At 40.9% G+C, this 114504-nt stretch carries 100 protein-coding genes, 16 tRNA genes, 1 rRNA gene, 1 pseudogene and 1 riboswitch; of the genes and pseudogenes, 28 read left to right on the forward strand and 90 right to left on the reverse strand.

What is annotated here, in order from left to right:
- Positions 1 to 137: 137 nt before the first annotated feature.
- From N780_RS14895 to N780_RS14915, 5 genes are all read right to left on the reverse strand, one after another.
- Positions 138 to 365 carry a DUF2553 family protein gene (locus N780_RS14895; protein ID WP_036785883.1) on the reverse strand — a complete coding sequence of 76 codons (228 nt, stop codon included), beginning with the start codon at positions 363 to 365 and terminating at the stop codon, positions 138 to 140.
- A 325-nt stretch (positions 366 to 690) separates the two neighbouring features.
- Positions 691 to 1788 (reverse strand): peptide-methionine (R)-S-oxide reductase MsrB, encoded by a 1098-nt coding sequence (gene msrB, locus N780_RS14900; RefSeq protein ID WP_036785886.1) that lies wholly within the window; start codon positions 1786 to 1788, stop codon positions 691 to 693.
- A gap of 347 nt (positions 1789 to 2135) precedes the next feature.
- Positions 2136 to 2411 (reverse strand): hypothetical protein, encoded by a 276-nt coding sequence (locus N780_RS14905; RefSeq protein WP_036785889.1) that lies wholly within the window; start codon positions 2409 to 2411, stop codon positions 2136 to 2138.
- Between the two features lie 145 nt (positions 2412 to 2556).
- Positions 2557 to 3291: a MerR family transcriptional regulator gene (locus N780_RS14910; RefSeq protein WP_036785892.1), complete on the reverse strand. Its 735-nt coding sequence runs from the start codon at positions 3289 to 3291 to the stop codon at positions 2557 to 2559.
- Positions 3292 to 3444: 153 nt separating this feature from the next.
- The gene (locus N780_RS14915) at positions 3445 to 3939 is read right to left on the reverse strand and encodes a lactoylglutathione lyase family protein (protein ID WP_036785894.1); all 495 of its coding nucleotides are present in this window, start codon (positions 3937 to 3939) and stop codon (positions 3445 to 3447) included.
- Positions 3940 to 4057: 118 nt separating this feature from the next.
- Here N780_RS14915 and N780_RS14920 point away from each other — a divergent pair, with 118 nt between their 5' ends.
- Positions 4058 to 4405 carry a winged helix-turn-helix transcriptional regulator gene (locus tag N780_RS14920; protein ID WP_036785897.1) on the forward strand — a complete coding sequence of 116 codons (348 nt, stop codon included), beginning with the start codon at positions 4058 to 4060 and terminating at the stop codon, positions 4403 to 4405.
- A gap of 65 nt (positions 4406 to 4470) precedes the next feature.
- On the opposite strand, the gene N780_RS14925 is transcribed toward N780_RS14920, so the two are convergent.
- From N780_RS14925 to N780_RS14940, 4 genes are all read right to left on the reverse strand, one after another.
- Complete coding sequence (locus N780_RS14925; protein WP_036785902.1) at positions 4471 to 5502, reverse strand: MerR family transcriptional regulator; 1032 nt, start codon at positions 5500 to 5502, stop codon at positions 4471 to 4473.
- A gap of 155 nt (positions 5503 to 5657) precedes the next feature.
- Positions 5658 to 6425, reverse strand: a complete 768-nt coding sequence (locus N780_RS14930) for a nucleotidyltransferase domain-containing protein (protein WP_036785904.1) — start codon at positions 6423 to 6425, stop codon at positions 5658 to 5660.
- Positions 6426 to 6569: 144 nt separating this feature from the next.
- Positions 6570 to 7613 (reverse strand): ribonucleotide-diphosphate reductase subunit beta, encoded by a 1044-nt coding sequence (locus N780_RS14935; protein WP_036785907.1) that lies wholly within the window; start codon positions 7611 to 7613, stop codon positions 6570 to 6572.
- A 13-nt stretch (positions 7614 to 7626) separates the two neighbouring features.
- Complete coding sequence (locus N780_RS14940; protein WP_036785910.1) at positions 7627 to 9861, reverse strand: ribonucleoside-diphosphate reductase subunit alpha; 2235 nt, start codon at positions 9859 to 9861, stop codon at positions 7627 to 7629.
- A 148-nt stretch (positions 9862 to 10009) separates the two neighbouring features.
- Positions 10010 to 10195, reverse strand: a riboswitch (cobalamin riboswitch).
- 185 nt (positions 10196 to 10380) lie between these two features.
- On the opposite strand from N780_RS14940, the gene N780_RS14945 reads away from it, so the two are divergent.
- Positions 10381 to 10686, forward strand: coding sequence for a hypothetical protein (locus N780_RS14945; protein WP_052115105.1), 306 nt, complete (start codon positions 10381 to 10383; stop codon positions 10684 to 10686).
- Between the two features lie 52 nt (positions 10687 to 10738).
- Here N780_RS14945 and N780_RS14950 read toward each other — a convergent pair whose 3' ends face one another.
- The 3 genes from N780_RS14950 to N780_RS14960 form a co-directional block, all read right to left on the reverse strand.
- A complete protein-coding gene (locus tag N780_RS14950; RefSeq protein ID WP_052115106.1) occupies positions 10739 to 11440 on the reverse strand; it encodes a TspO-related membrane protein in 702 nt (233 codons plus the stop codon).
- A 241-nt stretch (positions 11441 to 11681) separates the two neighbouring features.
- The gene (gene dat, locus N780_RS14955) at positions 11682 to 12584 is read right to left on the reverse strand and encodes a D-amino-acid transaminase (RefSeq protein ID WP_036785916.1); all 903 of its coding nucleotides are present in this window, start codon (positions 12582 to 12584) and stop codon (positions 11682 to 11684) included.
- Between the two features lie 527 nt (positions 12585 to 13111).
- Positions 13112 to 13861 (reverse strand): C39 family peptidase, encoded by a 750-nt coding sequence (locus N780_RS14960; RefSeq protein ID WP_084599663.1) that lies wholly within the window; start codon positions 13859 to 13861, stop codon positions 13112 to 13114.
- A gap of 200 nt (positions 13862 to 14061) precedes the next feature.
- On the opposite strand from N780_RS14960, the gene N780_RS14965 reads away from it, so the two are divergent.
- From N780_RS14965 to N780_RS14970, 3 genes and pseudogenes are all read left to right on the forward strand, one after another.
- A complete protein-coding gene (locus tag N780_RS14965; protein ID WP_036786178.1) occupies positions 14062 to 14721 on the forward strand; it encodes a CPBP family intramembrane glutamic endopeptidase in 660 nt (219 codons plus the stop codon).
- 94 nt (positions 14722 to 14815) lie between these two features.
- Positions 14816 to 14902 (forward strand): annotated as a pseudogene (locus N780_RS20395) (AAA family ATPase); the annotation flags it as partial.
- A 93-nt stretch (positions 14903 to 14995) separates the two neighbouring features.
- A complete protein-coding gene (locus tag N780_RS14970) occupies positions 14996 to 15526 on the forward strand; it encodes an AAA family ATPase (RefSeq protein ID WP_232299549.1) in 531 nt (176 codons plus the stop codon).
- A gap of 78 nt (positions 15527 to 15604) precedes the next feature.
- Here N780_RS14970 and N780_RS14975 read toward each other — a convergent pair whose 3' ends face one another.
- Together N780_RS14975 and N780_RS14980 are read right to left on the reverse strand one after the other, a co-directional pair.
- A complete protein-coding gene (locus N780_RS14975) occupies positions 15605 to 16165 on the reverse strand; it encodes a nitroreductase family protein (protein WP_036785919.1) in 561 nt (186 codons plus the stop codon).
- Positions 16166 to 16275: 110 nt separating this feature from the next.
- The gene (locus N780_RS14980; protein WP_036785922.1) at positions 16276 to 16974 is read right to left on the reverse strand and encodes a CPBP family intramembrane glutamic endopeptidase; all 699 of its coding nucleotides are present in this window, start codon (positions 16972 to 16974) and stop codon (positions 16276 to 16278) included.
- Between the two features lie 91 nt (positions 16975 to 17065).
- Between N780_RS14980 and N780_RS14985 the strand changes: the two genes are divergently transcribed.
- Positions 17066 to 17821, forward strand: a complete 756-nt coding sequence (locus N780_RS14985; protein ID WP_036785925.1) for a MerR family transcriptional regulator — start codon at positions 17066 to 17068, stop codon at positions 17819 to 17821.
- Positions 17822 to 17871: 50 nt separating this feature from the next.
- Here the strand turns inward: N780_RS14985 and N780_RS14990 are convergent, their stop codons facing one another.
- The 4 genes from N780_RS14990 to N780_RS15005 all read right to left on the reverse strand — a co-directional run bounded on the left by N780_RS14990 (position 17872) and on the right by N780_RS15005 (position 22564).
- Positions 17872 to 19164 carry a DUF4309 domain-containing protein gene (locus tag N780_RS14990; protein ID WP_036785928.1) on the reverse strand — a complete coding sequence of 431 codons (1293 nt, stop codon included), beginning with the start codon at positions 19162 to 19164 and terminating at the stop codon, positions 17872 to 17874.
- On the reverse strand, positions 19161 to 19709 hold the full coding sequence (locus N780_RS14995; protein ID WP_232299552.1) for a sigma-70 family RNA polymerase sigma factor: 549 nt from the start codon (positions 19707 to 19709) through the stop codon (positions 19161 to 19163). The genes N780_RS14990 and N780_RS14995 overlap by 4 nt, the downstream gene beginning before the upstream one ends.
- Before the next feature lie 129 nt (positions 19710 to 19838).
- Positions 19839 to 21257: a SpoVR family protein gene (locus N780_RS15000; RefSeq protein WP_036785930.1), complete on the reverse strand. Its 1419-nt coding sequence runs from the start codon at positions 21255 to 21257 to the stop codon at positions 19839 to 19841.
- Between the two features lie 77 nt (positions 21258 to 21334).
- Positions 21335 to 22564, reverse strand: a complete 1230-nt coding sequence (locus N780_RS15005) for a TolB family protein (RefSeq protein WP_036785933.1) — start codon at positions 22562 to 22564, stop codon at positions 21335 to 21337.
- Between the two features lie 284 nt (positions 22565 to 22848).
- Between N780_RS15005 and N780_RS15010 the strand changes: the two genes are divergently transcribed.
- The 4 genes from N780_RS15010 (at position 22849) to N780_RS15025 (ending at position 26034) form a co-directional block, all read left to right on the forward strand.
- A complete protein-coding gene (locus tag N780_RS15010; protein WP_036785934.1) occupies positions 22849 to 23397 on the forward strand; it encodes a DICT sensory domain-containing protein in 549 nt (182 codons plus the stop codon).
- Positions 23398 to 23473: 76 nt separating this feature from the next.
- Entirely contained in the window at positions 23474 to 24070 is a 597-nt protein-coding gene (locus tag N780_RS15015; RefSeq protein WP_232299550.1) for an ECF transporter S component, read from the forward strand.
- Positions 24067 to 25296 carry a methyl-accepting chemotaxis protein gene (locus tag N780_RS15020; RefSeq protein ID WP_036785937.1) on the forward strand — a complete coding sequence of 410 codons (1230 nt, stop codon included), beginning with the start codon at positions 24067 to 24069 and terminating at the stop codon, positions 25294 to 25296. Before N780_RS15015 ends, N780_RS15020 begins: the two co-directional genes overlap by 4 nt.
- A 63-nt stretch (positions 25297 to 25359) precedes the next feature.
- Positions 25360 to 26034 (forward strand): DUF421 domain-containing protein, encoded by a 675-nt coding sequence (locus tag N780_RS15025; protein ID WP_036785940.1) that lies wholly within the window; start codon positions 25360 to 25362, stop codon positions 26032 to 26034.
- Positions 26035 to 26060: 26 nt separating this feature from the next.
- Here the strand turns inward: N780_RS15025 and N780_RS15030 are convergent, their stop codons facing one another.
- The 3 genes from N780_RS15030 to N780_RS15050 all read right to left on the reverse strand — a co-directional run bounded on the left by N780_RS15030 (position 26061) and on the right by N780_RS15050 (position 28823).
- Positions 26061 to 27035 carry a nuclease-related domain-containing protein gene (locus tag N780_RS15030; protein ID WP_052115110.1) on the reverse strand — a complete coding sequence of 325 codons (975 nt, stop codon included), beginning with the start codon at positions 27033 to 27035 and terminating at the stop codon, positions 26061 to 26063.
- A gap of 882 nt (positions 27036 to 27917) precedes the next feature.
- The gene (locus tag N780_RS15045; RefSeq protein WP_036785949.1) at positions 27918 to 28529 is read right to left on the reverse strand and encodes a YhcN/YlaJ family sporulation lipoprotein; all 612 of its coding nucleotides are present in this window, start codon (positions 28527 to 28529) and stop codon (positions 27918 to 27920) included.
- Between the two features lie 105 nt (positions 28530 to 28634).
- Positions 28635 to 28823 carry a hypothetical protein gene (locus N780_RS15050; protein WP_036785950.1) on the reverse strand — a complete coding sequence of 63 codons (189 nt, stop codon included), beginning with the start codon at positions 28821 to 28823 and terminating at the stop codon, positions 28635 to 28637.
- Between the two features lie 158 nt (positions 28824 to 28981).
- Between N780_RS15050 and N780_RS15055 the strand changes: the two genes are divergently transcribed.
- The gene (locus N780_RS15055) at positions 28982 to 29239 is read left to right on the forward strand and encodes a YhdB family protein (protein WP_036785952.1); all 258 of its coding nucleotides are present in this window, start codon (positions 28982 to 28984) and stop codon (positions 29237 to 29239) included.
- 89 nt (positions 29240 to 29328) lie between these two features.
- Here N780_RS15055 and N780_RS15060 read toward each other — a convergent pair whose 3' ends face one another.
- The 3 genes from N780_RS15060 to N780_RS15070 form a co-directional block, all read right to left on the reverse strand.
- Positions 29329 to 29847, reverse strand: coding sequence for an NADPH-dependent FMN reductase (locus N780_RS15060; protein WP_036785954.1), 519 nt, complete (start codon positions 29845 to 29847; stop codon positions 29329 to 29331).
- A gap of 145 nt (positions 29848 to 29992) precedes the next feature.
- A complete protein-coding gene (locus N780_RS15065) occupies positions 29993 to 30715 on the reverse strand; it encodes an SDR family oxidoreductase (RefSeq protein WP_036785956.1) in 723 nt (240 codons plus the stop codon).
- Positions 30716 to 30735: 20 nt separating this feature from the next.
- Entirely contained in the window at positions 30736 to 32298 is a 1563-nt protein-coding gene (locus N780_RS15070; protein WP_036785957.1) for a bifunctional GNAT family N-acetyltransferase/carbon-nitrogen hydrolase family protein, read from the reverse strand.
- A gap of 138 nt (positions 32299 to 32436) precedes the next feature.
- Between N780_RS15070 and N780_RS15075 the strand changes: the two genes are divergently transcribed.
- The 4 genes from N780_RS15075 to N780_RS15090 all read left to right on the forward strand — a co-directional run bounded on the left by N780_RS15075 (position 32437) and on the right by N780_RS15090 (position 35672).
- Entirely contained in the window at positions 32437 to 32832 is a 396-nt protein-coding gene (locus N780_RS15075; RefSeq protein WP_036785960.1) for a hypothetical protein, read from the forward strand.
- Between the two features lie 14 nt (positions 32833 to 32846).
- Positions 32847 to 33458 (forward strand): gluconate 2-dehydrogenase subunit 3 family protein, encoded by a 612-nt coding sequence (locus N780_RS15080; RefSeq protein ID WP_036785964.1) that lies wholly within the window; start codon positions 32847 to 32849, stop codon positions 33456 to 33458.
- Entirely contained in the window at positions 33439 to 34992 is a 1554-nt protein-coding gene (locus N780_RS15085) for a GMC family oxidoreductase (RefSeq protein WP_052115111.1), read from the forward strand. Before N780_RS15080 ends, N780_RS15085 begins: the two co-directional genes overlap by 20 nt.
- 80 nt (positions 34993 to 35072) lie before the next feature.
- Positions 35073 to 35672, forward strand: a complete 600-nt coding sequence (locus tag N780_RS15090) for a TetR/AcrR family transcriptional regulator (protein WP_036785970.1) — start codon at positions 35073 to 35075, stop codon at positions 35670 to 35672.
- A 292-nt stretch (positions 35673 to 35964) separates the two neighbouring features.
- Here N780_RS15090 and N780_RS15095 read toward each other — a convergent pair whose 3' ends face one another.
- The 12 genes from N780_RS15095 to N780_RS15155 form a co-directional block, all read right to left on the reverse strand.
- Positions 35965 to 36690: an ABC transporter ATP-binding protein gene (locus N780_RS15095; protein ID WP_036785973.1), complete on the reverse strand. Its 726-nt coding sequence runs from the start codon at positions 36688 to 36690 to the stop codon at positions 35965 to 35967.
- A 19-nt stretch (positions 36691 to 36709) separates the two neighbouring features.
- Complete coding sequence (locus tag N780_RS15100; RefSeq protein WP_036785978.1) at positions 36710 to 37732, reverse strand: ABC transporter permease; 1023 nt, start codon at positions 37730 to 37732, stop codon at positions 36710 to 36712.
- Positions 37701 to 38915 (reverse strand): ABC transporter permease, encoded by a 1215-nt coding sequence (locus tag N780_RS15105; RefSeq protein WP_036785981.1) that lies wholly within the window; start codon positions 38913 to 38915, stop codon positions 37701 to 37703. The genes N780_RS15100 and N780_RS15105 overlap by 32 nt, the downstream gene beginning before the upstream one ends.
- A gap of 37 nt (positions 38916 to 38952) precedes the next feature.
- On the reverse strand, positions 38953 to 40575 hold the full coding sequence (locus N780_RS15110; RefSeq protein WP_036785984.1) for a DUF6583 family protein: 1623 nt from the start codon (positions 40573 to 40575) through the stop codon (positions 38953 to 38955).
- 195 nt (positions 40576 to 40770) lie between these two features.
- Positions 40771 to 41148: a DUF1499 domain-containing protein gene (locus N780_RS15115; protein ID WP_198135870.1), complete on the reverse strand. Its 378-nt coding sequence runs from the start codon at positions 41146 to 41148 to the stop codon at positions 40771 to 40773.
- 176 nt (positions 41149 to 41324) lie between these two features.
- Positions 41325 to 42614 carry an anti-sigma factor domain-containing protein gene (locus tag N780_RS15120; RefSeq protein ID WP_036785991.1) on the reverse strand — a complete coding sequence of 430 codons (1290 nt, stop codon included), beginning with the start codon at positions 42612 to 42614 and terminating at the stop codon, positions 41325 to 41327.
- Entirely contained in the window at positions 42611 to 43351 is a 741-nt protein-coding gene (gene sigI, locus N780_RS15125; protein ID WP_036785994.1) for an RNA polymerase sigma factor SigI, read from the reverse strand. The genes N780_RS15120 and sigI overlap by 4 nt, the downstream gene beginning before the upstream one ends.
- An 860-nt stretch (positions 43352 to 44211) precedes the next feature.
- A complete protein-coding gene (locus N780_RS15135) occupies positions 44212 to 44982 on the reverse strand; it encodes a PRC-barrel domain-containing protein (RefSeq protein WP_036785999.1) in 771 nt (256 codons plus the stop codon).
- 71 nt (positions 44983 to 45053) lie between these two features.
- Positions 45054 to 45926, reverse strand: coding sequence for a S1C family serine protease (locus tag N780_RS15140; RefSeq protein WP_036786002.1), 873 nt, complete (start codon positions 45924 to 45926; stop codon positions 45054 to 45056).
- Between the two features lie 120 nt (positions 45927 to 46046).
- Positions 46047 to 48080: an ABC transporter ATP-binding protein gene (locus N780_RS15145; protein ID WP_036786005.1), complete on the reverse strand. Its 2034-nt coding sequence runs from the start codon at positions 48078 to 48080 to the stop codon at positions 46047 to 46049.
- A complete protein-coding gene (locus N780_RS15150) occupies positions 48077 to 49828 on the reverse strand; it encodes an ABC transporter ATP-binding protein (protein WP_036786007.1) in 1752 nt (583 codons plus the stop codon). Before N780_RS15150 ends, N780_RS15145 begins: the two co-directional genes overlap by 4 nt.
- 477 nt (positions 49829 to 50305) lie before the next feature.
- The gene (locus tag N780_RS15155; protein WP_036786011.1) at positions 50306 to 51334 is read right to left on the reverse strand and encodes a TIGR00341 family protein; all 1029 of its coding nucleotides are present in this window, start codon (positions 51332 to 51334) and stop codon (positions 50306 to 50308) included.
- A 195-nt stretch (positions 51335 to 51529) separates the two neighbouring features.
- Here N780_RS15155 and N780_RS15160 point away from each other — a divergent pair, with 195 nt between their 5' ends.
- Genes N780_RS15160 through N780_RS15170 form a run of 3 tightly spaced genes read left to right on the forward strand, consistent with a single transcriptional unit; the run spans position 51530 to position 55284 of the window.
- Positions 51530 to 53041, forward strand: coding sequence for a spore germination protein (locus tag N780_RS15160; protein ID WP_052115112.1), 1512 nt, complete (start codon positions 51530 to 51532; stop codon positions 53039 to 53041).
- A 9-nt stretch (positions 53042 to 53050) separates the two neighbouring features.
- On the forward strand, positions 53051 to 54163 hold the full coding sequence (locus N780_RS15165; RefSeq protein WP_036786015.1) for a GerAB/ArcD/ProY family transporter: 1113 nt from the start codon (positions 53051 to 53053) through the stop codon (positions 54161 to 54163).
- Positions 54160 to 55284 (forward strand): Ger(x)C family spore germination protein, encoded by a 1125-nt coding sequence (locus N780_RS15170; protein ID WP_036786019.1) that lies wholly within the window; start codon positions 54160 to 54162, stop codon positions 55282 to 55284. The genes N780_RS15165 and N780_RS15170 overlap by 4 nt, the downstream gene beginning before the upstream one ends.
- A 42-nt stretch (positions 55285 to 55326) precedes the next feature.
- Here N780_RS15170 and N780_RS15175 read toward each other — a convergent pair whose 3' ends face one another.
- From N780_RS15175 to murG, 7 genes are all read right to left on the reverse strand, one after another.
- Positions 55327 to 56157, reverse strand: a complete 831-nt coding sequence (locus N780_RS15175) for an aldo/keto reductase (protein ID WP_036786022.1) — start codon at positions 56155 to 56157, stop codon at positions 55327 to 55329.
- A 126-nt stretch (positions 56158 to 56283) separates the two neighbouring features.
- On the reverse strand, positions 56284 to 57504 hold the full coding sequence (locus tag N780_RS15180; protein WP_036786025.1) for a quaternary amine ABC transporter ATP-binding protein: 1221 nt from the start codon (positions 57502 to 57504) through the stop codon (positions 56284 to 56286).
- Positions 57504 to 58364 (reverse strand): ABC transporter permease, encoded by an 861-nt coding sequence (locus N780_RS15185; protein ID WP_036786028.1) that lies wholly within the window; start codon positions 58362 to 58364, stop codon positions 57504 to 57506. The genes N780_RS15180 and N780_RS15185 overlap by 1 nt, the downstream gene beginning before the upstream one ends.
- A gap of 79 nt (positions 58365 to 58443) precedes the next feature.
- Complete coding sequence (locus tag N780_RS15190) at positions 58444 to 59442, reverse strand: ABC transporter substrate-binding protein (protein WP_036786031.1); 999 nt, start codon at positions 59440 to 59442, stop codon at positions 58444 to 58446.
- A 557-nt stretch (positions 59443 to 59999) separates the two neighbouring features.
- Complete coding sequence (helD, locus tag N780_RS15195) at positions 60000 to 62279, reverse strand: RNA polymerase recycling motor HelD (protein ID WP_036786033.1); 2280 nt, start codon at positions 62277 to 62279, stop codon at positions 60000 to 60002.
- A 117-nt stretch (positions 62280 to 62396) separates the two neighbouring features.
- Positions 62397 to 62714, reverse strand: a complete 318-nt coding sequence (locus N780_RS15200) for an LIM domain-containing protein (RefSeq protein WP_036786035.1) — start codon at positions 62712 to 62714, stop codon at positions 62397 to 62399.
- Positions 62715 to 63300: 586 nt separating this feature from the next.
- Positions 63301 to 64377 (reverse strand): undecaprenyldiphospho-muramoylpentapeptide beta-N-acetylglucosaminyltransferase, encoded by a 1077-nt coding sequence (murG, locus tag N780_RS15205; RefSeq protein ID WP_036786041.1) that lies wholly within the window; start codon positions 64375 to 64377, stop codon positions 63301 to 63303.
- 113 nt (positions 64378 to 64490) lie between these two features.
- Between murG and N780_RS15210 the strand changes: the two genes are divergently transcribed.
- On the forward strand, positions 64491 to 65861 hold the full coding sequence (locus N780_RS15210) for an MATE family efflux transporter (protein WP_036786043.1): 1371 nt from the start codon (positions 64491 to 64493) through the stop codon (positions 65859 to 65861).
- Between the two features lie 3 nt (positions 65862 to 65864).
- Here the strand turns inward: N780_RS15210 and N780_RS15215 are convergent, their stop codons facing one another.
- The 5 genes from N780_RS15215 to safA form a co-directional block, all read right to left on the reverse strand.
- Positions 65865 to 66332 (reverse strand): hypothetical protein, encoded by a 468-nt coding sequence (locus N780_RS15215; RefSeq protein ID WP_036786046.1) that lies wholly within the window; start codon positions 66330 to 66332, stop codon positions 65865 to 65867.
- Positions 66333 to 66355: 23 nt separating this feature from the next.
- Positions 66356 to 66703 (reverse strand): alpha-helical endospore appendage domain-containing protein, encoded by a 348-nt coding sequence (locus N780_RS15220; protein ID WP_052115113.1) that lies wholly within the window; start codon positions 66701 to 66703, stop codon positions 66356 to 66358.
- Positions 66704 to 66907: 204 nt separating this feature from the next.
- Entirely contained in the window at positions 66908 to 68332 is a 1425-nt protein-coding gene (locus N780_RS15225; protein WP_036786049.1) for an aldehyde dehydrogenase family protein, read from the reverse strand.
- Between the two features lie 627 nt (positions 68333 to 68959).
- Positions 68960 to 70174 (reverse strand): NupC/NupG family nucleoside CNT transporter, encoded by a 1215-nt coding sequence (locus N780_RS15235; protein WP_036786053.1) that lies wholly within the window; start codon positions 70172 to 70174, stop codon positions 68960 to 68962.
- Between the two features lie 293 nt (positions 70175 to 70467).
- A complete protein-coding gene (gene safA, locus N780_RS15240; protein WP_036786056.1) occupies positions 70468 to 71091 on the reverse strand; it encodes a SafA/ExsA family spore coat assembly protein in 624 nt (207 codons plus the stop codon).
- A gap of 154 nt (positions 71092 to 71245) precedes the next feature.
- On the opposite strand from safA, the gene N780_RS20205 reads away from it, so the two are divergent.
- Both N780_RS20205 and N780_RS20210 read left to right on the forward strand, forming a co-directional pair.
- Positions 71246 to 71575, forward strand: coding sequence for an alpha/beta hydrolase (locus N780_RS20205; RefSeq protein ID WP_036786202.1), 330 nt, complete (start codon positions 71246 to 71248; stop codon positions 71573 to 71575).
- A 23-nt stretch (positions 71576 to 71598) separates the two neighbouring features.
- On the forward strand, positions 71599 to 71772 hold the full coding sequence (locus tag N780_RS20210; protein WP_232299551.1) for a hypothetical protein: 174 nt from the start codon (positions 71599 to 71601) through the stop codon (positions 71770 to 71772).
- 554 nt (positions 71773 to 72326) lie between these two features.
- On the opposite strand, the gene opp4C is transcribed toward N780_RS20210, so the two are convergent.
- Genes opp4C through N780_RS15275 form a run of 5 tightly spaced genes read right to left on the reverse strand, consistent with a single transcriptional unit; the run spans position 72327 to position 78073 of the window.
- Entirely contained in the window at positions 72327 to 73238 is a 912-nt protein-coding gene (gene opp4C / locus N780_RS15255; RefSeq protein ID WP_036786072.1) for an oligopeptide ABC transporter permease, read from the reverse strand.
- An 11-nt stretch (positions 73239 to 73249) separates the two neighbouring features.
- Positions 73250 to 74215 carry an oligopeptide ABC transporter permease gene (gene opp4B / locus N780_RS15260; protein ID WP_036786074.1) on the reverse strand — a complete coding sequence of 322 codons (966 nt, stop codon included), beginning with the start codon at positions 74213 to 74215 and terminating at the stop codon, positions 73250 to 73252.
- A gap of 35 nt (positions 74216 to 74250) precedes the next feature.
- A complete protein-coding gene (gene opp4A, locus N780_RS15265) occupies positions 74251 to 76014 on the reverse strand; it encodes an oligopeptide ABC transporter substrate-binding protein (protein WP_036786077.1) in 1764 nt (587 codons plus the stop codon).
- A 35-nt stretch (positions 76015 to 76049) separates the two neighbouring features.
- Positions 76050 to 77051 (reverse strand): ABC transporter ATP-binding protein, encoded by a 1002-nt coding sequence (locus N780_RS15270; RefSeq protein ID WP_036786080.1) that lies wholly within the window; start codon positions 77049 to 77051, stop codon positions 76050 to 76052.
- Entirely contained in the window at positions 77048 to 78073 is a 1026-nt protein-coding gene (locus tag N780_RS15275) for an ABC transporter ATP-binding protein (RefSeq protein WP_036786084.1), read from the reverse strand. Before N780_RS15275 ends, N780_RS15270 begins: the two co-directional genes overlap by 4 nt.
- Before the next feature lie 271 nt (positions 78074 to 78344).
- On the opposite strand from N780_RS15275, the gene N780_RS15280 reads away from it, so the two are divergent.
- The gene (locus N780_RS15280) at positions 78345 to 78809 is read left to right on the forward strand and encodes a hypothetical protein (RefSeq protein WP_052115114.1); all 465 of its coding nucleotides are present in this window, start codon (positions 78345 to 78347) and stop codon (positions 78807 to 78809) included.
- Between the two features lie 142 nt (positions 78810 to 78951).
- Here N780_RS15280 and yhbH read toward each other — a convergent pair whose 3' ends face one another.
- The 10 genes from yhbH to N780_RS15330 all read right to left on the reverse strand — a co-directional run bounded on the left by yhbH (position 78952) and on the right by N780_RS15330 (position 93109).
- Entirely contained in the window at positions 78952 to 80112 is a 1161-nt protein-coding gene (gene yhbH / locus N780_RS15285; RefSeq protein ID WP_036786094.1) for a sporulation protein YhbH, read from the reverse strand.
- A 349-nt stretch (positions 80113 to 80461) separates the two neighbouring features.
- Positions 80462 to 81232 (reverse strand): membrane protein insertase YidC, encoded by a 771-nt coding sequence (gene yidC, locus N780_RS15290; protein ID WP_036786096.1) that lies wholly within the window; start codon positions 81230 to 81232, stop codon positions 80462 to 80464.
- Positions 81233 to 81258: 26 nt separating this feature from the next.
- Complete coding sequence (locus N780_RS15295; RefSeq protein ID WP_036786099.1) at positions 81259 to 81567, reverse strand: hypothetical protein; 309 nt, start codon at positions 81565 to 81567, stop codon at positions 81259 to 81261.
- A 164-nt stretch (positions 81568 to 81731) separates the two neighbouring features.
- Complete coding sequence (gene odhB / locus N780_RS15300) at positions 81732 to 83078, reverse strand: 2-oxoglutarate dehydrogenase complex dihydrolipoyllysine-residue succinyltransferase (protein ID WP_036786102.1); 1347 nt, start codon at positions 83076 to 83078, stop codon at positions 81732 to 81734.
- A complete protein-coding gene (locus N780_RS15305) occupies positions 83065 to 85917 on the reverse strand; it encodes a 2-oxoglutarate dehydrogenase E1 component (RefSeq protein WP_036786105.1) in 2853 nt (950 codons plus the stop codon). The genes odhB and N780_RS15305 overlap by 14 nt, the downstream gene beginning before the upstream one ends.
- A 201-nt stretch (positions 85918 to 86118) precedes the next feature.
- Positions 86119 to 88218, reverse strand: a complete 2100-nt coding sequence (locus tag N780_RS15310) for an RNA degradosome polyphosphate kinase (RefSeq protein ID WP_036786108.1) — start codon at positions 88216 to 88218, stop codon at positions 86119 to 86121.
- 273 nt (positions 88219 to 88491) lie between these two features.
- A complete protein-coding gene (locus tag N780_RS15315) occupies positions 88492 to 90024 on the reverse strand; it encodes a Ppx/GppA family phosphatase (RefSeq protein ID WP_036786258.1) in 1533 nt (510 codons plus the stop codon).
- Positions 90025 to 90208: 184 nt separating this feature from the next.
- On the reverse strand, positions 90209 to 92104 hold the full coding sequence (locus N780_RS15320) for a PrkA family serine protein kinase (protein WP_036786110.1): 1896 nt from the start codon (positions 92102 to 92104) through the stop codon (positions 90209 to 90211).
- Between the two features lie 216 nt (positions 92105 to 92320).
- Entirely contained in the window at positions 92321 to 92761 is a 441-nt protein-coding gene (locus N780_RS15325) for a MarR family winged helix-turn-helix transcriptional regulator (RefSeq protein WP_036786112.1), read from the reverse strand.
- Between the two features lie 18 nt (positions 92762 to 92779).
- A complete protein-coding gene (locus tag N780_RS15330; protein WP_036786114.1) occupies positions 92780 to 93109 on the reverse strand; it encodes a DMT family transporter in 330 nt (109 codons plus the stop codon).
- A 143-nt stretch (positions 93110 to 93252) separates the two neighbouring features.
- Between N780_RS15330 and N780_RS15335 the strand changes: the two genes are divergently transcribed.
- Positions 93253 to 93591 carry a hypothetical protein gene (locus tag N780_RS15335; RefSeq protein ID WP_036786116.1) on the forward strand — a complete coding sequence of 113 codons (339 nt, stop codon included), beginning with the start codon at positions 93253 to 93255 and terminating at the stop codon, positions 93589 to 93591.
- 538 nt (positions 93592 to 94129) lie between these two features.
- Here the strand turns inward: N780_RS15335 and trmL are convergent.
- The 4 genes from trmL to N780_RS15360 all read right to left on the reverse strand — a co-directional run bounded on the left by trmL (position 94130) and on the right by N780_RS15360 (position 98700).
- A complete protein-coding gene (gene trmL / locus N780_RS15345) occupies positions 94130 to 94603 on the reverse strand; it encodes a tRNA (uridine(34)/cytosine(34)/5-carboxymethylaminomethyluridine(34)-2'-O)-methyltransferase TrmL (protein ID WP_036786125.1) in 474 nt (157 codons plus the stop codon).
- A gap of 48 nt (positions 94604 to 94651) precedes the next feature.
- Positions 94652 to 95530 carry an amidase domain-containing protein gene (locus N780_RS15350; RefSeq protein WP_036786127.1) on the reverse strand — a complete coding sequence of 293 codons (879 nt, stop codon included), beginning with the start codon at positions 95528 to 95530 and terminating at the stop codon, positions 94652 to 94654.
- A gap of 157 nt (positions 95531 to 95687) precedes the next feature.
- Entirely contained in the window at positions 95688 to 97259 is a 1572-nt protein-coding gene (locus N780_RS15355) for a PTS transporter subunit EIIC (RefSeq protein WP_036786130.1), read from the reverse strand.
- Positions 97260 to 97347: 88 nt separating this feature from the next.
- Positions 97348 to 98700 carry a 6-phospho-alpha-glucosidase gene (locus N780_RS15360; RefSeq protein ID WP_036786133.1) on the reverse strand — a complete coding sequence of 451 codons (1353 nt, stop codon included), beginning with the start codon at positions 98698 to 98700 and terminating at the stop codon, positions 97348 to 97350.
- 148 nt (positions 98701 to 98848) lie between these two features.
- Between N780_RS15360 and N780_RS15365 the strand changes: the two genes are divergently transcribed.
- Positions 98849 to 99559 (forward strand): GntR family transcriptional regulator, encoded by a 711-nt coding sequence (locus N780_RS15365; RefSeq protein WP_036786137.1) that lies wholly within the window; start codon positions 98849 to 98851, stop codon positions 99557 to 99559.
- Positions 99560 to 99679: 120 nt separating this feature from the next.
- On the opposite strand, the gene N780_RS15370 is transcribed toward N780_RS15365, so the two are convergent.
- From N780_RS15370 to N780_RS15395, 6 genes are all read right to left on the reverse strand, one after another.
- On the reverse strand, positions 99680 to 100210 hold the full coding sequence (locus N780_RS15370) for a methylated-DNA--[protein]-cysteine S-methyltransferase (protein ID WP_036786140.1): 531 nt from the start codon (positions 100208 to 100210) through the stop codon (positions 99680 to 99682).
- Between the two features lie 123 nt (positions 100211 to 100333).
- Entirely contained in the window at positions 100334 to 101461 is a 1128-nt protein-coding gene (gene queG, locus N780_RS15375; RefSeq protein WP_036786143.1) for a tRNA epoxyqueuosine(34) reductase QueG, read from the reverse strand.
- 37 nt (positions 101462 to 101498) lie between these two features.
- Positions 101499 to 103208 carry an ABC-ATPase domain-containing protein gene (locus tag N780_RS15380; protein ID WP_036786146.1) on the reverse strand — a complete coding sequence of 570 codons (1710 nt, stop codon included), beginning with the start codon at positions 103206 to 103208 and terminating at the stop codon, positions 101499 to 101501.
- A 151-nt stretch (positions 103209 to 103359) separates the two neighbouring features.
- Positions 103360 to 103433: transfer RNA gene (locus N780_RS15385), tRNA-Gly, on the reverse strand.
- Positions 103434 to 103635: 202 nt separating this feature from the next.
- Positions 103636 to 105021 (reverse strand): argininosuccinate lyase, encoded by a 1386-nt coding sequence (gene argH, locus N780_RS15390; RefSeq protein WP_036786151.1) that lies wholly within the window; start codon positions 105019 to 105021, stop codon positions 103636 to 103638.
- A gap of 14 nt (positions 105022 to 105035) precedes the next feature.
- A complete protein-coding gene (locus tag N780_RS15395) occupies positions 105036 to 106241 on the reverse strand; it encodes an argininosuccinate synthase (RefSeq protein WP_036786155.1) in 1206 nt (401 codons plus the stop codon).
- A gap of 357 nt (positions 106242 to 106598) precedes the next feature.
- Between N780_RS15395 and N780_RS15400 the strand changes: the two genes are divergently transcribed.
- The 4 genes from N780_RS15400 (at position 106599) to N780_RS15415 (ending at position 110100) form a co-directional block, all read left to right on the forward strand.
- On the forward strand, positions 106599 to 107513 hold the full coding sequence (locus N780_RS15400; RefSeq protein ID WP_156969203.1) for a metal ABC transporter solute-binding protein, Zn/Mn family: 915 nt from the start codon (positions 106599 to 106601) through the stop codon (positions 107511 to 107513).
- A gap of 77 nt (positions 107514 to 107590) precedes the next feature.
- Entirely contained in the window at positions 107591 to 108340 is a 750-nt protein-coding gene (locus N780_RS15405; protein ID WP_036786162.1) for a metal ABC transporter ATP-binding protein, read from the forward strand.
- A 3-nt stretch (positions 108341 to 108343) separates the two neighbouring features.
- A complete protein-coding gene (locus N780_RS15410) occupies positions 108344 to 109213 on the forward strand; it encodes a metal ABC transporter permease (RefSeq protein WP_036786165.1) in 870 nt (289 codons plus the stop codon).
- Positions 109210 to 110100, forward strand: a complete 891-nt coding sequence (locus N780_RS15415; protein ID WP_036786168.1) for a metal ABC transporter permease — start codon at positions 109210 to 109212, stop codon at positions 110098 to 110100. The genes N780_RS15410 and N780_RS15415 overlap by 4 nt, the downstream gene beginning before the upstream one ends.
- Positions 110101 to 110529: 429 nt before the next feature.
- Here N780_RS15415 and ilvD read toward each other — a convergent pair whose 3' ends face one another.
- From ilvD to rrf, 17 genes are all read right to left on the reverse strand, one after another.
- Positions 110530 to 112212, reverse strand: coding sequence for a dihydroxy-acid dehydratase (ilvD, locus tag N780_RS15420; protein ID WP_036786172.1), 1683 nt, complete (start codon positions 112210 to 112212; stop codon positions 110530 to 110532).
- A 376-nt stretch (positions 112213 to 112588) separates the two neighbouring features.
- A tRNA-Leu gene (locus N780_RS15425) sits at positions 112589 to 112670 on the reverse strand.
- Between the two features lie 7 nt (positions 112671 to 112677).
- Positions 112678 to 112751: transfer RNA gene (locus N780_RS15430), tRNA-Cys, on the reverse strand.
- A 9-nt stretch (positions 112752 to 112760) separates the two neighbouring features.
- Positions 112761 to 112835: transfer RNA gene (locus tag N780_RS15435), tRNA-Gly, on the reverse strand.
- 9 nt (positions 112836 to 112844) lie between these two features.
- Positions 112845 to 112919: transfer RNA gene (locus tag N780_RS15440), tRNA-Gln, on the reverse strand.
- 7 nt (positions 112920 to 112926) lie between these two features.
- A tRNA-His gene (locus N780_RS15445) sits at positions 112927 to 113002 on the reverse strand.
- A gap of 13 nt (positions 113003 to 113015) precedes the next feature.
- Positions 113016 to 113089 (reverse strand) — tRNA-Trp (locus N780_RS15450).
- 20 nt (positions 113090 to 113109) lie between these two features.
- Positions 113110 to 113195, reverse strand: a tRNA-Tyr gene (locus N780_RS15455).
- A 15-nt stretch (positions 113196 to 113210) separates the two neighbouring features.
- Positions 113211 to 113283: transfer RNA gene (locus N780_RS15460), tRNA-Thr, on the reverse strand.
- A gap of 8 nt (positions 113284 to 113291) precedes the next feature.
- Positions 113292 to 113367: transfer RNA gene (locus tag N780_RS15465), tRNA-Phe, on the reverse strand.
- Positions 113368 to 113412: 45 nt separating this feature from the next.
- Positions 113413 to 113489: transfer RNA gene (locus N780_RS15470), tRNA-Asp, on the reverse strand.
- A 74-nt stretch (positions 113490 to 113563) separates the two neighbouring features.
- Positions 113564 to 113640, reverse strand: a tRNA-Met gene (locus N780_RS15475).
- Positions 113641 to 113713: 73 nt separating this feature from the next.
- Positions 113714 to 113789 (reverse strand) — tRNA-Val (locus N780_RS15480).
- Between the two features lie 11 nt (positions 113790 to 113800).
- Positions 113801 to 113875: transfer RNA gene (locus tag N780_RS15485), tRNA-Glu, on the reverse strand.
- 13 nt (positions 113876 to 113888) lie between these two features.
- Positions 113889 to 113980 (reverse strand) — tRNA-Ser (locus tag N780_RS15490).
- Between the two features lies 1 nt (position 113981).
- A tRNA-Asn gene (locus N780_RS15495) sits at positions 113982 to 114056 on the reverse strand.
- Positions 114057 to 114106: 50 nt separating this feature from the next.
- Positions 114107 to 114222 (reverse strand): 5S ribosomal RNA (gene rrf / locus N780_RS15500).
- Positions 114223 to 114504: the final 282 nt, after the last annotated feature.

Genomic DNA, 114504 nt, shown 5'->3' on the forward strand with positions numbered 1-114504 from the left:
AACATTCTCTCAGTTTCGAGTCTTCAAGATTACTGCCCTATTCTTGAACAAGCTTGTTATAAAGAATAACAACAGCAAACTTTAACAGAGCCAATAAAAAGGTGCTCTGCAGCGTTTGCAGAGCACCTCTCACTAGATTAACACCAACCTAAGTCGCAATCATGAACGAATTGAGTGACTGGCTCCCCTGCTTCTTCCACTTTATATATACGATGTCCCTCCGCTAAAAACCCGGACTGAAGCAAGTACTCTTTCTTGTTGTTTCGAAACGTTATTTCACCAATACGGTCCTTATTAAGGAACAGTTCGAAACCATCTCCATTCACTTTCCCTACCACACGCTCAGTAATCTCGACTTTTCTCATCCTTTTCCTCCCTCATTGGTTACATAATTCAGGACAAAAGACAAAGGCCTGTAACGTAAACTAGAAAAGATGTAAGATAGCCTCTATTTCCCCTCCTTTATATCCTCTTACTCTATAAATATAAAGAAGCAACAGCAAAAAGAACGAATGTTCAGACTTTTATCGACAGAAATTTAAACCTTTATTAAGCCTCATCATTAGAGGTATATGAAGCATCTACGTTCTCCCTCTCTTACCTATATAAATTCTTTAAGACTACCAGAGAATCCTACAGGCATAACAAAAAAGGCAGCCGAAGTACTACTCCAGCTCCCCCTTACCCATCTTACTTTTCAAATTGACCCAAGAATTGTCCGTAACCCCTTTCCTTCATCTCCTCTTTTGGAATGAATTCAAGTGCTGCGGAGTTCATACAATAGCGAAGACCCGTTGGTTCAGGACCATCTTCAAACACGTGTCCTAAGTGAGAGTCCGCCTTTTTGCTTCGAACTTCGGTCCGTGTTCCAAATAATCCTGGATCTGGTTTTGTTACAACGTTTTCTTCGACTAATGGCTTTGTGAAACTCGGCCATCCTGTGCCTGATTTATATTTATCTTTAGAGCTAAACAAGGGCTCTCCAGAAACAATATCCACATAAATTCCTTCTTCTTTGTTGTCCCAATAGGCATTATCAAACGCAGGCTCTGTGCCGTCTTCCTGTGTCACTTTATACTGCATATCTGTAAGCATTTCTTTTAACTCTTCATCTGAATAGTTACCTGGGATATCAACCTTTAAATCCTCTCCCCAAGTATTTTCTAAATAGTCATCCCGTCCAGAGTTGCTTCGGTAAATCTTATAACGAACTGAATTTTCCTTATAATAATCCTGGTGGTAATCTTCTGCTTTATAAAACGTTTTCGCTTCACGGATTGGAGTGACAATCTCTTTATCAAATCGACCTGATTCCGCTAACTTCTCCTTAGAAGCTTCTGCAGCTTTCTTTTGTTCTTCATCATGATAGAAGATCGCTGTCGTGTATTGATATCCTCGATCTACGAACTGACCTCCATCATCAGTTGGATTGATTTGTCTCCAAAAGACTTCTAGTAAGGTTTCATAACTGATAACATCAGGGTCGTAGTGGACTTGGACAGCTTCAATATGTTCAGTAGAACCTGAGGAAACATCGTTATAGGATGGATTCTCCATATCTCCACCTGTATAACCGGACAGGACCTCACTTACTCCATTTAACTTCTCAAAAGGAGGCTCCATACACCAAAAACAACCACCTGCGAATGTGGCTACCGCTTCATATTCATCAGCATTTACCGCTTCGCTCCCTGTTGATCGTTCAAAGACATATTTATACCCCATCGGAATGAAAATAATCCCCAATACGACAACAACAACGGCAGAAAGAATCCACTTTAGTTTCATTCTGTTGTTTCCTCCTTCATGTTGAATGGTAGTGCAAAACGCGTTTCTTGCTTGTCTTATGAGATATGCAACATGAACCTATCTCCATCTTGCGTATAACGGATGGCATTTTCAACCAAATTGCTCAGTACATTCTCCTTTAATTAAAGCTGTCAAAAACCCATGAATTCGATTACGATATTCGGCTTCTTTTTCATTATAAACGATAATCGTGACCCCTTACTATTATAAATCTCGGATTCGTGATAAAAGGTAATAGCCCTAACGATCATATTTAATCCACCCATAACAAAGCGATTAACGTGTTCTACGTTAATCGCTTTGTTTCATTTCTAACTATTTTTAGATCATTCATAGTTGGAACTTAACAAATACCCTACCAATGCTATACAGCCAACAACAATGGAAAGAATAAACAATACTCCATATCCCCCACTATAAAGATTTGGATTGTAGTTATGGTAAGGTGTTAAAAGTAGTGCACTAAAAATGCTAAGTACGATTACAGTAAAAAAACTTTTATTGTAAATCGCCTTCGTGCGAGAATCTTTTCCTTTAATTAGGCTATACATAACGGAAATACTAAGAGCACTCCCAAACGCAATAACAATAAACAAATTCAAAAAAAAGCCTCCTAGCCGCTTAAAATCCTTAATCCATTCATATTTTATCATTCGACAAATATGGCTAGAGTCCTCTTAATAGTAAGCTTGAAAATGAGGGAATTTGGTTTAATTCAGACCTGTACGCATACGAGAAGCAGTCCTTCTATGATTTATTTCTGTCCGCATAGAATGCCATGGCTTCTTTCATAAAAGCCGCCAGACCTTCTCCGTATTGATCAATATTTTGAGTGAAACGCTCATCATCGACATACAGTTGCCCCAGACCTTTAAAAGCCTCCGGTGAATACTCACCAATACGGTTCAGAAACTGGTACCACTCCCCGATTGTACATTGCGCTTCATCAGAATCAGGAGCGTCATAACGTAACTTAGCAAGCTTGGTAAAAATAATACCTGTTTCTTCTTTTATCTTCTCTGGACCCATTTTGGCGATGTTTTGTTTAGATTCGTCTACCGCTTTTTCCCCATACTTTTCCCGTGCTTCTTGTTCATAAGGATTTTGACTAAAATCAAACCCCTCAAACTTTTCTTTATTCGTCATTGTCATCTCCCCTTTTGCGTGCTGAATGGTTTTATCCACCGTTTCAACCATTTGATTCAATCGATTTCTCTTTTCAATCAAAAGGTTGCGGTGCAGCTCTAGCGCTGCGATCCGATCAAAGTCAGACGAATGGATCACTTTTTTTATTTTCTTTAAAGAGAACCCCATTTCTTTAAAGAAAAGAATTTGCTGAAGCATTTCAAGGTCCGTATTCGAGTAGATTCGATAACTCGCATCTGTCGTCTCACTAGGACACAGCAGACCAATCTCATCGTAATAATGGAGCGTCCGCACACTGATCCCTGTTAGATCAGCAACCTCTTTTACTTTCAACATGGTGTGAGCCTCCTTCCTAATGAAAACTATAAGCTATCACGTAACGTGAGAGTCAATAACAATTACAACGAACTCTTCTGTCTACGGCTCTGTTACTGTCAATCTTTATGCCATACAAAAATCCCCTAGTATTTAAACCAGGGGAGTCGTACTTTAATATTCACCAGCAGAGTATGTTAACTCATAACTATGCGTATAAATTTCAAAGACATTACCAAACGGGTCTTCTACATAAACCATTTTATATGGCTTTTCGTCTGGGTAGTATTCACGAATCGGCATGCGTTGTTTACCGCCATAGGATTTAATTGTTTCAACCATTTCTTCAATATTTGGGTCTTGAATACAGAAGTGGAAGATTCCTGTTTTCCAATATTCAAAATTGTCTTCTGGTGTTTCATTGTTCCCGAATTCGAATAGCTCAACTCCTATGCGGTCTCCTGTAGATAAGTGGGCAATACGGAATTCCTCCCAGTCATTGCCGAATACATCACGGCACATTTGCCCTACTGGTGTATCATCATTATAGACCGGAGATGGTTCCATTATGACGTACCATCCGAATACTTCTGTATAGAATTTAACTGCTTCTTCAATATTAGGTACAGATAGACCGATGTGTGAGAAGTTTCTTGGATATGGTTGCATGTCTTTTCCCTCCTGTTTATCTTTTGACAATTGTCATTGTATATAAGTATAGTTCAGTATGTAAGTATGCACTTTTAGGTTAGAGACTAACCTAAAAGTAAGTAAAGGGGGGCAAACATTGGACGAGACTCTCTTAACAGATGAACACGGAAAGTTAAAATGTTCGATTCAATATACACTAAAGAAAATGGGCGGGAAATGGAAGCCCGTTATCCTTTGGCACCTTGGAACAGAAGGTGCTTACCGATATAATGCACTCAGACGTTTGTTACCAGGTGTGTCACATAAGGTGCTAACTCAGCAGTTAAAAGAACTAGAAACAGACGGATTTATTCACCGTAAACAATACGATGAAATGCCTCCGAAAGTTGAGTATACATTAACAGATAAAGGGATAACGCTTATGCCGATCCTTCATGCCATGCATGATTGGGGAACGGCGAATGGTGAGGATTTTTCAGAGTAACATCCCGATAAAATATCGAAAACACTCAGATTACAAGAACCTGAGTGTTTTTGATATGAGATCGTTTAGTGTTTCTCTGCATATACCATATGCAAGATATCGTTGAATACATAGGTGTGAACCGTGTAACCTATCTTCTTAAACCAAGCCTCCAAGTTCGATCGATTCGCATAATATTCATCTTCAATAGCAAAGATTGCTTCCCGGTTGCCAGCTTCTTTAAAGTCACCAATAACTCGCTCACGATCATGTTGGTCAGCAAACATGAGGTCTACAATTACAACCCGTCCCTTTGACCTTAAAATTCGATTCATCTCCATGAGAGCTAATTCCTTTTCTTCCTCTGTCACATGGTGGAGGGCATAACTTGTTGTGATAAAATCAGCCTCATCATCCATGACGGGGAGCGCCAGAAAATGCCCATGACGAACGTCGATCTGTGGATGTTTTTCTTTACATACATTCAGCATTTCATCAGACTGATCCACACCTATGACATGAGCACCATGTGGGATACACTGTGAGCCAAGATTTCCTGTGCCAATCCCAATATCAACACCCGTTTCCCCTTCGGCTGGTTGAACAAATTCAATGGCCTTTGCGAGAGCTTCTCCATAATGTTCATGAACATTAAATCGATAGCCATTCATCTTCAGACTCTCATCATATTCCCGTGCCTGACTGTTAAAATCCCACTGGTCCTGCCACCCTTTACGTTTCTCTTTTACATTCTTTAATTGATCAGCTAGTGCGAAGATATCTTCTTTCACAAGCTCTTCACCCGTTTTCTTATTTAGCATTTGGTCGATTGTGCCAATCATATCTTTAATTTCTAACCACTCTTCATAGAGCGCCGAGCGTTGGGCATTTAAATAACGTTCAACTTCTTCTTCGTTGTGAAGCGTGTTTTTAATTTGCTGTGTGGACAAACCCACTTCTCTTAGCGCCAGAATTGTCTGGAGCCTCCATAGGTGATCATCACTGTAAGAGCGATAATCGTTTTCTCCTTTATCAGGCTGTATCAATCCCTTTTCCTCATAAAATCGAATTGTTCTCGGCGTCGTGTTTAACCGGTTAGCAACTTCTTTTATTTTCACAACATCTTCCCCCTTTGTTCATAAACCTATCGTAAACGTTAACGTTACGTTAAGGTAAAGAGGTTTTTTGGAATTTTTATTTATGTACAATGAGCCTGTTCACAAAAGGGGTGGATCAATCTCTTGAGGAAATATAATTCTCCTTCATCCTAGTCCTACTCCAATTTTTCATATTTTTTAACTGTGTTTCTAAAGAAAACATCTAGCTCCTCTGTAATGCTTGTACGTTCACCTTGAGCATCCTGCAAATATAATTCTATCTCTTCCATTTGTTCTTCAATATAAGCATCTACACGAGAAAGGCGATCTATTTTAGTTTGACTTGGCCTGCACGTTTTAATTTCTAATAAATATTTCAACTCTTCCTTTAAATGCTGATTATGGATTAGTTGGTCTACAATGTATTGAACGTTTATTCCAGGAAATTGACCGAATTTCATAATCATGGAGCACATTAAGAATGGCCGAACTACATTAAGGTATTTCTTAACCGCTACCTCATTCTCTTGACCTAGTTCTTTCAAATTCCGCTTCGCCATTTTGTGATAATGGTGCAAAACCGGTATCGGTTTGAACGCTGTTTGGGTGATGTTTCTTAATGTATTCATAAAGTCTTCATCTTCATCGTAAACAACGTCAGAATGAAGCCATTCAAGAACCGATGGATTCGACTTTTTAAGAAGATGCAGGGCCTTACGAAGCTCCCAACCGCTCAGATCCAATTGATCAGAGATCGGCATTTCAATGACATCCCTCTTCTCATCAATGGATAAGTACCAATCAAGGGGATGAACATAAATAAAACGCACATCATAGTCACTCGCTTCATTCCAAAGCCCATACGCCCGGCTACCAGCCTCACAAGCATATAAAACCTTCACACCATATTCCCTCTCGATCTCTCTTAACTTATCATTCACCATATAAACATCCCCCTCATCGCTGCACATCACTAAAGGGTGCCAGACACCCTTCAATGCTCTAAAGCAACAGCGCGTGCCAGACACCCTTTAACCTGCTAAAGGGTGTCTGGCACGGTTTTGTTTGTTATGGTTTAGTGTACCACGTTAGAGGTCATCGAATCCGTTGTCCTGGTAGTGAACTTTAGTGTATTGGCGTGGTTTCTGTTCGAAGAAGTCTGATTTTCCGCTGTTGACGTCTTGATAGGCTTTAATCCATTTAAGGGGATTTTTGGTGTAGCCTTCAAACGGCTTCTCTGCGCCAAGTTCTTTGCAACGTTTATTGGCCATGAATTTAATATAGTCCTCAACATCTTGCATCGATAACCCTTCAAAATCATCCCCTATAATGTAGCGCCCCCACTTAATCTCTAAGTCGGCTGCTTCTCTAAATGTATCCGACACAAACTGCATGAATTCTCCGGTCTTATATTCAGGATTTTCAGCGAGCACTTCCTTAAATATGTGCTCGAACAAATTCACGTGAATCTGTTCATCACGGTTAATATAATTAATCATCGTGCTCGTTGAGACCATTTTTTGATTGCGCGCTAAATTATAAAAGAAGGCGAACCCTGCATAGAAGAAAAGCCCCTCTAATACAACGTCATACACGATCGACTTTAAGAATGACTCGACAGATTCCTCTTCGACAAAGTCTTTATACCCTTCCGCAATGAACGCATTTCGTTCAAGCAGGACTTCATCATGTTTCCAATATTCGAATATGGCATCTTGTTCTTGTTTATCAACAAGAGATGATAATACATAGGAATAGGACTGATTATGAACAACTTCCTGGAATGAAAGCACCTGCATCAGAGCTGTTAAACTTGAATCTGTTAGGTAATCGGCTACTTTTCCGCTGTAATCTGTCTGAATCGAATCCAAAAAGGCCAGTAGTCCAATTATCTTTTTGAACGTATCCTGCTCTTTATCACTTAGTTCGCCCCACTGCCTAAGGTCATTCGTCATATTGATTTCATTTGGGATCCAAAAGTTTGCTAGCATATTTTTATACATCGGATAGGCCCAGCTGAAACGGACATCATCCCAGTTCAATACGTTTGAACTTTCCCCGTTAATAATGCCCGTTGAACGATTCGGAGCGTCGATATTATAAAGGTTTCTCTTTTGTAATTGAGTCTTCACGCTTCTCCCCTCCTTAAGATGAACAGCTTTCACAGTCTTCAAGATCTTCTGTACTTGTCGAGCGCATATAGTACGTCGTTTTGCATTTCTCACGCCAAGCTCTCAGGTGCAAGTCTAATAGTTCTTTCGCTTGAACCGTGTTCTTCACGTACACATTAAATGAGATTGATTGGTCAATATGACGCTGCCGCGCTGCGTTTTGACGGATGCTCCATTTCTGATCGATTTCATAAGCTGACTTATAAAACCAATACGTAGTCGGTGTTAAATCAGGTGCCGTAACGGGAATCTTGTAGTCTTTCTTTTCTTCTGAATAGAACTTCTGGAAGATCGGATCAATACTTGCTGTACTACCAGCGATTAGAGAAGTCGAGGAATTGGGCGCAACCGCCATTAGGTACCCATTCCGAAGACCACCCTGTTGAACCTCATTCTTTAAAGCAGTCCATTCTTCCCCTTCATAGCCGCGAACCGTAAAGTAGTCTCCCGTTTGCCATTTCGATCCTTCAAAATAAGGATAAGCGCCTTTTTCTTGCGCTAACTTATGACTGGCTTGAATGGTGAGATAGGCGATCTTTTCATATAACGAGTCAGCGTACTGAACAGCCTCTTCTGACTCCCAACGGATCCCCTTTACAGCCAGAAGGTGATGCCATCCGAATGTGCCAAGTCCAATGCTCCGGTAACGCTGATTCGTGAGCTGCGCTTGCAAGACAGGGATGTTATTCAACTCTATGACATTATCAAGCATGCGCACCTGAATCGGAATCAAACGTTCAAGCGCCCCATTCGGAACAGATTTACCAAGATTAATACTCGAGAGATTGCAAACAACAAAATCCCCGGCATCTTTCACAGTGACAATTTGGCCATCTTCCGTGTAGTGCTCTTTCACTGTCGTTGTGCTTTGGTTTTGCGTAATTTCCGTACACAGATTGGTGCAATACACCATTCCTTTATGGCTATTGGCATTCTTACGGTTCACTTCATCCCGGTAAAACATAAACGGTGTTCCTGTTTCTAGCTGAGAAACCATAATACGTTTCATGATTTCAATGGCTGAAACCGTCTTCTTTTCTATGCGAGGTTCGTTCACACATTCCCAATACTTCTCTCGAAAGCTACCAGCGCCTTCTTTCTCGTCATAATAATCTTCTAAACTATACCCCATAACCGTCCGCACTTCATGAGGGTCAAATAAATACCAGTCTTCTCGGTTCTCTACCGCTTCCATAAACAAATCTGGTAGCGTAACGCCAGTAAATAAATCGTGAGTACGCTGACGATCGTCCCCATTATTTAACTTCGCGTCGAGGAAGGAGAAGATATCACGGTGCCAGATATCCAAGTACACGGCAATCGCACCCTGACGTTGGCCGAGCTGATCGACACTAACGGCTGTATTATTCAGCTGTTTCATCCATGGAATCACACCCGAACTCACGCCTTTAAAACCTCTAATATCACTGCCACGGGAGCGAATCTTTCCAAGATAGACACCAAGTCCACCTCCGCTCTTCGATAAATTGGCAATGTCCGTGTTACTATCAAAAATGCCTTGCAAACTATCATCAACCGTATCAATAAAGCAACTCGATAACTGCCCGTAGCTTTTCCCTGCATTGGCAAGAGTCGGCGTGGCAACAGTCATATATAAATGACTAAGCGCCCAATACGCTTCTTTTACAAGGTCAAGACGATAATCCGTATCTTCTTCCGCCATCAGCGTCATCGCGATGATCATAAATCGTTCCTGAGGAAGCTCGTACAAGCGACCATCGTGGTCTGTTGCCAAGTACCGGTCTGCCAATGTCTTTAATCCAATATACGTGAAGAACGCGTCACGTTCTGGAACAATTTCTTTACCAAGCTTATCAATGTCATTTTTCGTATAACTTGTTAACATCCACTCGCTGTATATGCCTTTTGTATGTAGCGTTTGAATAAGAGAGTAAAAGTCAGGATAGGCTTCTTCCTTTGTATGAAGGCGGTGAAGGGCTGCTTGTTCATACAAATACTGAGCGTATACACGCGCACACACATACGTCCAATCCGGCTTTTCTTCATCCATCTGGTCCAATCCTTTTAAAATCACCTCATTATAAAGTTGATAATAAGATTCAATCCCTTTTGTTTGGATGAACTGATCAGCTACCCTCTTCAATTTCGCTATATCTAGGTGTGGGTACTCTTTATGTGCTTTTTCTAGAACAGAGTAAATCCCCGTACTTTCTTGAACCACGTTCATTTAATAACCTCCTCCTAAAATAAAAAATCCGTTCCTCTTTCACCAGGGAAAGAGAAACGGATCAAACGACAGGACAACAAGACGAACCAACATAAGGCTCATCTAGCTGAGGCTATCGTTTCATCTTCTCAATCCCCGAAGAAAAAGAAACTTTTAGCGAGTGCAGGCAGGTCTCCTGACTCGTGCATCTTCCTACTCTGAGACCTTCCCATGCTTTTTTAGCACAGTGGAACCTCTCATTTCGTCCACACTTACAGTTGCGGGGACAGTTCTGGGCTTTCACCAGATTCCCTTTCAAGCCTTGAATAGGCACCTTGCAACTCGCTTATAAATCAATATGTAGTGTTTTTTTATCATCTTCTTGTATATCTTGTGTATATAGTAAGATATTTCTTCTATGAAATCAAGTCTTGATGTTTATCGAAATTAGTAGTAATAGTATATTTTCGAAATCTTTTACAAACTCCCCCTCCTTCACATATAATGATAAAAAGCAATGGATTAAGGGAGGTCGTTAGGTTGCTTTACAGACCTAGAAAACCTGTGATTCAGAAAGATCTTTCGCCAGAAGAACAAGAATACTTAGATGGGCTCCCTAAGCAAAATCACCTGGGGATTCTAGCCATGTTTTTTGGCGGTCTTGGTTTTGCATTCGGCTCATTTTATATCTCAATTCCTATTGCCGCGTTACTATATAGCATCGCAACGGTCCGCACATTTGATCAAAAAAAACATGATAACCCGTGGCCTTTCTTTATAGGGCTTGCCTTAAGCACGGTTGGCATCGTCCTTCATATTATTCAGTACACCCAGCCGTTTATATAGTTCCTGAAGCACATATAAAAACCTGCTCTATAAAAAAGGCAGGTTTTGTGTATTATTTAGCTTTTGTTTTAAACCAATTCACAACAAGAACGATCAACAACAGAGCCGCGAATCCTCCCGTGATAAACTTTATTAGCGCACTATCTTGATAGAGATAGATCGCCACATATCCCCAAACAAAGACAAGAGGAAACAAGTAGTCTTTTTGCAAAAAATGAAAAGACAGTGCAATGAGCCCTCCTGCTGTGAGCATGATGACCGCCCAACCAAGTTCTCCAATAGAAAGGATCTCCTCAATTCCATTTCCTTTAATCGCCACAAAGGCTGCCACAATAGTCGCAATAGACGTCCAGCCTAAATAGATCGAAAAAGGAACGCGATACTTGGACGATGGTAAGCCTAACCCTTGAATAATCGTATACACCACACAAAGCGTAAGTAGTGACAAGGCGATAAACAAGATAGACGGAGTTGTACTCACTACGACTGATGTCCCTGATAAAATCATACTAATCGGGAACCAAAGACCAATCCCTTGCACGACTCGATCTAATTCTTCGTCCGCAAAAAAGGATTTCATAATGAGCCATAGTAGCAACAGGTAAATAAGTCCCCAGATCGAAAAGGCATAAGGCGCAGGCATCACATAGACTTGTTCCATAGATCCTCTCATAAAATCCGCAATGAAAACCGAAGTCACAATTAAATAAACAAAACTAGCCAAATTAAACAATTTCAATACTAATGCATTCATAGCGTTTTCCCTCCCCTCCCGGATAACAAAAGCATAAAATGGACAACTAGTACAGTGTATGTTTGAAACATAAAGGTAATCCATTATTTTCACGTAATTTCCTTACGTCTCTGGATTAAACCCAGAACCCTTCCAAACAGTTAAATCAGGTCAAGCAGATCCTTCTACCCTAGCAATGATTAGAAGAAAACACGGAATAACTAAAAGGCATGACTCCAACAATAGGAGTCATGCCTTTTTCTTATCCAGAAACGGGTCTCTCTTCCGCTGCTTCTGGAAAGATAGATTTTGATTTAGGAATACTAGCGTCTTTCTCATATGCCTGTTGTAATTGTTGAGTAACAGGCCCTGGATTTCCTGTCCCTACTGTGATGTTATCAACCTTAACGACCGGCATAACTTCAGCCGTACTACTTGAGATAAACATCTCATCTGCTTCAGCAATATCATCCAGGCTAAAAGCTGCTTGAATAAATGGAAAACCAAGCTGTCTAGACAATGCTTCCACACGCATACGCACACAACCATGCAAAATATTTTCCGTAGCAGGATGTGTATAAATAATTCCATCTTTCACAAGGTAAACGTTTGAAGAACTACCTTCTGTAACCTTTTTGTTGCGATGTAAAATGGCTTCAAAAGCCCCTTTTTCAGTCGCTTCTTGCTTTGCCATGACGTTCGGCAATAGATTTAAGCTTTTAATATAGCAATAATCCCAGCGTACATCAGGCTGCGTAATAGTCGTAACCCCTTGTTGCAATGCATCTACTTTTCTTGGCATTTCCTGAACATACGCATATAAATTAGCTGGAACATCTTTTGGAAAAGCATGGTCACGAGGAGCGGACCCCCGCGTTAACTGTAAATATACTTTCGCATCTTGATCTACATTATTCTGCTTAAGCAATTCATCTAATTTTTCATATGTCTCTTCTTTCGAGAAAGGCATCTTAATCTTAATTGCCTTTGCTGAACGGAACAATCGCTCTACATGTTCTTTAATTAAGTAGTATTGACCACCATAAATCCGAATGACCTCATAGACTCCATCACCAAACTGGAGACCTCGTTCCTCAAACGGATAACGAAGCTCATCGCGATTCACAAACCCCTGATCCGTTAACAAATATGGCTTTATACTCATTTTGAACCACCTCATCTCGTTAAGTTACTACTTTTACAAGGACAACCATAAATTCAACCTGTCCCCAATATAAATTCCGGTTCGATATAGTGTATCAAATTGTCGCAACATTGTGTATAGTTATGCTTCAATTGTTAGGCTTCTGTAATGTAATCTTTTTTAGATACTTTTCAAACATGGCGGCGGAGATGGTTTCAGGAGAGGGGGAGCTCCTATCGGGATAAGAGGTCTTTCAGCTTGAGCCGTTATTTCTCTAACTCGAGCCATTCCACCTCATCTTGAGCCACCCTCTCCCCGCTTGAGCCGTTACGACTGGACTTGAGCTGTTATTTCGCTCTTTTGAGTCGTTAACTTGAAAACTTAAGCCGTTTCCCTACGCTCTTAAGCCATAAAACCTCAACTTGAGCCGGTCGCCCACGCTCTTAAGCCACAAAACCTCAACTTGAGCCGGTCGCCCACGCTCATAAACCACCAACCAAAAAACCACGAAGCCGAAGAGGCTCGTGGTTTCCCAACTTAAAATTAGCTTAGTTACTGCTTTGCCAAAAATGAAAGACTTCCTTATTCCCATTTTGAATGGTAATCGCCTGGGATCCCATTTGTTTCCACCCTTTTATAAAGGATGATCGGAGCAAACGTCGATTTTGTTGTCCTGTCAGAGGATCATTTACGTAAATATACTTCGCATCATAACCAGTAATGACAACAGAATGCTCCCGGTACGTCACACGAATCGGTCCATTTGATGTATGCCATGTCACCCACTGATGGGGTGGGAGAGTGTTAAAGTGAGAATTTTGGATAACCCAAACCGGGTTTCCCTTCGCAACTTCACGTAGAACCTCCACGAACGGTTGACCTGTTAAATCAACGGCAAGATCTCCCACATAAGACGTCGCTAGTTCATGAATGGGCTTGTGGTAGACCCCTAGTCCTGGGTTTTTATACGTATACATGTCACCTACAAATCCCTCGTTTGGATCTCCAAAATAGACTTTCCCACCTTTAACCTGGTAGATCGCCGGATTCTTCTTCACTTTTCTTGCCAGGTCCATTTTATCTACTTCAATCCCCTTTGAATGAAGCAACATGGCAAGACTGGTTACTTCACAACCGCGCGGAAGTTCAGGCATTTGCCTAATGATAGGGATGGTCATCCGATAAGAATTTGGGATAGGCTGATTTATACTAGAAGCAGAAGTCAACTTAGTCTTTCCCATTATGGGGATAGCAAATATAGACAATACAATTAACGTTATCACAAACAATTTCTTCATTCTTTCACCTTCTTCAAGAATCAAAGATTATTGTGGCTCTTTTTGAACCAAAATATGAAGAAGGATCTCAACCAAAAGGAGATTAAACAATAAGAAACCCTCAACATCAAAAGATTAATATGGGCTCCTATCATATATTGTTACGACTAACTTCGCATCTTTTGTTACACTAAAGGAGAGTTCGATTGGAGGATATTGGCATGCGGTATGTGTTGTACTACGGGCCATCGGTGATGATCTTTATTGGATTGCATGTGTTCTCAAGCGTCCCTCTCACCTTTTGGCTCTTCTATAGTTGGCTGTTCCTTGTTCCATTCATTGATGGGATGCTTATCAAGCACAAGACGTGGCGCGAAACATTGAACTGGATATGCTTTCACAAGCCGCACCACTCCATTAAGATCGGACTGATCAGTGGAATGATTGCCTTTATATCTATCTTCGGCGGAGTGGCTGTTCTTCATGATTGGATTATAAATAAAGAAAAAGCCATATCGCTTTTAGAAAAGTGGGGGATCACAGATAAAGGCATTATTGTAATGGTCCTCGTTTTGGTGATCATTAACCCTATTCTTGAAGAAACGTATTGGCGCGGATATATGCATACTAAAATTGTAGAACGAAAAGGACTTAGGCGAGCCATTTTCATCACAGCTTTTTTCTATTCTTTGTACCACCTTCTTTCCCTTGTCCCCATTTTTGAATGGCCGGTTAATTTTTTGTTTGTGATTCCCGTGTTCATCGCAGGATTATTCTGGGGATGGATGAGGCACAAGTACAATACCATGATTGGTACAATGGTCAGTCATTCCCTAGCTGATATAGGAATCGTGTGCGTCTATTTCTTCTTCATTCGATAACATTCTAAAAAGGAGTGAACGTATGATCCAACTGTAGTCCGTAGAGCTCCCGAAAAAAGCAAAGAAGAATGAGTATCCTTTCTCCCTCCCGTTCATTCAAACATTTGATCATCTTACATTCGAAAAACCTATCACGATTCTTGTTGGAGAAAATGGGACCGGTAAATCGACATTTCTAGAAGGTCTGGCTACAAATGTTGGAAGCATCCTAATCGGGGGTGAGTCCATTGATCTAGACCCTTCGCTTGATCCTGTGAGACCTTTAGGAGATGCAATGAAAGTAACGTGGAGAGTACGAACGAAAAAGGGGCTCTTCTTTCGAGCAGAGGATTTCATTTCCTTTACCAAACGAATAGCAGAAGTACGCGAAGAATCGAAAGAAAAATTACGTGAAATTAAAGAGAAAGACCCTTATTCCTTGGAGGTGCTCCCCTATGCCAGAACGATTCATGAGCTCAAGCAACTATACGGAGACGGCTTAGAAATCCGTTCACATGGTGAGAGCTTCTTGGATCTATTTCAATCCAGGTTTAAACCAGGAGGCGTATACATACTAGATGAGCCAGAAGCTCCCTTGTCTCCTTTAAAACAACTATCCCTCATCTCTATGATTAAAGATATGATAAAAGAAGACGCTCAGTTTATCATCGCCACCCACTCTCCGATGTTAATGGCGTTGCCTGATGCTGACATTTATCAAATTGAAGAAGGAAATCTGACGAACGTTTCATTTGAAGACATAGAGCACGTCAAATTAACGAAAGATTTCCTTGATCAACCTGAACGTTTCATTCGTCATTTATAACCACATAAAAAAGCTGCGCTTCTTCATTCAAGCGCAGCTTCACCTATTTGGATGCTTTATCCTCATACATCAATACTATTACTGAGTATCTCGCGTTAACCCATGACGGAGTTTTGATTGGAGTGGCTCTCGCTCTTTCATTTTTGGTACGACAGCAGGATAACCTATATGAAGAAGCCCCACTAATTCTTCATGCTCAGACACTTCAAGGAGTTGCTTCATTTCTTCATCTTGCATGAAACCAGGCGTTTTCCAAACGACTCCTATCCCCTTCTCCCAAGCGAGTAACGAAAAGTTCTGAATTAAGCTGGATACAGCTCCATAGTCATCACGGTAGACTTTCTCTTTTTCATTCACATCGATAATGACGGCCAGCATATGGGAAGGAGCATCATCTGAAAGGGGCTCCTGCTCAGGAACTGGCTTCCCCTTCTTAAGCGCCTTTTTACTCTTAATTAGATGCTGCAGAGGCGCTTGATCTTGACGATCTAATAACACAAAACGCCATGGCTGCGTCATTTTATGGTTGGGTGCATACCGCGCGATCTCTAACAGTTCTTCTATAGTAGTAACGTCTACTTCTTCTTTCTTAAAGGAACGAATGGATCTTCTATTTAAAATAGCTTCTCTTAATTCCATCTATAACTCTCCTCGCCATAATTGAAAATCATTATCATTTACTTACAATTATACGGGTTTAATATAAAACGTCAATGATAACTGTTATCACTTATTGCGAACATCTACCCTCAACTCGCAAAGGCCGTTAGAGTAACGGCTATTCCATTAAAAGCCCCATGAATGATCATGGAAGGCACTACCGATCCTGATTTCTCATATGCCCATGCAAATATGAGACCGCCTATAAACGTTATAGGCAGTGTATTATAGGTTGGAATATGAACAAGCATAAAAATGACAGAGCTTACGACCAAACTCATACTTACGCCCCATTTCAACCTGAACCATTTGTATAGAAAACCACGATAAAAGATCTCTTCATAGATCGGGGATATAACAGCAGCGGAAATAAATCCTATGGTAAAAGTGAGCCAGGTTACATTCATTGTTAGTGATTCCGTCTTTTGGTTATCCACCCCCACTGCGAGAAGATCTAATCCTACTATGATAAGGACACTAGCCACTATATAGATGAGCGTCCACAGAATGATCCACTTCCCATATTCCCTCGAGAATAATTGCACCCCAACGCATTTCCAACTATAACCAAATGGACGTAAGGCTATAAAATAAACTGAAGTCATGAATATAATTGCCATAGCAAAACCAGTCAGCGTGCCAGAATAAAGTTCGTTCCCAAGCCAATCATATAAGAGATCTTTCAAGAACCCTTCAACCAAGATCGGTACAAGAATAAAAGCAATGAAAAGCGCCACCATCAGTTCCCGATAAGTCCATCTCACTTGTCCATGGAATTTTCCCTTCATTTTATACCCTCCAAATTATGTATATGTTATGTTAAATACTAGTTGGTTACGTAACGTAACGTGCAAGAACTTTCGAGGGAGGAAATTTTAAATGGAATACTTATCAACAGGAGAGGTGGCAAAGAAACTGAACGTATCCTTACGCACTCTTCGTTATTATGATCAAATTGAACTGGTGACACCATCACACAAAGAAGAAAACGGGAGGCGCTATTACTTGAAAGAAGATGTGTTCAAGCTTGAAAAAGTCCTTCTCCTAAGAGCTGCCTCGCTATCACTTGAAGATATTCAAAAAGTCCTGCATCGTATCACAATCAAGAAAACCCTTTCGATCCATAAAGAGCAACTTCAAACAGACATTACACACCTTCAGCAATCCCTTCAATTTACCAATGAACTTTGTAATACAGTACAATTAGAAGGAGAAGTTCAATGGAAACATTTGCTTCCTCTCTTCTCCACAGAAAATCAATCTACCAAGGGAAAACAAAAGAAAGAATGGATGGAAGAGTTGTTTACAGACGAAGAAAGAGTAGCACTAGATCAGCATCTCCCTACTATGAATAGTGACTCTCCAGAAACAACGAAATGGATCAATCTCATTAAACGAATAGAAATTTGTTTAGAAGAAGAGAAACACCCTGATTCGAAAGAAGGTCAACTCATAGCACTAGATACCTTGATGCTTTCGAATGACACATTTAAAGGGGACCATGCTTTAGCCGAAAAGTTCTGGGAAGCGCGTAAATCAGAAACAGCCTCTTCCGGCCTCAATTTATACCCTGTTAGCCAGGAGATTCTCGAGTTCTTAGAAGAAGCTCTATCTCATCACGAAGCAACTATGTAATTTTTCCATATAAAAACCACGCAAAAGCTAAAGCTCTTGCGTGGCCCATTTTATTTCTTTGCTTCCCAATCCTCTAAGAATTCATCCACTTTTTCAATCTCTTTCGTTCGCAACAACACTTCTCCTTCATCATCGAGAAGCAAGACTTCCCCATGTTCGCTAAGATTATAAGTTAAGAAAACCTGTAGCATTACATTATATATAGATGGTGCTTGCTGATTTGGTGATTCCTGTATGGATAAAGAATTAGAAAGCGCCAAACCTCGATGTTCTTTCATCACATCTTGCATTCCTTCAATTTCATCTTCCCCTTCAACATATATGGCACTAACCGTACCTTTTTCCTTAGGTAAGAAAGATTTCATAAACTCTTCTTCTAATTCCGGTGTATCGTATTCAATATAATCTACGGTTTTACCATCTGTCTTATACTTCACATCCAAAAGGTCATATTGTTCTACAAGGCACGTATCTCGTTCGCTACAAACAATATCCATAGAGCTCGTTGGTTCTCCGTACTTTGCTTTCACACTCTTCATCGTTCGAGGAACGTCCATTTCCTTTGTTTTGGCTACCTCTACACGGATCTCGCTCACTTTATTTTCTTCGCCTATAGAAACACCCATCACTGTTGTTTTTCCTTCCTTGTATACTGCATATGGAGGCCCATGGTCTGAACTAGGACTGTAAACATCCGGCTCTCCTAATTGTTCTAACACTTTGTTAAAGGAATCCCCTAATGTAATTCCACTAAGTGTAAACTCCCCTTTCTTTTGTTCTGGTTCTGGCGATTGGTATAAAAGAGGAAGGAAGTCTTTCAGATCTTCTAGTTGATCTGTACGATAGATGAGCTGATCATTCTCAGAGTCAAACACATAGGCAATTGGAAAATACATTCCCTCTGGCCTTGGATTACTTGCTAGTATGCGTCTTGCCTCCATAGACTTATCAGAAAGGAGGCGTGTCTCCTTCATATAGTTTTCCATAGGTTGTTTATTATAGAGATACTTCCACTCCTTATCTTCTAACTCTCCCTCGTCATCGATGACAACCATTTCATATCGAAGGTCTTCCTTTGCTTCTTCTTGACCAAGGCCTGACTGATCCCCTTGAGTTAAATCCATTTCTCCACTTCCAGCATAAACAACAAACAATATAAGCGCCGCCATGCCCACTATACTTGCACCAATTTGAGCGAAACGCTTAGGCCCGTTCATAGAAAAACGCTTTTTCTTATGACTCATCACATACTGTTTCGTTTTTTCTTTATCCGCCTCAATATCTTTTAGAGATGTTTGCTTCATAGACTTCCGAAGGTTCTTCAATTTGTCATCGACGCTCATTCCGATTCCTCCTCGTACATGGATTTGAGCATTTTTCGCCCACGATTCAATCGCGTTTTCACCGTATTCACCTTCACACTCAACACGTCAGCGATCTCCCGAATCTTCATATCCTCAAAGTAATGCATAAAGATGACTTCCTTGAATTTCGTTGGCAGTGCCAGTACGCGTTCGGACAATACCTGATCTTCCATTGATTGAAAGGTAATGGATTCAGGGTGATTTTCTTCAACAGCCAGGTTATCTTGTTTATGATTTTCAAACGTTAAGAAAGACCGTATTTTCTTCTTCCTTAATTGATCTTTACATTTATTAACTGTAATCCTGTACAACCAAGTTTGTATGCTAGAATCATTTCGAAACGTATCAATCTTGTGGTAGCACGTTAGGAAAACATCCTGCGTAATCTCCTCAGCCAGCGCATGATCCTTTACATAGGTATATGCAAGCCAGAGAATCTGCTGGTTATATTGGTCAATCATTCGCTCAATAAATTGTTCTCTCATCTCTTCATCCTGAAGCATTTCCTGTATCTCCCCATCCATAAGTTCCAAGGTGGTACTCCCTCCTCCCTTTTCACTACCTTTGACGTAAATATTGGAAAAAGGTTCCCGTATGTACTAAACAAATTTTAACAAATAAAAAGAGACCGCGCGTGACGGTCCCTCTCCTTCTTAAGATATAAACTTCCTCCCAACCTTCTTCCCTTCATACGTAAATAACACGCTACGCCCCTCAACCATCGTTTGCATATGAACAGTGCGGCCCCATAGCTGATACAAATAAGGAAGAACACGCTCTAGGTACGTCAGGTCTAACTCCACGTCTTCAAAATGATGCATTAAATACAGCTCCCCATTTCGTAAGTAATCCCCGTCCTGCACGGTGATATATGGGAAACCTCCATTCACTCGCATGGTAACGAGCTGATCGCGAACGGCTTGGTAATCTTTTTCCGTGATCTTATAATCCCTGCCCTGCTTCTGGAACAAATACAAATCTTCCTTAAAGCAAAGGTCTTTGGTTAGATAGTTTCGAATAAATGAGATGTCTGATTCAATCTCACGCACCTCATACATCTTCTCTCGACCAGACCCTGGTTTCACGCCATTTGCTTTCATCTCTTCAGTCGGATTATTATACCGCTCTTCAATATCTTCGAAAATCTTAAGCCCTAAATAATACGGGTTGATCTGCGTACGAGAAGGTTGAACAACACCTGCATTGAGCTTAGCAAATTCAATGGACTCATCACTTGTTAAATCCATTTCGCGTAAAATACGTGCATGCCAATAGGAAGCCCAGCCTTCGTTCATGATCTTTGTTTCAAGCTGAGGCCAGAAATAAAGCATCTCCTCGCGCATCATGGTTAAGACATCACGTTGCCAGTCTTCAAGTTCTCGACTAAACTCTTCAATGAATAGAAGAATATCTTTCTCCGGTCGAGGCGGGAATTTCTTACGCTTTTTCTTTGGTTCCTCTTCTTTTTTCTTCTTGTCATCAAGAGTCCACAAATCATCATATGGTGTAGCTCTTGGTGTCTCCTCCTCTTCCTCTTCAAGGTCCTCAAGCGACCATGCTAGCTTCGGGCGGAGGAGTGATGGATCGATATGCTCCTGAATCGCTAGCACCGCATCAATGAACTCTTCGACATTTTTACGGCCATGAACCTTCTCATAATGAGCAACACGCTCAGCCGTTGCCGACATCTTCTCCACCATGTCACGGTTTGTATTTTGAAAACGAACATTATTTTTAAAGAAATCACAGTGCGCCAATACGTGAGCAACGATAAGCTTGTTTTGCACTAAGCTATTTGTATTCAATAAGAATGCATAACATGGGTCAGAGTTGATGACGAGCTCATAAATTTTACTTAATCCCAGGTCATAATGCAGTTTCATTTTGTGATACTGTTTCCCAAAACTCCAGTGAGAGAAGCGCGTCGGCATCCCGTAAGCTCCAAATGTATAAATAATATCAGCCGGGCAAATTTCATAACGCATTGGATAGAAATCAAGCCCAAATCCTTCAGCGATCTCGGTTATCTCATCGATCGCATATTCAAGCTTTTTATTATATTCACTACTCACATCGATCTCCCCTTCATACAAGTCTTATAACAATTGTATGAAGGAGGTTGTTTAGGAATGAACGTTTTTCGGAAGTGTTATGGTCGATAAAACGAGATTTCACTCACATTTTCAAGCCATTTCTCTGCATTTGTGCCATCCTTGTCCGAAGTCCATACATCCAGATGTACATCAGTAAGACTCTCTCCTCGTAACCAAGCAAGCTTGTCTTCTTCCTTTAGATAGACTGGATGATAGTCTCCCTGCCCCTCTTTCGGCGAAGTAATTTGAGTTTGTTTCTGGTTTTTAATATGAATGGTATATAACGATGGCTTCGGACGCATGGCAGGATCATTTGACCATTCCGCTTCTTTCACCCGGGAGGTAACAAGCTCTTCATCTGACATCCATGTAAAATCAAGCTCTGCATACTTATTTGGGGTAAGCGAATTCGAAGCTGGGAACTCCTTAACTTTCATGTCCTTATCCTTAAATCCGAAGACAAGCCGCCCGCTCCCTCCAATATAAGCGAGTATGTCTTTAGTAGGTGCCCACTCAGGTGTTCCAACTCCCGTAATGACCTCATCGACTACTGAAAAATCAGACCCGTCTGTCCGAATCGCACTAAGCATATTGCTGTCCATAGACCAGGAAGCTGTAGGGTACACAATAAAAGAAACCCATTTTCCGCTAGGGGAAAAGCGAAAAACCTCGGCCCCAATTGCAGGAATTTCCGCTTCACCACTTTGCAATTGCTTCGGAATCGTAAAAAACGTTTCCGCTTCTTGATCGATTGTGTCAACGAGCTTGTCTGGAAGTCTTTTTTTATAAAGAATAGCATGGGTCCACCCATTTGGGGTAAGCGTTGCATTTGAGGACAATAAAAATCCATCTCCCTCCGGAAGCCACGTATAACCCCCAACTCCAACTGAAACATTATAGAACTTGTTTAAGTCCGAAACACTTAATGCCCCTCCATGTTGAAACGCAATTCGATTGTCCGTAGGCGACCATTGTGGATTAAATGCATTTGTATATACTTTCTGTTTCTTTTGATCATCGATATGATAGGTCCAAAGTTCATTTGAAAGTTCTCCTTGCTCATTCAATACACCTTTTTGCAAGAAAGCAACATATTGACCATCATGGGACCAAATCGGCTTACCTGTAACCGTTTTGGTGTGCGTTACTTTCTTCTCATCACCATTCTGAACGACCCATAAATCACCGTTCCTCACAAAGGCAGCTGTACGATCTGCATCTTGAGCAAACCCAGCAGTTGGAATCATTATAAGAAGAGCCATAATACTTGCCATTATATATTTCATAACCGAATCTCCTTTAGAGTAGGATAGTCTTACCTTTTCACCAGACGTTATGAATCATACAAACTAAAAAGTTTTACGTTTTTTATTTTTTATGTTTAAACCGTTTTTAATGGGGTAAATAAACTTTGATACATTAGTGAGGTAACGTATGTATAACTCTGTTCTTCTTCTAGATCTACATAATTCGCTTTACAGCCCGTTTAGGCGGCTGCTTTTTTTTGACCTCATTATAGTCCTTTAGGCTCACTATTGAGGAAAACACTACATTATTAGGAGGAATTTAGATGGATGTAAAGAGTTTATCCCTGTTCAAAGAATGTTTCGGTGAAGTAGAAGGTGCTACAGACAAATTAAACGATGCTTCCCTTTCACAGTTAAATGCTCGTTCACTTAAGTACGAAACGAAAGTACCTCAGCTCGAGTATATGTGCTTAATGATGGAGAATATGGTTTTGACAAAGAAACTAGAAGGAAACGTCTATGCTGGTTTTCAAAAGTTCTCCCGTGCCAAGAATGTAATCGATCGCTTCCAAGCCATGACAGAATACAGCAATGTGTACATTTTTGGAGAGAATGATGCTGCTATGGACCCTAACGATGGCATTAACTATATTGAAATTCCATCAGAAAGTGAACTTATGCGCGAATGGTTCCTTGTGATCGACTCACCAAAGTTTAAATCAATGATGGTCGCTTATGATATGGAAGGTTTCGGTACACATGAAGTCGAAGAAGACCGTAAATTCCGAGGGATGAAATCGTCAAGTCCACGCGTCATCGATAAGGCAACTGGTCTTCTGGCTCCACACACTAAGCCAACACCTATCGCATAAGGTCCTGAACAAGATGGGCAATCCTACATATGATTGCCCATTTATTTTTTCTATTTAATCAATAAAGGAGATTCCTATGACTAAATTACAAAAAATGACCGCAATCGGAATTCTAGCGGCCATCAGTATGATTTTATACTTCTTTAAAGTACCTCTTCCATTTTTCCCGATATTCCTAACCCTTGATGTGAGTGATGTCCCAGCTCTTATTGCAGCTATAACGATGGGCCCAATCGCAGGAGTTATGGTTCAATTGCTAAAGAATATATTAGAGTATTTGTCCCATGGCAGTTATGTCGGACTTCCCATTAATCAAATCGCCAACTTCCTTTCAGGCGCTTTAATCGTTGGTTTAATCGGCGGCTTGTATCATTACCAAAAGAAGCTTAACTGGAAAAGCTATGCGTTGTCGATCACAGTCTTCCTAACAGCCATGTTTTTTTTGAATTACTATTTCATTCTACCTACCATCATGAATCTTCTAGGACTAAATATGAATCAATATTTAACTTCTTTCACCGAGGCAAACCCATTTGTAACCGACTTCCGCACAGCGGTTTTATTTGTGATCATCCCTTTTAACTTGATTAAGATCTTGTTTGTGTACTCTGTTGGACTGCCATTTTCCTTTAAACTTCAACGAATCTTACAGAAAAGGAGGCTTATTGCATGAAGATGACATTTTCCAAACAACTGATTATTCCTATTTGTACACTACTTATCTATGGTCTAGCATTGTCCTTTTATAATTTCTATAGCACAAACGTTTTCTTCGCAGTGGGTGGATCTGTTTTCGCTTCAGTGATCTTAGCAGTCCTTTACCTGATTATCTATAAACCTTCCAACAAGAGAGAAACAATGGACTCTGTACCTAATGAAGAAGATTCTGCAACGAACACAAACGCCATCCAAACGTCTTTAGAAGAGCTCCGTCATTTAGAAACCCATATTGGTCATATGAATTCCATGAACAGCCAAGTAAGCTCTTCTTCAGAACAAGTCAATGATCAGCTGATGGAAATGGTTCAAGACATCTACCAACAACAAGACCACATCAACCATTTTGGAGATCAGCTTGGTAAAATTAATGGTATGATTCAAAATTTAGATGCCATTATTGAAGTCACAAATGCTACGACTGAGGAAGTAACCGAACTTTCCAATTCAGGTAAACAAAAAGCAGACGACTTTAATCTCGTCTTTTCTAAAATTATCACGATTACCAAACAATTCGGCGAATATAATCAACAACTTCTTATCAAGATGAAAGAAGTGACACAAGCACTCAGTAGCATAGAGTACATTTCAAATCAAACGAACTTACTTGCTCTTAACGCATCAATTGAAGCGGCTCGCGCTGGTAGTCACGGAGCAGGATTCGGTGTTGTAGCAGAAGAAATCCGGAAGCTCTCCACCCAAGTAAAAGGAAGTGCTGAAACCATTGAGAAAATCGTTACGGACGTAAATACGAGTATTGCTGATCAAGAAAAATCATATGAGCGCGATATACATGTATTAGAAGAGGGCAAACAAAAAGGCACGCAAATGATTCATATTTTTGATGATGTAATCACAAGCATTCGGACCCTTTCTGCTCAATCACTTGAGATCAAAAAAGATTCAACAGAAGTCGAATCAGAAAATCAGCGCCTGATTGACATGATGCAAGAAGTGATGAACCTCACAGAGGGGCTAACTTCTAAAACGGAAGGCTCCTCAGAACTTACAATGGAGCAACAATCCCATTTAATGGAGCTAGAAATGACAGTCTCAACAATGGTCAATCATATCGAAACCATCCAAAGTAATCTGGAGGAACATTTAGATCATTCAGGTAAAATCGCTTGGATTCGACCAGCTGAGATGAAAGAAAGAGGTCGCATGAAGGTCGCAAAATAACGTGCATACATTTCACTTCCCAACATAGACTAACGTTTAATGTTGTTGGGAAGGCGGGATCGTATGTTTAACTTTCTTCCACCGTTGATACTGATTTTTGTCTTATATATTCTCGTGGTTCGCTTATTGGGAAAGTCAGCCCTCGCCCAATTGACCCCACATGATTTTGCAGCCTTGTTTTTCCTGGCCTATGTGGCTTTTCAACCGATACAAATTGATACATATTTCCAATCGTTTATCGGAATTATCGGAATCGGACTAACCCACTACGCTCTCTCTCGGATGAGTCTAATGGATGGCATTAAACATCTTATAATTGGACAACCAACAGTATTAGTCCGAAACGGGGTAATCTTACCGGAAAACTTGAAGAAATCAAGGTTCTCCTTAGATGAATTGCTCTCTGTTTTAAGAGCATCCGGTCATCCACGCGTGAAGGAAATTGAATACGCCTTTTTAGAACCAAACGGAGACGTAAGTGTCATCCCGAAACGTGAGAGCGCCCCACTTACCCCTGCTGATATGGGAATGGAATTACCTTATCAAGGGATTCCTTTATCTGTAATCGTTGAAGGGAAAATTCAGCACCGTAATTTATCTCTTATTGAAAAAGATGAAACCTGGTTACTAGAACAACTCAAAAAACAAAATTATACTTCAACGCTTCCGATCTTTTTCGCCTATGTCTTAGACGGGGACAACACTATCCACACCAGCGAATATCCACCACCGAATTAAACGCTCAAGGCATCTTGAGTGTTTTTTTATTGCCTAATGAGTTCTTCTATGTTGGAGGGTCTGACATAGGTTAAAGCATTAGTAGAACCTGTATAAGAAAGAGGCATCCGACTTAACAGCTTCGAAATAGCATGTCTTGAATCGAGTCCGAGGAAATGTTGACACGTTTGGTTTGTCAACGTAGAACCATATAATAAAAAATAATCCGCTACGGCGAGTCTATGTGCCATGCGAGAGCGAGTCGTACAAGCAGGACATTCCCAAGATAGCTTCTCACGAGTCATACTATATTCTTTACATGTAGGACAACGGATTCCTGTTTGGATATGAGAGGAAGGAATAGAAAACGTTTGAAGGATATCAGAATAATAAGGGCGATGTTTTTGAAGTAATGACTGTTCGAGGGGAGTTAAGGAGAACGACTTTTTGTTTTCATAAGAGGCGTGTAGTTTTTTTATTCGCTCCACGGTCACATCAAGGTGTGTAATAGGAACGGAGAGTGTATCTTTAAAGTTTAACTCAGCGTTAGGATTGCTAATTGCAACTAGAGGAAGTAAGGGATAAGTGTAGACTTCATGGACATGGAGCCACTGTTTGAGTTGAGAAAGCTGCCGGTTAACTTGAGCCAAAGGATTTTGGTACCTCTTAATAATCCCATTTTTCACAACCGTAAATTGGCCTGATTCATCATCTACTGTAATAACACCAGCCAGATTCTTCACTTCAATCAAAAAACCAACTTGAGGTGTAAGGATAAGGGTATCTACTTGAAACGATTTCCCATGTACGCTCAAACGAAGATCATGAAAAATTCGATATGTGGAGAATGGCAAAAAACCTAAAAAATAATCTAAAGCCTGTTCCCCTCTATATCCAGCCCACCTTTTATTTATATCCATTTCAATCGTGTCACGTTTTGGATGATTTTGAGGCAATCGTCTAAGCAAAGCCTCAGTTTGCCTAATAACAGGAGGAACTGTTCTCTTTTTGACATTTACCAATAAACCACTTCCTTTCACCTATTAATATAACAACAATTACCGTTTAGTGGAAAAGATTAGTCTTACATGAAGTTAAATTTTCTCTGAGCTTGAGTGTGTGGTGAGAATTGGGCCGATCCCCCATAAACTTGAGTCGCTACAGTTATACTCCCCATTCGCCCCATTCACTTGAGCCGTTTTTCTCAAATCTTGAGCCACTTCTCCCTTTCTTGAGCCGGCCTCTATTCAGCTTGAGCCGATTTCTGCTGACTCGAGCCTGATTTTCTTCTACTTGAGTCAATTTCCGCTCAGCTTGAGCCACTACAGACCATCTTGAGTCTCTTTTACCAAACTCGAGCCGCTCCACATGAACTTGAGCCACTTCAAAAACCAGCACTGGCCACTTGAGTCATTTTTTCCAAATCTTGAGCCACTTCTCCTCTTCTTGAGCCGGCCTCTATTCAACTTGAGCCGATCTCTCCTCACTCGAGCCTGATTTTCTTCTACTTGAGTCAATTTCCGCTCAGCTTGAGCCACTACAAACAATCTTGAGTCTCTTTCACCAAACTCGAGCCGATCTCCATGATCTTGAGCCACTTCCCAAACCAGCACTGGCCACTTGAGTCATTTTTTCCAAATCTTGAGCCACTTCTCTTCTTCTTGAGCCGGCCGCTATTCAACTTGAGCCGATCTCTCCTCACTCGAGCCGATTTTTTTCCTACTTGAGTCAATTTCCGCTCAGCTTGAGCCACTACAGACCATCTTGAGTCTCTTTTACCAAACTCGAGCCGCTCCACATGAACTTAAGCCACTCCCCTGCCTCAAACAACCAGACGCACCCAAACCAATACAAAAACCCCCGCTCCAGCGCGTAGGCGCTCAAAAGCAGGGGCTAGCTAAAAATTAGTTCGCTTCAGGGAAGATACGGTCGACCATCTGACCGAATTCTTTAAAGAATCCTCTTACAGGTTCGCCATTTTGGACATCGCGTACGTAATCACCTGTCATGTCAAAGAAGTCTGGATTTGAAGAAACAAATACGTTATTAATGTCTTTGTCTGCTTCTTTTGCTGCTTTTGAAATTTCTTTCTTTAGGTCGTCATTTAGTTCTTTTGTGCTTTCGCCCTTTTTCACAACAGCTACATATGCATTACGGTCTGTTTTTAGCACGTATGCACGCTTCACCTCATCAATATCTGCTGTAATCTTGTCCGCAACTTTGTCCGCTACGCTGTAACGACGGTTGTCATCTCTGTCGTCTTTGTATGTGTCTTCATTTCCAACATTTTCTTCACCATAGTCCTGGCCGTTATTCATTTGGCCGTTGTAAGGACCGTTGTCGTAGTCGACTTGGTTAAATCCGTCCTTTTGAGCATCGTAATTTTGTTGGTTATGAGCACTTTCGTCATAGTTATTGCCTTGAGTACCCATGCGGGATTCTTTATCCCCTTCAGCTGAACATCCAAATAATACTGCCGCAGAAAGAATCGTAACGCCTACTAATTTAATCTTCATGTTGGTACCTCCTAGTTGTATTTGTGCCCTTAGTATGGAATCGTTCATATGGCTTTATACAAAAACAAGCACGACCAATTTTTGGACGCGCTTGTATAATCCACCTTAATGATTTCCCGGGTTCTTAAGCTTTGATTTACTTCCCTTTTTTGAACGGTATTCTGTGTTTTTATTGTTATCTCCAGAAGCGATTTCTTTGCCAAACTCTTCGTTCATTTTGCCACCTTTTAGCTTTCCTGTTCGTTTAGGTGAGTTCTGATTTTGGCTTCCTTTACTTCCGTTTCGGCTTGTCATAGTTCATCACTCCTTTTAGTTGTCATACATATATTATCCTAAATGAATGTCTCAACTATTCAGGCATTGTTTGACAAGATCGCCAACAACGTTAAAGAGTTAGGAACTTCATTTTGGTCAAACTAGAAGTAACCCTTTTTGAAAGGGGCAATGCCTCAATGACAGTTTATATAGCTGATTATGATAAAGCTTTGTATTTCACACTTTGGGGGCAATGGGACGACTTACTGATCTTAATGGTACGAACGAAAGATGATTTTCTCTCGAAGAAAATCGAATCGTTCCTTCATTCGTATCATTATTCCCAAAATGATCAAGAAGTTATGACATCGCATGAAGATTTAATGCACTATATCGATCACGCGATGATCCATATGCCCGCCTTTTCTATAACAGAGTATACAGAAGAAGTTTAGCATCTAAGGTGCTCCTTAAAATGGAGCACCTTTTTAAATGAATATAAAAACCCCCGCAGCTTAAACTGCGAGGGGCGCCCTCTCCCTTGTTACTTTACATAGCGATCTAAATAGCTTTTAAATTCATCTAACACAAATTGAACCTTTTCTGTCGCCTCTTCTGTTAGACAATCCTCTTCTCTTAAAAAACAATGCGGATCTAGAACGAGTTGATTAGGAATAACATTCGCATAAAGTCCACGACCAATGATTCTCATTTGGTTAAGGGAATTCATTCCGCCCTTACCACCACCTGCAACGGAGAAAAGTAAAGTCGGCTTATGACGGAAGTGATCACCGCCAAGGAAATCCAAACAATTCTTTAAAGCTCCGCTCATGCCACTATGATATTCTGGAGAAAGCCAAACAAAAGCATCGGCTTCCATCGCAGTTTCTTGTAACAATTGAACTTCAGCAAGGTTTCCTTGCTCTTTTTCCCCATTAAACATAGGTAAATTCATCGTGCTTAAATCCACCAAATGAGCATCTAACCGTTCGGCTACATGTTTTGCCGCAATACGTGTGCGGCCGTACTTTCTTGGTGTACCATTTATAACAACAATGTTCATGGTCTTCCTCCTTTGCAGTCTGGCGATCTGATATGTATACGTTGCCAAAGAAGGGGCTTCCTCAAATCATAACACTCTTTAAAACGTTTTACAGTCCTAACGAATTAAAGCGGTCAGCTACGGAATAGCTGACCGCTTCTAGAATTTACGTTCTTGGATATTCTTGAACAAGTGGGTGAAGATGCATTTCATCGATTTGCATATGCTTAGGGGCGCTCGCCATATAGACTGTTGCTTCTGCAATGTCTCCAACTTTTAGCCAATCTTGTTTCTCGGGAACACCTTGTTTCGAATCAGCAAAATAGGAATCAACCATCCCTGGATTGATCGTGCCTACACGAACACCGTATTCTCTCACCTCTTGAGCTACAGCTCCCATAAATCCTTGAACGGCATATTTTGTTGAAGTGTACAACGAACCATTTGGAATCGTGTAGCGGCCCACATCAGAAGAAATCGTTATAACTGTACCTGCTCTTTGCTTCTTAAATGTAGGAATCAGAGCCTTGGTGCATAAAAACACACCTTGTACGTTTATTTCAAACGCCTTTCTCCACTCTTCTACCGTAACCTCTTCTACAAGTTTGAACATACCAATTCCTGCGTTATTGACTAAGACATCTACCCGGCCAAACGCATTTTTCGTTGCTTCTACGACATGATCCACTTCGTCTTCATTACTTACATCGGCTTGAAAGGACAGGATGTCTCCGTACCCCTCTTCTTCTAATTCTTGTTTCGTCGTGTGAATATGATCTGAACTTCCGAGTATGGCAAGTTTCGCACCCTTTGCAGCGAACTGTCGAGCAATTTCTTTCCCTATTCCTCTAGAAGCTCCTGTAATTATGGCAGTTTGTCCTTCGAGCATTCTCGATCACCCCTGATCTTTTATTCGTTTTCTACCACTTCTGTCGTTAAGTTCTTATAATTCGTTTCAAACAAATCCTTGCGGCGGTCACGAAGTTGTCTGACCGTTCCAGACTTACGTTGACGTCTTAACACCTCAAGATCTACATCTCCTACAACGACTGTTTCAGTGTTTGGTTGGCTCTCTCCTACAATTCCATCTCTTGCAAATTCAAAATCCGATGGTGTAAAAATACCTGACTGCGCGTATTGAACGTCCATGTTCTCTACTTGCGTTAAGTTCCCAACCGTACCTGCAATGACCGTGTATACTTGGTTTTCTACAGCTCGCGCTTGAGCGCAATAACGTACGCGCAGGTAACCTTGCCTGTCATCTGTACAGAATGGGCAAAAAATAATATTAGCCCCTTGGTCTACAGCATAGCGGGATAATTCAGGGAACTGAACATCATAACAGACTTGAATGGCAATCTTACCACAATCCGTGTCAAACACTTTCACCGTATCGCCAGCTTGTATGCCCCACCACTTCTTTTCATTCGGTGTTACATGAATTTTATATTGCTTTTCAATCGTTCCATCTCTACGGAACAGATAAGCAATGTTATAAATTTGATCCTGCTCTTCTACAAAATGAGAACCACCGATAATGTTGACGTTATATTTCACCGCTAAATGAGTGAACAATTCAATATAATCTTCCGTGTACTCTGTTACTTTTCGAACAGCTTTAGATGGAATCTTCTCATTGAACAGAGACATCAGCTGTGTTGTGAAAATTTCTGGGAACAAAGCAAAATCTGATCCGAAATCGCTTGCAACATCAACGTAATATTCTACCTGACGTGCAAATTCATCAAACGTGTTAATATTCTTCATCATATACTGTACCGCTGTAATACGTACAGGGTAGGAGGTCTTAAAATAACGTTTCGTCGTCGGGCGATAGTCTACATTATTCCACTCCATCAGCGTTGCATACTTGCTAGATGCTTGGTCATCAGGTAAGTAGTTCGGATTTACTCGCATGACCGTGAACCCATTCATAATCTGGAATGTTAATACCGGATCATAGATGTTTTTATTCATAACCTCTTTTACATACGTACGAGGCGACATTTGATCTTCGTACTGATGGTAGTTCGGGATTCGCCCTCCGATGATGATACTTTTCAGATTCATTTGCTGGGCTAATTCTTTTCTCGCTTCATATAAACGGCGACCGATCTTTAATCCTCGGTACTCTGGATGAACCATGACTTCAATCCCATAAAGGTTATACCCTTCAGGATCGTGATTCGTGATGTACCCCTCATCAGTAATGTCATCCCACGTGTGCTGGTCGTCATACTCATCAAAGTTTACAAGGAGGCTTGAACAGCTCCCAACAATCTCTCCATCAGCTTCTACACAAAATTGTCCTTCAGGGAAGTGCTCTAGATGACTCTTTAAATGGGCTTCTTCCCAAGGTTCCATATCTGGAAAACAAATCGATTGCAAATTCATGATTGGCTTAATATCTTCATGCCTTATATTTCGAACAATAACTTTCTTCTCAAATTGGGATAAATCTAACTTTGACATGACTCACTTGTCCCTTCTGTCAAAAATTTCACTCTTAACTATCGTAATCCTAAAACTCCTCATCTGTCTAGGTGGATGATGTATAGCGTCCCCATATTTGCCCAAAAATAGATGTAAATACATAGATGAGGTGACCGTATGTTAGAAAACTGGGATTCATGGACGTTAGGGAAAGTACTAACCCTCCTCCTAACGCTAGGTATATTAATGATCTGGATGCAAATTGCCGTTTATCACCACAGAGGTAAATTTCATAAATGGCAAATGTGGATCCCCGTTTTTGCCTTGCCATTCTTTGCATTAACTAGTTTCCTTGTGGTTGTCTTCCCTTATTCTTGGGCAGGATGGTTACAAACCATTATGTGCAGTCTGATTATCTTAGCAGGCCTGTACGGCGGTATGTTACATATTAGAGCCATTGCAGGTCGAACGGGCGGACTTCGATATGAGAATTTGCAACTAGGTCCTCCTTTTGTTCTCCCGTTTACAGTAGCGGCATTTGCTGTCATTCAACTATTCAACCTATGGTATTAAAGGAGTAAATAATTATGGATAAGCATCCAAAACGAACGCATTACCCAACTTATGACGTTATGAGCGAAAAGAACGAATGGGATCCTGTTACTCAGCAGGTGTTATTCTCTCGCATCCATCCATCAGAGGGTTCCATTTTAACGCCTGATATGAAGCGCACCTTACAGGCTTTAGCTAAAACGTTATTTCCCTCCCATCTTGGAGAACAAACCTTAAGCCTGACGATGGTACTCGATCAAAGGTTAACCGCTAAGAAGCTTAAAGCTTTCCCAAAAGGGGCCAACCTCTCCAAAGAAGTGATTATTTTAAAAGGGTTAACCTTTATGGAACAAGAAGCCATAACAGAACATGGGAAAACCTTTTATTTACTAGATGAAAAGAAAAGAAATGAGCTCGTAAGAAAATGGAGGAGCAGTGATGGCGATCCATCTATTTGGGCTGAGGTGCATAGCGATTTATTCTTCTCTACTGTGTCAGCTGAAATTGTAAAAATTATTTACTCAGACCCTGCTATTTGGTCTGATATCGGTTATGGAGGTCCTGCCTTCCCAAGAGGATATTACGCATTTGGCCCTCACCAGTTTGATGAGTGGGAGGCTAAGCCTCATGGCGAGAACCTCATTTGATGTTTGCATCATAGGGGCCGGAGCAGCAGGTTCTGTCATCGCAGCGCATTTAGCCAATACGAATCTAAATGTTGTTATGCTTGATGCAGGACCTCATCGCGACCCTGAAAAAGATTTCGCAAGTGATGAATTAGAAATGGAGAAACTGTTCTGGGATGAGCCAAGAGTCAGTGCCGGACAAGACCCCCTCGACTTACACAGAAGCACTTCCGGGAAAGGTGTAGGAGGGAGCGCGGTTCATTACACAGCTCAACTTTTACGTTTTGATAAAAGTGACTTTAGAACGAAAACCACAGAAGACATCGGAGAAGACTGGCCGATTTCTTATGAAGACGTCCTCCCTTATTATGATTACATGACAAAACGTCTTTCCCTTTCAGGCCCAAACCGATTTCCATGGAAAACTTTTGGCGATCATTTCCCATACCCTGCTCATCATGACCTTTCAAACAATACATTGAAATTTCGTGAAGGCTTAGAAAAAATCGGGATGAATCACGCTGTTTCTCCTCTTGCCATTCTGTCAGCACCACTTGAGGATAGACATCCTTGTATTAATCGAGGCTTTTGCGAAGAGGGCTGTATGCCTGACGCTAAGACTACACCTTTGAACACCTTTATACCAGAAGCTTTAAAAGGTGGTGTTACCCTTTTGCCAGAAGCAACTGTTACATCACTTGCCACCGATCAATCAAAACGTGTGAAGACCGTCCACTATAAATTAGACGGACAGATACATGAAATTGAAGCCAAAATTGTCGTTCTGGCAGCTTATGCAATTGAGACTCCGCGTCTTTTGCTCCATTCAAGAAATGCTGACTTTCCTGAAGGTTTGGCAAATTCTTCAGGGCTTGTAGGAAAATATTTAATGACAAACACAAATGATCATATCATCGCTAAGTTCCCTGAAGAGATCCGAATGTATCGAGGCAATCCCGTTCAGGCACTATCCATGGATCCCTATTTAAGTGGTCAAGAGAATGGATTTAAGCGAGGGTTCATCTTAAATTCTTATGGTATGCGACCTGTTCGCTTAGCCTCCCTGTTTCTAGAAAACGACGAAACATGCATTGGTGAAAATATGCGAATGAGGATGCTTGACTATAATCATTTCACAAGCTTTGCGATGCTCGGAGAAGTCATTGCTCAAGCGAGTAATCAAGTTGCCTTAACGGATCAGCTTGATGAGAATAGGGTGCCCATTCCAAAAGTGACTTTCTCTTATCATGAGAACGATGTGCTTATACGAGAACATGCCAAAGAAACATTAAAGTCGATAGCCATAGCAGCTGGAGGTGAGCCTCTGTATCATCTAAGAGCGCACGCGCACCTTATGGGCGGATGTCGTATGGGGGATGACCCTCAATCCTCCGTGGTGAATAGTTACGGCCAAAGTCATGATATTGAGAACTTGTTTATCGTAGGAGCTCCTACCTTTGTGACTGCTCCTTCCGCCAATCCCACCCTCACCATCTACAGCTTAGCTAAGCGTTCTGCCGAATATATTGAAACTTTCTCTAAAAGAATGGGGTGAGATGGGGTGAGTTGATTTGAACTAAATGAATTGATTTGCTTCAAAACCCAAGGTATGATGGGGATGAAGAGGTGGAGCCAATGAATGGTTTTGAACGAAGAACAGAACTAAAGAAGAAGAAAATTTTAAATACAGCTTTTGAGCTGTTCTCTAAATATGGCGTTCAGAAAGTGAGTATCCAGGAAATCGCTAAGTCTGCCCAAGTGTCCCAAGTAACCATCTACAATTATTTCGGGAGCAAAGATCAACTTTTGCTTGAAGCCGTTAAATCGTTTGGTTTTGAACGCCTGAAGACATTTCAGGAATTAATAGAGGACTCCTCTCTTTCTTTTAAAGAAAAAATTCGTCATATTATAACATCGAAAACAACAGATATGCTGAACTTTGACCTCGATTTCATCCAAACCCTGATGTCAAACCAACCAGAAATTAAGAAATTCGCTAATGAATTTGCTCAAAACCACTCTATTCCTTTGTTCATGAAACTGATTGAACAAGGCAAAGAAGAAGGCGTAGTGGATCAATCTTTATCTGGGAATATCATTATGTTTTACATTAATATGTACAACCAAACTATGCGCAGCCACAGTGAATTTTCCCAGGATAAACAAAGCACGCAGCAATTCACTGAAGAAATACTCCAATTATTTTTCTACGGCATTAGTGGAGCAAGAGAATAGTGATTTGAACACACCAAACGCACCTAAAACGAAAATTCAAACCGGACGAAAAAATTTCCACTCATGAAGTAGCTGCCACGTGCTCATATTAAGAGTACGCTTCGCATCACAAACGGAGCCATTCCATGAAGGCGTTCACTAAACATAATCCTTCATTCAAAATTCTGATTGCCACTCTTTCATGCTGTAAGGGTTCCAGATGGTAAGCGATTGCTCATTACACGGAATTGAAGTACTGGAGGAGCGGCTCAAAAAAGGGCTCTCTTGCTTAAGCAAGAGAGCCTTTCTGTATTTATACATATTGGAGAATACGCGTGAGTTCATGATCTTCTTTATAGGAATTCATTAAGTTGGCTTTTTCTTCTAATAACCGCCTCTCGCTTCCTTGGAAAACCGGCTTACCTGAAGCAAATACCATATATTCATCACTTAATTGCCTTAACTCATACCAGTCGTGGCTAATATAGAGAAGTGTTCTACCTTCCTGATGAAGTTTCCGAAGCCAGCCAATGATATCTTCTTTCGCAGCTAAGTCCACACCAGCTGTTGGTTCGTCCAACAAACATATGGAAGGGTTCTTTAACATTCCAACACAAATGTTCACCTTCCGCTTCCATCCCCCTGAAAGACGGTCGATCCGCTGATCCCATACTTCGTCTAGACGCAGCGTTTGAACCATTTCATCTATAAAGGCCTCTTCCACTCCTACAGGCTCTAGTTTTTTCCAGAATGATAACTGTTCTTTAACAGTCAGTTCTTCATAGAGGGCGATCTCCTGGGGAACGTATCCAATTTCAGCGCGAACACGCCGGATTGCCTTTTCATAAGGTTCGCCGGAGAAAGATACCGTTCCTTTTGATGGTCTTTCTAATGAGGCAACTAATTTCAAAAACGTAGATTTTCCTGCGCCATTTGGTCCAATAATCCCTACAGAACTCCCTTCCTTCACTGTGAGGGAAAATGGATTAAGAATATTTTTTCTCTTGTACCGTTTAGACACATCATGAAATTGAATCACTTTCTTCCCCTCCTTTCGGTTACGGCTTATGAACAAGCCAGCTATGAGGCCACGCTAAAGTCAAACCAATGTCTGCAGCAGTCAATGTAAAAGATCCTAATGCTAGCACTATGAGTACTATAACGGTCCACCTTTTACGCCCTAGTCCCATGAAAAAGAACCACGTAATAACAAGAGTCGTTCCCAACACAACCACAGCCCATGCACTCCATTCTGCAATGAACGGAAGTGGCGCAGTGGAGAGAAAGAATAACGCAATCGTGGCAGGAAGGAAAAGACCAAGACTCATTACAACCATTACTAGGAAATGGCCCGCAAAATAAGAGAAGGTAGTATGTTGAGTAATCATAATGCGCTGAAGTCGCCCTGTGCGTTGGTCTGCAACTAAAGTTTTCAAGAACAAAATGGCCACAACCCAAGCATAAAGAAAGTACAACTCTATAGTGACCATTTGCCACGAAGCAAGAGTATATGGTTCTTGAGCAAGAGCCTCAGAGGATCTCTTCTTAAAATCCATCTGAAACAAAGGGTCAGGCTCCCAAAACTGATCAGCATATTGAAACCCTTTTTCAAACGAAACAGAAGAGCTTTGTTCTAGTGTGTTCCCCGCTTTGGCATTTAACGAAATCCTCATTAACTCTGCCCCTATGGCTTCTTTCGCAAAGACATCAAGCGTTGATTCATTAGAACGAACCCATGTAATGGTTTCTTCGATTTCTCCATTTTGAAGCGTATCTTGGAACCCTTTCTTTATAATAAACGCAGCCTCAATTTCCCCTTTTCGCACACCTTTCTCTGCCTCAGAGGAACTCATGGATATCACGCGAAGTCGATCCGCTTCCTTTACTCGCTTCAATACGGTTGTTGAATATAAGCTCTCATCCTCATCAACAATCGCCACTGGGACGGCTGTTTCTTCAGCCGCTTTTTGAAAGAAAGGATAAGATAAAATGGTCACAAGTAGCGGGAATAAAAGTATGAAAAGCGCGAGACCAGGACGTTTCTTCCATTTATTTAGATGTAAAGACAGATACGTAAGCATCCCGTTTCTCCTTCCTGAACCCAACTAAAAGCGCTAGAGAACTGAACGCAGTCCCCCATAGGACCAATCCCTTATATGGCATACCGTAACTATCCTCCACAAATGCTATACGGAACACGTCATAAGTTAATGCAAATGGGGTTCCCTTTTGGTAAAGCCACTCAGGCAAATAAATCTCAGGAACAATCGCTCCTGCACTGATCATCCCAATAACAGAAATGCTCACTAAAACGAGTGACCTGACGCTTGGCGGGACATTCAATCCATACAAGCAAGCAGCGAATGCAGATAACCATAGCGCCACGATCAACAGACCTACGTGAAGACCTATTGAATAGTGGACAGGGAAATTCATAAATGCAATGCTTGCCACACTAACCTCTAGCACAACGAGGAGTACGAGCCACCATTTAAGTTGTTTAACAATGACCTGATGCATGAAGGTAAGGTTCACCATCCTCCACCTCCTACTCATAGAGGTAGAATCGGTGCCGCCATCTAGAGCTTGATACAAGATCGTGAAGAACATTATAAAGATAAAGACTATAGCGATAATGGCATGAGTCTTCCACCCCACACTCGCTCCGCTGATCACTCTCTCTTCTTCAAAAGCTTCATTCCGATCTAAAGCAAAAAGCGTAAATGTCACAATTGCTTCTTGTAGTTTCTGATTCCGTTCGTCTCTTGGTAATTGTTTAATATGTAAATCATATACCGCGTTCACGGCACTTTGAGATGCAGAGATGTACTTGGCACCACTTTCAAGCAGAACAGTCAACATCGTTGAATCAAGAGGCTTGTCTTGATTTGTCATGACGGTAATCGGCTCATTTTCCCCGACACGAAGACTCTTCGTGAACCCCTTTGGAATGGTCATAATCCCGGCAATATCCCCACGCTCAAACGCTTTAAGTGCTTCTTTCGTTGTCATGGGCTCTAATCGGAGAGCACGCTTCATCCGCTCCTCTTCTGATAATTGATTGACGAGAGATTTCGTTTCAAACGTTTGGTCATGATCTACAATCGCAGCTTGAATCTGTTTCTCTTCATCTTGAAAGAAACTTTGGATGCTTAAGAATGCGATAAGTATAATGGCAAGTGGAATAAAAAAAGATAAAAAAAGAGGGGCAGGCCGACGAACGGTTGCCCTCATTTCATATCTCCATAACGAGAACCCATTCATACGGTCTGCCTCCTTTAATACGGTCAGATTTCACAACTTAGAATCCACCTAAGCCACCAAACCCACCTAATAGTGAACCAATGTGCTGTTGGAAATTACCCTCGATCTCTTGCCCAATCTGCTGTAATTCCTGATCAGATTGATCCATTACACGTACTGTATTTCCTTCTTTTAACTCAGGGAATGATAGGTCATCAGAGAACGTGATGTTCTGTTCAACATTCAGTTCGATATCAGCTGCCATGTCTCCCATCATTGGATCATTCATACTAAGGTTAAGACCATAATCGACCTTGCGATTGAAGCTGTCTTCCCCTTCTTCAGTCGTCTTCATATTCACAAATCCAGAAATGCTTGGGATAGGTTGTTGTTCAAACATATCACCAGTTAGTTCAACATTGAAGTCTGTTTTAGAACCTTCTTCTGTAAGATCAGAATTTAAAACGAGGGTCATATCGAATGTTTCAGAAGGCATGTCTGATTTCACGCCAATAGTGTGGTCTATATGCATTCCATCTTTACTCGATTTTCCGTCTTCTTTATAGCTAAAGGTAAACGCACCCTCTTGGCTCTCTGGCATAAACTTCATGTCTACAGTGCTAGTATAGCGGTCTTCGTCCTCTTTAACATAATCACTTGTGATCTCCATTGCCACTTTCTCTTCATTTTCTGGTTGAAGAGCCATGTTCCATGTTTGGTGAGCGACTAAATCGTCTTTAAGATACGCTTCGATCGTAATACCACCAGGAATCTTGATGGAATCAACATTTTCGATCGCTTGATTTATATCAGCTTTCATATCTTCTCCAGATACAGAGTTGACCCCTTGCTGAAGAGCTGCTTGTTGGTCAAGGATGTCCCAAATGCGCTCATCTTCTTTTAACTGCTCAAGAACAGCAACAAGCATATCATGCGCTTCTTCTTCACTAATCTCTACGGTTACTTTATCGTATTTCTCTCCTTCAAAAGTAGCACCTTCATTAAGAGAGAACTGTTCTTCGTTTAACTGTTTCCCTAAAGTCAGTACATAATCTCTAACGATTTCTTCTGTTTCCTCAGCGGTCAGTTGCATTTGAGAATATTCCGCTATGTTCGGAAGCTCATTAAGACCTTCACTTGACTCGCCCATACGTTCTACAAATGCACCTAGTTCATCATTACCAAGCGCAAAGTACTGATCGTATACAAACGGTGCTTGTACAGCCGCAGTTTCTTTGTTTTGGTAAAAGTTACCGTTAGCAATGCTGTTACCTTGCATCGTTAAATCAGCACTTGCAAACGTTTCTTTTGATTCTGGGTTAATCTTTGAATTATACTCTAATTTCAGCGTGGAAAGAATTCCTTGAATCATCCCCATTTGAGGGAAAGCTTGTTGAATTTGTTGCCCATCTACTTTAAGATCCATCGTTACATTTCCATCCGTCTCATAAGCTTCTTCTAGCTGACGGTCATAAATTTCTTTATTACTTCCTGTGTACTCTTCCATACGCTCCATCTGGTCTTCCATCGTATTCTTCTGAGCTTTCATGTACATCGTCATCGGGTTTGAATCTTGTAACATTCCGTACGCCGTAGCACCAAAAGCTCCAATTACGACAATCGTTAAGAGCGTAACAAGCCACTTGTTAACGCCCTTTTTCGCTTGCTGATGATTGCTCATGTATCTCTCCCTTTCTGTCCTCCTGATAAAATGGTTAATAGTAGTTTCTACGAATATATGAGGAAAAGGTTTCACAGATTCGTAGATAATGTAAAAGCCTTACTCATTATACTATTATGTAAATTACCAGGAAAACACCGTTACAGAAAAAAGAGATAAAATAGGAAAAAAGCCTCTAAAATAGAGACTTTTCTGTTATTGATTATATAATTCTCGAATTTCTTCCATACGCGAACGATTTTTGCCAAGGTCTGAATATCCTATTCGTGAAGCCGAGCGAAAATGGACTACTTTCGCTGATTCATCAAGATAAAATTCAACATCATCCGTAAAACGCAGAATCTTTGTTTTAAACGTTGCATGAATGTAATCTTCTCTTTCTTCCTCTATCGATACGCGACCATATTCTTCTAGAATGGTTTTTAATTTTGCCTTTGTCTCCTCACGTGTCTGTTTAAAAGGCAGAGGCTCCATTTTCTTTGAAGCATCTTCTGCCTGAGTCGAAACACAGTTTGGCGAAGAAGGGCACGCAGCTAATTTTCCATCTTGAACTCCTAGTTTAGAATTAGACAAGATTCAACACTCCTTTTTTACTAGCATACCCAAATTCCCACACGTTGCCTACTTTTTGATAGGCTATCCTTCTAAATCCACACATACTAAAAAAAGACTTCTTCTAAGGCGTTCCCACTTTCCGCCTTAAAAGAAGTCCTTCTCATCTGTTCTTTTTCGTTCTATGTCCATTACTTCTACTTATCTTTGCCATTCCCGTTATTGTTATTATGGCTATTGCCTTTACCATTGCCGTTGTTACTGCCATTGCCTTTGCCGTCATTATTGCGCTTCTTTTCACTCTTACCATTAGATTTATGCTTATCTTTTGTTTCTTGGCTATCCAATGAGTGATAGATATCCAAGACACGTTTCTTGATACCTGGGGGCAATGAATTCCAATCATTATAAGACTGAACTTTTTTCTGTAAACCTGGTGGTAGCTCTTGAATGATTTCTTGTTTTTTCGATACAAGATCGGAAGGAAGACCCACGCTTTTCCCAGGCGGATCTTCCTTTTGCTTCTCTTGTTTCGCCCACCCTTTTTCTTTACCAGCAGGATTCACTGGATCTGTAGAAGGGGTAGATGGTTCGAGTTCTTTCTTCGTTTGAGGTTCAGGTTGTTGCTTTGGTTGTTCTTTTTGTTCTTTTTCTTCTTGTTTTTCATCATTCGATGACGGTTTCGGTTCATTTTCTTGAGTCGATTCTTCTTCAGATGATGAATCAGGCGCTTCTACTTGAGCTTTATTATAAAAACTTTCAAACGCTTTGACTTCATTCTCGGACATCTGAATGGTTTGATCACTCTCCATATTTTTAGACTGGGATAATTGGAACGATTGAGCAAGCATCTCGTTCATCGATTTCCCATCATTTTTTGCTTGTTCACGTATCGATTTAGGTACGGCGAACGTCGCAATATTCATACCTGTTACCGAATGATTTTGGAAGTAGTGATCAATAGTTTGAAGAACGTTTTCCTCTTGTCGAACCGTGCTTTCATGACTCACGCCAATCATAACACTCTTTTTCTCGTTTATAAGACCAATCTCTTTGCCTGTTTCTATGACGGTAAACGTAACCTTCTCAACAGCTTTGTTCTCCCAATCCGTAACCTTCTCAACAATTAGGTTAGCTTTATCATTGAGCGGCATCATCTCGATGACTTTCATCTTGTTATTAACCTTCATCTCAATGCTTGGATTCATTTCAATGTTGACATAAGCATACGCTCGATTTGAATCAATCCAAGAATAAAGAGGAAGAATCGCAATCAAGAGTGCTGCAACCATAGCGATAAAACGAACATTTGGTTTCAATACATCAGGGAATACCTGACCAAGTTCCTTACGCTCTGGTAACGGCTCAAATGAAACTTCATCTCCAGGTTGGGAAGAATGAATGGCTTTAGCTTTGTAAAAGGTACCTTCACTCGTCATTACGATGGTATATCGTCGGTGTTGTTCCATGACAACCCCTTTTTTCACAGGCCCACCCCCTTGATATAATCTTTCAAATATACGTAATCCTCATTCAAAATGATGAAAATAGCTAAAACAAACTTTCGGTTCCGTTCAAGTGTCTTCTTACTTACTTCAACTTCATTAATCAGTTGTTTCATAGGGAGCTTTCGTTTTTCAAGCACGAATGTTTTCATTTCTTCATGGTGATAAACCGTACGCGCCACGTGGATGGCTGATTCTCGTGCATCACGGTGCTTAGGTGCCACCTCTGTAAGTTCTTGAAATGAGAGTTTAAACTCTTTCAACTTTTCACTGAAATCCTGTATTTCAATGCGACGGTACCAGCTTTCTGTTTCAGATTGGTAACGTTCCTTAGCAGCTTTAACCTCTTGAGGGTTTTCCATTTGCTCATCATCTTCATACTCCTGATCTAAAGAAGCTACTACAGGATTATTCCGATCATAACGAATATAGTCGATGACTTTACGCTTAACTACAAGTTTAGCAAAGGAAAGAAATGAACTTCCTTTATCAGCTGAGTAGGAATGCATCGCTTCATTAAAAGCCATTAAACCAATACTGAACTCATCATCTTTTGTAGGATCTATATATCTTTTACATACTTCTGATACACTTTTGGCGATAAAAGGTTGATATTTTTTAATAAGATGGTTTTGAAGCTCTTCATCACCTTCTTGAACAAGTGCTACTTGTTCTTCTAGTGACCCATCCTTTTCCTTTTTCCACAGACGTCTGATCAACCCTCTTCACCTCCAGCTATTATAAATTTCGCTTTGGTTGATCTTTTTTTGGGTGTTTTTGAGATCTTTTTTGCAGTTTTGTTACAAAAACATTTCACTTAATGTCATAATCAAGCCATGAATTTCCTATCATGGCGCGGGTTTAGCCTTAATCAATATGGGTATCATACAACATATTTCGACCTTTATCTACAGTAGATTCTAACCATATTCTTACACCCCTACAGCGAGAGGCTACCTGAATGATTAGGAGAAAAGTAGAGTATTTTCCTTTATTACACATAGAACGAGCGATGAAATGAGAGTGGGAAGGGGAGAGGTTGTTCAAGAATAGGTAATCTTGAATACTCGTATCTGAGAATGTTTCCGTTAACTTTAGTTGAGTGTAAGGTAGGCCTGGAAACCACTCGCTTTCCTGTGGGGAGCTGGTGAGCCTCCTCATCCGGCAAGCCGGCTTCCGGGGTCTCACCTAAGCTCTTCAGCCCACGGGAGTCTCGCAGTTTCCAGGCCCACCTTTGCCATACAAGGATGATCGAAAACATGCCATATAAGATTACATCAGAACTCCTGATGCGAACTGCAGGGCCGTTCTCCTCCTTAAAAGCCAGGGCTTGCTCGGGGACTGCGAGACTCCCGCGGGGAGAGGAGCTAGGGAAGACCCCGCAGAGAGCGAAAGCGTTTGAGGAGGCTTCCCAGCTCCCCGCAGGAAAGCGAGTTGTCCCCGAGCAAGCCCATGCACTCATAAACGTAACGGCCCCTTTCAGCTGAATTCTTTCAACTTCGAGCCATCCAAATAAGAGGCTTATATGGAAAAACAATAAAAACCCTCTAAGTCTTATAAAAACTTAGAGGGTTTTCACTTATTGCCAATATTTTGGTTTTTGGAACGCTTGGTAGATCTTCTCTTCCTCGTTACGTGTTACAGGTTGTTCCGGGTCGTATTCTGGTGCATCTTGGATTCGCTTATAATCCAAATCAACAGGGATGCTTTTCTTTCCCCAATCTATCGTTTCCATCCAATCTGGTGAAAGGAGAATTCGTTTTCCGCCTAGCTTGTCGATTGTTTTGACTACAACATAGCGAATGCCCCACGACTGGTCTTCAATGATGAAGTCTTCAATAAAACCAGCTCTTCCATCAACAGCTTCTATTTGATACCCTGCTTCGTCACCTTTTATTTCATTCATACTTCTAAGGTGATGGTTGGCTTCTTCATTAAATTCATTTTCAGTTACAGTCGGTGTTTCCTGGGCCATATCAGATCCAACCATTTCCGGGGCTCCTGTGGTTCCCCACAAGGAGTCACCTTTCCAGTACGGAAACCAACCGTAATAATTCGCCATTTCTTGTTCTTTTTGTAGAGATACTGGAGCTTCTTCTTCTATTGTTGGAGAGTTACGTATTGATTCTTTATCATTATCCATATGAACAAGCTGATCTCCTACGTTGATCTCTTTAATGCTTGCAGGAGATAAGACAACTTTTCTCCCCGGTAACCATTTGCGTGTATCGACGACCACATAGCGAAGTGCCCATTTCTTATCGTCGAAGTACAGATCCTTGATTTTACCAAGTTCTCCGTCTTTGGCATCCAGATGAAATTTCTCTAGTAAATTTCCTTTTAATAACAACGTTTGTCACCTCTCTAGTAGTATCGACTTTCTACTATCTATGTACCACTAGAGAACAAAACTCAAACGATTCAGTCTTCTGAGGAAGGAAGGGAAATTGGTTCATCTATGTTCTTAATCTTTTCGTGGAAATACGTGATCGGCACAGCCAAGCCAACTTTCCCATGCGATTGATCCTTAAGAGTTGCAAAGATTACAGCAATGACATATCCATCCTCTGTTATAACAGGACTCCCACTGTTGCCGTGATATATAGGTGCATCAAGCATGAGAACTTGTCTTTCCCAATCACTTAAGTCTCGATAACCAATAACCTCACCTTCATTCGCAATTCCATTAAAACGCAGTGGATTCCCGATAAAGAACACATGCTCACGTTTTTCAAATATCGTTTCATCGGCAAGGGGAAGATAAGGCAAGGACTCACCTTCATTTGGCTCTACTTTCAATAAGGCAAGGTCTACATCCTCAAAGGTTTGAATGACTTCTCCGCCATACAGGCCCTCATCTTCAAATGCTACTGTAATAGGCATCTCATTATCGATTACGTGTGCATTTGTAATGATATATCCATCCTCAGAGATTGAAAATCCTGTCCCCTTTGACTGACCTGATTCAATAACAACAACGGATTCCTGGTAACGATCTATATCGGGATTGGTCATAAGTTCAGCGGACTTCACTAGGAAATCAACAGCAGGTAGAGAGAATGTTTTCGGTAAAATACCAACAATATTAATTGTCATCATAGCTGCAATCAGCCAAAACGCCCATTTAGGAAATGGTCGTTTTGGTTTTTCTTCTTCTCCTTCTTCACGCTTCTCCCGTCGCTTTGCTCGTTCTTCATCTAATATCGCTTTCATTTCTTCATCATCAATATCTTCATATAAGTCGGCATCAATTATATCAGCCGCGCCATCTCTATTCTTGTCATCCTCGTTCATGCTCGCCCCCCCTTTAACGTACTAAAGGGTGCCAGACACCATGCGTTACTCTACTGTGTTAAAGTGTGTCTGTTCCCTCAAAAAAAGAAGTAGACGCTTCGGCGTCTACTTCTTATTATGCTACGAAATGATTGCTTGTTCCAGTCTGCCTTGTTGCATTTGATACATTTGTTGATAAATTCCGTTATGTTGAAGTAGAGTTTCGTGATTCCCTTGCTCCACAATCCGGCCGTGATCCAGCACAAGAATCTGGTCTGCTTGTTGAATCGTAGACAACCGGTGAGCGATTACAAGTGTCGTTCGTCCTTTCTTTAAGACTTGCAAGGCATTTTGGATCATGCTTTCCGTTTCCGTATCAATATTCGCCGTAGCTTCATCCAAAATGAGTATTGCTGGATCATATGCTAAAGCTCTTGCAAAGGAAATAAGCTGACGCTCCCCGGCAGAGAGTGTGCTTCCCTTCTCTTTCACAGGCTCATCGTATTGGTGAGGTAACTTTTCGATAAACGTGTCAGCCCCTACCGCTTTTAGAGCTTCAATCGCTTTTTCCCTGGATATAGAGGGATCACCCATTGTCACATTCGACAAAAGGGTCCCCGTAAACAGAAACGGATCTTGTAATACGATCCCCATGTGACTGCGTACTTGTTGCCTAGATAACTGTCTTGTTTCCATTCCATCAATTGTGATTGAACCTTTCTGCGGATCATAAAAACGGAATAAAAGGTTCATAATAGAGCTCTTTCCAGATCCCGTATGGCCGACAAACGCCACCGTTTCCCCTGAATTTGCACGAAAGGTAATATTCTTTAAGACGTAATCATCCGCTTCATAAGCAAAGCTTACGTCCTCAAAAGCAATATTTCCATTATACCGTTCTATCGGATCAGATTGAACGACCTCTCCATCGTGGTCCATCAATTCAAACACTCTCGTTGCAGCCACTCGTGCCTGTTCGAGCTGAGCTAGTTGATTGACTACGTCAATGACAGGCTGAAATAAACGGTTGAGATAATCTACAAATGCATATAACACACCTGCTGTTACAATCGAACCAACCCCAAGCGAAGCCCCGCCAAAATACCAGATAAACGCTACAAAAGCGAGGTTTCGCAGCACATTAACTAGGTTAAAAGATGTTAACGAATTTAACTTTAACAACTTCTTTTGATACGTGTAGTGCTTCTCATTCATTATTTCAAACTCTTCTGTCACTTGCTTCTGACGACGGAATGCTTGAATGATCGGCATTCCTTGAATGGCCTCATTAATATTCCCGTTCAGATCACTGATTGTTGAACGAATAACTAGGTTGTACTTTCCAGCATACGTCTTATACAACTTCATCCATAAGAACATAATCGGAATCAGCAGTAAACAAAGAGAAGCAAGTTTTGGATCTAATAGAAATAACGCAATGTAGATTCCCGTCATATAAATAGCGCTTGTTACAAATGTAGCCAGAACCTTTACATAAAGCTCACGGATAGCTTCTGTATCATTTGTCACACGAGCTACGATTTTTCCAGCTGGCCGATTAATAAAGTAATCAATCGGAACACGCTGTATATGAGAGAAGATATCATTTCGCATCCGTTTAATAATTTGATTGGATGAGATTTGAAGCAAGTACGTCTGCCCATATTGAAATACAGCAGCAATCAACAACAGCCCCACATACAACACAAGAAGCCAGGTAATCGCTTGAGTCTCAGGTTTGAAGAAACCATACAGTTCTCCCCGACTCATTTCAGATGCTGAAGCCGTCACGGTATCATTACCATTTGAGACTGTAATCGATCCATCTTCAATCGATTTTTTCCCCGATGTCGGAACGTCAGATGGTATGAAATAATAAGACTTCCCTACTTGCAGAATCGTAGCAATGTCTCCTGTTTCATCCTCTGATTTCAGACGATCTTCCCTCTTATAAAGTTCACCCTGATAAGAAACAACGTGACGATCATCATTCTCTTCAACCTGAACCCAGTTCGCTTCAATCCCTAGTATGTGTTCATCTATTAAGCGTTTAGCAATAAAGGGGCCCGTTAATTCAAGCGCGACAGCAATTGCCAGGCACAAGAGGCCAATTAAAATCGTCTTCTTACTCGTTAGCGCATATTGAAACAACCGTTTCTCTGTCGAAGGCTTCACTGGTCATCCACCTCCTCTTGGTTCATTTGCTGTTTGGTGAACTGATCCTTATACCATCCACCTTCGCTCATGAGTTCTTCATGGGTGCCACGCTCTGTGATACGCCCATCTTCAAGAACGATAATTTCATCAGCATGTTGTAGGCCTGACAAACGGTGAGCAGCTATAAATGTCGTCTTATCCTTCCGTTCTTCTTTTAAATGTTGAATAATGTTCGCTTCTGTTTTACCATCAACAGCCGACATTGAGTCATCTAAAAGCAGGATCTCAGGGTCCATAATAAGAGCTCTCGCCAGGGAGACACGCTGTTTTTGCCCTCCAGATAAGGTAACACCACTCTCACCGACTTTCGTATCGAGTCCTTTAGGGAGGTTATCAATATCTTTTTTCAAATAAGCCAGCTCCAGAATTCGCTCGATCTCCTCATCCGTTGCGTTGTCTTGACCGAATTGAATATTCTCCCGGACCGTTTTAGAGAAAAGGATCTGATCCTGAGGAACATACCCAATCCATCCTCTTGAAGCTTCAAGGGAAATTTCCTCAAGTGGGGTGCCTGCTACGGTTAAACGTCCTTTCATCCCAGAGTAATCACGCAACAACTGACGGAAAAGTGTCGTTTTCCCAGAACCTGTTTTCCCCACAACTCCAATGGTAGAACCACGCTTCACCGTTAGATTAATATCTTGTAACTGATCCCGATCAGTATCCGGATACCGAAACGTAACGTGATCGAAATGGACAATACTTGGCATTGGTACATGCTTAGGATGTTCCGGGTCTTTCACATCAGCTTCATAGCCAAGCGTATCGTTTACTCGGTCAAGGGAGGCATTCCCCCGTTGCATGACATTAATCAGTTCTCCAACAGCAAACATCGGCCAGATCAACATCCCAAGGTAAACATTAAACGAAACAAGCTGGCCAAGCGTAATAACATTTTCAAACACAAGACTAGCTCCGTATCCGAGCCCAATTGTATAAGAAAGCCCTACAAGAATTTTAATCGTAGGTTCAAACATCGCATCGATCTTGGCAACTTCGACATTTTTCTTATACACATCATGCGTCATATTACGGAACCGTTCTTCATCCTCCCTTTCCTGGACGAAGGCACGGATTACCCGCACACCTCTTACGGACTCGAGTACGTTGTCATTCATATCCCCAAACGCATCTTGCGCTTTCGTGAATCGTTCATGAATCGTCTTGCCATATCGATTCATCATTAGAGCCATAATGGGCAACGGTATAAGAGCTGCGAGTGTAAGCTTCCAACTAATCGTAAAAATCATCACACCTACGATCATCACCATGAAAAAAGTCGAGTCTACTAATGTTAATATTCCAAACCCAGCTGTCATTGAGATCGCTTTCAAATCATTTGTAGACCGCGCCATTAAGTCTCCTGTTCGGTATTTGCCGAAAAACGTTGGCGTCATAGCCAGGAAGTGTTGCATTAAATTAGAACGTTTCTTTCGTTCTAAAATCATGGCTCCACCAAATAATAAAAAGCCCCAATAGTATGAAACAACATAACTCACTATGAGAATCATTAAATACCAAGCAATCAACTCTGTTAACTTCTCTCTTGTTAACGTTTCAAACTGAATTCCATCAATAGCTGCTCCGATTAATTTCGGGGGTAGAATATCAATGGCACTCACAAAGACTAATAAAATGATAGCAATTGAATACCTGATCCAATACTCTTTAAAGAACCAATTTAATTTGCCTAAAACCGAAAACATCTTGTCACCAACTTTCCTCTTATTCGTTTGTTAGCCGCCTTCCATCTCCTGCTTTGATCCATACATACGAATGTTTCTTTTCATAATGAACGCCTCCTAAGTTTTTTATATAGATGAAGCAGACAAGCTGCTAAACCTCATTAAACACAAAAAAGCACATACGTTAGGCTCTTAACGTATGTGCTAAAGGCACAAAAAAAAGAGGCTACGATCTTGTCGTAACCTCTAAAACGTCTCAAAATGAACAAAAAGATACCTTAAGTCCGGAATCTTTTTACGAGAAGGATGAGGTCACGTAATTATTCATATTCATGGCAATCATAATTACAATTTTACGTTTGTTCATTTTGATGTGACCTCCCTTTCATAAATAGTGTTTAAAGTATATAATTTTCAAAATCTTAAGTCAATAACTTTCCACGATTTTCTTTTTAACTATATGAATTACTCTCAAGTTTATGACAGCTCAATTTAATATTACTGCAAAGGAACGCCCTCTCCCAGGAAAATGACACCTACTAAAGAGGCGACAATAATGAGTACGAATACAATGGACAAAGACCTGGATACGTTAGCACGCTGAACTTCTTTCCAACGCACAGGACGAATACCTGCCAAAGAGAAAACGATAACGGCTGAAAGTAAAATACACATAATATTGACCGTCACAAGCAGGAAAGAACCATACGCCTCTCCCCACAACCCTTTCCCAATCGACATTCCAAGTGCAACATTAGGAGGTAAGAGGGCTACTGCGACCATCACTCCAACTAAGTTTCCAGCCTTTCGATTCAACGTAGCAATGGCACCTGCTCCTCCAGCTGCAAGGGCTAAAAAGAAATCAGACCCAGTCACTCCCGTCCTAGAAGTATATTGGGATGACTCTCCACTCATATGAAAGATAAAGTTGAAAAGAATAGCCATCACTACTACAATGCCTACCCCTACAAAAGAAGTTAAAGCTGCCTTCCCAAGCAATTTGTAATCTCCAAGAATAGCAGCGAAAGCCGTTGCAATAACCGGACCAATTAAAGGAGCAATAACCATTGATCCAATCACGACTGCATCACTATCTTTAATAAATCCCATCGAACCAACTACGGCAGAGAAGAAGATCATAAGAGAATAATTCAATGTCGTGACACTATTACGCTCTACAAATGATATAAGTTCTTGGCGGCTTGCTCGAAGAAGAATTTGCTTTTCTTCCTCGTCCGCATCTTCTTGTGTGGTCTCTTCTTCACTTTCACTATTTAACGTTTGGCGTGATAAATACGTTCGAACCGGAATCAGCATCGTTTCAAATCCGTCTACAACATTTGATACACTTTCTAAATAATTTAAGATCTCTTCCACTTCATCTGAGTCTACTAAGATGCGAATAAGCATCCTCTCTTCTGACTCACTCGACACCCAATAAGAGGTGTGAGGCTGTTCTTGTAATTTCTCATTAACTTTGTCGAAATGTTTATCAGGAATATAAGCTTCAATTAATTGCAGGCTCATCGCGACCTCGCCCTTTTCTTCTGGATTCGTTTTTGTTCAGTTAGTATCTGAGAAAACGAACATTCCTATGTATTGTGAGCGCAAAATCCCTCACCGGACCTCTTGAGGTTCAAAGAATCTTTTTTCTTTACACCTTATAAATTATGGAATTCTCCTTATACTAACAAAAAATGCTCGATAAAAAGGAGGGTCTAAATGCGCCGTTCTGTTCAGAAGAAAAAAAAGGCAAGTGATACATTCCCATGTACGATTGAAGAGTTAAAGAAACAGCTATCCTCCATGTTACAGGATAGTCCGGACTTAAACTTTTCTACTTATACTCTAGGTCAGAAACGGATTATAGTCTTCTACTTCACGTATCAAATAAATAAAGAACAGCTACACAGAAGCATATTAGATACACTCCTTGCTTCTCAAGATAAAACATGGGATGCGAAGATGATCCAAAATGAGGTACCTCTCGCTTCTAGCACTTTACATGACACTCTTATATCTGTAGCAAAAGAGCTCATCCAAGGCGGTGTCGGCATTTATGTAGAAGAAGACGAGCAACCTCTTACGTATTACATCCCAGAACAAGCAAGGCGTGCAGTATCACGAGCAGAGAACGAGTCGCTTGTGCTAGGTCCCCAAATTGCTTTCACAGAGTCTATGGTTACGAACCTCAATATTATTAGGTGGCGCTTAGATACTCCAGAACTCAAAACAGAGAAGTTAATTATAGGAAAAGAGATTCCTACTGAAATTCGTATTGTATATCTTAAAAATATTTCAAATGACGACTTAGTCAACACCGTTCGCCAGCGGCTGGAAGATTTAGATGTGAATGACGTAATGGATAGTAATGTGGTGGCACAATTGATTGAAGATCGGTCCACGAGCATCTTTCCTCAGCTGTTAACGACAGAACTCCCAGACCGGTTCTGTAATTCCATTATTAACGGGAAAGTTGGGATTATGGTAGATAAAAGCCCTACCGTGCTCATAACACCCGCTACTTTATTTAGTTTTTTAGAATCAACAGAAGATATTTATTTCAGATGGAATATCGGTACTTTTCTTCGTATTATGCGTTTAGTAGCCATGTTCCTATCGATCTTATTAACACCTGCATATGTAGCTGCTTTATCGTTTCACGTAGAAGTTATTCCTTCTTCCCTTCTTGTCTCACTTGGCCAATCCAGGGCAAACGTACCATTCCCGCCTGTTTTTGAGGCATTGCTCTTAGAGCTATTAATCGAGTTACTCCGCGAGGCTGGAGCTCGATTACCTACCAAAGTTGGTCAGACAATGGGTATTGTGGGAGGTATTGTACTAGGTCAGGCGGCTGTTAAAGCAGGATTCACAAGTAATATTTTAATTATCGTAGTAGCATTGAGCGCCTTGGCTTCTTTCACGGCACCAAGTTATATGATGGGAGGAGCCATTCGAGTCATTCGTTTCCCCATGATTATTTTATCTGGTTTGTGGGGACTCTTAGGGATTTTCCTTGGATTATCATTTCTGATTATTCATTTACTGAAGGTATCTTCACTCGGTACGCCGTACTTATCTCCTCTGTATCCGTTCCATTTCGCAGACCTCGATAATTCGATTGTTCGTCTGCCGTGGTCCAGATCGAATAGGCGCCCTACTGTAAATGAAACGAAGAAACCAGTGAAGTTCTCCCAGAAAGAAGCGAAGAAGAAAAGAGATATTGATGAGTAGGGATACATTATGAAAATACAACTTCAAGTACCAGTAGGTTTACAAATCAAAGCGTTTTACCTCTTCTTCCTGATTCACACTGTTCAAGTTGGTTCAGGAATTATGGGGGTTTCCACACACGTATACAGCCAGGCAAAGCAAGACGCCTGGATCTCTATTATAGTAGCGGGGATCTGGATGAGTATTAGCGTATTTTGTATGAGCAGGATTTTGCAGCAATATGAGAGTGCTGACCTCCCGGGCATTCAAGTAGATATCTTCGGAAGAATCATTGGGAAATTCCTAGGGACTGTCGCTGCACTATATTTCTTTGGCTTTATGATTACACTGCTACTTAATTATATTGAAGTCGTTCAGGTATTCTTATTTCCAACCATCCCAACATGGCTGGTGTGTTTTTTCTTATTGTCTCTTGTGGTGTATGCGGTCCTTGGAGGTATACGGGTAATCGTCGGGGTTTCGTTTTTATTCTTTGTTGGAACGGTTTGGCTTTTAGCTGTTTTATATAAACCAATCACCTTAATGGAGTGGAATCATTTCCTTCCAATTATGGGAACTTCTTATACAGACATTATCAAAGGAGCATATAAGTCCACATACTCTCTCATTGGGTTTGAAGCGTTATTGTTTGTGTACCCTTACGTTCAAAACAAGCAAAAAGCTCATTTAGCTGCTCAACAAGCTGTTTGGGGCACAACTATCCTTACCTTAGCTGTTGTCGTAATAACAATTGGATACTTTAGTGGTCCTCAATTGGAACGGTTGATTTGGCCTACACTTTCTATGTTTAAAATCATTCAATTCTCTTTTGCTGAACGGTTTGACATTATCGCCGTGGGATTATGGATGATGGTTATTTTACCGAATATGGTAACAGCTATGTGGCTATGTACGCATACGTTCAAGCGAATTTATGGATTAAGGCAAAAACAAGTCCTATATATGTTAGCAGCCCTTCTATTCTTGGGAACCATTCTATTCCAAGATCGCCTACAGATTAATTATTTCACTGATATGGTAGCAACATTGGGCTTTTATATTGCTTTTGTTTATCCGCTTGTTCTCTTACCTATCGTTTTACTTAAGAACTATATCCGCAGAAAGCGAGGAACCTCACAATGAAAAAACTTATATGTATTCTTTGTGTCCTCGTCCTTCTTACGGGATGTGTAGAAAGAAAATATATTGAACGACTCGGGATCATAACGGTAATTGGATATGATTTACTAGAGGAAGGATTCTTAGAAGGAACGCTGATTTTCTTTCAATTTGACCCGAATGCGAATAGCGTTTCTCAAATTATTACGAGTCGTGCAAATTCAGCTAAGGGTATTCGCCAAGATGCTAATTTAAAATCAAGTAAACAACTCGTCTCAGGCCAACTCCGACTTGCTGTATTCGGTTCCCAGCTAGCTGAAAAAGGGATTATGAGAGTTACTGATACACTCGCACGTGATGCAGCAGTTTCCGATTTATTATATATGACTATTGCAGAGGAAGATGCTAAAGCGATCCTTTCGTCCAATAAAATGGAGGATGCAGCTGATATCGGGAACTACTTAAACAGTATGATTGAGAAAAATATCCAAAATGAAGTCCTCCCTTATAGCACCCTTCACCAATTTCAGCACGATTATTACGACTTGGGACGAGATCCGATTCTACCAATGCTAAACCTTGAGGATGGTAAGCCAGTATTGCGTCACCTGGCTCTAATGCAAGATGATCGAATGGTCGGAAAACTACCGGTTAAAAAAGGGTTCTACTTAAAACTCATTGAATCTCGTTTTGAGGCAGGGCATTTAGAAGTTGGCTTGCCGCGGGAGAAATTTAAACCTTACTTCAAGTCCAATCGAAATCACGAAGAAATTGACCAGATGTTCGTAACATTTGATGAGATTAAAAGTAAAAGTCAGTTAGTGCTCAATTCACCTGATTCCTTAAGTTTCAATCTTGATATTACACTTGAAGGACGAATTCTAGAGATTTCAGATGACTTAAAAATCCAAGACCCTAAGGTTGTTAAACTGTTAGAGGAAGAATTCGCTTCCTTAATTGAAGATGAAATCAAAAGTGTAGTAGAAGTGTTTAAAGAAAATCAGGTAGATCCTATTGGCTTTGGTCAAATATACAATAAAGAGCGTCCTTTAAAAGAAAAAGGGGAATGGCGAAAGTTAATGTCGGACATAAGCGTTGATACGAATGTAAAAACCAGAATCGTCCGCCATGGGATCATCAAATAATTGAAAGAGCCACTTTTGTATACAAAAGTGGCTCAAATTATATTAGCTATTATAATCAAACTCATCCGGGTGAGCTCCGTTTCGCTCCCCTGTATTCAGTTCATCAATTTGTTTCATCTCTTCAGATGTTAACTCGAAATCAAAGATAGCTGCATTTTCTTTTTGACGATGGGGTTTCGTGGACTTCGGTATTGTGATAATCCCATGTTGCACGTCCCAGCGCAAGATAATCTGAGCTGGTGTTTTACCATACTTCTTAGCCAGGTTCTGTAATACTTCATCATCAAAATATCTTCCACGAGCCAGTGGAGACCATGCTTCCACCTTAATATCACGGTGCGTGCAGAAATCTCTAAGAGCAGGCTCAGCTAAACGTGGATGAAGTTCAACCTGATCAACGACAGGTTTAATTTCAGCATCTTCAAGCAGATCTTCCAAATGATGCTCTAGAAAGTTACTTACGCCAATCGCTTTTACCTTGCCATCCTTATATAACTTCTCTAACGCTTTCCACGTCTCTTTGTATTTCCCTGGTACAGGCCAATGGATTAAATAAAGATCCAGATATTCAAGGCCAAGCTTCTCCATACTTCGGTCAAAAGCAGCTAAAGTCTCTTCATACCCTTGCTCATCATTCCAAACTTTTGTTGTGACAAACAATTCTTCACGGGGAACAGATGTCTCCTTAATTGCTTGACCTACACCCTCTTCATTCTTATAGAAAGAAGCTGTATCGATACTACGATAACCAATATCGACCGCTGAGAGAACCGCCTCTTTCACATCGCTTCCCTCTTCCATCTTATAAACACCAAGACCTACTCTTGGCATTTGGATGCCATTGTTCAACGTTGTAGTAGATTGTAAATTCATAGGATTAAGTCCCCTTTCTTTAAGGTCTATTCCCCTATGATCATACCGCTCACACGTAACAATAACAATAAATTCATACTCAATGTTTTCTCATTTATTAAATGTATATAATGAAGAAGATCCTCACTAAATCATTACAGCTTGTGCAGAGGTTTGACTGTCCTCAATATCGTCCCCTACAAGCCCAGCCAATACATGAACCCTTAAAATAAACCCTTCTAAACGATCATCTTCCCCCAACACGGCTAAAGGATACTTTGAATCTAACGCTTTTGGAATTAAATCGTTCACATATTCTTCTTTCTTTACCATGTGAATATTGGTTGTAATAACATCAGATAATGATTTTTTTGAGCGGATTCCATTAACTGCATCATCAATTGTTACAATGCCTTGTACTTGTCGCTGTCGATCTACTACAAACACACTGGATATCCCGTTCTCTTCCATCTCTCGAACCGCTACATTCAGGCCATCCTTAAGAGAAACTAAAGCATTTGGCTTAATCATCACATGTTCCGCCTGAAGAATCTTTGAGCGATCAATATCTGCAATAAAGTTTTCGATGTATTCATTTGCAGGGCTTTCTAATATTGCTTCAGGTGTTCCAATTTGCTCAACTTTTCCATTTTTCATAACAGCTACACGGTCCCCAATTTTAAAAGCCTCGTTAACATCATGAGTAATGAAGATAATCGTTTTCTGAAGACGCTCTTGTATATCCAACAATTCAAGCTGCATTTCTCGACGTATTAAAGGATCCAGAGCACTAAACGGCTCGTCCATTAATAAGATGTCCGGATCATTTGCAAGGGCGCGAGCTAGCCCTACTCGTTGCTGCATACCTCCAGATAACTCACCTGGATATTTATCTTCATATCCTTTTAAACCTACGATCTCAATATTCCTCATTGAGATTTTCTTTCTTTCCTCTTTCTCAATACCACGAATTTCAAGACCATATTCGACATTTCCAAGCACCGTTCGATGATCAAATAAGCCAAAGTGCTGGAAAACCATTGCGATTTTATCTTGTCGATACTTCTTTAACTGAGCCGGGCTGTATTCTACAATGTTTTCATTATCGACGTAAATACTCCCATCAGTTGGCACATTAAGCATATTCAAGCAACGGATAAGAGTTGATTTTCCACTTCCTGAAAGACCCATAATGACAAAGATCTCTCCTTGATTAATATCCATGGAAGCATCATATACCCCTACTGTATGTCCTGTTTCTTCTAAAATTTGATCTTTCTCCATACCGTCGCGAACCTTTGGGATAATCGATTTAGGCTTTGAACCAAATATTTTAGATACATGTTCTACTCTCATCTTAACAGACATTAATCAGCCCTCCTGTGCTTCTGGAATCGTTCCGCTACTCCACCTGTCACACGGTCTATAAGAATCGCCAGGAATACAATACTAATTCCTGCCTCAAATCCGAGCGCCAAATCTATGCGGTTGATGGAAACTAGTACAAGCTCCCCTAAACCACCTGCACCAACCATTGAAGCGATAACAACCATAGCTAAGGCCATCATTGTAGTCTGATTGACCCCTGCCATAATCGTAGGTAAAGCTTGGGGTAGCTGGACCTTCTTAAGCATTTGCCATTTCGATGACCCGAAGGACTCAGCAGATTCAATCACTTCTGAATCAACATTACGAATAGCAAGATCCGTTAATCGAATAACAGGCGGCAATGCATAAATGAGTGTTGCAAATACAGCTGCTACGTTTCCTAATCCAAAGAAGAATATAGCCGGTATCAAGTAAACAAAACTAGGCATCGTTTGCATCGCGTCTAATAAAGGACGCATGACAAATGAGAATTTCTTACTGAAAGCCATCCATATACCTAGTGGGATTCCGAGTAATAAAGAAGTGATCACCGATGTTAAGACAATTGCGATTGTTGTCATTAACACATCCCATAACCCGAATGTCCCAACAAGGAACATAAAAGCAGCATATAAAATACCAGCAGTAATGGATTTAAAACGCCAACCTAGCACAAAAATGATGGCAATAAACACCCACCAAGGCAAAAACATTAAACCTGCTTCAATTGATAGAATTGCTCTAGAAGCAATTAAAAAGATAAAGTCAAAAAACGGCTCAAGCACATCGTTAAGCCATAAAACAAAGTTCTCTACATACTTTCCAATCTCAAGCTGAATATCCGGAAAATTACCTTCCATTGAGGTCCCTCGCTTTATTGATATTTATAAACATGGAAAGGTAGATGATTGAGCGATCTCTTCATCTACCTTTCCCTCATTAAATCGCGTCTTTTACTTTTGTAACGACATCTTCTGATACCCATTCGGTCCACACATCTTCGTGCTCCTTTAACCACCAGTGAGCTGCTTCCTCAGCACTGGCTTCATTCTCTTTCATGTAGCCTAAAGCACTTTGAGTTAACTTGTTGCTTGTTTCATAGTTTTCTAGGAAATCGTATACTTCAGGTGCTTGGTCAGGGAAGTCAGAATGTACAGCTACCGTTACCTTCGTTGGAGGAATCTCAGTTCCATAGTTTTCTTTAAACTGCTCTTCGTTGTATTCAGGTTCTTCTAATAGAGTAATATCAAATACACTTGTTACCCAAGTAGGAGACCAATAATACCCAACCCAAGCTTCCCCAGCTTCGTAAGCATCAGCTAAAGATGTAGCCAAGCCAGCTGAAGATCCTGGTCGGAAATAGTTGAAATTATCTAAGTTATAAGCATCTAATTTTGGTTCTAACATCTTGTCGGCAGCGAAACCAGACGGGGATCCATAAACCCTTCCTTTATCAGGATCTTCAGGGTCTTGGAATAGTTCAGGATATTTCTTTAAGTCAGCTACCGTTTTAAGGTCTGGTGCCATTGGTTCAATACCCCGTTCTTCATCTCCTTCAATAACGTAGGTCGGCACCCAATACCCTTGCTTATTATCATCAAAGTTTACAGATGCTTCTTTAATCTCATTCTTTTCAATGGCCTCATCGTATTCTTCTTGCATATTATCTACCCAAAACTCCATCATTACTTGAATGTCACCTTGTCTCAATCCTTGTACAACGGCAGGTGAAGATCCAGTGGTAACATCCGTTTCATAGTCAAATCCATTTTCGATAATAGTGCCTGCAATTTCGTTATGTACGCGTTGACTATCCCATCCTGCATCCGAAAAGGTAATCGTTTCAATTGAGTCACTTTCAGATTCTGCACTTCCACTACATGCTGCTAAAACTGATAAAAGCATGACGCTAACCAATATCGTTAGTTTTTTACACATATTGAACCTCCTAATAATTTTTGTGAACAATTTCACATTATTGTTCGAACAATTTGTTCTCTCGTAATGAATACTTCTTAATTAATCGCTTAAATAATGTGGGTAAATCAATTAATATTGCTGTGCTTTATAAAAAACAAGCCTATACAAGACCACAGGGGGGAGTTGTAATGAAGAAAGAGAGGATGAAATAAGGAATAAATCATTCTCTTGTGCAACCGGTTACCTCTTACATTTAGTTGTGCTTATGTCCAAATTTTATATCGCCTCCATTATTTATTCCAACATTTACTATTGTACATAAAAGGAAACACTACCATCAAAACTGATATTGTACCGTATTATGTAAAGAACATGTAAAGATGAGCACTGAGGGAATTTATTCTTTATTCTTGCATAAATCGTCATCTTTCCTCCTTATTCCACTAAAATAATCAATATTTGCAGAAAAGTTAGACAAAATTCTACATAGTTCTCTAATCAATAAACATTTTGTTGTATCATATAAAAAAAAGAACTGCCGAAGCTTATGTCGACAGTCTTGTAACTTTTAACCATTATAATATTGAGAATCGAGAATCCACCTCGTTGAGAAGAAAAGAGGTTGGTTCTTTCCCCCAAAACTGCAGTCTGTGTAAAGGGCGTGTCATAGCTACATAGAGTAGTTTCCGATCCAGTTCTGTTGGGGCGTAAGACTCGTTTTGGTTAACCAAGAATACGCAATCAAACTCCAATCCCTTCGCTAAATAAACAGGAAGAATAACAACACTGTCTTTCATCATTTCCTCATTTCCTTGAATGAACTGAAGAGATCCATCGGGAAAATACTGAGAGAGAGATTGATTAATAATCTGACACTCTTTTATCGTCTTCCCTATTAGAGCAAAACTCTTGAACCCTTCTTCCTTCAAACGCTTATATTCTTGATATAGCGCATTTTCCCATCCTTCTGTTTCTGCAGTGTGGAAAGAAGGTTGTTCTCCTCTTCTCAGAACCGGTTCAGCCAACGGCAAATCCGCGTTCATGGATGTTAATATACTATTTGCCACTTCCATAATCTCCATCGTCGTCCGGTACGTCTTCTGTAACGTTAAGTAATTAGGTTCCCTAAACACATGTTCTAAAATAGGTTGCCATTGTTTTAGGCCACGATATTGATAAATACCTTGAGCTAGATCCCCAACAATGGTAAATAAATCTGTATTCAATGCTCTCTTCAAACTAGCAAACTCCATATAAGAATAATCTTGAGCTTCATCCATTACGACTTTTTTTGCCCTATAATCAGGATCAAGCCCATATAAGTTTGCATGTAGATACAACAACATACCTAAATCCTCAGCGTCAACTTTATTCTTATTGAGTTGTTGAAGCGTGTGCGACCTTATAAACTGGCGATCTTCTTTCGACAGGTACTTCTGAAGTAATGTATCAAAGAGCTCTTCTTCTTGATAAAAGCGCGTAAAGTATTCACTCAAAGAAGCATTAGGGTACTGTTTCATGTATGCACGAACAGCCTTTTTAGATTCCGTTTCAATTTGCTTTAGTTTTGCATCTTTCTGATCCAAGAGAAAACTTACGCGTCGCTTTCGTTTGTCAGCATCTTTTATGCCATACAATGCACGATCAAGCTCATCATCATATTTCTTCGTCATTTTCTCGAGCATAACTTTCTTTTTCCGTTTCACATCGCTTATAAGGATTTGACGAATCTTCTCTTTCCGCTTATAAAATGGTAAGTAGGAATAGTCTTCTAAAAAGAGCTTCTTCATCTTCTTCCCATTTACAACTCGGAATCCTGCAATTTTCAAATCCTCTTCCACTAAAAATTCTAATTTCACATGCTGAATAAAATGATCGAGAACAGTCTGTAGTGACATAGAACCTTTCCATTCTGCCATCTTTAGAATGGCCTCTTCCTTATGGGAATGTTCTAATACATTCATAAGCGTCTCATGTTGTGTTTGAACAGTGAACGTATGCCCGGTAATAAGCTGGACATAGTCTACAAACGTTGTCGACCTTGCTTTTTCTACTCCTAATTCAGGGAGAACCTCTTTCATATAATCAATGAATAAGCGATTTGGAGCTAGTATTAGCATTTCCTCTGGTCGAAAGATATCTTGTAATGTATATAAGAAATAGGAAACTCGGTGCAGCGCAATCGTGGTCTTCCCACTCCCTGCAGCCCCCTGCACAACAATGGGCTTTCTTAGGTCAGCACGGATAACACGATTTTGCTCTTCTTGAATGGTCGAAACGATTTCGGTTAAACGATGGTCTGCGTTCTGGGATAAAGAGTCCTGAAGCAAGTCATCTTTAGTCGTAATATCAATATCTCTAAAATCAAGAAGTTCCCCTTCTTCTATAGAATACTGACGCTTTAAGGAAACATTCCCCTCATACCATTCACCATGCGCTTCATAACTCACATCTCCCACACGACCCTCGTAATAGACGTTCGCAAGCGGCGATCGCCAATCAAGAATAATCGGTTGTTGGGTTTCACGGTCGAACAGGGATACTTTCCCAATATAAAAAATTTCACGTTCTGGTTTCTCTTTTCGATGATAGTCAATGCGGGCAAAATACGGTTTCTTTCGGAGTTTCTTGAGGTTTTCTAGCTGATCTTTGGACATCTTCATGAAGTTCGCATGGGTAAGCATGTCCTGGTACTTTAAACTACTGTCCTTAAAATCAAGAGAGGCTACTGTACTCTCCTGCCGTTTCTTCAACGTTTCCTGATCCGATTGCTGGGCAGCTATAACGGAATCCATATACACTTTGGTAAACGTTAATCGATCTAGTTCTTCTTGATATTCAGGATGTTCTTTCATCTGCCATTCTCCTTTCACAAGTGTGATGTGAATGACGAGTCGGACGTGGTAGAGCACATACAATTTCGAAGCAACGTACCTACTCTAGCACATCCATATTCCAAAATAAAGAAATACTCACTTCGTTTCATAGACAACATAGGAAATGATACGAATAGTTACTGGGTATAACGCTAAAACACCAACAACATTCCCCAGATTACCTAGCCATTCCGTTACTCCAAGCACAATCGCAAGAATAAGTAGAGCGATTGACGTAATTGTCCAGCCCACTTGATTTATAGGTTTCCACATTTCATTAATCGATATGGTTTCTTCCTCTTTTAATTCAAAACATTCCTTGTGAAAAGGATAGATTTTTAAACGGCGAATCGCTGTCCGCAGGTCTTCCTTCTCGATCTTCTTTCCACAATAACGACACACTAAATCTTTCATACTGTTCTCCTTCCTCGTGATTCTGATTCTATTATATAGAATGCATTACTTTATAGATACATGTTTCTCTTCCACATAAGTTTCCTTATGTGGAAGATTTAAATTCGAGTTAAATGGGTTTTGGATCAATAAAAGTATAACGTTTTTGTTTGCTTTGGTAAGAGGAAGATGATCCTTTGAAAACACTCGCTTTCCTGCGGACGAACTCCAGAGCTTCCTCAGTCGCTTCACTCCCTGCGGGATCTCTGAAGCCCGTCTTTCCGCGGGAGTCTCGCATTTTCAAAGGACCACCTTTACCTTGATAGAGCTAAACAAAAACGTTGCCATATCAGAGGTGGATCTATCTCCTTTGTTTAAATGTGGGGGCGTAATCCCAATTAAATCTGGGCTTGCCCGGGGACTGCGAGACTCCCGCGGGGTGCCGTCTGAGGAGGCTTCCCAGCTCCCCGCAGGAAAGCGAGTAGCCCCCGGGCAAGCCCAAGCACATATAAACATAACGGCCCCATCACCACTAACATGACTTACTAAAACAAACCGCCCAAGAAGTTTCTTGGGCGGTGGTATAGGAGGATTCATATTTTAATGATTACTTCGATTTGGCGTGGGATTTAATAATATCTATCACTTGTTCTTTCGCGCGTCTGCTTTGATATTGACTCATTGCTTCTAACATCTTTTCTTTCTCTTTACTTAACTGGCGAACTTCTTCTAAGAAGCGTTTCTCATCCAATTCTTCTTCCTCAACGGATCGGGCGTACCCTTGTTTTTGGAAGGATTGTGCGTTTAGAATTTGGTCCCCTCTACTAGCATGTCGAGAAAGTGGAATTAAGAGCATAGGCTTTTTAAGTGCAAGGAATTCAAAGATTGCATTTGATCCCGCTCTGGAGACTACAAAATCAGTCATGGCGAATAGGTCATTTAATTCCTTATTTACGTATTCAAATTGTACATAACCAGGTCGATGAATGCTGTCATCTTGATTCCCTTTTCCGCAAAGATGGACAACTTGGAATTCTTTTAAAAGCTCATCTAAATTATCCCGAATGGCATCGTTAATTTTCTTCGATCCCATACTTCCTCCCATCACGAGTAAAACAGGCTTGTTTCGGGTGAAGTCGCATAAGGCACGTCCCCTTGCAGCGTCTCCTTGGAATAGCTCTTCCCTGACAACGGCTCCTACCCACTCTGCTTTTTTATCAGATATATGGTTCATCGTTTCAGGGAATGTTGCTAGTACTTTCTTGGCAAATGGCATGGCTAATTTGTTCGCAAGTCCCGGTGTATAATCAGATTCATGAATAACAGACGGCACCCCAGCCATACGTGCAGCAAGTAACACAGGCACCGATACAAACCCACCTTTAGAGAAGATAACTTGTGGTTTTCGTTTTCGCATAATGGAATAGGCTTGCCCAGTCCCCTTTAACACTTTGAAAGGATCCTTAAAGTTTTCCCTAGAGAAATAGCGGCGTAGTTTACCGGTTGATATCGGGTAGTAGGTAACTCCCCCAAGGGACTCGATCAATTGACGCTCGATTCCTTCGTGAGACCCAATATAATCAATTTCCCATCCTTCTTTTTGAAATTCAGGTATAAGAGCGAGGTTGACGATCACATGACCTGCCGTTCCCCCTCCGGTAAAGAGAATGCGCTTTGTGTTCATAGCTTTGACGTCCTTTCTATATAGAAACATTTTCAAATTTTCACAGTATCCGTAGAATGTATGCTATAATCCCCCTTATCGTAAAAGAAATTTCGGATAAAAGGAAGAGTTTCATGTACAAAACAGATACATGGCAACAAAAAGTTAAATTATTTCTTATTATTTTAGGTCCAATTCTTGTCACCCAGCTTGGTATGTATGCAATGAACTTCTTTGACACCGTTATGTCTGGTAATGCGGGTGCTGAGGATCTAGCAGGTGTTGCAATAGGATCAAGTCTATGGGTCCCCGTTTTCACAGGAATAAACGGGATTATGTTAGCCCTTTCTCCTATCGTAGCACAACTGACCGGAGCCGATCAGAAACAGGATGTGCCTAGCGCCGTTCGACAGGGCGTCTACCTTTCCACATTGCTTGCCCTATTCGTTCTGGTCATTGGATTCTTTGTTCTTGAACCCATCCTGAACTTAATGAAGCTAGAGTCAGAAGTTCGTTCGATTTCAAAAGGGTATTTAATCGCTTTAAGTACTGGCATAATTCCGCTATTTATCTATAATGGCCTTAGGTCATTTATAGATGCACTTGGGGCTACAAGGGTTACGATGGTCATTACCCTTTTATCCCTTCCATTCAACATCGTTTTTAATTACGTATTCATTTTTGGCAAGTTCGGATTTCCTGCTTACGGCGGTGTTGGCGCTGGAATCGCAACGTCTTTGACATACTGGGTAACACTGGTGTTTACAGTCATCATTATTATACGAGTTCGTCCATTTTCTACTTATGCCATCTTTAAAGTATTCGAGAAGCCTTCTATCCAAGCATGGTGGAGCCAACTCAAAATTGGGGTACCGATTGGGATTGCAATATTTTTTGAAGTCAGTATCTTTTCAGCTGTTACGATCCTCATGAGTACCTATAGTACCAATACTATTGCCGCTCACCAGGCAGCAATTAACTTTGCATCATTCCTATACATGATCCCTCTTAGCATTGCAATGGCTTTAACGATTGCTGTTGGCTTTGAAGCAGGCGGGAATCGTCGGGACCATGCAAAGCAATATAGCTACCTTGGAATAAGCATAGCCGTTATACTTTCAATTTTGTGCGGAATCGCTATCTATGCTTTTGATGGACCTGTTGCCAGACTTTACAATGATCAAACAGAAGTGATTGAAATGACAAAACACTTTTTGTTCTACGCCATCTTCTTCCAGATATCTGACGCATTTGGCGCCCCTATTCAAGGTGCACTCAGAGGATATAAAGACGTAAATATCACTCTAATCATGGCATTTGTATCTTATTGGGTAATCGGATTACCAAGCGGCTACTTAATGGCTACTTATACATTCTTTGGCCCAGCGGGGTACTGGATGGGGCTAATCACGGGTCTTGCTGTAGGCGCAATCACACTGTTTATTCGTCTTTTATATGTTCAAAAAGAAGTTCCTTCAACAGCAAACGCAACGAAAAGCCAATGACACTTACGGGTCATTGGCTTTTATATACTCAATAGCTGGATTAATCCAGATTCTTGCCTTATTGTTATCGCTTTTCCATGTATCAATCCATCTATTAATGCGATCCAATACATGAAATAATTCTAGAAACTTAGGATTGCTATAGAAGGGCGCCTCAATCTTATCCATTTCTTTATAAAGCTTCATGTGAAGGGTTTTCCATTCTTTCACAGCTGGATCATGAGCCCATTCATAGACATCGTCAATCGGAGTGATTCTCATCAAACACTCGATCTTCCCTTCCCAGATTTCAAACCATTTACAAATCGAAGAAAGAATCTTTATATATTCACAGTCTAGCTCAGTTCGGAGCTCTTTTGCAGATGCCTGCCTACAAATCTTCACCACATAGGTTAGTTCCAAACAGCTATTCGCTGATTTAAAGAAACTATGTAATAACCGCCTCCTTTGTTGTGAAGATACTTGGTACATGCCCTACACTCCTCTATAATAAATCAACAATCATTTCCATCATCATGACAAGTACAGTAGTGCGGATGCTGAGAATCCTGTAAGGGTAAACACTCACATACTTCCTCTAACTTTTTCAACAGTAGCCATTCTTTCATAATAATACTATCTACAAATTTCCTAGCCCCTTTTTTGAAAGAAATAATTTCATGAGGATGTGGCTTAGAAGGGAAGTCAAGGCATTCCCCTACAAAAGCGTGGATTTTTTCTGCTTCTGCATTTAAAAGATTAGCAAGAGCCATTTCTTCTAACGCAATAGATTCTAACAAGTCAATCGTTACTTCTTTTTTGTTAGGACGATTCGGCTGATGGGGCGTTTTGTGCATACTCATATAAAACCTCCTAACTAATAAACCAGCTTTTTATTGATTTCATTTCAGTATATGGCTCCCCATCAGTGAGTCATGACAACTAATTATTGCTCTTTTATTCCAGGCATCAATATACAACATTATTACCTGGGAAATTTGAAGATTCAGCAGCATTCGACTAAAAAAACTCGTTTTGGATATCTTCCAAAACGAGCTTTAACAACCTTATTGTTCTAAATTCATAACGACTAAACGTTCTTCAGTCATATCTTCAATTGTGTACTTTGGCCCTTCTTTGCCCCAGCCGCTGTTCTTAACACCCCCGTAAGGCATAAGGTCTACTCGGTACTGAGAAGCATCATTAATCATAAACCCACCAACCTCTACTTTCCGAGCAGCTTTAAAGGCACGATCGACGTCTTGTGTAAAGATTCCACCCTGTAACCCATAATTAGATTTGTTTACCTCTTGAATGCACTTGTCGAGGTCAGAAAAAGTCATCATCGTAACTACAGGTGCAAAGATCTCTTCACAAACAACTTTCATAGAGTGATCGACGTTCGTTAACAGAGTAGGTTCAAAAACAGATCCTCTTCGTTGGCCACCGTAAATGACATCAGCTCCTTGTCCCTTGGCCTCCTGGATCCACTCTTCAGCCCGTTCAGCCTCGTCCTGACTAATCATCGGACCTACATCCGTTTCATCATTCGTTGGGTCACCTACATTCAATTCTTTCGTAGCGGTTATAAAGTGTTTCTTAAAGTCTTCGGCTACATCTTCATGAACGTACATGCGCTGCACAGAAATACAAACCTGACCTGCGAAAGCAAAACTCTTTTGAGCTAATGTTTCAGCCGCTTTCTTTACATTAGCTGCTTTGTCCACAATGACAGGTGAATTATTTCCAAGCTCTAATATCAACTTATTCAAGCCTGTATTTTGTTTTAGCTTTAATCCTACTTCAGCACTTCCTGTAAACGTGTAAAGATTAATACGTTCATCCTTCATCATTTGGTTTCCAATTTCTGACCCTGACCCGACTACAACGTTTAAAAACCCTTCAGGAAGACCTGCTTCTTGGAATAACTGCGCCAATTTCAAAGAAGAAATCGGGGTGTTTTTTGCTGGCTTAAGAACAACAGCATTCCCTGCAGCTATAGCCGGAGCAATCTTATGAGAAACAAGATTTACAGGGAAATTAAAAGGACTGATCGCTCCAACGACTCCAACAGGTACCTTGATGGTAAACGCCATGCGATTTTCTGACCCTGGAGCTGCCTCCACAGGCACACCTTCTCCATGAATTCGTTTTGCCTCTTCAGCAGACAGTTCAAATGTTTGAGTAGCTCGGTCTATTTCAGTTCGTGCCTGCTTAATTGGTTTACCAGCCTCAGCTGTAATAATTTGTGCCATTTCTTCTTTATTTTCTTGCAACAACTCACTTACTCTATGGAGAACTTCAAAACGTGAGTAAGGTGACATTTCTTTATTACGATACGCTGACTCTGCACTAGTAATCGCCTGGTCTACCTCATCTTTCCCGGCTTTCGACACCTCCGCAAATACTTCTCGAGTATACTTATTGTACACCTCTACAGTTTCTTTGGATTTTGCCCATTCACCATTTATAAAAAGTCCGTACTGCTCCATAATACGAGCACTCCTTTATTTGGAATATTGCTTTGAATATTACCTTTATTAGGAAATTGTAAACATCAAAGAACGAGCTCCCCTCCTATTCCATAAATGGGCACTATTGTTGAACACTCGAAACTAAGTGAATGTTTCCGTTTACTTGAATTAAGCGTAAGGTGGTTCGGGAAATCACTCGCTTTCCGCGGCGAGCTGGGGAGCCTCCTCAATCGCTACGCGCTTTCCGGGGTCTCCCCTAAGCTCCTACTGCCGCAGGAGTTTCGCAATTTCCCGAACCACCTCTGCCATATAGGATGAAACGGAAACATGCCTTATGTGGTAATCCCACCACTTCCACCCCCTTCGAGATGCAGGACCGTTCGTAAAACTATAGGAAGGGGGGTCTGGGGAACGAGGAGACTCCTGCGGGAGAAAGAGATCGACGAGACCCCGCAGGGTGGCCTTCCCGAGGAGGCTCGACAGCTCGCCCGCGGAAAGCGAGTCGTTCCCCAGACACCCCAAGCACTCAATAAACGTAACGGTCTTACCCAAACAAAAGTGTCTCAGCTCCGAGTCTTCTATGTAAGTTGGGGCAATAATGGCAAAAAAAACGCTTAGAACATAATGTTCTAAGCGTTTTAGACTTTATAAGAATAGTCCAGCGATTGTTGCGGATAGTACAGAACCAAGTGTCGCACCGATTAGCAACTTCAAGCCAAACTTAGATACGGCTGCACCCTTCTTACTATCAATTCCTTGAACTGTACCGGCAATAATACCGATAGAAGCGAAGTTCGCGAAGCTTGTTAGGAATACAGATACAATACCAATTGTTTTATCAGACAATTCATTTGGCTGATTAGCCATAATATCTGTCAATTGAAGCATTGCAACGAATTCGTTTGTGATGATCTTCGTACCCATTAAGCTACCTGCTTGAATGAGGTCGCCAGAAGGAATACCCATTAGGAAAGCAAGTGGAGCTAGTACATACCCTAAAATCTGTTCTAATGTAACCCCAGAGAAAACGCTTGAGATTAGGAAGTTAGCAAAGTCAAGAGAAGCTGTAAATGCTACTAACATCGCAGCTACGATTAAAGCAATCTTACCGCCATCGAGAGCGCCGTTCCCCATTGCCTCGAAGAAACTGTTCGCGTTGGAAACTTCTTTAATGTCTACATGGTCTTCTTCTTTTGATACTTTTACAGGAGCGATAATTGATGCAAGAATAAGGGCACTAAACATGTTCAACGGAATCGCTACAAGTACAAATTGTTCTGGTAACATTTCAAGATATGCACCTACAATTGAAGCAGATACAGATCCCATTGCGGAGGCACTTACGATATATAGTCGGTTGTTTTCTAAGTGGTGAAACTGAGATTTAATCGCCAATAACGCTTCAGACTGGCCAAAGAACATACTGTTTACAGCGTTAAATGATTCTACTTTTGGAAGTCCTGTGACTTTAGAAATCGCAGCTCCCATGTATTTAATAATCGTAGGTAGAATTTTTAAATATGTTAGTACAGAAAGAAGAACAGCGAAGAAAATAATGATCATAAGAACATCTAGGAAAAAGACGTTCATCGGATTTCCATCTTCCCCAACGTTTGCAACGTTTGGAAGAATAAAACTCACACCAGCTCGTCCAGATTGAATGAGCTGATCAAACGCAGCTGAAATTCCTGTAATAATGATCTTACCAATCTTAGTATTGAACACAAACCAAGTCGTAAACAATTGAAGCACAAGCATAATTCCGATACCTTTATAATTAATGTTGCTTCTGTTATTGGACATTAAAAATCCGATACCAAGAACGACTACAATTGCAAGCAAGCCAAGTAAAATATTCATGGCACAAATGCCTCCCTTTCCCTTTTATATAAAATTAATAATGATTGATATGACGGCAATGAAAATGCTTTCATTAATACCTTCTTACAGAATCATACCAAGTTGTCAGACGTCATGCAAATGCAAACATTTCCAGATAAACGCTTACATAGGGAAAAACGTTAATTTATCGCTATTTTCAATAAATAAATTTTTTTCCCTGTTCTCGTAGTATTGTCCTATTGCGTTTGAATCATGTCGTGTAGAGGTGTTTTTCATCCAAAAAAAGCCAGCCCAAAAGGCTGACTTTTACATTATTTTGTTATAAATTGTTGAGTCCAATAGTGGCCATAACTACCGCCCTGAGCATATCCTACTCCAATATACGTTAAGTCTTTATCAAGAATATTCTTTCTGTGTCCTGGGCTATCCATCCATGCTTGAACAACTTCTTGCGGAGTGCGTTGACCTGCTGCAATATTTTCTGCTGCTTTACGATACGAAATGTTAAACGACTTCATCATTTCAAACGGTGAGCCATAGGTCGGGGAATTATGAGCGAAATAACCTTGGTCTCTCATATCACGTGATTTGTAACGCGCTACACGCGATAACTGCCAATCGCTCTTTAAAGCAGGCAAGCCTTGCTTCGCCCGTTCCTTGTTTGTAAGGCGAATGACTTCTTGTTCAACTGATTTAATGTCTCCTTTTAGCGGAATTGTAACTCGATCACCAGGATAAATTAAATCAGGATTACTAAATTGAGGGTTCGCATTAATAATTTCTGTTAGACCAATTTGGTATCGTTTAGAGATCTTCCAAAGGGTGTCACCACTCTTTACGGTATATGTATCCGTACTCTGTGCATGGCTAGAACCGGGCACAATCATGACAACAAGTAGAACTGCAAAAAGAAGGGAAAATAGAATCTTCTTCATTTCTTATCGCTCCTTATTTTTTTAATCATGTGTAGTGTGCCTAAAATAAGGAAAAATACTCATCATTCACAACAATACATTAATAAAACCTACATTTAATAAAGATCAAAAAAGGGTATTATACATGAATCACTAATTAAAAGGAGTGGGTATAGTGGCTGTAGGCTGTCTCTTCATTCATGGGTTTGGTGGAGCTCCTTATGAATTAGAGCCCCTTTATAAAGAAATGGAAGAGTATTCGAACTGGGAATTAAAAATCCCCATTCTACCCGGTCACGACGAGGACGAATCCCTTAAAGAACACGAGTATATGGAGTGGGTGCAAAAGGCAGAAAACGATTTAAGGAAGTTGAAAGAAAGGTGTGAGACCGTATATATAATCGGCTACTCAATGGGTGGAGTCATCGCTGCTTACCTCTCCACCAAGTACAAGGTTGATAAACTTGTTCTATTTATTTTAAAGAGGTCACAACCCCTACTTTAATCCTTCAAGGTGGAGAGGATGGATTGCTCCCCCCAAAAAGCGCCAGATACATTTATAATTCCATCCAATCCACAGAAAAAACTCTTCACTTCTTACCTCAGTCCAAGCATATGGTTTGTCACGGCCCAGACCAATCCGATCTCATCGACATGTGTTTTGACTTTTTGAGCCACAGTAAACGTACGGAATCTTACTAAACTAATAAGATAGGTAAGCCCTCCTTATATGGAGGACTTAGTTTTGAGATGGTTATGTTATGCGATAAATGGAGTGATGTTTCCGTCAGCCTTAGTGGAGCGTAAGGTGGGCCTGGAAACCACTCGCTTTCCGCGGGCGAGCTGGCGAGCCTCCTCGGGAAAACCACCCTGTGGGGTCTCGTCTACCTCTTTCTCCCGCAGGAGTCTCGTAATTTCCAGGCCCACCTTTGCCAAATAGGGAGAGACGGAAACGTGCCATAGTTGGTAAGTATGGGGATTAAGAGCAAATATAATAGGCGGGTCGTTCACCTGTTTAACGTTAGGGCAGGCTTGGGGACTGCGAGACTCCCGCGGGGTAAGGAGCCTAGGGGAGACCCCACAGAGAGCGAAAGCGAACGAGGAGGCTCCCCCAGCTCCCCGCAGGAAAGCGAGTAGTCCCCAAGCCTGCCCTTGCACTTATAAACGTAACGGCCCTCAGTCACAATAAAGTGTCTCGATATCGAGTCTTCGTTGAAATTAAAAAAATCTACCAAAGAAACTTTGGTAGATTTTACTTAACGGAAGGATTTTGGATTAAAGGCATCTTTAACCCCTTCTCCGATAAAGTTAATGGCTAGGATTGTAAATACAAGGATTACTGCTGGTGGAACCCAAATCCATGGCATATCCTGAAGAACTTCAGGTTGTTGAGAGGCACTCAACATGTTCCCCCAACTTGGCACTTCCTGTGGTACCCCAAACCCTAAGTAGCTTAGAGCTGATTCGGCTACTATCATGTTCGCAAACAAAATTGTCGCTTGAACAATGACGGTTGTAAGAACATTTGGTAGCAAGTGTTTCATAATAACTTTATTCGGTCGGCCACCGATTGAAGTGGCAGCTAGTACATATTCATTTTCTTTTTCAGATAATATCTTACTACGGACAAGACGGGCAACCCCACCCCAACCGAGAAGACTAATAACCCCAATTAGTACACCGACACCGCCAACTTTACCGAAAAGGATTGCATTAAGAACGATAACGAATACTAAGAACGGGAAGTTTAAAACAAAGTCTGTGAATCGCATTAACATACTATCTACGATTCCACCGAAGAAACCAGCAATGGCTCCTACAATGACTCCAAGTAGCAAAATAATCATTGTACAACTAATACCAACAAATAACGATACTCGTCCTCCATATAACAAGCGAACGAAAACGTCTCGTCCACTAGTATCCGTTCCAAACCAGTGCTCGGAAGAAGGAGGAAGTTTCATTTGCCCAATATTAACTCGTGAAATATCCACGGTAGTTATGTATGGAGCTAAAAAGGATAGGATTGCTAAGATGATTAAATAAACTAAACTAATCATCGCTAATTTGTTCTTCATAAACTTTCTACGGGCCATTGCCCAAGGGGACATACTCTTGGGTGGCTTTGTTGTTTTTAGTTGTGGGTCTTTGTTAGGAACAACTTCCATAGCCACACCTCCTAATCAATTCTGATCCTTGGGTCAACGATTCCGTATAATATATCAGCGATCAAGTTACCAATTAGTACAATGAACGAGAACATTAAAGTTAACGTCATCAGTGTCGGATAATCAGAAGCTTGAACTGACGTTAGGAATAATTGTCCTAAACCTGGATAAGTAAAAATCGTTTCTGTAATCAGTGCACCGTTAACTAAAGATACTAAATCAAAACCTAAGAAAGTAATCAAAGGAATAACAGAGTTTCTTAAAATGTGGTGATTATAAATTCTTGATTCTGGCGTACCTTTTGCACGAGCTGTTCGTACAAAGTCTTTATTACTGTTATCAATAATATCGTTACGCAAGAATTGTGTGTAACTCGCCGTTCCCATAGCCCCTAATACTAGTGCAGGTAAGAACGTATGATAGACCTTACTTAACCACCAGTCTAGTGTACCTTCATCAACGGCTATGTTAACGGAACCATTAAACGGAAACCAACCTAATTGGAATGAGAAGAAATAAATCGCAAAAACACCTGCGATATAACTAGGGATCGCCAACATCATGTAGTTAAATCCACCGATAAAGTGGTCCAATTTAGTGTAAGGCCTTCTCCCAGCTGTCATTCCCATAGCAAAGGCAAAGCAGTATGTGATGACTAATGACATTATTCCCAAGAATAAAGTGTTTGGCAAACGTTGAGCAACTAAATCACTTACAGGGATCTTGTACTTAACAGATTTACCAAAATCTCCTTGAACAAATCCAGTGATCCAATCGTAATACTGTACATGAATAGGATCATTATATCCTAACTTCTCACGCATTTCTTCAATATACTCTGGATCGGTATTATTCGGATCTATCTCTCCAGAGAAGGGATCTCCTGGCATTGCTAATGCCAGGAAGAACACTACAATGGAGATAAGGAGTAACATCGGAATCATGCCTAATAATCTACGAAGTGTGTACTTTAACATGGACATTCCCCTTATCTAATACTTACAAGATGGTCTTAGTTCTGGATGTACCATTCGTGAGGGCTGTTAGAACCTGATACATCAAATTCAACTCCACCTACACGCTTGTTTACACCATAAATTTCTTGAAGTTCAGCAATGTAAAGCATTGGTAGCTGCTCGTTAAGAAGTTGTTGCCATTCACCATAAACTTCTTTACGTTTTTCTTGATCTGTACCAACTACATCAATGTCAATCGCATCTTCTAGAAGCTGATCACTTTCTTCGTTCACCCAACGAGTATAGTTCCAAAGCTGGTCAGACTTCCAAAGAGCAGATGGGTCTGGGTCAGTACCTGTACCCCAACCACCGAAGTACACTTCAATACCTTCAGCATCTTTCTCAAGCTTGTCATAGTAAAGGCTTGATTCGATCATTTCTAGTTCAGATTTCAGTCCTACCTCTTCCCAGTACTGAGTTAATGCTTTTGCACGGGACTCAAATGTTGGGTTTGTAGAAGAATAGTGAGCAAAGTTAACGACGAACTCTTCACCATTTGGATCTTCACGGAAACCGTCATCGTTTACATCTTTATATCCTGCTTCATCAAGAAGACTTTTCGCTTTTTCTGGATCATATGCATAGTCGTTTAGTTCGTCTTGATCAGCTGCAATCCAGTGAGCAGTTGGTACTGGTGCGTTTACTTTAGAACCATAACCACTAAAGAATGCGTCAATCCACTGGTCACGATCAATTGCATGGTACATTGCTTTACGAAGCTTTAAGTTTGCGTATTTGTCATTTTGTTCAACAACTTCTTTCTTTTCGTTGTCGAACTTACCAAATTTGAATCCAACATAGTAGTATGCAAGACCAGGATATGTTACAAGATCAACATTTTCCATTTTTTCTACTTGTTCACCTAGTGTAGGGTGAACAGGAACCATGTCCACATCACCATTTTCAAGAGCACCAATTACTGCTTTGTTATCAATTACTTTAACGATAACTTTGTCTAGCTTAGGAGCGCCTTTCCAATAGTCTTCATTTGCTTCAAACTGGTACGATTCACCAGGTACAACTTTAGTAAGTTTAAATGGTCCAGTACCCATCATGCTTTGACGTGTTTTTTCACTGTCAAGAATGTCAGCTACTTCTACACCTTCCCAGTAGCTACGGTTCATAGGATATGACCAAACATTAAGTAAGTTGTTTACACGAGCTTTGTCGAATGTAATCTTAATTTCATAATCACTAATAACTTCGATACCAGAGATGCTGTCCGCTTCTCCATCACGGTAAGCTTTTGCACCTTCGATTGTTTCAACGTTTGCATAACGAGGACCTTCATAATCTGGGCTAGCAAGCGTTTCAAGTGCGAACTTCCAGTCTTCAACTGTTAGCTCATCACCATTATGCCATTTAATACCTTCTTCAAATGTGAATGTATACACTTTGTTATCCTCAGTGCTCCAATCAGCAACATTTGGTTGAATAGCTAAATTCTCGTCATATTCGAATAATGGATCTACAGCGAACTGGATAATTTCAAAGTCAGTTGCTGTACCATAGTAGTGAACGTTCAAGATACCTTCTGGTTCACCATCAATTGCGTAATTTAACGTTCCACCCTCTTGTGGCTCTCCACTTGCTTCTTCTCCACTGTCACCTTCAGAACCTGTGTCCTCAGTCGTATCTTCCGTGTCGGTATCTTCACCGTCACCTGAATCTCCGTTAGCATCACTGTTACATGCTGCTAAGAATAACGTTAGCATTAACATTAAAGACATTAGCCAATAAAAACTTCTTTTGTTCTTCATGAAAAAATGAACCCCCCTGATATTTTTAATGATTATTACTCATAAAGAAGACATGCGACGTGCTGACCTGGTTTCACCTCCTTTAATTGAGGTTTAATTTTAGAACATTCATCCATCGCTTTTGGACACCTTGTATGGAAAGGGCACCCAGATGGTGGATTTTCAGGACTTGGAACATCCCCTTCAAGGACAATCCGCTCACGCTTTTGCCCAATTTTCGAGGCGTCTGGGACTGCTGAAATCAACGCTTGTGTATACGGGTGTAAAGGCTCTGCATAAATAGAGCTCTTCTCAGCTACTTCCATGATATTTCCTAGATACATAACACCGATTCGATCACTCATGTGTTTTACAACACTCAAGTCGTGTGCGATAAAGAGATAGGTTAAATCAAATTCATCTTGTAACTCATTTAATAGATTCAACACTTGTGACTGTACAGAAACGTCCAATGCAGATACAGGCTCGTCCGCAATAATGAGCTTTGGTTTAAGCGCAAGCGCTCTGGCAATCCCTATACGCTGACGCTGTCCACCTGAAAACTCGTGTGCGTACTTATAGTAAGCATCTTCAGGAAGGCCTACACGATTTAACAAATCCATAACTTCCGCTTTTAACTCTTCACCTTTACGGTTTTTATGGTAGTTCTTAATAGGTTCGCTTACGATATCCCCAACCATTTGCATAGGATTTAAAGAAGCGTAAGGGTCCTGGAAGACCATTTGGATATCTTGTCGGATATCGCGAAGTCGTTTTCCTGTCAGTTTGGTAATATCTTCGCCGTTGAAGAGCACCTCTCCATCCGTAGGATCTAGTAATCTTAAAATGGAGCGACCAGTAGTAGATTTCCCACAGCCCGACTCGCCTACAAGCCCAAGTGTTTCTCCTTTCTTAATGTCAAAAGAAACACCATCTACTGCTTTTACGGCCCCGATCGTGCGCTTGAAAAAGCCGCCCTTTACCGGGAAATGCATCTTCAAATCGTTCACTTCTAGCAATTTTTCGGTTTGAGATTTGTTCAATTCGGTTATACTCATCGTAACACCTCTTCTTCAGGTCGACTTGTTTCGTAAAGTAAGCAAGCTACTTCATGACCTTCTTCATTTTTCGCTAATTTAGGTGTAACGGTTGTACATTCCTTCATGGCTTTTGGACAACGATTAGCAAATCGACATCCCACTTCCGGCATCTTCGTCAACGAAGGTACAATGCCATCTATTGTCGCAAGCATATCTTTCTCTTCCTCTAAGCGAGGAATAGCTCCCATCAACAATTCTGTATATGGATGTTTAGGTGAATTGAATAGACGCTGAACATCTGTACGCTCTACAATTCTTCCTGCATACATAACAATAACCTCATCACAAGTCTCAGATACAACTCCAAGATCGTGTGTGATAAAGATAATGGCCATATCATTCTTCTTTTGAATATCCTGAAGCAGTTCAAGAATTTGAGCTTGTACTGTTACGTCAAGGGCTGTTGTTGGCTCATCTGCGATTAGTAACTTCGGCTGACATGCAATCGCCATTGCGATCATGACACGCTGCCTCATACCTCCGGATAACTGGTGAGGATATTCGTCAACGATTCGCTCAGCCCGAGATATTCCTACAGCTGATAATAATTGAACAACCTTTTCCGTTGCCTCTTTTTTAGACAATTTAAAATGGTTATGCAGTACTTCCTCCAACTGATAACCAATCGTAAATACCGGGTTTAAGGAAGTCATAGGCTCTTGGAAGATCATCGAAATATCTTTACCCCGAATTTTATTCATTTCTTTATCATCTAAACCTTCTAAATTCCTTCCTTCAAAAAGAACCTCTCCGTTTCGGATTTTTCCGATTCCTTTTGGTAACAAATTCATGACAGATAAAGACATTACACTTTTTCCACAACCGGACTCTCCAACGATTCCAACGATTTTACCTTTTTCGACATTAAAAGAAACACCGTCGACCGCATTGTGGTCTTTTCCCTCAATACTAAAGGCCGTCTCTAAGCCCTTTACCTGAAGTAAAGGTTCATGATTTACATTTGATTGTGAGTTATTCATTAGGACACCTCAGATTTAAAATTTACAAATGTATTAGAATTAATAATTTTCTGATTTTTTATTATAGTAAACTATTTATTGGTAGAACGTCAATGCTTTATTAACAATTTATTGTAATATGTGCGAAATTTTTTAAAGATTTGTAATAATAATGTAATAATTGACGCTAGATTATCATGTTAAATAATCTTTTCGGCCTATTAAACGTAAAGGGACATATGAATTTGTGTCGAATAATAAGATGTAGAACCCATTCAATAGGAGGAGTAAAATGAAACAAGAAATGGATCAGTTACATAGTTCAGAAGATTTCCATAAGAAAATGGCCGTAGATCTATTTAATTACGTTTGGACCTTTCTTGACCTCGAAGATCGGACTTCAGTACAAGAGCAAACAATGATTCATGCTGCGCATGCTTCGAGGTATCACTGGGAGCAAGTTGGTTCTCCGATCAACAAAGTTCGAGGGGATTGGCAACTAGCTAGAGTATATTCTGTTAGTGGCAGATCAGAACCTGCCATTTATCATGCTAGGGTCTGTCTAGATTTATGCTTGGATGAAGAGATCGGAGATTTTGACTTGGCTTTTGCATACGAAGCAATGGCAAGAGCGTACAAATTAGCTGGTCAAACGGAGAAGAAAGAAGAATACAAAGAATTAGCTCTTAAAGCTTGTGAGGAAATTAAAAACGAACCAGACCGACGTATTGTAATGGAGGACCTTGCTTCACTATAAGGTTATTTTATTTTGCTTCTCCATCACTCTAGAACAATCAGATTATATTATATAACGTCTAAATACCTAACCCCCTTACATACTGTGGAGATTTAAACACACAAAAAACTCGAGTCCTCCATGAAGAGAACTCGAGTTTTCCCTATACCATTACTTCCTCATCTTCCTCTTTAAAGAAATGCTTCATCGCGTAAAATACATCAGCTTTTCTTCTTAACACAAAGTGTCTGAAGCGTTCATCTTCAATTTTCTTATAGGCTGACATTAGAGTACTATGACGGTTATACTGATTCACTTCACCATATCCAAACATACTCGATACGTCCATTAACTGTTCAACGAGCTGTAAGCATCGTTTGTTATCAGATGTTAAGTTATCTCCATCAGAGAAGTGGAATGGGTATATATTGTAACGCTCAGGGTTATATTTCTTATCAATCAAATCAAGCGCCTTCTTATACGCCGATGAACAAATGGTTCCTCCACTTTCCCCTTTTGAGAAGAAGTCATCTTCTGGTACAACTTTAGCTTCTGTGTGGTGAGCTATAAATTCAATATCTACTGTTTCGTATTTCGTTCTCAAGAAACGCGACATCCAGAAGAAGAAACTACGGGCCATATATTTTTCCCACATGCCCATTGAACCAGAGGTATCCATCATGGCTAACACAACCGCTTTTGATTCTGGCTTTACTTCCTCATTCCACGTCTTGTATCGAATGTCTTCTGGGTAGATTGGATTAAACGTTGCATCCCCTCCCATAGCATTCCTCTTAAACGCTTCTAGCATAGTACGTTTCTTATCAATATTTCCTTGTAATCCCGTCTTACGAATGTCATTAAAATTAATATCCGTTGTAATGATGTTATCTTTCTCTTTCTCCTGCAAATTCGGCAAAGCCAACTGATTAAACAAAGCCTCTTCTAACTCCGCAATCGAAATCTCTGCTTCATAAAAATCCTCACCAGGCTGATCACCCGGTTTCTCACCTTTTCCTTGCGCTTGCTGCGGGGATCCATCCCTCGCAATAACATCTCCGACTTGGCTGTCTCCTTCACCTTGCCCTACATGTTTATTCTTATCATGGTTATAGCGAATCTTATATTCATCCAACGACCGAATCGGAATCTTCACAACATCTTTCCCATTAGACATCACAATGTTTTCTTCAGAAATCAGGTCCGGGAGTTGATTCTTGAGCGCATCCTGAACTTTCTCCTGGTGGCGCTGCTGATCATCATACCCTTTTCTATGGAGGGACCAGTTCTCTTCAGAAATCACAAAATTTTTCGAACGACTCATCCTTACCCCTCCTCCATTTTGTTTACTCTATCATATGCAGAAGTTGTCATTTTGATTAAAAATTCTGAAAATTTATTTATAAACGTGTCCCTTTCCGCACATGACTGCTTGCACCCATAGCGTTCCGTCCGCGACAACACTCTATAAACCCCGAAGCTGACCGTCCCTCGCCTAATGTTATATGTCTTTCATCATATGAGCGAATGCCGTCTATTATGAGTCAGTCATAAATAGAGGACATGTATGGTCACGTTTATTAGAATCCAAAAGTGATAATGCTGACCGCCTCATTGTTTTTAGAAGAAAATAAAGCCCAGGATCCTATAGAGGCGCCTGGGCTTTGTTTTAATTAGTTTGAAGTTTGCGGTACAGGTTCTGTTTCCGTTTGATACAGTTTGCGTCCAATAATTGTTTGGACAATCAAGAACAGTCCCCCTACTGCCCAGTAAACAGGTAACGCTGCTGGAGCGTTAAGAGAAATGATTAAAATCATCACTGGTGAAAGGAGGCCTATTAGTTTCATCTGTTTTTGTTGGGATGACGGTACGCCAACTAATGAAACCCGATATTGAACAAAATATAAAGCCCCTGCTATGAGAGCCATTGCTATATTGGGCTCGCCAAGGTTAAACCATAGGAAAGAGTGTGTCGCAATGGTTTCTGAGCTTCGAATAGCAAAATAAAAGCCCATTAAAATTGGCATTTGTAAAAGCATAGGCAGACATCCCATATTAAGTGGATTCACGCCATGCTTTTGGTATAGAGCCATCAGTTCCTGCTGCATCTTTTGTTTATCTTCAGGAGTAGCCTCTTTCATTCTTGCCTGAATATCATCCATTTCAGGCTTCATTCCTGCCATTTTCACCTTCATTTGTTGCTGGCTTTTATACATATTCAGCATAAGAGGCATTAACACAAGACGAATAATGACGGTAATGATAATAATGGCTCCCCCGTAATTCCCCCCTGCAACAGATGCCGCCAGTTCTATGGCTTTCGTGAAGGGTTCAACGAATAAATTGTGAAGAATCCCATCACCACCATCCTCCTGACTTGAACATGCTGATAGTACAAATGCTGTAACAATAAATAGCAGACTTGTTTTCCATAAAGCTTTCATTCTATTACATCCTCCTCAATAGTCGATTATAAAATGAGTAATCGATTATTGAGGTAGTCTTCATCATCTGGTGAACTTTCTTGTCTCCCAATTGTTTTGCAAAACCAGCTAACGAATTGGTCGGTCGGTTTTACTCCGCTATTCATATGAGACGGTAATTGAATAGTTGTTTGTTTAATGGACCAATCTTTTGAAAATAAATTGGCTGCATCGCCTACAAGTGATCCCCATACTCTATTAAACGCAAGGGATAAGAACAAGCTTGCATAAAATGAATATAGAAAAGGATCATTGACTAAATCCATATCCAAAAGATATTCGATAAGCATATTCATTCCTCTGCCTCATTTCTACTTTGTATCTCTTACATTTACGGCATAACCATTTAATGCGTTTCATTTTTCTTATCATCAGTCTACTACTTTTTCAACTCTCAAACAACCAACCTAAAAAAGCCCGTTCTGCAAATAATAGCAGAACGGGCTTTCAGATGACCTTATTAACCTTCTAGTAGAAGATTGTATGGATCTTCTAACATTTCTTTAATACGAACGAGGAATTGAACCGCTTCTTTCCCATCAACGATACGGTGGTCATAGGACAATGCAATGTACATCATCGGACGAACTTCAATAGAATCATCCGGCATAACCATTGCACGTTTTTGGATGTTGTGCATTCCTAAGATTCCTACCTGTGGAGCGTTTAGGATTGGCGTAGAAAGCATAGATCCGAAAATTCCACCATTAGTGATTGTGAATGAACCGCCTTGTAGCTCGTCTAGTGCTAGCTCTTTGTCACGAGCCCTCTTGCCAAGGCGACCAATTTCTTTCTCAATACCAGCGAACCCTAATCGGTCTGCATCACGAACAACAGGAACAACAAGTCCTTCATCCGTAGATACGGCCATACCGATATCATAGAATTTCTTTTTCACAATCTCATCGCCTTGAATCTCAGCGTTAAGAAGTGGAAATTCCTTAAGAGCACCGACAACAGCTTTCGTGAAGAAGGACATGAATCCAAGTTTCACATCGTGCTTCTGTAGGAACTGGTCCTTACGTTCTTGACGAAGATTCATAACCGCAGTCATATCTACCTCATTAAACGTTGTCAGCATAGCAGCCGTTTGCTGTGCTTCCACAAGACGTTTTGAGATTGTTTGACGACGGCGAGACATCTTCTCACGTTCAACCGGCTTTTCAAATTCAGTTTTTTGAGATGACTTCTCTTCTGATTTCTTAGATTTCTTGCTTTCTTTCTTGCTACCCTTAGATTCTTTGTCTTCTTTGGATTGGTTAGCAGCTGCTTCTACATCTTCTGGACGAATGCGGCCTAACGGATCATTAGGTTTAACGTCTCGAAGATCAATCCCAAGTTCACGCGCTTTCTTACGAGCAGCAGGAGAAGCTACGACATCTTTATTCGGGTCTTCTTTGCTATCATCCTTTGTATCCTCTTGTTTCTCTGAAGCTTGTTCTTTGCTGTCTTTGGAAGATTCCTGTTTTCCATTATCAGACGACTCTTCTTGTTGCTCAGATTCTTCTTGTTGCTCAGACTCTTCTTGTTGGCCGCTATCTTCTTCAGCCTCAGAAGAACCGCCGCTTTCACCATTTTCGTCTATTTTTGCAACGGTATCCCCTACTTCAACGTCGTCTCCTTCCTCAACCAGGAGTTCGGAGATGACGCCAGAGGCATCTGCGTTTACTTCAACATTTACTTTGTCTGTTTCTAATTCAAGGATCGCATCGCCTTTTTCAACGGAATCGCCTTCTTTGACGAGCCATTCTGCGACCGTGCCTTCTGTAATGGATTCTGCAAGTTCTGGTACCTTAATTTCCTTCATTGGAATCTCCTCCTTTAGATAGCTTCAGTGCTTCTTGGATGATTCTGTTTTGCTCTGTCTTGTGAATATTCGGTTCACCGACAGCTGGTGAAGAACGTTTTGGACGTCCAATATATTTAATTTCGTGTGTATTGTTTACTAATTGGTAAAGTGTTTCTTTAACAAAGTCCCATCCGCCCATATTACGCGGTTCTTCCTGGACCCATACCACTTCTTCAATATTTGGATACTGTTCCAGTATTTCCTGCAGTTGCTTTTCTGGGAATGGATAGATCTGCTCAACTCGAACAATGTGTAACCAATCCCAGTTTTGATCTTCATTTTCAATTCTGTCTTCTAGATCAATCATGACCTTCCCGCTACCAATAACAAGACGTGTCACTTTATCTTCGTTTTTACCTAGGCCGCGCTGTGGTTTAAGTGGTTGGAATTGTCCTTCACTGAACTCTTTACCATCTGAAGCAACACGCTGGTTACGAATGAGGCTCTTTGGAGTCATGAGCACGAGTGGACGTGCTGCATCTTTACCACCAATAGCAGCCTGACGACGAAGCAAATGGAAGTACTGAGCGGAAGAAGTTACATTTGCAACCGTCCAGTTATACTCTGCACTCATCGTCAAAAAACGCTCCAAGCGGGCGCTGGAGTGTTCAGGTCCCTGTCCCTCATAACCATGAGGTAACAACATCACAAGACTTGATTTCTCTCCCCATTTAGCACGCCCTGCTGAAATGAATTGATCAATGATTACCTGACCTGCATTGGCAAAGTCTCCATACTGCGCTTCCCATAGAACAAGGGCTTCTGGCGCCAGAACGCTATACCCATATTCAAAGCCAAGCACACCCGCTTCATTTAATGGGCTGTTATAGATATCAAATGAAGCATTCGCTTCTTCTAAACCATGCATCGGGCAATAGGTTGATCCATCTTCTACATCATGTAAAACAAGATGACGGTGTGCGAAGGTTCCTCGTTGGCTATCCTGACCTGTTAAACGGATCGGCTTTCCATCTTGTAAGATTGAGGCAAAAGCAAGTGATTCGCCTGTAGCCCAATCTACTTTATTTCCTTCTTCAAGAACATTTTCACGACGCTGAAGGATTTTCTCTAACTTCTTAAAGCCATTGAAGCCTTCTGGACGTTTTAATAAACCTTTATTCAACGTTTTCAGGACATCCAGCGAAACAGATGTATCAATAGAATCCAAACCACTTACCATTTCTTCTGGTACATCTTTCGCGTCACGTTCTCCTGTTTCGTTTTCTTTCATATTTTCATACGTTTTACGGAAGTTCTCATCAACCTCTTCTTTCACTTGGTCAAAGTACCCTTCCTCAATCACACCTTCATCTTGAAGTTGCTCTGCATACAACGTGGCAACCGTGGCATGATCATCGATTTCTGAATACAACTCAGGCTGTGTAGCACGAGGCTCATCCATTTCGTTATGACCAAAACGACGATACCCTACAAGATCAATTAAGAAGTCTTTATGAAACTTCTTGCGGTACTCATATGCTAGTTGCATGGCAGATAAACACTGAATTGGATCATCAGCATTCACATGAATAATCGGAATCTCGTATCCTTTAGCAAGATCACTTGCATAGCGAGTCGAACGCCCGTCCTTTTGGATCGTTGTAAATCCAACTAGATTGTTGGCAATGATATGAACGGCGCCACCTGTGCGATAGCCCGGCAAGTCACTCATATTTAGCGTTTCAGCTACAACCCCTTCACCAGGGAAGGCTGCATCCCCGTGAATAAGGATGGAGAAGGCTTTACTAGTATCCTGATCTGACAAACCTCGTTCTTCGCGGCTATCCTGAGCTGCGCGAGCAAACCCTTGTACAACAGGATCGACAAATTCAAGGTGAGATGGGTTATGAGAAAGAGTTACACGTGTTGTTCGCTCTTCTTTCTCAACATCAAGACTAGCACCAAAGTGATATTTCACATCACCAGTCCAACCATAATTAATGCCCATTGAACCTTCTGATGGCACAAGCTCCTTGTTTGGAGCATGGTGAAATTCAGAGAAAATGCGGTCATAAGGCTTTCCTAATACGTGAGCTAAGACATTTAAACGGCCACGGTGAGCCATCCCCATCATCACGTGCTCGACGTCTTCTTCAGAAGCTGCCTGCACAATGTGATCAAGCATTGGAACCATGACATCTAAGCCTTCAATTGAGAATCGCTTTTGAGCAACGAAGGTTTTAGCAAGAAAGTGTTCAAACCCTTCTACTTGAGCTAATAGTTTCAGGACTTGCTTCTTCTTATCATCATTGAAATCTACTCTATACGTGCCTTGTTCAATCTTGTCTTGTAACCACTTACGTTCTTCCTCATTGTGAACATGATCCACTTCGAAAGAAATACGGCCAGCATATTGCTGCTTTAACGTATGAATAGCTTCAAGTCCGTTTGAGACTCCGTTAGGCGCTTCAGGCCAAATCCATTTCGCTGGAATGGATTTCAAATCATTCTCCGACAAATTATATGTTTTCGGATCGAGTAGCGGTGAATAACGCTCTCGGCCTCGACCAACGGCATAAACTTCTGCCTCTAGATGACCGGAACGACGAATAGCCTCAACCAATTTCAAAGCTGAGGTCACCTTCTGGATATCCGCAGCAGATGGGCTGTTAGAACCTTGTTGGCTCTCATCACCTTTTATCCACTCTGGAGCACCATATTGTTCAAACACCTCGACTAGAGATGAATCGACCCGCTCTGGATCTTCTAAGTATAAATCGTACTGTTCTTCGATGTACCCCATGTTGGGGCCATGAAACTGTTCCCAAATGTTTTCGTTAGACCCTTTGTTCGACACTGTTTACTACCCCCATTAGAAGTTCGCTTTCTGTGACGTAAACGTTTGCAAACTCATCTTCTATTATAATTTTTTTCCGTTTTCTTCTTCAACTACTTTACCCTAGTTTTTTTTAAGAAAACAAAAAAAATTGAAAAAGATAATAAAAAAAGTACAAATGTACGGAATATTGTACACTTGTACCTCTTGATTTTTCAACTATTATTCTTCATCTTCACTCACTGTGTATGCTCGATCAAATAGTTCTAGCTGGCTATCGAGTTCTTCTTCGGTTGGACTTTTCTTTACGTAGTGGTAATTACCATGCTCATCCTGAACACGAGCTTTTAAATTATCTTTCAAATGAAGTTCAAGTATTTGGTGTAACCTGGATTCTATATGGTGGTCATAGATTGGAAAGAGCAGCTCTACACGCTTTTCCATATTACGTGTCATTAAATCCGCAGATGATAAATAGATTTTACCTTCCCCGTTTTGGTGACAATAGTAGATCCTGCTATGCTCCAGGAAACGGCCAACTATACTTCTCACTCGTATATTTTCGCTGACGCCTTTAATACCTGGGCGAAGACAGCAAATTCCTCGAACGATTAAATCAATTTGAACCCCTTCATTTGATGCTTCGTAAAGTTTTTTAATAATAACCTTATCCGTTAATGAATTCATCTTTGCAATAATTCGACCATTTCCATGCTTCTTATGGCTTTCAATCTCTTGATCGATGAGAGCTACTAGATCGCTACGAATATCGAATGGCGCCATTGAGATGTGATGGTAGGCTGGCTTCTCAGTATAACCACTTAAGTAATTAAAGAAGTTTGTTGCATCGATTCCAAATTTACGATCTGATGTAATAAGCCCCATATCCGTATACAATTTAGCCGTTTGATCGTTGTAATTTCCTGTTCCAAGATGCACAAATCGCTCAATCTGATGCTTCTTTCTGCGTACAACTAGCGTAATTTTACTGTGAGTCTTTAAGTAGTTCATTCCGTATATAACGTGGCAACCAGCTTTTTCAAGCTCTTTTGCCCATTGCACGTTATTCTCTTCATCAAAGCGCGCTTTTAACTCCACTAGAACCGTTACTTGTTTTCCTTTTTCTGCAGCCCTTTTTAAACCTTCAATAATCGGAGAGCCTCCACTTACTCGGTACAGCGTTTGTTTAATAGCTAAGACGTCTGGGTCATCAGCGGCATCCTCTACGAAATCTACAACTGGCTGGAACGATTCATATGGATGGTGAAGAAATACATCACGTTCTGACGCGAGCTCAAATAAATCTTCATCTGATCCCACATCTTTAGGCGGCTGGGGAATTAACGCTTCGTAGATGAGAGAATCATTGTGTTCTTCCATATCTTTGTAAAACTTAAATAAAAACGTAAGATCCAGAGGCCCGTCAATTTCGTATACGTCTTTACGGTGGATCTCAAGAACATTCAAAAGAAACTCCAGCAATTTCGGATCATATTGATCGCGCTTGATCTCTAAGCGAACTGCCGCGCCCCATTTCCGCTTTTTTAGTTCCTTCTCAATTTCCTTTAATAAATCTCGTGCACCTTCCTCGTGAATCGTCATGTCTGCATTTCGCGTAATTCGAAATTCCGTAACAGACTTGACCTCATACCCTTGAAACATTTTATAGATAAAGTGGCTTATGATATCTTCAAGCATCATAAACTTGCGTGTCCCTTCCTCATCCACCTCTAATTCAATATAACGATCGAGTACGGCAGGGACCTGAACAATAGCCGTTTTCTCAGAGTACTCCTCTTCATCAAACGTATCTTCTAGAACAACCGCAATATTAATACTTTTATTGAGAAGCATCGGAAAAGGGCGATACGCATCCACTGCCATAGGGGTCAACACTGGAAAGACTTGCTCATCGAAGTATTGCTCCATTGCATCGTGTTGCATGGTGGTAAGTTTGTCCATTTCTATAAATGAGATCTTATGTTCTTCTAACATAGGAAGTAAGATGTGTTGATAAGTCGAATATTGCATATCAACAAGTTTATGATTTTTCTCAGAAATTTTAGCTAACTGCTCCTTTGGGGTAAGGCCTGCTTTATTCTCTGGTTTATTAAACCCTGCTTTTACCTGGTCTTTTAATCCAGCTACACGAACCATAAAGAACTCATCCAAGTTCGAGCTAAAAATCGCCAGGAATTTAAAACGCTCCATCAACGGATTACGTTTATCTAACGATTCTTGTAGTACCCTTTCGTTAAAAGCTAACCAGCTTAATTCACGGTTATTATAATAACGCGGATTATCTAATTCAATATTGTCCATCTCTCCTCACCCTTTCATCCAAAGTACACAAATGTAATCACTTATATTTTATCAATAAATTATTATAGTCGTATTAATCGAATATGAACCTCATGTTAACTATTCACTTCTCTTTACCACTGACTAGTCTATGTCAATCCACAAAAAACTAACACACCTCTTTAACCTTTAACACACTACCGCACGAAACGGTGCCAGACACCCTTCATGCTAGTAAAGCGCGAAAGGGTGTCTGGCACGCTTTATTGTATAAAAAAAGGGTAGCTGTAGGGGCTACCCTTTTTGTGTGAATGTGATGTTGATTCGCATTTTAAGCGCTTTTTCTAGGTGTTTCTTTTGCTTTTCAACTTGATATTCTTCTGCCATAGGATCCTGGTTACAGAATGCAACGATATTAATATCTTCACCTTTCACTTCTACATGCAAATCTTCTACTACGCTTCTCCTTGTTGAATCAAAGCTGTAAGCAAACTTCGTTAGTGCTCCAAGGGTTCGAATTTTCTTCTTCTCTTCCTTCAAGAACCAATGCTTATAAGGGTGAAGGTATTGTTTGAAGATCGGTTTACTTTTATAGGAAGCAACAAGAGCTAGCATAAGTCGTTCTTTATGCATCAGGCCATCAATGGTCCGGTTGGCTAGTAAATAAAATGTATGCTGAGAGCTTGATTCTGAATCAATATACTCCCCAAGATTGAATACAAACGCACCTCGCTTAAGTAAGGTCACATCTTCTCTTGTTAAGTGACTCACTTCCGCTTCTTGCAGCTCATCAAACATGATTTGTGCTAAATGAGTTACCTGATGAACGTGTTTATAATTTATATTGTAGTCAATGGCCAGTTCGTTAAAGCTTTCTTCTAACACATCGGGAAAGACGGTAATATTAAAATCTTCCATAAGTTGTTCATAAAACACACCGTCTCGTAGTCCCTTACGACTCAAAATGAACGATGTGGCATCTGTCACCTCATATAAAGAATGGAAGACTTCAATGGCTGGCAAGATAATATCCGCTCGGTCTTTCGTTAATCCTTCGACCTTTTGCAGCTTCTTAAAGGACAATGTTAGTAAGTAACTTTTAATGAAACTCATATCATGTTCAAACATGCGGTATTGGTGAAGACCCGCTAATGGGTAGCTTTTCAGCGACTGATCGACTTGCGCCATGTTACGAGCACTTCCCCCAATCCCAATAACAGGTACTTTTCTATCTGTTAACCAGGACAATGAATGATATTGCTCCATTAAGTAATTCTTCACATTTTCCATCTCTTTAGCCGATGGCACATCGTCTTTTACAAACATTTGCTTTAGCGTTAATGCACCGAAAGGGAAGCTGTGAGAATGCTTAATCTCTTTATCTTTGTAATACGTAACTTCTGTACTTCCACCACCGATATCAACCGTAATCCCCTCACGAAGTGCTGTAGAATTAACAACAGCAAGATATCCGTAGTAAGCTTCTTCTTCTTCAGAAAGGATCCGCATGTCGTGACCAAGCTCGTCCTTCACACGTTTAGTAATCATTTCTTGGTTAAGTGACTGACGAATCGTCGCTGTAGCTACGCAAAGAAGCTGCTCTAATTCATAAGTGTCTGTGACTTTCTTAAAGCTTCGTAAAATCGATAGAAGATTCTCTATCCCTTCCTCGCTCAGATTAAAATCTTCTCCTAGATAATTCCTTAGCCGAGCTACCGCTTTAATATTCTCTATTTCCTTAAAACGCCCACTTTCACTCCGCTCATAAACGACTAATCGCACTGTGTTGGATCCTATATCAATAATCGCATAATGCTGTTCACTCATCGGAAGACACCCTTTTCTAACAATGAAATTTCCACCATTATAGCATAGGTGCTCCTTTAACCCTTGATTAGATGTACATTCTTTCATCTGGATGAGCATTCATCTCTTTGAAACATATTTTAATAGCCTTTATGAGGAAATAAAAAAAAACCGGATCGCTTAAACGATCCGGTCTTCCTACTAATTATCGATTTAACAAACTACCTACATACCTTAACAACTCATTTGCTGAACTAGAATTGTAGCCGTACTCCTCTACCAGGGTCGCCACTACTTCATTTACTTTCTTAAGCTGCTGCTCATCTGGTGTTTTCGTTGATGTAGTAATCTTCACTACGTCTTTCAGATCGGCAAACAGCTTCTTCTGAATTGCTTCTCGTAGCCGTTCGTGAGAAGAATAATCGAACTTCTTCCCTTTACGAGCGTATGCTGAAATTCGAATGAGAATTTCTTCACGGAACGCTTTCTTCGCATTTTCAGAAATGCCAATTTGCTCCTCGATGGAACGCATGAGCTTTTCATCTGGATTTAGCTCTTCTCCTGTTAACGGATCGCGAAGCTTCGATTTGTTACAGTATGCTTCAACGTTGTCGAGGTAGTTATCCATAAGCGTCTTCGCAGATTCCTCATACGAGTACACAAAGGCTTTTTGCACTTCTTTCTTCGCTATCTCGTCATACTCTTTACGAGCAACTGAAATGAAATTCAGGTAACGTTCTCGATCATCTTTGGAAATCGATGCGTGACTTGAAAGTCCTTCTTTCAAAGAACGTAAAACGTCTAGCGCGTTAATCGATGTCATTTCTTTCTTAATAATGGTTGATGAAATACGGTTAATGACATAACGTGGATCAATGCCACTCATCCCTTCATCGTGATGCTCATTGCGCAATTCCTCTACATCTACATCACTAAAGCCTTCAACGGTTTCCCCATCATATAGACGCATTTTCTTCAGTAAATCGATATTATTCTTGTTTGAATCCTTGAGACGGGTCATAATCGTAAACATTGCAGCCACTTTTAACGTGTGAGGGGCAATATGAACGTCTCTAATATCACTTTGGTTAATCATTTTTTCATAGATACGTTCTTCCTGTGTGACCTTTAAGTTATATGGAACTGGCATAACAATCATCCGAGAATGGAGGGCTTCGTTCTTTTTATTTGAGATAAACGAGCGATACTCCGATTCATTCGTGTGAGCGATAATCATCTCATCTGCCGAGATCAACGCAAACCTTCCTGCCTTAAAGTTACCTTCCTGGGTTAAAGAGAGTAAATGCCACAAGAATTTCTCATCACATTTCAACATCTCCTGAAACTCCATGATGCCTCGGTTGGCTTTGTTAAGTTCACCGTCAAAACGATAGGCGCGAGGATCAGATTCAGAACCATACTCCGCGATCGTCGAAAAGTCAATCGAACCTGTCAGATCCGCAATATCCTGTGATTTAGGATCAGACGGACTGAATGTTCCAATACCCGTCCGTCTATCCTCTGAGAAGAAGATTCGCTCGACTGGCATATCTTCAATACGTCCTCCGAATTCTTGCTCAAGGCGCATTAAGTTTAGAGGTGATAAGTTCCCTTCAATACGGACACCAAATTCTTCAGCAAAATCCTCTCGGAGATGTTGCGGGATTAAGTGCAGAGGATCCTCATGCATCGGGCACCCTTTAATGGCATATACTGCACCTTCATCTGTATGAGAAAACCGCTCTAACCCGCGCTTTAACAATGTAACAAGTGTTGATTTACCACCACTGACCGGTCCCATCAATAACAAAATACGTTTCTTTACATCCAGTCGCTTGGCTGCAGGGTGGAAATATTCCTCCACCAATTTCTCCATTGCTTCTTCTAATCCAAAGATCTGATCATCAAAGAACTTATAATGAACTTTCCCATTTTGCTCCTCAATTCCCGCATGTTTAATCATATTATAAACACGGGAGTGAGACGACTGAGCAAGGTACGGACGTTCTCTAAGCATGTCTAAATACTCACCGAATGTCCCTTCCCACTTCAAATTCTCCTCTTCTTCCCTGTAACTTTGCACCTTTTTTAAGAAATCCACTCAAAAGACCTCCCCTGTTGAAGTTAGGCAAGCACTGAATAATACAGTCTATGTACGAGGTTTCGGAAAAATGAGTCGAAAGAGAAGATTCATGTCCATTACATATGAGCTTCAGTAAAAATCTCATCATTGATCACCATACACACTATGCAATTTTATTAGTGGTCCCTCACATCAAAGGAACTTGTAAACCATATAAAAAGCTGACTACCCTCTTTAGGCGTCAGCTTTTTGATGGAGGTTTCGTAAAATCTTTTCAAACGATTGAGCCGTATGAGTCAGCTCTTCGTCAGAGAGACTGTTTGCAAATAAATTATAAACATAGCTGTCATATTGCTCTAAGTCTCTGGCATAAGCTTCACCTTTATGACCTAAACCAATGCGTTGAATACGCTTATCATCTGGATCAGCAAGTTTAATAATAAACCCATCCTCTTCTAACTTTGAGATCATTTGACTCACTGCACTCTTTGTAATTGATAATTTCTTCGCTAGCTGACTGCTTGTAGGTTTCTCCATTCGAATCACTGTGGTCAGGAGAACTTCTACAGTTGAAGATAGACCATATTCCTTGAACCGATCTTCTTCTTCAGCCAGGTTCATCCACAATTCCTCATATAAATGCTGTAAATAAGCAGCCTTTTCATTCGTCTTCATGAATATCCCTCTCATCTATTAATGGGCGACTTTAGCCATGTTTAGGATAAAGACGCCACCGATAATCAACAATATACCCGCTATCATCATACCATTGATTTGTTCTTTAAAAAGCAGAGCGCTAATAGCTACTGTGAGCGCGGTTCCCCCACCAGCCCATACCGCATAAGCTGTGTTTAATGGGAGGTACTGAAGAGTGAGCTGAAGGAAAAAAAGAGCCATCATGAAACCTGAAATAACTCCAATCGTTCCCCATAGTTTGGAACTGCCCTCGACTGTAGACCATTTCAACATGGAACTTCCAAACACTTCCGCCACTATGGCAGCTAGTAGATAAATGTAACCCATATACACCCACCCCTTTACATTTAATTAGTTTAGTTAACTTAACTAAACCAATAGTACATCTTATCTAATCTTATGTCAATCTCATTGTATGGAACATGCCTCTTCTTTCAATTGCATATACATCATCAAGGAGTTGAGTGCGGATGACCAAACGAATAATTATCATAGCAGGATTATTTTTCTTTACCATATTGGCAGGCTGCAACGAAAAACCTCCTTCCCTATATGGTACATGGGTTATTTTAGAAGAGGGGGGATCTTTCCATACAGGGGATCGTTTAACTATTAAAGAAGATGGCGTCATAACCCTTAATGGATGGACCTCACAATATGAACTCATTGAAGATCAACATATAAAAATTGTAGCAGATCGCGGGAAGTTGATGTGGTCGTATAATGTGACGAAAGAGACCTTGACCCTCCAGTCTAAAAACAGCAAACATGACATGAAAGTGTCTGCACAGCGCATTCTTAAAAAGTAACCTTAAGAAAACGTTCACATTTCACCTAAGAAAAAACCTATTCTATGTTCACACTTTTGTCCAAATTGGGTATAATAACTAATAGCGAACATTTTCTCGTTTCAAGACTAAGGGGGCATCAGATATGAAGATAATGTTAATTCTTGGGGTTATTGTAACTTTTGTTGTTTCCATTTTCTCAGCAGGTTACGATACAAAATAATGCGCTACATAAAACCAGCATCTTTTGAAGGTGCTGGTTTTTTATAGTAAAGGAGGCTTTTTTGCGTGAAAAATATCCATGTATTCTATATCAAACTTCTCTTTACCGCAGCCTTACTCTATTACTTTTTTCATTATCTAGTCACGGGTGAAGGTGGCCTTTTAAACATATTGCTACCATTTGTCTATATCACCTGGGTGGGATCGGATTTCATGAGACACCGAAAAAACAATACATGGCAAGAACCTTATACGTTCAAAAACTAGCTTTTAAAGTTTGCTTGATACACATAAAAAAGCCGATCTGTCCTTTTACAGACAGATCGGCTTTTTATCATTAACTTAGTCCAGGAAATCCTTGCTGACGTAATACTTCATACACTAGAATTGCGGCCGTGTTCGATAAATTTAAAGAGCGAACTTTATCAGACATATGAATACGCAAGCATTGGTCTTCTTTACCTTCTAGTAAGGATTTTGGAATACCGTCTGTCTCCCGACCAAACACAAAGAACAATTCTTCTTCCGGGTTGCTATAATCATAATCCGTCCAATATTTCGTGCCGAAATTCTCAATATAATAAAAGCTTCCATCCGGATGAGCTTCATACAGATCATGAATCGAATCATGATAGCGAACATCCACATCATGCCAGTAATCAAGGCCGGAACGACGAAGCATTTTATCATCTGTAGAGAAGCCAAGTGGGCGAATTAAGTGCAATACAGTATCTGTAGCCAGACAAGTTCTTGCGATATTGCCTGTATTGGCTGGGATTTCTGGTTGGTATAATACGATATGAAGAGCCATTTGCAGTCACCTCTAACATGTAATAACTACAGTATTATACCATATTTTCTACTCTCCTATCCGGAAAAACTTATACTGAATATTTGAAGTATATGCTGTAGAATCCTCGTAGTCCCAGTAGCGATGATAGCTATTTGAAGTGTGAGCATTGACAAGAGGCTCACCGAAGGCATCTTTCTCTACCACTATAGTCGTATGGTTCCACCTTCCGTCCCCTTCAAAGTCGTAACAAATAATGTCCCCTAATATAAGATCACTTGCCCTCTCCATTTCCCTGCCCCGAACCCCTTGCTTGGCTCCGCTTAAGTACCATCGCATAGCATTCGCAACTGTCCAGCTATAGCTCCAAACTTTACTGTTATACCACCAACCCTTTCCCCTAGCAGGCGCGCCCCACATCGGTGCCCCTCCAGCTCGAAGACACTGCGATATGAAATTTGTGCAATCATCTGTGAAATGGCGATAAGCAGGATTATACGTGTTCCACCACAAATTAGCGTACTGCACCGCTTTCTGGCGATCATAAGTTCCTCTCTCTCCCTCGCTCTCAAGAGTACCTTCTTCGTTTATTAATGTGAGAGCATCACGAGGGACCTCTGGCTCATGAGGCACCGGGAGTTCCTCATCGTATAGGAGCTCACCTCCTACGAAATGTGCCCTATGATTACGCTGTTCCTCCTCAATATAATAATGGTCTCCTTGTTGTATAAAGAAAGTGACATATAGGGCATAATCTACCTGATGCTCACCGCCATTTGTATATAATGATCGATACGGAGCCCCCTCAGCCGTTACACGAACAACCCTAGATCCGCGCTTTTCATGACACTTCATTTTATGAGTGATCCATGAATGATTCCTTGCATCTACCTCACCGCTATCGAGGGATCTTTCCCAGTACATCTGTAACCGCCTTTGAATCTCCATAACTCCCCCCTCCTTTCTTACAATCTATGAAATACCACCGCAAATCATCCCTTTCCCACACTAAAGCACGAACGCGTGCCTGACACCCTTCACTGCTCTAAAGCACGAAAAAGGGACAGGTTTCTTTACGTTGGTAAAGATTCCTGCCCCTTTTTGATTAGGCTGTTTCCTGTTTAATGATACGGTTAATTTCGTTTTTATAAAGGTCAGAGCGCCCGCCAAATATGGCTTGTATATTGTGGTCTACTTTTACAACTCCAGCTGCTCCAAGAGCTTTCAATTTGTCTTCGTCAATCTTCTCACGGTCACTGACTTCTACACGTAAGCGAGTGAAACAGGCATCTACATGTTTTAAGTTTTCCTGACCGCCTAGAGCTTGCATAATTGCCGAAGCTGTTTCTCTATTAGCGCTTCCTTTATCCTTTTTACCGTCCTTCTCATCACCTTTCTTTTCATTATAATCTGCTCTGGTATAGAGCTTGTTCTCTTGACCACCACGACCTGGTGTGGCAAGATCCCATTTCTTGATTGCAAAAGAAAAGGAAAAGAAGTAAATAACGAAGAAAGCAGCACCTAATACAAGATTCATCCACCAGTTTCCTGTTCCAGGTATAGCGTTTACTAGAACATAATCAATAAATCCTGATCCCCCTGCCCATCCTAAATGAACATCCAGCATATACGTTAGAGCGTAAGAAACCCCAGCTAGGAAAGCATGGAATACAAAAAGCAATGGAGCTACAAATAGAAATGTAAATTCAATCGGCTCGGTAATACCTGTTAGAAAAGCTGTCCCCGCAGCAGCAATTAGCATTCCCTTTACAACCGGTCGATTGTCTTTATCAGCTTGACGATACATCGCAAGAGCTGCACCTAATAATCCAAACATAATGACTGGGAATTTCCCTGCCATAAAGCGGCCTGCCGTAACTTCTACACCCTCAGCAATTTGAGCTAAGAAAATGTATTGGTCACCTGATACCATTTGACCAGCCACTTCCGTCGTTCCACCGAGTGAGGTCCATAAAAACGGTGCATACCAAATATGGTGTAACCCTGTTGGAATAAGAGCACGTTCTAAGAAACCGTAGAGACCAATGTACAGAGGATTTGTTGCACCGTTAGCAATCACGTTCGCAACAGCATCTATACCGCTTTGAATAGGTGGCCATATAATCATCATTCCTATAGCAAGAAAGATTGATGTAAATACCATGGCAATCCCTACGGAGCGATCTCCAGCGAAGAAACCGAGCACTTCCGGAGGATCAAACTCATGGAATTTGTTATATACCCAAACGGCGAGTAACCCGACAACTATTCCACCGAGAACCCCTGTCTCGAGCGTTGGAATACCTAGCGCCATCCCATACTCACCGTTTTCCGCTACCATCTCAGGCGTAATATCAAGCGCGAAAGAAATGGTCTTATTCATAATCACATATCCAAGTAACGCTGCTAGAGCTGCAATCCCTGATCCGCTAGTTAAGCCAATCGCTACCCCGATTGCAAAGATAACAGCAAGGTTGTTAAATATACTAATACCGATATCAGACATGCCTTCACCGATAAATTGAACAGTGTCATTTTGTAAAAACGTAACGGTTTCTGCTAGCGGACCTGTTAACGCTGCACCAAAACCGAGTAATATACCTGCTGCCGGCAGGAGCGCCACAGGAACCATCAACGATTTTCCAAACTTCTGTAATGATCCAAAATATTTTTTCACGATTCCGATCCCCCTTTAATTACGAAAACGCTTACCTATTTAAATGAAGAGAAGACCCGGGGTGTGGTCCGGGTCCATCCTTCACCTTTTACTGTAAAACAGCTTCCTTACTGCGTTTATGAAGATCTGGCCAATATTCTTTATTCGCATCAATTAGGTCATCTAAAATTTGACGTGCAACAGGTGCGTCGACGACCGTACGATTTAAAGTTAACGCCTGAAGAGCCTTTTCATAACTGTTCTCAAAGTAAGCATCTACAACGAGTTTCTCATAGGCAAGCTGGCCTTCAATTAACCCTTTATAGAATGTCGGGATATGTCCTACAGCGAATGGTTTAGGTCCGCGATTGGTCATCATAGCTGGAACCTCAACCATTGCATCATCCGGAAGGTTGGCAATCGTACCGTTGTTCTCAACCATTACGATGAATATATCGCCGTTATTGTATGCCATTGAAGCAGCTACACGGATCATATAACGCCCATGAATATCAACTTCTAACTCAACATTTTCTGTCGTTCCATCTTTCACAATTTGGTCCGCTAACGCATGTACACGTTCTTGACGACCATTAATGACTTGGCGAGCTCTTGTATTATCGGGATCTTCCTTCTGCACCATCTCGGTAGGATATAAATAGTACTGTAGATACGTATTTGGTAGATAATCAGGAAAGTCATTGACCATCCGCTCCACCTGCTTAAACGTTTTAATCCAGGATGGATCATTTGCAATTTCAGCGTCTTCTGGAATAAATCCATCTTCTGTAATCGCACGCTTAATCGTTTGTGTATGGTCATTTCCGTCCTTATCATAAATCCCCGTAAACCATCCGAAGTGGTTCAATCCAAAGTATTCAGGAACAAGTTCGAAAACATCTTTCCCTAAAATTCCTGCGTAACTCACCATGATGGCAGCTGGCATATCACAAATATTTAATAGCTTCTTGTCGTTTGGAAATTCTCGCTTAAGCGCTTCCGCTACAATCGCAGCAGGGTTTGTATAGTTCAGAATCCAAGCGTCAGGAGCGTAATGTCGTATGTCTTCAACAAGATCAATCATATCGCCAATAGAGCGTAGTCCATAAGCCATCCCACCTGGACCACATGTTTCCTGGCCAACCGCATCGTAACGAAGAGGAATCTGCTCATCTTTCTCACGCATTTGCAATCCTCCTGTACGGATTTGAACAAAAACGAAGTCAGCATTACTTAGAGCTTCTTCTTTATCTGTAGTATAAGAGAATTTTTCAAGCTCAGGATATTTTTCGCGTAAAATAACGTCCGTTGCTTTTGCAATCTGTTCTTGCCTTTCTCCATCTGTGTCGTAAAACGTAATCGTTTTCAAAGGAAATTGATCTTTTTCAGCGATCAAACTCATAATCATACCGATTGTATAAGTGCTTCCGCCACCAACAACTACTAAATTTTGTTTTTTCATATTCATAACCCCCAAAAAGGTATTATATTTGTATTAAAAATAACTTAATATGAATATAATACACATTCATGAAAGCGTCAACATCATTTATCGATATTTTTACTATTTTCCGTTATAATGGTTTTATAGAAGAACTGGAGGAATCCTTATGTCAGCTCCCTTATATAGACAAATTGCACATAAAATAAGAGAAGAAATTGAATCAGGAAATTGGAAAGAAGGCGAAGCCATCCCCACAGAGAAACATCTCTCTGAACAATATTCCGCTTCTCGCGTTACCATTAGGCAAGCCATTAAATGCCTTGTAGAAGAAAACATGTTAAAGCGTGTCCAGGGCAGTGGCACATATGTAAATGAGAAAAAAATAGAACATAATATTTTTGAATTACAAAGTTTCACAGAAGAAATGAGACAGTTAAATAAAGAACCAGTAAACCATGTTATAAACTTTCAAATGATTACTCCTAGTGACTATGTAAGAGAAATTTTGCAACTTCCAGATGGCGAAAAGGTTTTTTATATTAGACGGCAGCGTTTAGTAGATGATACGCCTTATGTATTAGAAGATACTTATTTGCCTGTCACAATGTTTCCAGACCTCTCATATCAAATTATGAGCGGATCAAAATACGACTATATCGAACAAATGCGAGGCATGAAAATAAAAGAAAGCTTTCAAGAAGTTATTCCGATTTTGCCTGAGGAAGAAGTAGCCACTTCACTGAGTCTTGATGAGAGCACACCTATCTTAAAAATCCAACTGCACAGCATCTTTTTCGATGGCACGGTCTTTGAATACAGCGAGATCTACTTTAAAAGCGATGAGTACAAATTCAAACTACGCGCATCAAGGCCATAAAATGAGGCATCTTCCCCCTGGGAGATGCCTCATTTTTGTTCTGTAAATAACTAAAGGGTGCCAGACGCCCTTTAGTTATTTACTTCAATAAAGTAATGCTAAAAAAAAAGCCGTTTCCTCCTAAGAGGAAACGGCTTTACGATGTTCTAAATCAAGTAAATGCTCTTTGCGCTCAAGACCGCCTGCATAACCGACAAGTGCACCATTACTTCCAATGACTCGATGGCACGGAAGAATAATTGATAGAGGGTTTTTATTAACCGCTCCACCTATAGCGCGAACAGCTTTTGGCGCCTGAATAGCTAAGGCAATATCTTTATAGGAACGAGTTTCACCGAACGGAATGTCGGCCAAGGCTTTCCATACTTTTTGTTGAAATGGAGTTCCATACAAATCAAGCTGGACCTCAAAACGATCTCGTTTGTTGGAAAAATACTCATCTAACTGTTGTTTTAATTGCTTAAATTGAGCTGGGGCGTGAACGTATTCAATGTGCAAGAAATATTTCCTGGCCCACGTTGTTTGTCTAGATTCAACATCCCGCAACGAACCATGGTCAATGCGACAAAGACCTTTTTCAGTTGCAAGAAGTGTTAGGGGCCCAATCGGACTGTCCATTTCATCGTAATAAAGGAAGGAACCTTTCGTCATGTTTTATCCCTTCTTTTACAACAGATTTTCTATTATTGTACATGGTATTCTTGGAATGTAAAAGTGTTTTTGATCCATTTTTACAAAAATAGAATTACTAATTTTAGGAGAATTTGTCGAAGGTTATAATAAAGCCAACCCTTTATCCATCTCTCCGACTACTTCGTCATCTGTTTCTTTTGCTTTTGCTTCGTGTATTGCAGTATATGCAGAAGGGTTCCCAATTTTGCCTAACGCCCAGGCGGCTGTCCCACGTATCACAGGTCTTGGGTCTTGGGTCATTAAACGAATGAGTTCATCCACAGCTGTCTCATCCTTGTAATGTGCGAGTGCCAGAATAGCATTTCGCTGAATAGGCTTCTTCCCACGCCAGGAACCCGACATCTGTCCGTACGTTTCCTTAAATTCACGATTTGAAACCGATAGAAGAGGCTTCAAGCTCGGCTTTACTTTCTCTGGATCTGGTTGAAACTCAGCATGAATTAAATTGTGCTTCTTTTTATTTTTCGGACACACTGTCTGACACGTGTCACACCCATATAATCTGTTTCCTATTACGCCACGATACTCGTCTGGAAGAAACCCTTTCGTTTGGGTAAGGAAAGCAATACACTTCTGTGCATTCAATTGTCCACCTTCAATAAGAGCTCCCGTCGGACAAGCATCCACGCATATGTTGCAATCTCCACATGAATCCTCAACAGGCTCATCAGGAGGGAATGCGATATTGGTTAGCATCTCTCCAAGGTAAACATAAGATCCGTATTCTTCCGTAATTAGATTTGTGTTCTTCCCAGTGAATCCAATACCAGCACGCTCTGCAACAGCGCGGTCAGACAGTTCCCCAGTATCGACCATAGACCGACCATAAAAGTCTGAAACACGTCCTTGCAAGTATTCGCCTAGCTTATTCAAACGGTCGCGAAGCACATCATGATAGTCTTGTCCCCAAGATGCACGACAAAACAATCCACGACGATCATCCTTTGTACTACGCGGTGCATCCTTAAGCTTTGATGGGTAGGCAAGAGCAATCGAGATAATGGACTTTGCTTCTGGAACTAACCGATTCGGCTCTGTACGCTCCTCAATACTCCCCTTTTCAAAACCAGACTGATAGCCCAAGTCTTGTTGAGTTCGCAAGCGTTCTTTTAGCTCCGTAAACACATCTGGTGTCGTAAAACCAATCTTATCAATCCCAATCTCTTTAGCATAAGCCTTTACGTCTTCTTTCAACTCATGAATGTCCATCTTCATTCCCTCCTTTCCTGTATGATCTTGGTTTAGTTTATGAAAACTGGTCTACTTTACCCGTTCTAAGACGATTTAGCGTTGCTGCAATTTCATGGCGTCTCGGTCTTGCCAGATCACCAGGATGTTGATCTTTAAAGCCTGTAAATGAAGCGAGACCCTTTTGGTCGAGCTGGTCCTCTATCGCATCTAGCAGTTCTTTAAAACTACGCTGTTCCTTCAGCCAGTTTCTTTGTTCTAAATGGTGAAGAACCTCTGCAATCATCCGTGTTTGAGAACCACTTACAAGCTGCTCCACATAGTGTAGAGAGATTTCAGAACGCCCCATTAAAATTAGAGTACGACCCTTTGCCTGTACCTTCGATTTCTTCCCTTTTCGACTATCTAAACTACCTGGTAGAAAATGTCGATTTGGCATCGATTTGAACTGATTCACTGCTTCTTCATCACGATGGAACGGATACTTCTCTGCAATCGCTTTGGCCTGATCCGTTACGTTGTAAGGAAGATATTGATCAAGCATAATAACATCATCAGCTGCATCAAAGTAGTCACCTGAGCCACCCATAACGAGGATGGTTGATACACTTAATTGATCACGCAATCGTTTAATCTGATCGATGAATGGTGTAATAGGTTCTTTATCTTTCGCCACAAGCTCCTGCATACGTGCATCTCGAATCATAAAGTTCGTTGCACTTGTGTCCTCATCAATAAGTAAAGCAGATGTCCCTGCTTCAATGGCTTCCATCACGTTCGCAGCCTGAGATGTACTGCCACTTGCGTTTTCTGTAGAAAAGCGAATCGTATCTTCGCCGTGAGGTAAATGGTTAATAAATGGTGATATGTTAACGCTCGTAACCTGGCGCCCATCTTCAGCACGAACCTTAACAGCATCAGGATCTGTTAAGACATATTCACGACCGTCTCCTTTAACATGAGGATACACCCCACGCTCGATCGCTTTCAATAGTGTACTTTTTCCGTGGTAACCACCACCAACAATGAGAACAATTCCCTTATTCAGAGCCATGCCCGTAATGGGTTCGTTTCGGTGAGGAATGGTAAAGGAAACCCTGTTAGCTTCAGGACTTTGAAATGGAACAGCACGTTTCATAGGCTTGTTGATTATGCCGCTCTCCCGAGGGAGGATGGAGTCATCAGCGACAAAGGAAACCCACCCCTCTTCTTTCATCTTAGCGCGGATGGCGTCATGCTGGTCTGCTAGTTGACAAACCGCTTCAAAATCGTGTGCCCCCATCTTAAACAAGGAGGTCTTCACAATAGAAGGAATCACCTGGAAAAATAATTTCTCCGCTTCTTTACCATTGATGCGACGTCCGTTCGCCGGAAGTCCAATCGATAAACAAATCTCAGTCTGTTTGTTGTTAATGGATACGGCTGTTCGTTCAAGAATTTCCTGACCTGGTGCATCGATCGAAATCGCACCACTCTTTCCAGATCCTTTTACATCCGTTCGATCTTGATGAATCGCTCTGCCAACATGACGAGCGACCTGGTCTTCTATATACGTCAAGCGAGTCGATGTTTCCATCCACTCGTTCGCTATTTTATATTGATTTGATGGTACAACGATCCGAATCTTAGATGGTGCTGCAAACGGATCGCCCTGCACATAGTCAAGTGCAAGCGAGTAGGACTGAAATCCATAGCTTCCTTGAATATCCTTATAGGCTTTATAACTTTTCCCATCAATTTGTCTCAATTTTTGCTGTAGATCTTTCATCCAAATGGCATCCTTTCTTTATTGGTTCTTGTTGTTGTGATAAAGGGCATAAAATCCCCTATAACCAATGTAACCTTTTTGGACAATATAAAAACGCAATGCTTCGTTTCCACACCTTTAAACGAAACACTGCGTTGGCAACATAAAATTATGGAGCGGGTGATGGGAATCGAACCCACGACATCAGCTTGGAAGGCTGAGGTTTTACCACTAAACTACACCCGCATTTCACCAAATGCATAGATTATTTATACTAAGTTTGTAGTGCTAATTATGTGTTTCAATCAGCTACAAAAGTTATCTTAACAAATCCTTAACAATAGGGCAATAGAAATTTAAAAAAAATGTCGAAAACCGTAATATTTGTGCGAAGTTCGAATTCTTCGAATCTTTATTATAGTGTATACAAAAAGAGCAACTATTAAACCTAATAGTTGCTCTTTAATAGAGATTTCGCATGATTTAGTTGTTTTTTTACCTGATTTGGAGCTGTTCCACCTAAACTATCACGTGCCGCTACAACGTTCTCAGGACGTAAGAAATCATAAATATCCGCTTCTATATATGGAGAATAAGATTGATATTCTTCTAAACTGACTTCTAGTAAGTTCTTTTTCTCTTGAATCGCCGTTAGCACGATTTTCCCTGTTACTTCGTGTGCCTTTCTAAAGGCCATTCCCTTCGTAACCAAGTAATCCGCAAGGTCAGTTGCATTAGAGTAATCCTGTTTCACTGATTCATACATGTGCTCACTTCTAACCGTCATGCTTTCAATCATTGGTGCAAGCACCGACAAACTCTTTTCAAGGGTTTCCACCGCATCAAACATGCCTTCCTTATCTTCTTGCATATCTTTATTATAAGTGAGTGGCAACCCCTTTAGAGTCGTTAACAGACCCATCAAATGTCCATATACACGTCCTGTTTTCCCTCTTAGGAGTTCCGGCATATCTGGATTCTTTTTCTGTGGCATCATACTTGATCCTGTACAGAAAGTATCATCAAATTCGACAAACTTAAACTCTTCACTCGACCAAATGATCATCTCTTCACTAAGACGAGAAATGTGCATCATAAGCATAGACGCATTGCTTAAAAATTCAACTATAAAGTCCCGATCACTTACAGCGTCCATACTATTCGGATAAACTTCATCGAAACCAAGGAGCTCTGCTGTAAACGTTCTGTCAATCGGGAACGTCGTGCCAGCAATGGCCCCTGCACCGAGTGGTGAAACATCAATCCGCTTCAAACTATCCTCTAATCTTCCTGTGTCCCGCTGAAACATCCAGAAGTACGCTAACAGATGATGAGCAAATGATATCGGCTGTGCACGTTGGAGGTGAGTATAGCCAGGAACAATCGTATCAATGTGTGCTTCTGCTTTGTCACATAAAACGTGTTGCACATCTTTTAAAAGTCCCATGATGTTTTTAACCTTCTTCTTAAGGTATAAATGCATATCAGTCGCAACCTGGTCATTACGACTACGTGCCGTATGAAGTTTCCCCGCCAGTTCTCCTACTTCTTCATGAAGCAACATTTCCACATTCATATGAATGTCTTCATATTGAGCTGAAAACGTCGCTACACCTGATGTTACTTTTTCATGAACCTTCTTTAGTCCTTCTGTAAGCTTCTCTGCTTCAGCTTCTTCTACAATGCCGCAACGAGCCAGCATAGCTACATGAGCTATACTGCCTTCTATATCCTCATCTAATAACGCCTGGTCAAAAGAGATCGAAGCGTTCATTTCTTCTACGAGTTGATTAGGGCTAGCTGTAAAACGTCCTCCCCAAACTTTTGATGACATGATTCTCCCCTCCTTTAAACCTTTACTTTAGTCTTTTGTTTTTTAGCGTATACTTTAGAAGGTAGTCCCCATAGTTTTATAAAACCAACCGCTGCATCGTGATCAAAGGCATCCCCTTTTGAATACGTCGCTAATTCTTCATCATATAGACTCACATCTGCTCTAGTACCCAAAACGGTCGCTTGGCCTTTAAAGCACTTAACCTTAACTTCTCCAGTCACATTGACCTGTGTCTCTTCATGAAAGGCAAGTAGCGCTTCACGTAGCGGAGAATACCATAATCCCTCATAAATAAGCTCTGCAAGCTGTTGCTCTGCTTGAGGTTTAAACTTAGCCACATCTCTTGTATGGGTAAGGTGCTCTAATTCTTTATGAGCCTGAATTAACATCATAGCTGCCGGACACTCGTATACTTCGCGTGATTTAATGCCCACAAGGCGATTCTCAACATGGTCAATACGTCCAATCCCATGTTCGCCCCCGAGAACATTTAGCTTTTCAATTATATCCACAAGGGACATTGATTTGCCGTTTAATGCGACAGGCTTCCCTTTCTCAAAAGAAATAACGATCGTCTCTGGCTCATCTGGAGTAAGGTGAATCGGTGCTGTCCATTCGTAGGCTGCTTCTGGTGCTTCCTGCCATGGATCTTCAAGAACTCCTGCTTCACAAGCGCGCCCCCAAATGTTTGCGTCAATCGAGAACGGATTCTCATCTGTAATTGGTATGTTAATCCCTTTTTCTTTTGCATAAGCAATCTCTTCATCACGAGTCATTTTCCACTCCCGAACAGGTGCAATGACTTCAAGATCAGGATCCAACCCTTGAATCGCTACTTCAAACCGGACCTGATCATTTCCTTTTCCGGTACAACCATGCGCTACAGCGACCGCCCCTTCCTGGTGAGCTACCTCAACAAGCTTTTTAGCTATTAACGGACGAGACAGCGCTGAAGATAAAGGATACTTTCCTTCATATAACGCATTTGCTTTTAATGCTGGCAATAGAAAATCTTCTGCCAGTTCTTCTTTAGCATCAATCATAATCGCTTTCACTGCTCCAACATCTAGTGCTTTCTGACGTACGGATTCCATATCCTTCCCTTCACCAACACTCAACCCTAGCGCAATAACATCATACCCATACTTCTCTTGAAGCCATTTAACTGAAACGGAAGTATCTAAACCTCCGGAATAAGCTAATACACACGTTTTACCCATATTAAAAATCCCCTTTCCTGCTCTCACGTTATAGATTATGTATGATTATAACTCTAAAAGTATACTTATTCAATAATTATGTATAAAAAGGTTAAATAACACTTGTTTTATTCATTATATCGTATAAAAAACCAACCATCTTTTTATTTCACTCACAACTGTTGACATTTCTTTCAGTTATCTATATATTTTGCACTAAGGAAACTTTTATTGTTTCGGTTAAATTTTATAAAAACACGCACACTTTTCATCTAAACTCATATCTTTATAGAGCTAAGGGAAAGTCATTTTTTTAATTATTTTTTTGCATATAGGAAACTTTTATTAACATGTACAAAAAGGGAGGACATAAGAAACATGAAGAAGTTCATTACAATCGCATTACTATCAATCGTTGCTTTAGTAGGGTGTAATGCTGAAGCCGACACAGAAGAAGGAAACGTTAAAGTCGTCACGACCATTGCCCAAATTGGAGATATCGTAGAAAACGTTGGCGGTGAGCACGTGGATGTGAAGAGTTTAATGGGACCAGGAACGGACCCTCACACATACAAAGCAACTACTAGTGATATTGATAATTTACAAAAAGCTGATGTGATCTTTTACAATGGTCACCACTTAGAAGGACAAATGAATGATGTGTTTGAAAAGATGCGCTCTGAAAAACCTACACACGCTGTAGCTGAAGCGATCCCTGAAGATATGCTAGATGCTGACCCTGAAAATCCTGGTATTCCAGATCCTCACGTCTGGTTTGACATTAACTTATGGAAATACGCTGTAGATGAAGTTACAAAAGGTTTGAGCGATTTAGATCCTGATAACAAAGAATACTATGAAAAACAAGCCGAAAACTATAAACAAAAATTAGACGAAACGCATACTTATGCTAAAGAACAAATTTCTCAAATTCCAGAAGAAAGCCGTGTTCTCGTCACTGCACACGACGCCTTCCATTACTTCGGAAAAGCATATGGATTAGAGGTTATGGGGCTTCAAGGGTTGAGTACAGAATCTGAATACGGGCTAAAAGATGTCCAACGTATTATAGATACCGTCTCAGAACGTAATATTAAAGCTGTATTTGTTGAGAGTAGTGTAAATGAACGATCCATTAATGCTGTAGTTGAAGGTGCCAAAGCTGAAGGACACCAGCTAAAAATCGGCGGAGAGTTATATTCCGATGCAATGGGTCCAGCTGATACGGAAGAAGGAACGTATATTGGAATGTTTAAACACAATATCGATACAATCGTTAATGCATTGAAGTAATTAGAAGCTAGAGGGGATTAATTCCCCTCTTCATGGCTTTACGAAAGATAGGAGTCAAATAGAAAGGAGTTTCTTATATGAAAGCTATTGAAATTCAGAATCTGGCTGTAACCTATGAACGACAACCTGTCCTTGAGAATGTGAATTTCACAATACCGGAAGGAACACTTACAGGAATCATTGGCCCAAACGGGGCTGGAAAATCGACTTTAATTAAATCAATCCTACACCTGATCCCTCGTCTATCCGGGGATGTTGTTGTTTATGGCAAACCTTATAAAAAACAGCGAAATTTAATTGGATATGTACCTCAAAGAAGTGAAGTGGATTGGGATTTCCCAACAAACGCACTAGACGTTGTCCTAATGGGGCGCTATGGACATATAGGCTGGATTCGTCGTCCGAATAAGAAGGAAATTCAATTCGCCTATGAGTGTCTTGAAAAAGTCGGTATGAAAGAATTTGCGAATAGACAAATTAGTCAACTCTCAGGAGGACAACAGCAACGCGTCTTCCTCGCTCGCGCATTAGCGCAAGATGCTCAAATATACTTCATGGATGAACCATTTGCAGGAGTAGACGCTGCAACGGAGAAAGCAATTATGAAGTTATTGCAAGAATGGCGTGAACAAGGTAAAACGGTGCTTGTCGTCCACCATGATCTACAAACGGTAAAAGACTACTTTGACCATTGTCTATTACTAAACAAAACACCTGTAGACTATGGACCAACTGAAAGTGTCTTTACACTTGATAATTTAGAACGGACTTATGGAGGAGCCATATCCTTTTTAGGCAACAGTCCTATACTCACTCAAGGAGGGTAACCCATGAATGAATTACTTAGCCTTTTAACTAGCCCAAACACACAGTGGGTCTTGGCAGGTTCCTCCTTACTCGGTTTTGCCAGTGGATTAATTGGTAGCTTCGTACTACTCAAAAAACAAAGTCTAATCGGAGACGCCATGGCTCACGCTACTTTACCAGGCGTCTGCTTAGCGTTTCTCATATTTGGGGTTAAGTCGATCCCTCTCTTTTTAATAGGAGCTGCGACAACAGGTTTAATTGCGACGTACTGTATTCAGGCAATCGTCAAGCACTCTAGAATTAAAACGGATGCGTCAATCGGCGTTGTGTTATCCGTCTTTTTCGGGCTTGGAATTATGCTCCTAACCTATATTACGAAGCATGCAAAAGGAAACCAGAGCGGTCTTGAGGATTTCATCTTTGGGCAGGCGGCTGCGATGGTTAAGAGTGATATTCAGGTCATTGCCGTGGGGTCTCTCTTAATCATCATTCTTTCATCCCTATTTTTCAAAGAATTTAAGATTTCAATATTTGATCCTAACTATGCTCGTGGCATCGGTTTACCAGTCAGCGTATTTAATTTGGTTCTAATGGCACTTGTCGTAGGCGTAGTGGTGGTTGGAATTCAAATGGTTGGAGTAGTCCTTATTGCAGCACTTCTAATTACCCCTCCCCTCGCTGCCCGTTATTGGACAGATCAACTTGGGAGGATGGGGGTAATCGCAGGTATATTTGGAGCCATCTCCGGAGTAACCGGTACCCTAATTAGTACAGCAGGTGAAGGACTTCCTACAGGACCTCTGATTGTCCTATGTGCCTCTTTGATTTTTGTCCTTTCCCTTCTATTTGGAGCTAGTAAAGGAATCATTGTAAAGGCGGTGAGACAAACATGACGTACAGTTTATGGATTATCATTACAGGAGTATTAGTTGGCGTTACATGCGGTATGACAGGAGCCCTTCTCGTTCTTAGGAAAATGTCGATGCTTGCAGATGCAATCAGTCACACCGTTCTTCTTGGAATTGTAGGAGCTTTTCTTGTGACGCACTCTTTAAACGGAGTACCCATGCTTGTTGGAGCTGCTACTGTGGGAATACTCACTGCTTTAATGGTGCAACTACTAGACTCAAGCGGGGTTCAGTCAGATGCAGCAATTGGAGTTGTTTTCACCTCCCTTTTCGCTCTAGGTGTCGTACTCATATCTTTTATAGGAGATAGTGTCCACCTCGATGTTGAGCATGCTCTAATGGGAGAGATTGCTTTTGTACCTTGGGATACCTGGACGTGGAACGGAATAAACCTAGGACCAACAGCAGTCTGGCTATTAGGATTTGTTTTCATCTTAAACCTAACCATTATATTACTCTTTTATAAAGAGTTTAAAATTAGCACATTTGATCCTCAGTTGGCCATATCAATCGGTGTTCCTGTAGTAGCGATCCATTACGTATTAATGTCGATGGTTTCGTTCTCTACAGTGGCTTCCTTCGATAGCGTAGGAGCTATTCTCGTTGTAGCAATGTTAATTGTTCCAGGTGCAACTTCTTATCTTCTAACAGATTCTTTTGGTGGCATGATTGCTTTAAGTGCCCTAATTGGCGCACTATCATCCTTGCTCGGTTATACATTCGCTCTATTCGTAGATGTGTCCATCTCAGGAGCCATGGCAACAGCCACAGGCCTTCTCTTCACCTTAGCCTTCTTCCTTAGTCCAAAACACGGCATGCTCGCTAAATGGTATAGAAGAAAGCAAATGCAAAAGCAACAACTAAACGCGTAAGAGTATACGACTTCAGCTTCCTACTCGGTTAGTAAAATAATACGCTATAGCAATATAAACAACTTAATAAACAAACAGAAACGTTCAGAATTACTTCTGAGCGTTTTATTTATTCCTTTATAAAGATCTCATTAGTGTAAGGATTTAGGTTGAGTATTATCTCTGTTGGACATTCTCGCCCCAAGATTATATCCTTATTTGCTATTAACAAAAAAGTCCCTTTTACTATAGAACGAAGGGACTTGTGTTTAGAGATCGTTATAGTTAAAAAAGACATAAAAAAATCGCTCTACTTAGCGATTCAACAATTAAACTTTGATTTATATTAATCTTTCGAGTACCGGTGGTCGTGTTCGAACCGACACTCCGTGAGGAACACGATTTAAAAAAAACTCCAGTTTCTGAAAACTGGAGTTTTTCAATATGAGTTTAATTTTTGTAATCTGTTACAGCACCTTTGGAAGAGCATGATACATTATGAGCGTATTTGCCCAAAATCCCCTTCTTGTAAAGAGGTGGTGCTTCCCAATGCTTACGACGACTTTCTAGTACTTGTTCTGTTACATCCATGAATATTTCTTTTTTGTTTGAATCTATTGTGACAAGATCCCCTTCTTCTAATAGAGATATTGGTCCTCCGACTTGAGCTTCAGGTGCGATATGCCCCACCACGAGTCCATGGGTTCCTCCAGAGAATCTACCATCTGTTAATAAGGCTACCTTTTCCCCTAAGCCTTTTCCAACCAATAGAGCTGAGATTGATAACATTTCAGGCATGCCTGGCCCGCCTTTAGGACCAACATATCGTATAACTAATACGTCGCCTTCTTGTATTGAATTATTCAGAATAGCTTCCGTAGCTTCCTTTTCAGTATTAAATACACGAGCTGGTCCAGTATGACGCTCCACCTTAACACCAGATACTTTAGCTACTGCACCACTTGGAGCTAAGTTACCTTTCAAGGTGATCAAAGGTCCATCTTCTCGCTTAGGATGACTAAATGACGTTATAATATCTTGTCCTTCTTCTAAGGTTGGCGCTTCTTCTAAATTCTCTGCAACTGTCTTTCCTGAAACAGTTAAACAGTGTCCGTGTAGATAGCCATTGTCATAAAGAAGCTTCATAACTGCCTGTACTCCTCCAACTTTATGCAGGTCTTGCATCACATATTTGCCGCTCGGTTTCAAATCAGCAATATGTGGTGTTTTTTCTTGAATTCGATTAAAGTCTTCCATGGTTAAATCCACTTCAATGGCATGAGCCATAGAAAGCAAATGAAGTACCGCATTTGTAGAACCACCAAGTGCCATAACGACTGTAATCGCATTTTCAAAAGCCTCTTTAGTCATGATATCTTTCGGGTAAATATTATGCTCGAGTAAGTATCTCACTGCTTCTCCAGCCGACTCACAATCTTTTGCTTTATGGTCAGACTCCGCAGGATTTGAGGAGCTTCCAGGTAAACTCATCCCCATAGCTTCAACAGCAGATGCCATCGTATTTGCAGTGTACATACCACCACACGCCCCTGCACCAGGACATGCGCTACACTCAATTGCGTTTAGTTCATTTTCATCTATGTCACCCTGGTTATATTTTCCGACCCCTTCAAAGACAGAAACAATATCAACATCTTTCCCTTTATGAGACCCGGGAGCAATTGTGCCTCCATAAACAAAAACAGATGGCACCTCAGCATTGGCAATAGCAATCATACAGCCTGGAATATTTTTATCACAGGCTCCGATTGCAACTAATCCATCCAAGTTCTGAGCTCCTACTACCGTTTCGATAGAGTCAGCGATCACATCTCTACTTGGTAAGGAATAACGCATTCCCTGTGTCCCCATAGAGATACCATCCGATACAGTAATAGTATTAAAGATTAAGGGTAACCCTCCTGCTTCTTGGGCACCTTTCTTTGCACGGATGGCTAAATCATCTAGGTGTATATTACATGGAGTCACTTCACTCCATGTACTTGCAATACCAATCATCGGCTTTTTAAAGTCATCATCTGTAACACCAACAGCACGAAGCATGGCACGGTTCGGTGCTCTCATTGCACTTTCACTAAACACTTTACTATTTATTCGTAAATCTTTTGTCATTCAAAATCCCACCTTTTCTCTCGCATAATTATAGGACTCTTTGCTTTAATCTTCAATGATTTTTTCTGAAAAATTTTTTTATTTCGTAAATTATTAATATGTGATTAAAGCAATTTATGTATAGAGTAAATGCAAGGTAGGGGACGACAGGAGAAAAAATTACCTTCTAGCCATTTTGTTGTGTGTATTAATAGAGTCTTTCTACTAAAATAAAAAAATCCCCGTTAACATAACGGAGATTAGAGAAATTTATAAATGATTCTGTGCCTATGAGTCCTATACAAATAAAACAGTATTTTCTAACTCAAACTTATTAATTAGACATAAAAAAAATCGCTTTCGTTAGCGATTTCCATTGCAATGTTAAGTTTTACGATACCGGTGGCCGGGTTCGAACCGGCACTCCGTGAGGAACACGATTTTGAGTCGTGCGCGTCTGCCAATTCCGCCACACCGGCATATGAATGGAGGCGGCAACCGGATTCGAACCGGTGGTAAAGGAGTTGCAGTCCTCTGCCTTACCACTTGGCTATGCCGCCAAATAAAAATGGAGCGGAAGACGGGATTCGAACCCGCGACCCCCACCTTGGCAAGGTGGTGTTCTACCACTGAACTACTTCCGCGAAAATTCTTGGCTGGCCCAGCTGGATTCGAACCAGCGCATGACGGTACCAAAAACCGTTGCCTTACCGCTTGGCTATGGGCCAATATTTATGGGGCGAATGATGGGGATCGAACCCACGAATGCCGGAGCCACAATCCGGTGCGTTAACCACTTCGCCACATCCGCCATAAAATGAAATTGGCAGGGGTAGTAGGAATCGAACCCACATCGGCGGTTTTGGAGACCGCTGTTCTACCGTTGAACTATACCCCTACTTACTGTAGTAATTATAATGGTGGAGGGGGCAGGACTCGAACCTGCGAACCCAGAGGGAGCGGATTTACAGTCCGCCGCGTTTGGCCAACTTCGCTACCCCTCCACGTTTTTTAAAGTATGCAGGCCAGAGGACTTGAACCCCCAACCTACTGATTACAAGTCAGTTGCTCTACCAATTGAGCTAGGCCTGCACAAAACATGGTGGCTCGGGACGGAATCGAACCGCCGACACACGGATTTTCAGTCCGTTGCTCTACCGACTGAGCTACCGAGCCAGTTTTATGTACTTTACAGTAACAAAAAATTATTTAATTGAAAAGTGGCGGTCCGGACGGGACTCGAACCCGCGACCTCCTGCGTGACAGGCAGGCATTCTAACCAACTGAACTACCGGACCATTTTGGTTGCACCTAAAAGTACACAATCATTTGTTATTCCATCAAGTTCACTCGACGATGAACAAATTTAATTTGGTTGCGGGGACAGGATTTGAACCTGCGACCTTCGGGTTATGAGCCCGACGAGCTACCAGACTGCTCCACCCCGCGATAATGTTGAATACTTATTACATATTCAATTATATGATGTTTGCAATGATCTTGTGCATACCATTTTTTAAAATGGTGGAGGATGGCGGGCTCGAACCACCGACCCCCTGCTTGTAAGGCAGGTGCTCTCCCAGCTGAGCTAATCCTCCATAATATTAAGTGGTGACCCGTACGGGATTCGAACCCGTGTTACCGCCGTGAAAGGGCGGTGTCTTAACCACTTGACCAACGGGCCAGTGAAAAGTTAGTGGCGGAGAGCGAGGGATTCGAACCCTCGAGACCCGTGTTTGGGCCTACACGATTTCCAATCGTGCTCCTTCGGCCACTCGGACAGCTCTCCATGGCTCCAACGGCAGGATTCGAACCTGCGACCGATCGGTTAACAGCCGATAGCTCTACCACTGAGCTACGTTGGAATCATGTCAAAAGGCCGTTTGCCTTTTGATCAAAGTCAATAAAGTGACTTGCCTGGCGGCGTCCTACTCTTGCGGGGGTGAAACCCCGACTACCATCGGCGCTGAAGAGCTTAACTTCTGTGTTCGGCATGGGAACAGGTGTGACCTCTTCGCCAAAACCGCCAGACTCTTTATTGAATTTCTTTCTCGTCTTTTCAACGACAAGTTATATTTTATCTTGTTTCGAAAGAAAAGTCAAGAGGTATTTTAGATTTTTTCTAAGTACCTTCAAAACTAGATAAGAATTAAGACATCGTGCCTGATCACGTGTATGCGCTCGAGCTGACTTCCAGCTCCAACTCCCAGACCCTGGCGTATAAGTCATCTTTTCTACAAAGGCTAATCGCCTTTTCCGAAAATCTGTCTTATCCGTACGGGTCTAAGCGGTCGTTTGCGCTTTAGATAGATA

The organism is Pontibacillus chungwhensis BH030062, from assembly GCF_000770675.1.
Classification (GTDB): domain Bacteria; phylum Bacillota; class Bacilli; order Bacillales; family BH030062; genus Pontibacillus; species Pontibacillus chungwhensis.

Excerpts from the sequence above, each read along its gene's own strand:
- N780_RS14895 (WP_036785883.1), bottom strand. The coding sequence starts at position 365 with ATGAGAAAAGTCGAGATTACTGAGCGTGTGGTAGGGAAAGTGAATGGA.
- msrB (WP_036785886.1), bottom strand. The coding sequence starts at position 1,788 with ATGAAACTAAAGTGGATTCTTTCTGCCGTTGTTGTTGTCGTATTGGGG.
- N780_RS14910 (WP_036785892.1), bottom strand. The coding sequence starts at position 3,291 with ATGTTGAAAGTAAAAGAGGTTGCTGATCTAACAGGGATCAGTGTGCGG.
- N780_RS14915 (WP_036785894.1), bottom strand. The coding sequence starts at position 3,939 with ATGCAACCATATCCAAGAAACTTCTCACACATCGGTCTATCTGTACCT.
- N780_RS14930 (WP_036785904.1), bottom strand. The coding sequence starts at position 6,425 with ATGGTGAATGATAAGTTAAGAGAGATCGAGAGGGAATATGGTGTGAAG.
- N780_RS14940 (WP_036785910.1), bottom strand. The coding sequence starts at position 9,861 with ATGAACGTGGTTCAAGAAAGTACGGGGATTTACTCTGTTCTAGAAAAA.
- N780_RS14950 (WP_052115106.1), bottom strand. The coding sequence starts at position 11,440 with ATGAATGCATTAGTATTGAAATTGTTTAATTTGGCTAGTTTTGTTTAT.
- dat (WP_036785916.1), bottom strand. The coding sequence starts at position 12,584 with ATGAGTATAAAGCCATATTTGTTAACGGATCAGGGGTTTGTGAATCGC.
- N780_RS14960 (WP_084599663.1), bottom strand. The coding sequence starts at position 13,861 with ATGAAGAAATTGTTTGTGATAACGTTAATTGTATTGTCTATATTTGCT.
- N780_RS14965 (WP_036786178.1), top strand. The coding sequence starts at position 14,062 with ATGCGGTATGTGTTGTACTACGGGCCATCGGTGATGATCTTTATTGGA.
- N780_RS14970 (WP_232299549.1), top strand. The coding sequence starts at position 14,996 with ATGAAAGTAACGTGGAGAGTACGAACGAAAAAGGGGCTCTTCTTTCGA.
- N780_RS14975 (WP_036785919.1), bottom strand. The coding sequence starts at position 16,165 with ATGGAATTAAGAGAAGCTATTTTAAATAGAAGATCCATTCGTTCCTTT.
- N780_RS14980 (WP_036785922.1), bottom strand. The coding sequence starts at position 16,974 with ATGAAGGGAAAATTCCATGGACAAGTGAGATGGACTTATCGGGAACTG.
- N780_RS14985 (WP_036785925.1), top strand. The coding sequence starts at position 17,066 with ATGGAATACTTATCAACAGGAGAGGTGGCAAAGAAACTGAACGTATCC.
- N780_RS14990 (WP_036785928.1), bottom strand. The coding sequence starts at position 19,164 with ATGAGCGTCGATGACAAATTGAAGAACCTTCGGAAGTCTATGAAGCAA.
- N780_RS14995 (WP_232299552.1), bottom strand. The coding sequence starts at position 19,709 with ATGGATGGGGAGATACAGGAAATGCTTCAGGATGAAGAGATGAGAGAA.
- N780_RS15005 (WP_036785933.1), bottom strand. The coding sequence starts at position 22,564 with ATGAAATATATAATGGCAAGTATTATGGCTCTTCTTATAATGATTCCA.
- N780_RS15010 (WP_036785934.1), top strand. The coding sequence starts at position 22,849 with ATGGATGTAAAGAGTTTATCCCTGTTCAAAGAATGTTTCGGTGAAGTA.
- N780_RS15015 (WP_232299550.1), top strand. The coding sequence starts at position 23,474 with ATGACTAAATTACAAAAAATGACCGCAATCGGAATTCTAGCGGCCATC.
- N780_RS15020 (WP_036785937.1), top strand. The coding sequence starts at position 24,067 with ATGAAGATGACATTTTCCAAACAACTGATTATTCCTATTTGTACACTA.
- N780_RS15025 (WP_036785940.1), top strand. The coding sequence starts at position 25,360 with ATGTTTAACTTTCTTCCACCGTTGATACTGATTTTTGTCTTATATATT.
- N780_RS15045 (WP_036785949.1), bottom strand. The coding sequence starts at position 28,529 with ATGAAGATTAAATTAGTAGGCGTTACGATTCTTTCTGCGGCAGTATTA.
- N780_RS15050 (WP_036785950.1), bottom strand. The coding sequence starts at position 28,823 with ATGACAAGCCGAAACGGAAGTAAAGGAAGCCAAAATCAGAACTCACCT.
- N780_RS15055 (WP_036785952.1), top strand. The coding sequence starts at position 28,982 with ATGACAGTTTATATAGCTGATTATGATAAAGCTTTGTATTTCACACTT.
- N780_RS15060 (WP_036785954.1), bottom strand. The coding sequence starts at position 29,847 with ATGAACATTGTTGTTATAAATGGTACACCAAGAAAGTACGGCCGCACA.
- N780_RS15065 (WP_036785956.1), bottom strand. The coding sequence starts at position 30,715 with ATGCTCGAAGGACAAACTGCCATAATTACAGGAGCTTCTAGAGGAATA.
- N780_RS15070 (WP_036785957.1), bottom strand. The coding sequence starts at position 32,298 with ATGTCAAAGTTAGATTTATCCCAATTTGAGAAGAAAGTTATTGTTCGA.
- N780_RS15075 (WP_036785960.1), top strand. The coding sequence starts at position 32,437 with ATGTTAGAAAACTGGGATTCATGGACGTTAGGGAAAGTACTAACCCTC.
- N780_RS15080 (WP_036785964.1), top strand. The coding sequence starts at position 32,847 with ATGGATAAGCATCCAAAACGAACGCATTACCCAACTTATGACGTTATG.
- N780_RS15085 (WP_052115111.1), top strand. The coding sequence starts at position 33,439 with ATGGCGAGAACCTCATTTGATGTTTGCATCATAGGGGCCGGAGCAGCA.
- N780_RS15090 (WP_036785970.1), top strand. The coding sequence starts at position 35,073 with ATGAATGGTTTTGAACGAAGAACAGAACTAAAGAAGAAGAAAATTTTA.
- N780_RS15100 (WP_036785978.1), bottom strand. The coding sequence starts at position 37,732 with ATGCTTACGTATCTGTCTTTACATCTAAATAAATGGAAGAAACGTCCT.
- N780_RS15105 (WP_036785981.1), bottom strand. The coding sequence starts at position 38,915 with ATGAATGGGTTCTCGTTATGGAGATATGAAATGAGGGCAACCGTTCGT.
- N780_RS15110 (WP_036785984.1), bottom strand. The coding sequence starts at position 40,575 with ATGAGCAATCATCAGCAAGCGAAAAAGGGCGTTAACAAGTGGCTTGTT.
- N780_RS15140 (WP_036786002.1), bottom strand. The coding sequence starts at position 45,926 with ATGAACGAGGATGACAAGAATAGAGATGGCGCGGCTGATATAATTGAT.
- N780_RS15150 (WP_036786007.1), bottom strand. The coding sequence starts at position 49,828 with ATGTTTTCGGTTTTAGGCAAATTAAATTGGTTCTTTAAAGAGTATTGG.
- N780_RS15155 (WP_036786011.1), bottom strand. The coding sequence starts at position 51,334 with ATGAGCCTGCAATTAATTGAAGCTTATATTCCTGATAAACATTTCGAC.
- N780_RS15160 (WP_052115112.1), top strand. The coding sequence starts at position 51,530 with ATGCGCCGTTCTGTTCAGAAGAAAAAAAAGGCAAGTGATACATTCCCA.
- N780_RS15165 (WP_036786015.1), top strand. The coding sequence starts at position 53,051 with ATGAAAATACAACTTCAAGTACCAGTAGGTTTACAAATCAAAGCGTTT.
- N780_RS15170 (WP_036786019.1), top strand. The coding sequence starts at position 54,160 with ATGAAAAAACTTATATGTATTCTTTGTGTCCTCGTCCTTCTTACGGGA.
- N780_RS15175 (WP_036786022.1), bottom strand. The coding sequence starts at position 56,157 with ATGAATTTACAATCTACTACAACGTTGAACAATGGCATCCAAATGCCA.
- N780_RS15180 (WP_036786025.1), bottom strand. The coding sequence starts at position 57,504 with ATGTCTGTTAAGATGAGAGTAGAACATGTATCTAAAATATTTGGTTCA.
- N780_RS15185 (WP_036786028.1), bottom strand. The coding sequence starts at position 58,364 with ATGGAAGGTAATTTTCCGGATATTCAGCTTGAGATTGGAAAGTATGTA.
- N780_RS15190 (WP_036786031.1), bottom strand. The coding sequence starts at position 59,442 with ATGTGTAAAAAACTAACGATATTGGTTAGCGTCATGCTTTTATCAGTT.
- helD (WP_036786033.1), bottom strand. The coding sequence starts at position 62,279 with ATGAAAGAACATCCTGAATATCAAGAAGAACTAGATCGATTAACGTTT.
- N780_RS15200 (WP_036786035.1), bottom strand. The coding sequence starts at position 62,714 with ATGAAAGATTTAGTGTGTCGTTATTGTGGAAAGAAGATCGAGAAGGAA.
- murG (WP_036786041.1), bottom strand. The coding sequence starts at position 64,377 with ATGAACACAAAGCGCATTCTCTTTACCGGAGGGGGAACGGCAGGTCAT.
- N780_RS15210 (WP_036786043.1), top strand. The coding sequence starts at position 64,491 with ATGTACAAAACAGATACATGGCAACAAAAAGTTAAATTATTTCTTATT.
- N780_RS15215 (WP_036786046.1), bottom strand. The coding sequence starts at position 66,332 with ATGTACCAAGTATCTTCACAACAAAGGAGGCGGTTATTACATAGTTTC.
- N780_RS15220 (WP_052115113.1), bottom strand. The coding sequence starts at position 66,703 with ATGAGTATGCACAAAACGCCCCATCAGCCGAATCGTCCTAACAAAAAA.
- N780_RS15225 (WP_036786049.1), bottom strand. The coding sequence starts at position 68,332 with ATGGAGCAGTACGGACTTTTTATAAATGGTGAATGGGCAAAATCCAAA.
- N780_RS15235 (WP_036786053.1), bottom strand. The coding sequence starts at position 70,174 with ATGAATATTTTACTTGGCTTGCTTGCAATTGTAGTCGTTCTTGGTATC.
- safA (WP_036786056.1), bottom strand. The coding sequence starts at position 71,091 with ATGAAGAAGATTCTATTTTCCCTTCTTTTTGCAGTTCTACTTGTTGTC.
- opp4C (WP_036786072.1), bottom strand. The coding sequence starts at position 73,238 with ATGGAAGTTGTTCCTAACAAAGACCCACAACTAAAAACAACAAAGCCA.
- opp4B (WP_036786074.1), bottom strand. The coding sequence starts at position 74,215 with ATGTTAAAGTACACACTTCGTAGATTATTAGGCATGATTCCGATGTTA.
- opp4A (WP_036786077.1), bottom strand. The coding sequence starts at position 76,014 with ATGAAGAACAAAAGAAGTTTTTATTGGCTAATGTCTTTAATGTTAATG.
- N780_RS15270 (WP_036786080.1), bottom strand. The coding sequence starts at position 77,051 with ATGAGTATAACCGAATTGAACAAATCTCAAACCGAAAAATTGCTAGAA.
- N780_RS15275 (WP_036786084.1), bottom strand. The coding sequence starts at position 78,073 with ATGAATAACTCACAATCAAATGTAAATCATGAACCTTTACTTCAGGTA.
- N780_RS15280 (WP_052115114.1), top strand. The coding sequence starts at position 78,345 with ATGAAACAAGAAATGGATCAGTTACATAGTTCAGAAGATTTCCATAAG.
- yhbH (WP_036786094.1), bottom strand. The coding sequence starts at position 80,112 with ATGAGTCGTTCGAAAAATTTTGTGATTTCTGAAGAGAACTGGTCCCTC.
- yidC (WP_036786096.1), bottom strand. The coding sequence starts at position 81,232 with ATGAAAGCTTTATGGAAAACAAGTCTGCTATTTATTGTTACAGCATTT.
- N780_RS15295 (WP_036786099.1), bottom strand. The coding sequence starts at position 81,567 with ATGAATATGCTTATCGAATATCTTTTGGATATGGATTTAGTCAATGAT.
- odhB (WP_036786102.1), bottom strand. The coding sequence starts at position 83,078 with ATGAAGGAAATTAAGGTACCAGAACTTGCAGAATCCATTACAGAAGGC.
- N780_RS15310 (WP_036786108.1), bottom strand. The coding sequence starts at position 88,218 with ATGGACAATATTGAATTAGATAATCCGCGTTATTATAATAACCGTGAA.
- N780_RS15315 (WP_036786258.1), bottom strand. The coding sequence starts at position 90,024 with ATGAGTGAACAGCATTATGCGATTATTGATATAGGATCCAACACAGTG.
- N780_RS15325 (WP_036786112.1), bottom strand. The coding sequence starts at position 92,761 with ATGAAGACGAATGAAAAGGCTGCTTATTTACAGCATTTATATGAGGAA.
- N780_RS15330 (WP_036786114.1), bottom strand. The coding sequence starts at position 93,109 with ATGGGTTACATTTATCTACTAGCTGCCATAGTGGCGGAAGTGTTTGGA.
- N780_RS15335 (WP_036786116.1), top strand. The coding sequence starts at position 93,253 with ATGACCAAACGAATAATTATCATAGCAGGATTATTTTTCTTTACCATA.
- trmL (WP_036786125.1), bottom strand. The coding sequence starts at position 94,603 with ATGGCTCTTCATATCGTATTATACCAACCAGAAATCCCAGCCAATACA.
- N780_RS15350 (WP_036786127.1), bottom strand. The coding sequence starts at position 95,530 with ATGGAGATTCAAAGGCGGTTACAGATGTACTGGGAAAGATCCCTCGAT.
- N780_RS15360 (WP_036786133.1), bottom strand. The coding sequence starts at position 98,700 with ATGAAAAAACAAAATTTAGTAGTTGTTGGTGGCGGAAGCACTTATACA.
- N780_RS15365 (WP_036786137.1), top strand. The coding sequence starts at position 98,849 with ATGTCAGCTCCCTTATATAGACAAATTGCACATAAAATAAGAGAAGAA.
- N780_RS15370 (WP_036786140.1), bottom strand. The coding sequence starts at position 100,210 with ATGACGAAAGGTTCCTTCCTTTATTACGATGAAATGGACAGTCCGATT.
- queG (WP_036786143.1), bottom strand. The coding sequence starts at position 101,461 with ATGGACATTCATGAGTTGAAAGAAGACGTAAAGGCTTATGCTAAAGAG.
- N780_RS15380 (WP_036786146.1), bottom strand. The coding sequence starts at position 103,208 with ATGAAAGATCTACAGCAAAAATTGAGACAAATTGATGGGAAAAGTTAT.
- argH (WP_036786151.1), bottom strand. The coding sequence starts at position 105,021 with ATGTCATCAAAAGTTTGGGGAGGACGTTTTACAGCTAGCCCTAATCAA.
- N780_RS15395 (WP_036786155.1), bottom strand. The coding sequence starts at position 106,241 with ATGGGTAAAACGTGTGTATTAGCTTATTCCGGAGGTTTAGATACTTCC.
- N780_RS15400 (WP_156969203.1), top strand. The coding sequence starts at position 106,599 with ATGAAGAAGTTCATTACAATCGCATTACTATCAATCGTTGCTTTAGTA.
- N780_RS15405 (WP_036786162.1), top strand. The coding sequence starts at position 107,591 with ATGAAAGCTATTGAAATTCAGAATCTGGCTGTAACCTATGAACGACAA.
- N780_RS15410 (WP_036786165.1), top strand. The coding sequence starts at position 108,344 with ATGAATGAATTACTTAGCCTTTTAACTAGCCCAAACACACAGTGGGTC.
- N780_RS15415 (WP_036786168.1), top strand. The coding sequence starts at position 109,210 with ATGACGTACAGTTTATGGATTATCATTACAGGAGTATTAGTTGGCGTT.
- ilvD (WP_036786172.1), bottom strand. The coding sequence starts at position 112,212 with ATGACAAAAGATTTACGAATAAATAGTAAAGTGTTTAGTGAAAGTGCA.